The sequence below is a fragment of the Sphingomonas mangrovi genome, from assembly GCF_047975845.1.
Taxonomy (GTDB): Bacteria; Pseudomonadota; Alphaproteobacteria; order Sphingomonadales; family Sphingomonadaceae; genus Sphingomonas.
In genome coordinates, this window is the sequence record NZ_JBIUCZ010000011.1 from 1 (window position 1) to 97,854 (window position 97,854).

Annotated in this window: 93 protein-coding genes and 3 tRNA genes; 38 read left to right on the forward strand and 58 right to left on the reverse strand. The window is 70.0% G+C overall.

Going from position 1 to position 97,854, the window contains the following annotated elements:
- Positions 1–145: 145 nt before the first annotated feature.
- The 4 genes from ACBY01_RS07350 to ACBY01_RS07365 form a co-directional block, all read right to left on the reverse strand.
- A complete protein-coding gene (locus ACBY01_RS07350; protein ID WP_416460155.1) occupies positions 146–958 on the reverse strand; it encodes a TorF family putative porin in 813 nt (270 codons plus the stop codon).
- A 172-nt stretch (positions 959–1,130) separates the two neighbouring features.
- On the reverse strand, positions 1,131–1,592 hold the full coding sequence (locus ACBY01_RS07355; RefSeq protein ID WP_416460156.1) for a RidA family protein: 462 nt from the start codon (positions 1,590–1,592) through the stop codon (positions 1,131–1,133).
- Between the two features lie 31 nt (positions 1,593–1,623).
- Entirely contained in the window at positions 1,624–2,250 is a 627-nt protein-coding gene (locus tag ACBY01_RS07360; protein WP_416460157.1) for an HAD family hydrolase, read from the reverse strand.
- Positions 2,247–2,522: a DUF3572 domain-containing protein gene (locus ACBY01_RS07365; protein ID WP_416460158.1), complete on the reverse strand. Its 276-nt coding sequence runs from the start codon at positions 2,520–2,522 to the stop codon at positions 2,247–2,249. The genes ACBY01_RS07360 and ACBY01_RS07365 overlap by 4 nt, the downstream gene beginning before the upstream one ends.
- A 38-nt stretch (positions 2,523–2,560) precedes the next feature.
- Here ACBY01_RS07365 and ACBY01_RS07370 point away from each other — a divergent pair, with 38 nt between their 5' ends.
- Positions 2,561–2,965 carry a response regulator gene (locus ACBY01_RS07370; RefSeq protein WP_416460159.1) on the forward strand — a complete coding sequence of 135 codons (405 nt, stop codon included), beginning with the start codon at positions 2,561–2,563 and terminating at the stop codon, positions 2,963–2,965.
- A 137-nt stretch (positions 2,966–3,102) separates the two neighbouring features.
- On the opposite strand, the gene rpmG is transcribed toward ACBY01_RS07370, so the two are convergent.
- Positions 3,103–3,270 (reverse strand): 50S ribosomal protein L33, encoded by a 168-nt coding sequence (gene rpmG, locus ACBY01_RS07375; RefSeq protein WP_416460160.1) that lies wholly within the window; start codon positions 3,268–3,270, stop codon positions 3,103–3,105.
- Positions 3,271–3,484: 214 nt separating this feature from the next.
- On the opposite strand from rpmG, the gene ACBY01_RS07380 reads away from it, so the two are divergent.
- From ACBY01_RS07380 to ACBY01_RS07405, 6 genes are all read left to right on the forward strand, one after another.
- On the forward strand, positions 3,485–3,793 hold the full coding sequence (locus ACBY01_RS07380) for a hypothetical protein (RefSeq protein WP_416460161.1): 309 nt from the start codon (positions 3,485–3,487) through the stop codon (positions 3,791–3,793).
- A gap of 12 nt (positions 3,794–3,805) precedes the next feature.
- On the forward strand, positions 3,806–4,372 hold the full coding sequence (locus ACBY01_RS07385; protein ID WP_416460162.1) for a TMEM165/GDT1 family protein: 567 nt from the start codon (positions 3,806–3,808) through the stop codon (positions 4,370–4,372).
- Positions 4,373–4,455: 83 nt separating this feature from the next.
- The gene (locus tag ACBY01_RS07390) at positions 4,456–4,953 is read left to right on the forward strand and encodes a Dps family protein (protein ID WP_416460163.1); all 498 of its coding nucleotides are present in this window, start codon (positions 4,456–4,458) and stop codon (positions 4,951–4,953) included.
- A 72-nt stretch (positions 4,954–5,025) separates the two neighbouring features.
- Positions 5,026–5,211, forward strand: coding sequence for a DUF1328 family protein (locus tag ACBY01_RS07395; RefSeq protein WP_416460164.1), 186 nt, complete (start codon positions 5,026–5,028; stop codon positions 5,209–5,211).
- A 98-nt stretch (positions 5,212–5,309) separates the two neighbouring features.
- A complete protein-coding gene (locus ACBY01_RS07400) occupies positions 5,310–5,765 on the forward strand; it encodes a DUF6265 family protein (protein ID WP_416460165.1) in 456 nt (151 codons plus the stop codon).
- 40 nt (positions 5,766–5,805) lie between these two features.
- Entirely contained in the window at positions 5,806–7,422 is a 1,617-nt protein-coding gene (locus tag ACBY01_RS07405; RefSeq protein WP_416460166.1) for a cisplatin damage response ATP-dependent DNA ligase, read from the forward strand.
- Between the two features lie 210 nt (positions 7,423–7,632).
- On the opposite strand, the gene ACBY01_RS07410 is transcribed toward ACBY01_RS07405, so the two are convergent.
- The gene (locus ACBY01_RS07410) at positions 7,633–8,490 is read right to left on the reverse strand and encodes a glutaminyl-peptide cyclotransferase (protein ID WP_416460167.1); all 858 of its coding nucleotides are present in this window, start codon (positions 8,488–8,490) and stop codon (positions 7,633–7,635) included.
- Between the two features lie 6 nt (positions 8,491–8,496).
- Positions 8,497–9,303, reverse strand: a complete 807-nt coding sequence (locus tag ACBY01_RS07415; protein WP_416460168.1) for a cold-shock protein — start codon at positions 9,301–9,303, stop codon at positions 8,497–8,499.
- Positions 9,304–9,666: 363 nt separating this feature from the next.
- On the opposite strand from ACBY01_RS07415, the gene ACBY01_RS07420 reads away from it, so the two are divergent.
- From ACBY01_RS07420 to rpoN, 5 genes are all read left to right on the forward strand, one after another.
- On the forward strand, positions 9,667–10,287 hold the full coding sequence (locus tag ACBY01_RS07420; RefSeq protein WP_416460169.1) for a ribonuclease D: 621 nt from the start codon (positions 9,667–9,669) through the stop codon (positions 10,285–10,287).
- Positions 10,288–10,297: 10 nt separating this feature from the next.
- Positions 10,298–10,936, forward strand: a complete 639-nt coding sequence (lptC, locus tag ACBY01_RS07425; protein WP_416460170.1) for an LPS export ABC transporter periplasmic protein LptC — start codon at positions 10,298–10,300, stop codon at positions 10,934–10,936.
- Between the two features lie 6 nt (positions 10,937–10,942).
- Entirely contained in the window at positions 10,943–11,488 is a 546-nt protein-coding gene (locus ACBY01_RS07430; RefSeq protein ID WP_416460171.1) for an LptA/OstA family protein, read from the forward strand.
- A gap of 126 nt (positions 11,489–11,614) precedes the next feature.
- Positions 11,615–12,397, forward strand: coding sequence for an LPS export ABC transporter ATP-binding protein (lptB, locus tag ACBY01_RS07435; RefSeq protein WP_416460172.1), 783 nt, complete (start codon positions 11,615–11,617; stop codon positions 12,395–12,397).
- Positions 12,398–12,474: 77 nt separating this feature from the next.
- Positions 12,475–13,971 (forward strand): RNA polymerase factor sigma-54, encoded by a 1,497-nt coding sequence (gene rpoN / locus ACBY01_RS07440; RefSeq protein WP_416460173.1) that lies wholly within the window; start codon positions 12,475–12,477, stop codon positions 13,969–13,971.
- Between the two features lie 144 nt (positions 13,972–14,115).
- On the opposite strand, the gene ACBY01_RS07445 is transcribed toward rpoN, so the two are convergent.
- Positions 14,116–15,114 (reverse strand): ligase-associated DNA damage response exonuclease, encoded by a 999-nt coding sequence (locus ACBY01_RS07445; protein WP_416460174.1) that lies wholly within the window; start codon positions 15,112–15,114, stop codon positions 14,116–14,118.
- A 94-nt stretch (positions 15,115–15,208) separates the two neighbouring features.
- Here ACBY01_RS07445 and ACBY01_RS07450 point away from each other — a divergent pair, with 94 nt between their 5' ends.
- Together ACBY01_RS07450 and ACBY01_RS07455 are read left to right on the forward strand one after the other, a co-directional pair.
- Positions 15,209–15,394 (forward strand): hypothetical protein, encoded by a 186-nt coding sequence (locus ACBY01_RS07450; protein WP_416460175.1) that lies wholly within the window; start codon positions 15,209–15,211, stop codon positions 15,392–15,394.
- A gap of 39 nt (positions 15,395–15,433) precedes the next feature.
- Entirely contained in the window at positions 15,434–17,854 is a 2,421-nt protein-coding gene (locus ACBY01_RS07455) for a ligase-associated DNA damage response DEXH box helicase (protein WP_416460176.1), read from the forward strand.
- A gap of 126 nt (positions 17,855–17,980) precedes the next feature.
- Here ACBY01_RS07455 and nhaA read toward each other — a convergent pair whose 3' ends face one another.
- On the reverse strand, positions 17,981–19,369 hold the full coding sequence (nhaA, locus tag ACBY01_RS07460; RefSeq protein ID WP_416460177.1) for a Na+/H+ antiporter NhaA: 1,389 nt from the start codon (positions 19,367–19,369) through the stop codon (positions 17,981–17,983).
- 134 nt (positions 19,370–19,503) lie between these two features.
- Here nhaA and pdeM point away from each other — a divergent pair, with 134 nt between their 5' ends.
- Positions 19,504–20,166 (forward strand): ligase-associated DNA damage response endonuclease PdeM, encoded by a 663-nt coding sequence (gene pdeM, locus ACBY01_RS07465; RefSeq protein WP_416460178.1) that lies wholly within the window; start codon positions 19,504–19,506, stop codon positions 20,164–20,166.
- A gap of 3 nt (positions 20,167–20,169) precedes the next feature.
- Here pdeM and ACBY01_RS07470 read toward each other — a convergent pair whose 3' ends face one another.
- The 6 genes from ACBY01_RS07470 to ACBY01_RS07495 form a co-directional block, all read right to left on the reverse strand.
- Positions 20,170–20,883 (reverse strand): GIN domain-containing protein, encoded by a 714-nt coding sequence (locus ACBY01_RS07470; protein ID WP_416460179.1) that lies wholly within the window; start codon positions 20,881–20,883, stop codon positions 20,170–20,172.
- A 34-nt stretch (positions 20,884–20,917) separates the two neighbouring features.
- Complete coding sequence (locus tag ACBY01_RS07475; RefSeq protein WP_416460180.1) at positions 20,918–21,619, reverse strand: GIN domain-containing protein; 702 nt, start codon at positions 21,617–21,619, stop codon at positions 20,918–20,920.
- 113 nt (positions 21,620–21,732) lie between these two features.
- Complete coding sequence (locus ACBY01_RS07480; RefSeq protein ID WP_416460181.1) at positions 21,733–22,266, reverse strand: CarD family transcriptional regulator; 534 nt, start codon at positions 22,264–22,266, stop codon at positions 21,733–21,735.
- Between the two features lie 249 nt (positions 22,267–22,515).
- Positions 22,516–22,857, reverse strand: a complete 342-nt coding sequence (gene fdxA / locus ACBY01_RS07485) for a ferredoxin FdxA (protein WP_416460182.1) — start codon at positions 22,855–22,857, stop codon at positions 22,516–22,518.
- Positions 22,858–22,893: 36 nt separating this feature from the next.
- Entirely contained in the window at positions 22,894–23,184 is a 291-nt protein-coding gene (locus tag ACBY01_RS07490; RefSeq protein WP_416460244.1) for an RNA-binding S4 domain-containing protein, read from the reverse strand.
- Between the two features lie 25 nt (positions 23,185–23,209).
- Positions 23,210–25,720, reverse strand: coding sequence for a helicase-related protein (locus tag ACBY01_RS07495; protein WP_416460183.1), 2,511 nt, complete (start codon positions 25,718–25,720; stop codon positions 23,210–23,212).
- A gap of 310 nt (positions 25,721–26,030) precedes the next feature.
- On the opposite strand from ACBY01_RS07495, the gene ACBY01_RS07500 reads away from it, so the two are divergent.
- Positions 26,031–27,509 (forward strand): M23 family metallopeptidase, encoded by a 1,479-nt coding sequence (locus tag ACBY01_RS07500; protein WP_416460184.1) that lies wholly within the window; start codon positions 26,031–26,033, stop codon positions 27,507–27,509.
- 39 nt (positions 27,510–27,548) lie between these two features.
- Here the strand turns inward: ACBY01_RS07500 and ACBY01_RS07505 are convergent, their stop codons facing one another.
- The 14 genes from ACBY01_RS07505 to coxB form a co-directional block, all read right to left on the reverse strand.
- On the reverse strand, positions 27,549–29,201 hold the full coding sequence (locus ACBY01_RS07505) for an ATP-binding protein (RefSeq protein WP_416460185.1): 1,653 nt from the start codon (positions 29,199–29,201) through the stop codon (positions 27,549–27,551).
- An 82-nt stretch (positions 29,202–29,283) separates the two neighbouring features.
- Entirely contained in the window at positions 29,284–30,048 is a 765-nt protein-coding gene (locus ACBY01_RS07510) for a TIGR02186 family protein (RefSeq protein WP_416460186.1), read from the reverse strand.
- Positions 30,045–30,959, reverse strand: coding sequence for a sulfite exporter TauE/SafE family protein (locus tag ACBY01_RS07515; RefSeq protein WP_416460187.1), 915 nt, complete (start codon positions 30,957–30,959; stop codon positions 30,045–30,047). The genes ACBY01_RS07510 and ACBY01_RS07515 overlap by 4 nt, the downstream gene beginning before the upstream one ends.
- Positions 30,960–30,999: 40 nt before the next feature.
- Positions 31,000–32,007, reverse strand: coding sequence for a hypothetical protein (locus ACBY01_RS07520; RefSeq protein ID WP_416460188.1), 1,008 nt, complete (start codon positions 32,005–32,007; stop codon positions 31,000–31,002).
- Positions 32,004–33,395 (reverse strand): glycosyl transferase family protein, encoded by a 1,392-nt coding sequence (locus ACBY01_RS07525; protein ID WP_416460189.1) that lies wholly within the window; start codon positions 33,393–33,395, stop codon positions 32,004–32,006. Before ACBY01_RS07525 ends, ACBY01_RS07520 begins: the two co-directional genes overlap by 4 nt.
- A gap of 168 nt (positions 33,396–33,563) precedes the next feature.
- Entirely contained in the window at positions 33,564–34,025 is a 462-nt protein-coding gene (locus tag ACBY01_RS07530) for an RcnB family protein (RefSeq protein ID WP_416460190.1), read from the reverse strand.
- 121 nt (positions 34,026–34,146) lie between these two features.
- On the reverse strand, positions 34,147–34,761 hold the full coding sequence (locus ACBY01_RS07535; RefSeq protein WP_416460191.1) for an SURF1 family protein: 615 nt from the start codon (positions 34,759–34,761) through the stop codon (positions 34,147–34,149).
- Positions 34,758–35,108 carry a DUF983 domain-containing protein gene (locus ACBY01_RS07540; RefSeq protein ID WP_416460245.1) on the reverse strand — a complete coding sequence of 117 codons (351 nt, stop codon included), beginning with the start codon at positions 35,106–35,108 and terminating at the stop codon, positions 34,758–34,760. Before ACBY01_RS07540 ends, ACBY01_RS07535 begins: the two co-directional genes overlap by 4 nt.
- A gap of 61 nt (positions 35,109–35,169) precedes the next feature.
- Entirely contained in the window at positions 35,170–36,081 is a 912-nt protein-coding gene (locus ACBY01_RS07545; protein WP_416460192.1) for a cytochrome c oxidase subunit 3, read from the reverse strand.
- Between the two features lie 32 nt (positions 36,082–36,113).
- The gene (locus ACBY01_RS07550; protein ID WP_416460193.1) at positions 36,114–36,647 is read right to left on the reverse strand and encodes a cytochrome c oxidase assembly protein; all 534 of its coding nucleotides are present in this window, start codon (positions 36,645–36,647) and stop codon (positions 36,114–36,116) included.
- Complete coding sequence (locus tag ACBY01_RS07555) at positions 36,644–36,778, reverse strand: hypothetical protein (protein WP_416460194.1); 135 nt, start codon at positions 36,776–36,778, stop codon at positions 36,644–36,646. Before ACBY01_RS07555 ends, ACBY01_RS07550 begins: the two co-directional genes overlap by 4 nt.
- Positions 36,775–37,680, reverse strand: coding sequence for a heme o synthase (locus tag ACBY01_RS07560; RefSeq protein WP_416460195.1), 906 nt, complete (start codon positions 37,678–37,680; stop codon positions 36,775–36,777). Before ACBY01_RS07560 ends, ACBY01_RS07555 begins: the two co-directional genes overlap by 4 nt.
- A 286-nt stretch (positions 37,681–37,966) precedes the next feature.
- Positions 37,967–39,631, reverse strand: coding sequence for a cytochrome c oxidase subunit I (ctaD, locus tag ACBY01_RS07565; protein WP_416460196.1), 1,665 nt, complete (start codon positions 39,629–39,631; stop codon positions 37,967–37,969).
- Between the two features lie 3 nt (positions 39,632–39,634).
- Positions 39,635–40,840, reverse strand: coding sequence for a cytochrome c oxidase subunit II (gene coxB / locus ACBY01_RS07570; RefSeq protein WP_416460197.1), 1,206 nt, complete (start codon positions 40,838–40,840; stop codon positions 39,635–39,637).
- Positions 40,841–41,010: 170 nt separating this feature from the next.
- On the opposite strand from coxB, the gene pyrE reads away from it, so the two are divergent.
- From pyrE to ACBY01_RS07595, 5 genes are read left to right on the forward strand one after another with little or no spacing between them, the layout of a single operon-like run.
- Complete coding sequence (gene pyrE / locus ACBY01_RS07575; protein ID WP_416460198.1) at positions 41,011–41,595, forward strand: orotate phosphoribosyltransferase; 585 nt, start codon at positions 41,011–41,013, stop codon at positions 41,593–41,595.
- Complete coding sequence (locus ACBY01_RS07580) at positions 41,592–42,320, forward strand: pyridoxine 5'-phosphate synthase (RefSeq protein WP_416460199.1); 729 nt, start codon at positions 41,592–41,594, stop codon at positions 42,318–42,320. The genes pyrE and ACBY01_RS07580 overlap by 4 nt, the downstream gene beginning before the upstream one ends.
- Positions 42,317–42,736, forward strand: a complete 420-nt coding sequence (gene acpS, locus ACBY01_RS07585) for a holo-ACP synthase (protein ID WP_416460200.1) — start codon at positions 42,317–42,319, stop codon at positions 42,734–42,736. The genes ACBY01_RS07580 and acpS overlap by 4 nt, the downstream gene beginning before the upstream one ends.
- A complete protein-coding gene (lepB, locus tag ACBY01_RS07590) occupies positions 42,733–43,602 on the forward strand; it encodes a signal peptidase I (RefSeq protein WP_416460201.1) in 870 nt (289 codons plus the stop codon). Before acpS ends, lepB begins: the two co-directional genes overlap by 4 nt.
- Positions 43,599–44,696 carry an AI-2E family transporter gene (locus tag ACBY01_RS07595; RefSeq protein ID WP_416460202.1) on the forward strand — a complete coding sequence of 366 codons (1,098 nt, stop codon included), beginning with the start codon at positions 43,599–43,601 and terminating at the stop codon, positions 44,694–44,696. Before lepB ends, ACBY01_RS07595 begins: the two co-directional genes overlap by 4 nt.
- Positions 44,697–44,825: 129 nt before the next feature.
- On the opposite strand, the gene ACBY01_RS07600 is transcribed toward ACBY01_RS07595, so the two are convergent.
- Together ACBY01_RS07600 and pepN are read right to left on the reverse strand one after the other, a co-directional pair.
- Positions 44,826–46,499 (reverse strand): dipeptidyl-peptidase 3 family protein, encoded by a 1,674-nt coding sequence (locus ACBY01_RS07600; protein WP_416460203.1) that lies wholly within the window; start codon positions 46,497–46,499, stop codon positions 44,826–44,828.
- A gap of 32 nt (positions 46,500–46,531) precedes the next feature.
- Entirely contained in the window at positions 46,532–49,138 is a 2,607-nt protein-coding gene (pepN, locus tag ACBY01_RS07605; protein ID WP_416460204.1) for an aminopeptidase N, read from the reverse strand.
- 108 nt (positions 49,139–49,246) lie between these two features.
- Here pepN and ACBY01_RS07610 point away from each other — a divergent pair, with 108 nt between their 5' ends.
- The 5 genes from ACBY01_RS07610 to ACBY01_RS07630 all read left to right on the forward strand — a co-directional run bounded on the left by ACBY01_RS07610 (position 49,247) and on the right by ACBY01_RS07630 (position 57,530).
- Positions 49,247–51,025: a M28 family metallopeptidase gene (locus ACBY01_RS07610; RefSeq protein ID WP_416460205.1), complete on the forward strand. Its 1,779-nt coding sequence runs from the start codon at positions 49,247–49,249 to the stop codon at positions 51,023–51,025.
- Between the two features lie 192 nt (positions 51,026–51,217).
- The gene (locus ACBY01_RS07615; protein ID WP_416460206.1) at positions 51,218–52,435 is read left to right on the forward strand and encodes an efflux RND transporter periplasmic adaptor subunit; all 1,218 of its coding nucleotides are present in this window, start codon (positions 51,218–51,220) and stop codon (positions 52,433–52,435) included.
- A gap of 6 nt (positions 52,436–52,441) precedes the next feature.
- A complete protein-coding gene (locus tag ACBY01_RS07620; RefSeq protein WP_416460207.1) occupies positions 52,442–55,663 on the forward strand; it encodes an efflux RND transporter permease subunit in 3,222 nt (1,073 codons plus the stop codon).
- On the forward strand, positions 55,660–57,204 hold the full coding sequence (locus ACBY01_RS07625) for an efflux transporter outer membrane subunit (RefSeq protein ID WP_416460208.1): 1,545 nt from the start codon (positions 55,660–55,662) through the stop codon (positions 57,202–57,204). Before ACBY01_RS07620 ends, ACBY01_RS07625 begins: the two co-directional genes overlap by 4 nt.
- Before the next feature lie 50 nt (positions 57,205–57,254).
- Positions 57,255–57,530: a hypothetical protein gene (locus ACBY01_RS07630; protein ID WP_416460209.1), complete on the forward strand. Its 276-nt coding sequence runs from the start codon at positions 57,255–57,257 to the stop codon at positions 57,528–57,530.
- A gap of 133 nt (positions 57,531–57,663) precedes the next feature.
- On the opposite strand, the gene ACBY01_RS07635 is transcribed toward ACBY01_RS07630, so the two are convergent.
- Positions 57,664–57,891 carry a hypothetical protein gene (locus ACBY01_RS07635; RefSeq protein WP_416460210.1) on the reverse strand — a complete coding sequence of 76 codons (228 nt, stop codon included), beginning with the start codon at positions 57,889–57,891 and terminating at the stop codon, positions 57,664–57,666.
- An 8-nt stretch (positions 57,892–57,899) separates the two neighbouring features.
- Positions 57,900–58,580, reverse strand: a complete 681-nt coding sequence (trmB, locus tag ACBY01_RS07640) for a tRNA (guanosine(46)-N7)-methyltransferase TrmB (RefSeq protein WP_416460211.1) — start codon at positions 58,578–58,580, stop codon at positions 57,900–57,902.
- Positions 58,581–58,681: 101 nt separating this feature from the next.
- Between trmB and ACBY01_RS07645 the strand changes: the two genes are divergently transcribed.
- Positions 58,682–59,305 (forward strand): phosphatase PAP2 family protein, encoded by a 624-nt coding sequence (locus ACBY01_RS07645; RefSeq protein WP_416460212.1) that lies wholly within the window; start codon positions 58,682–58,684, stop codon positions 59,303–59,305.
- A 129-nt stretch (positions 59,306–59,434) separates the two neighbouring features.
- Here the strand turns inward: ACBY01_RS07645 and ACBY01_RS07650 are convergent, their stop codons facing one another.
- From ACBY01_RS07650 to lnt, 5 genes are all read right to left on the reverse strand, one after another.
- Positions 59,435–62,134, reverse strand: a complete 2,700-nt coding sequence (locus ACBY01_RS07650; RefSeq protein ID WP_416460213.1) for a TonB-dependent receptor — start codon at positions 62,132–62,134, stop codon at positions 59,435–59,437.
- A 536-nt stretch (positions 62,135–62,670) separates the two neighbouring features.
- A tRNA-Arg gene (locus ACBY01_RS07655) sits at positions 62,671–62,747 on the reverse strand.
- A gap of 79 nt (positions 62,748–62,826) precedes the next feature.
- The gene (locus ACBY01_RS07660; RefSeq protein ID WP_416460214.1) at positions 62,827–63,939 is read right to left on the reverse strand and encodes a hypothetical protein; all 1,113 of its coding nucleotides are present in this window, start codon (positions 63,937–63,939) and stop codon (positions 62,827–62,829) included.
- Between the two features lie 93 nt (positions 63,940–64,032).
- A complete protein-coding gene (metK, locus tag ACBY01_RS07665) occupies positions 64,033–65,217 on the reverse strand; it encodes a methionine adenosyltransferase (RefSeq protein WP_416460215.1) in 1,185 nt (394 codons plus the stop codon).
- Positions 65,218–65,287: 70 nt separating this feature from the next.
- Positions 65,288–66,826, reverse strand: coding sequence for an apolipoprotein N-acyltransferase (gene lnt / locus ACBY01_RS07670; RefSeq protein WP_416460216.1), 1,539 nt, complete (start codon positions 66,824–66,826; stop codon positions 65,288–65,290).
- 137 nt (positions 66,827–66,963) lie between these two features.
- On the opposite strand from lnt, the gene ACBY01_RS07675 reads away from it, so the two are divergent.
- Both ACBY01_RS07675 and ACBY01_RS07680 read left to right on the forward strand, forming a co-directional pair.
- On the forward strand, positions 66,964–67,266 hold the full coding sequence (locus ACBY01_RS07675; RefSeq protein WP_416460217.1) for a polyhydroxyalkanoic acid system family protein: 303 nt from the start codon (positions 66,964–66,966) through the stop codon (positions 67,264–67,266).
- Positions 67,267–67,325: 59 nt separating this feature from the next.
- Complete coding sequence (locus ACBY01_RS07680) at positions 67,326–67,766, forward strand: hypothetical protein (protein WP_416460218.1); 441 nt, start codon at positions 67,326–67,328, stop codon at positions 67,764–67,766.
- Positions 67,767–67,934: 168 nt separating this feature from the next.
- On the opposite strand, the gene ACBY01_RS07685 is transcribed toward ACBY01_RS07680, so the two are convergent.
- From ACBY01_RS07685 to ACBY01_RS07750, 14 genes are all read right to left on the reverse strand, one after another.
- Positions 67,935–69,266: a PQQ-dependent sugar dehydrogenase gene (locus ACBY01_RS07685; RefSeq protein ID WP_416460219.1), complete on the reverse strand. Its 1,332-nt coding sequence runs from the start codon at positions 69,264–69,266 to the stop codon at positions 67,935–67,937.
- Positions 69,267–69,424: 158 nt separating this feature from the next.
- Positions 69,425–70,954: a catalase gene (locus ACBY01_RS07690; protein ID WP_416460220.1), complete on the reverse strand. Its 1,530-nt coding sequence runs from the start codon at positions 70,952–70,954 to the stop codon at positions 69,425–69,427.
- A gap of 214 nt (positions 70,955–71,168) precedes the next feature.
- Positions 71,169–72,092 (reverse strand): hemolysin family protein, encoded by a 924-nt coding sequence (locus ACBY01_RS07695; protein ID WP_416460221.1) that lies wholly within the window; start codon positions 72,090–72,092, stop codon positions 71,169–71,171.
- A gap of 10 nt (positions 72,093–72,102) precedes the next feature.
- Positions 72,103–72,615: an rRNA maturation RNase YbeY gene (ybeY, locus tag ACBY01_RS07700; RefSeq protein WP_416460222.1), complete on the reverse strand. Its 513-nt coding sequence runs from the start codon at positions 72,613–72,615 to the stop codon at positions 72,103–72,105.
- A 54-nt stretch (positions 72,616–72,669) separates the two neighbouring features.
- A complete protein-coding gene (locus tag ACBY01_RS07705) occupies positions 72,670–73,677 on the reverse strand; it encodes a PhoH family protein (protein WP_416460223.1) in 1,008 nt (335 codons plus the stop codon).
- A gap of 211 nt (positions 73,678–73,888) precedes the next feature.
- Positions 73,889–75,211 carry a tRNA (N6-isopentenyl adenosine(37)-C2)-methylthiotransferase MiaB gene (miaB, locus tag ACBY01_RS07710; protein WP_416460224.1) on the reverse strand — a complete coding sequence of 441 codons (1,323 nt, stop codon included), beginning with the start codon at positions 75,209–75,211 and terminating at the stop codon, positions 73,889–73,891.
- Between the two features lie 10 nt (positions 75,212–75,221).
- Positions 75,222–75,971 (reverse strand): lysophospholipid acyltransferase family protein, encoded by a 750-nt coding sequence (locus tag ACBY01_RS07715; RefSeq protein ID WP_416460225.1) that lies wholly within the window; start codon positions 75,969–75,971, stop codon positions 75,222–75,224.
- 4 nt (positions 75,972–75,975) lie between these two features.
- Positions 75,976–76,398, reverse strand: coding sequence for a Fur family transcriptional regulator (locus ACBY01_RS07720; RefSeq protein WP_229364049.1), 423 nt, complete (start codon positions 76,396–76,398; stop codon positions 75,976–75,978).
- Between the two features lie 180 nt (positions 76,399–76,578).
- Positions 76,579–76,989, reverse strand: a complete 411-nt coding sequence (locus ACBY01_RS07725; protein ID WP_416460226.1) for a Ros/MucR family transcriptional regulator — start codon at positions 76,987–76,989, stop codon at positions 76,579–76,581.
- Positions 76,990–77,108: 119 nt separating this feature from the next.
- Positions 77,109–77,591 carry a GNAT family N-acetyltransferase gene (locus ACBY01_RS07730; protein WP_416460227.1) on the reverse strand — a complete coding sequence of 161 codons (483 nt, stop codon included), beginning with the start codon at positions 77,589–77,591 and terminating at the stop codon, positions 77,109–77,111.
- Positions 77,588–78,208, reverse strand: a complete 621-nt coding sequence (gene tsaB / locus ACBY01_RS07735; protein ID WP_416460228.1) for a tRNA (adenosine(37)-N6)-threonylcarbamoyltransferase complex dimerization subunit type 1 TsaB — start codon at positions 78,206–78,208, stop codon at positions 77,588–77,590. Before tsaB ends, ACBY01_RS07730 begins: the two co-directional genes overlap by 4 nt.
- Before the next feature lie 5 nt (positions 78,209–78,213).
- Complete coding sequence (locus tag ACBY01_RS07740) at positions 78,214–78,804, reverse strand: malonic semialdehyde reductase (protein WP_416460229.1); 591 nt, start codon at positions 78,802–78,804, stop codon at positions 78,214–78,216.
- The gene (locus ACBY01_RS07745; protein ID WP_416460230.1) at positions 78,804–79,376 is read right to left on the reverse strand and encodes a NifU family protein; all 573 of its coding nucleotides are present in this window, start codon (positions 79,374–79,376) and stop codon (positions 78,804–78,806) included. The genes ACBY01_RS07740 and ACBY01_RS07745 overlap by 1 nt, the downstream gene beginning before the upstream one ends.
- Positions 79,377–79,407: 31 nt before the next feature.
- Positions 79,408–80,190, reverse strand: coding sequence for an aspartyl/asparaginyl beta-hydroxylase domain-containing protein (locus tag ACBY01_RS07750; RefSeq protein WP_416460231.1), 783 nt, complete (start codon positions 80,188–80,190; stop codon positions 79,408–79,410).
- Between the two features lie 160 nt (positions 80,191–80,350).
- Here ACBY01_RS07750 and ACBY01_RS07755 point away from each other — a divergent pair, with 160 nt between their 5' ends.
- The gene (locus ACBY01_RS07755; protein ID WP_416460232.1) at positions 80,351–83,260 is read left to right on the forward strand and encodes a M16 family metallopeptidase; all 2,910 of its coding nucleotides are present in this window, start codon (positions 80,351–80,353) and stop codon (positions 83,258–83,260) included.
- A gap of 180 nt (positions 83,261–83,440) precedes the next feature.
- Here ACBY01_RS07755 and ACBY01_RS07760 read toward each other — a convergent pair whose 3' ends face one another.
- The 4 genes from ACBY01_RS07760 to ACBY01_RS07775 all read right to left on the reverse strand — a co-directional run bounded on the left by ACBY01_RS07760 (position 83,441) and on the right by ACBY01_RS07775 (position 89,460).
- Positions 83,441–85,231, reverse strand: coding sequence for an AMP-dependent synthetase/ligase (locus tag ACBY01_RS07760; protein WP_416460233.1), 1,791 nt, complete (start codon positions 85,229–85,231; stop codon positions 83,441–83,443).
- Positions 85,232–85,275: 44 nt separating this feature from the next.
- Positions 85,276–87,030, reverse strand: a complete 1,755-nt coding sequence (gene ggt, locus ACBY01_RS07765; RefSeq protein ID WP_416460234.1) for a gamma-glutamyltransferase — start codon at positions 87,028–87,030, stop codon at positions 85,276–85,278.
- A gap of 70 nt (positions 87,031–87,100) precedes the next feature.
- Positions 87,101–87,850: a 23S rRNA (guanosine(2251)-2'-O)-methyltransferase RlmB gene (gene rlmB / locus ACBY01_RS07770; protein WP_416460235.1), complete on the reverse strand. Its 750-nt coding sequence runs from the start codon at positions 87,848–87,850 to the stop codon at positions 87,101–87,103.
- Positions 87,851–87,852: 2 nt separating this feature from the next.
- Positions 87,853–89,460, reverse strand: coding sequence for a M20/M25/M40 family metallo-hydrolase (locus ACBY01_RS07775; protein ID WP_416460236.1), 1,608 nt, complete (start codon positions 89,458–89,460; stop codon positions 87,853–87,855).
- Between the two features lie 133 nt (positions 89,461–89,593).
- Here ACBY01_RS07775 and ACBY01_RS07780 point away from each other — a divergent pair.
- The 7 genes from ACBY01_RS07780 to ACBY01_RS07810 all read left to right on the forward strand — a co-directional run bounded on the left by ACBY01_RS07780 (position 89,594) and on the right by ACBY01_RS07810 (position 94,689).
- Positions 89,594–89,679 (forward strand) — tRNA-Tyr (locus ACBY01_RS07780).
- A gap of 50 nt (positions 89,680–89,729) precedes the next feature.
- Entirely contained in the window at positions 89,730–90,050 is a 321-nt protein-coding gene (locus ACBY01_RS07785) for a YnfA family protein (RefSeq protein ID WP_416460246.1), read from the forward strand.
- A 254-nt stretch (positions 90,051–90,304) separates the two neighbouring features.
- Positions 90,305–90,378, forward strand: a tRNA-Gly gene (locus ACBY01_RS07790).
- 79 nt (positions 90,379–90,457) lie between these two features.
- Positions 90,458–91,690 (forward strand): histidine--tRNA ligase, encoded by a 1,233-nt coding sequence (hisS, locus tag ACBY01_RS07795; protein ID WP_416460237.1) that lies wholly within the window; start codon positions 90,458–90,460, stop codon positions 91,688–91,690.
- Between the two features lie 103 nt (positions 91,691–91,793).
- Positions 91,794–92,870 (forward strand): peptide chain release factor 1, encoded by a 1,077-nt coding sequence (gene prfA, locus ACBY01_RS07800; RefSeq protein ID WP_416460238.1) that lies wholly within the window; start codon positions 91,794–91,796, stop codon positions 92,868–92,870.
- Positions 92,867–93,685, forward strand: a complete 819-nt coding sequence (gene prmC / locus ACBY01_RS07805; protein WP_416460239.1) for a peptide chain release factor N(5)-glutamine methyltransferase — start codon at positions 92,867–92,869, stop codon at positions 93,683–93,685. Before prfA ends, prmC begins: the two co-directional genes overlap by 4 nt.
- A 242-nt stretch (positions 93,686–93,927) precedes the next feature.
- Positions 93,928–94,689: a DUF4167 domain-containing protein gene (locus tag ACBY01_RS07810; protein ID WP_416460240.1), complete on the forward strand. Its 762-nt coding sequence runs from the start codon at positions 93,928–93,930 to the stop codon at positions 94,687–94,689.
- Positions 94,690–94,746: 57 nt separating this feature from the next.
- Here the strand turns inward: ACBY01_RS07810 and ACBY01_RS07815 are convergent, their stop codons facing one another.
- Entirely contained in the window at positions 94,747–95,055 is a 309-nt protein-coding gene (locus ACBY01_RS07815) for a hypothetical protein (protein ID WP_416460241.1), read from the reverse strand.
- Between the two features lie 75 nt (positions 95,056–95,130).
- On the opposite strand from ACBY01_RS07815, the gene ACBY01_RS07820 reads away from it, so the two are divergent.
- Positions 95,131–96,060, forward strand: a complete 930-nt coding sequence (locus tag ACBY01_RS07820; RefSeq protein ID WP_416460242.1) for a hypothetical protein — start codon at positions 95,131–95,133, stop codon at positions 96,058–96,060.
- A gap of 4 nt (positions 96,061–96,064) precedes the next feature.
- Here the strand turns inward: ACBY01_RS07820 and ACBY01_RS07825 are convergent, their stop codons facing one another.
- Positions 96,065–97,537 (reverse strand): lipopolysaccharide biosynthesis protein, encoded by a 1,473-nt coding sequence (locus ACBY01_RS07825; RefSeq protein WP_416460243.1) that lies wholly within the window; start codon positions 97,535–97,537, stop codon positions 96,065–96,067.
- Between the last annotated feature and the right edge of the window lie 317 nt (positions 97,538–97,854).

Below are 97,854 nucleotides of genomic sequence, written 5' to 3' on the forward strand. Positions count from 1 at the left end.
ACACCCCCAGAAAGTGCCTCGGCTTCCGTACCCCCGCCGAGGCATTCCAACTGTTGCACTTCGAATGTGAATCCACATGCTGACTTCCGTCAGCATGACGAGAGACGGTGAGGAGCCCTCAGCGGTGGGAACTCAGAACCGGGTGTCAGAACGCCGCGGTCAGCGACACCACCACCGTACTCGCCGCGATCGGGCTGCCGTTCTTGGTCTTCGAGAACCCCGATCCCAGATAGGCCGACTCGGATCGCGTGATGTCGGTATCGACATAGGCGACGCCGAGCGTCAGCTGCTTCCAGGTGGCGTCGACGCCCAGCAGCCAGTCGAAATACTCGCCGGTCGGCGCCAGGCTGGTGCCGTTGGGGCCGAGGCCGTCGTTGCCGTTCGAATAGCCGATGTGCGCCTTGGCGGTGAGCGGCGTGGTGGGGATGCCGACCGCGCCGTCGCCCGACAGATAGAGGTTGTCGCCGCGGTCGCCGTCCGGATGGGCCATGAAGTTGCCGAGCGAGGTCTGCTTGGGCGCGTAGAACACCCCCGCGGTCAGGTTCGCCGGACCCATCGTGCCCGACAGCTTGCCGTAGAGCTCGACCACGTCGCTCTCGTCGGCGCCGCCGGGATAGGTGTACCAGGTGACGCCGACGTCGAAGGCGCCGTCGGCGACGCTGCCCTTGTAGCCGGCGACCAGGTCGAGCTCGAGATTGGCGCCGCCGAACGTGCCCCAGCCGGCGAGGTTGGAGCCCCAGGTGGCGACGTAGAAGCCGCTCTCGTGCGCGATGGTGAGGCCGCCCTGCACCGCGACTTCCTTGTCGCTCTGCGACACGCCGCGGAAGCGATAGTCGGAAACGACGGCGGCGCTGCCGCTGACGGTGATGGGTTCGGGAGGCGCGGTGTCCTGCGCCTGGGCCGGGGAAACGCTACCGGCGGCAAACAGCGCCGCGAAGACCAATGTGGAGAAACGCATCTGACCCTCCTTCAGATGGGGTGACGGTTCTCCTCCTGCTTGCGGCCGGGGACATTCTGTCCGCATCCCCGTGACGCATCGCCAAGCTGCCGGTCACGGGGAGCGGCGACAATCGCCCAAATGCGCGATGCGCGTGATTGCCGCAGGTTGTTGCTGCGCTGCAACAGTGGCGTCAGCGCACCGCCAGGATGGCGTCGACCTCGACGACGGCACCGAGCGGCAGCACCGGCACGCCGACCGCGCTGCGCGCGTGCTTGCCGGCATCGCCGAACACCGCGACCATCAGCTCCGACGCGCCGTTGGCGACCTTGGGCTGGTCGGTGAAGCTGCCGGCGCTGTTGACGAACACGCCGAGCTTCACGACGCGCGCCACGCGGTCGAGGCCGCCGAGCGCCTTGTCGGCCTGGGCGAGCAGCATCAGCGCGCAGCGGCGCGCCGCCTCTACGCCATAGTCGAGCTCGCGATCCTCGCCGAGCCGGCCGGTCATCAGCGCGCCGTCCTGGAACGGCAGCTGCCCCGAGATGTGGAGCAGCCCGCCGGCCTCGACCGCGGGGACATAGGCGGCGACGGGCGCCGCCGCTTCGGGGAGGGTGAGGCCGAGTTCGGCCAGCTTCGCGGGGATATCGGTTGCCATGCCTGGGTCATCCCGTGCGGGGCGCCGACGGTCAAGCCTCGGCCGGCACCCCGGCGTCGAAGCGCGCGCCGATCCACGCCGCCGCCTCGCGCCAGTCGTCGATCCGCGCATGCGCGGCCGGCGCCGGCGGCACGTGCGGCGCGAGTCGCGGCTCGGACACCATGTGTAGCCGGTGGACGCCGGGCGCGTCCGCCGCCACCGAGTCGTGGTGGGTCGGCAGGTCGTCGACGAACGCGGTCACGGGGCCGCCGTGCTCGGCCACCAGCCGCGCCACCGCCGGGCCCTTGGGGCCCTGGTTGCACTCGACGCGATGGGCGATGCCATGGCCGGTGAGCTGCGCGATTCGCGGGTCGCGGCACTGGTCGCGCAAATTGGTGAGGATGACGATGTCGGCACGCTCGGCGAGCGCCGCCAGCGCCTCCTGCGCGTGCGGCACCAGCGTCTGCCGCTCCATTTCCGCCGGGAAGAAGCCGTCGATCAGCGACCACATCGTCTCGCGGGTGACGAGGTCGCCGCCGGCACGGTGGCGCATCGCCTTTTCGAAGCTGCCCAGCTCCAGCTGGAGATCGATGTCGTGGTGTTCGTCGAGCCAGGCGCCGAAGTGGCGCACCATGTGCAGCAGAACCTCGTCGCAGTCGCAGATCAGCAGGGGCTTCATCGGGTCTCCAGGGTGCGGCGGGCGCGGGTGAGGTCTTCTGGCGCGACCGCCAGCGCCTCGGCGCAGGCGATCAGGTCGGGCTCGTGGTTCTCGAGATAGCCGATCGTCGCGGCCAGGAAGGAAGGGGTGTTGGCACGCTCGCGCAAGGTCTCGGGCGCGATGCCGGTGATGTCGAGGAAGCGGCGCGCCCGCTCCGAATCGGCGACTACCCAGCTCAGCGCGCCCAATGCCAGCGTTGCCGCGGCTTCGGTGTTTGTCTCGTCGGGCGGCATGCCGTACAACCTCGGGGCAACAAATCGGGCCCGAGGACGTGACAAAAAGGGTGCTCGTTGTCGAGGACAACGAACTCAATCTGAAGCTGTTTTGCGACCTGCTGCGCGTGCACGGCTTCGCCACCGAGGCGGTGCGCGACGGGCGGGAGGCGGTGGCGCGCGCGCGCGCCTTCGCGCCGGACCTGATCATCACCGACATCCAGCTGCCGCACATGACCGGGCTGGAACTGATCGGCCGGCTCAAGCTCGACGCCAAGCTGCGCCACATCCCGATCATGGCGGTGACGGCCTATGTCGGGCGCGAGGACGAGGAGCGGATCCGCGCCGCCGGCGCCAACGCCTATGTCAGCAAGCCGATTTCGGTGCTGCGCTTCGTCGAGGAAGTGCGCGCGCTGCTGCCGAGCGAGGCCAACGACTCGCCGGCGCTGGCCGAGGCCGGCTGAGCGGCCGGGCCATCCGCCGTCGGTTCCACGCGCAAACGGCAGCGGCCCGCTTCCCGCCTCGGCCGAGCCGATGGGGAAACGGGCCGCTGCCGGATCGGCAGGCGACGGACCGCTCCGCCAGGCGGAGCGGCAGCCGATTACTTGATCTTGGCTTCCTTGAACTCGACGTGCTTGCGCGCGATCGGGTCGTACTTGCGGAAGTTCAGCTTCTCGGTCTGGGTGCGCGGGTTCTTCTTCGTGACGTAGAAGAAGCCGGTGTCGGCCGAGCTGACGAGCTTGATCTTGACGGTGGTCGGCTTTGCCATGACCCTGAAATCCTTCGGTTCGCAGTACCGGACAGCGTTGAAAAAACGAAAAGCGGCGCGCGCAAACCGCGGCCGCCCACAGGCTGGACCGCATGCGGCACGCGCCGTCGGATGTCAAGGCTGAGACCGCTTGCGCCCGGCATCCGCTTTGTTTCATCGTTCCTTCACGCAGGCAGGGCACACTGCCGCGGCAAGGCAAGGAGAGGCGGACGCGATGACCGAGGCACTGCACCCCACCACCGGATTCGAGCTGAACCTGGCCGCGCTGCGCCGCGCCACCGGGCGCGCGCCGGCCGGCGGCCTGATCGAGGCGGTGGAGGGGATCCGGCGGCTCGCCGCCGCCGAGGGGCTGGTGGCGGCGACGCCGGTGATCCGCGCGATCGATTCGGCGCTGGCGCGGGGCGAGCGCGGCGCGCTGCTACAGGGGCTGGTCACCATCCTGGAGGATGCGCTGGCGCAGCGCGGATCGAACGACTCGGGGCAGGTCTATGCCGCCGCCTGTTCGGTGCGCCTCGCCGGCTGATCCGGTTCCGCGATGGAGACGCTGGTTCCCGCCTTCGTCGCGGTGCTGATCGCGCAGCTGTTCGATCCGCCCGCACGGCTCGCGGCCGTGCTCGGCGACCGCTTTCCGGGCCGGGCGGGTGTGTTCGCCGGCGTGGCGCTGGCGCAGGTCGCCGGCTTCGCGCTGGCGGCCGGTGGCGGCGCAGTGCTCGCCGCAGGCATCAGTCCCAGCGCGCGGACGCTGGTGCTGGCGCTCGCGCTGCTGGCGGCCGGCGGAGGCGGGTTCCTTCGCCTCAAGCTCAAGGACCGGCTGGAGACCTGGCGGATCGGCGGCTTCGCCACCGCGCTGCTCGGCGTGTTCATCCTCGCGTTCGGCGATCGCAGCCAGTTTCTCGCTTTGGGCTTCGCCACCTGGGGAGGAAGCCCGGGGCTCGCGCTCGCCGGTGCCGGAGTCGCTTCGGTCGCGGCCGGCGGGGTCGCGGTGCTGCTGGGGGAGCGCGCGTGGTGCGGCTGGCCGCAGCGGCCCGCCCGAATCGCCGCCGCGGCGCTGTTCCTTATCGCCGGGCTGATCCTGGCCCTGCGTGCGCTGCGGCTCGTCTGACGCTTTCTTGATCGCGCCCCTTGAACGGGAGCCATTCGGGGCGGATTTCGTTGCCCTACCGAATTCAACCAGCGGAGGACCCAATGGCCGACACCAACCCGGCGCTCGACACCCCGACCGATCTGAACAGCAACAAGGTGCGCAGCGTCGCGGACGCGCTCAACGGCGCGCTGGCGGACTGTTTCGCGCTCTACTTGAAGACCAAGAACTTCCACTGGCACGTGTCGGGCCCGCACTTTCGCGACTATCACCTGATGCTCGACGATCAGGCGACGCAGATCCTGGGCGTGACCGACGTCATCGCCGAGCGCGTGCGCAAGACGGGCGGCACCACGCTGCGCTCGATCGGCGACATCGCGCGCCGCCAGCAGCTCTCCGACGACGACCGCGACTTCGTGGCGCCGGGCGAGATGCTGACGATCCTGCGCGACGACAATCTGAAGCTGGTCGAAGCGCTGCGCACCGCCCGCGAATCGGCCGAAGACGCCGGCGACACCGCGACCAGCAGCCTCGCCGACGAATGGATCGACCAGGCCGAGGAGCGCGCCTGGTTCCTGTTCGAGGCCGGCCGCAAGAGCTGAAGCGCCGGGGCGGGCGAGGGAACGATCGCCTGCCCCGTACGCTTGTGGTCCGGGACAATTGGAGGAACTACCATGCTGCGTTGGGCCATCATCTTTCTGATCGCCGGGCTGGTGCTCGGGGCGCTCGGCTTCGGCGGCGTCGGCGGCGCGTTCGTCGGCATCGCGAAGATTCTGTTCTTCATCGCGATCGCGATCTTCGTGGTGCTGCTGGTGCTCGGCCTGCTCGCGGGTAAGGGCGTCAAGAACGCGATAGACTAGCCGCACCGCTCGGCTATTCTCCTCGTCGGCAGCGCTGGCGCGGAGAGTCGCCGTGGGATGGTCGGGCATCGTCGCAGGGGTGTTACTGGCCTTGGCCGGTGCGCCTCAAACCCGTAGTGCGGCGCCCGGCGTCGAACCTCCCGCCGCCGATCGCCGAGTTCGCCTGGCTGACCGGGCAATGGCAGGGCGACGGCTATGGCGGCCCGGCCACCGAAGTCTATTCGGCACCGCAGGCCGGCGGCATCGTCGGCCACTTCCTCCAGGAAGACGGCAAGGGCGGCGTGCTCTTCTACGAACTGCTCCAGATCGTGCCGCGCGGGCGCTCGCTGGTCTACCGGCTGCGCCATTTCAATCCCGACCTGACCGGCTGGGAAGATGCCAGGGGCGGCAAGGCGGTCGAGTTCCCACTCGTCGCCGTCGAGGGCAGCCGCTTCTTCTTCGACGGGCTGACGCTGGTGCGCGAGGGCGCCGACGCGCTGACCGTCTGGGTCAAGATCGCCGAGGACGGCAAGCCGGCGACCGACGTGCCGTTCCGCTACCGACGGCTTCGTTGAGGCTACGCAACCAAGCGTCCGTCCGGCGGGTTGATCGGGCATGCGTGCATTCGCCGACCTGCTCGACCGACTGATCTACACCCGGTCGCGCAATGCCAAGCTCCGCCTGATCGGCGATTATCTGCGCGAAACCCCCGATCCCGATCGCGGCTGGGCGATCGCCGCGCTGACCGGCGACCTCGACCTGCCGGCGGTCAAACCCGCGACCGTCCGCGCGTTGATCGAGGCGCGGGTCGACCCGGTGCTGTTCGGGATGAGCCGCGACTTCGTCGGCGACACGGCCGAGACGGTGGCGCTGCTGTGGCCCGAGCCGGTTGCCGGCACCTCCGCCGCGACATCGGCCGAACCGCTGCCGCTGGGCGAAGTGGTCGCGACGCTCGGCGCGCTGTCGCGGGCCGAGGCGCCGCAGGTGCTCGCGGCGATGCTCGACCGGCTCGAATCGGACGAACGCTTCGCCCTGCTCAAGCTCGCGACCGGCGGCTTGCGTGCCGGGGTGTCGGCGCGGCTCGCCAAGACCGCACTCGCGCAAGGCTTCGGGCTCGACGTCGATGCGGTGGAGGAGGTGTGGCACGGCCTCGCGCCGCCCTATGCGCCGCTGTTCGCCTGGGCGGAGGGGCGCGCACCCCAGCCCGAGAGCGCGAACCTGCCGGTATTCCGCCCGTTCATGCTCGCGCATCCGCTCGACGACGGGCGGGTCGACCTCGCCGACTATGCCGCCGAGTGGAAGTGGGACGGCATCCGCGTCCAGCTCGTCCACGCCGGCGGCGAGACCCGGCTCTACAGCCGCGCGGGCGACGACATCACCGGCAGCTTCCCCGAGGTGGCGGAGGCGTTCCGCACCCCCGGCGTGCTCGACGGCGAGTTGCTGGTGAAGGGGGAGGCGCAGGGCCATTCGCTCGGCGGCGCGGAAGGGGCCGCTAGCTTCAACGCGCTCCAGCAGCGGCTCGGGCGCAAGACGGTGTCGAAGCGGATGCTGGCCGACTATCCCGCCTTCGTCCGGCTCTACGACATCCTGTTCGACGGCAGCGAGGATCTGCGCGCCTTGCCGTGGTGCGAGCGGCGCCCGATGCTGGAGCGCTTCGTCGCCGGGCTCGATCCCGAGCGCTTCGACGTGTCGCGGCTGATCGAGGCGGCGGACTTTTCGGCGCTGGAGGCGGTGCGCGAGGGCGCACGCGACGCGGCGATCGAGGGGGTGATGCTCAAGCGGCGCGACAGCCCCTATGTGGCCGGGCGCCGAGTCGGGCTGTGGTACAAATGGAAGCGCGATCCGCTCACCGCCGATTGCGTGATGATGTATGCGCAGCGCGGCAACGGCAAGCGTTCGTCCTTCTATTCGGACTACACCTTTGGCTGCTGGACCGGCGATCCGGCCGAGGGCGGCGAGCTGCTGCCGGTCGGCAAGGCCTATTCGGGTTTCACCGACGAGGAGCTGAAATGGCTCGATCGCTTCGTGCGCACCAACACGGTGCAGCGCTTCGGCCCGGTCCGCGAGGTGGAAAAGACGCTGGTGCTGGAGGTAGCGTTCGATTCGATCCACCCCTCTAAGCGCCACAAGTCGGGCCTCGCGATGCGCTTCCCCCGCATCGCCCGCATCCGCCGCGACAAGCCGGCGGCCGAGGCAGACCGGATCGACACGCTGCTCGGGATGGCGACGTAGCGCGGCCTGACACTTCCTACTCACCGTTCGCCTCGAGTAGCCGTCGAGTAGCTGCGCAAGCAGCGTATCGAGACGGCGTATCGAGAGGTCGTCTCCCCGGGCGGTACCTCGATACGAGCCCTCGATACGCGCCTACGGCGCTACTCGGTCTCTACTCGATACGAACGGGAGAGGCAGGCGGGGAGCGGAGGATTCTCAGGCCGCCCAGCCTTACTCCGCCTCCAGCGTGATCTCGAACAGCGTCGGCCACAGCTTGCCGGTGACGAACAGCCGGCGCTTGATCGGGTCCCAAGCGATGCCGTTGGCGACCGCCTCCGGGTCGGTCGCACCGACTTCGGCGATCAGCGCGGACAGATCGACCAGCCCGGTGACTTCGCCGTTCGCCGGATCGATCCGCACCAGATAGGGGCGGTGCCAGACGTTGGCGAAGATCGCGCCGTCGATCACCTCCAGCTCGTTGACGTCGCGCAAGGGTCGGCCGTTGGCGGTGACGGTCAGCTCGCGCCGCACCGCGAAGCTTCTGGAGTCGCGGAAGCGCAGCACCGGCGAGCCATCGGACTGGATCAGCGACTGGCCGTCGTGGGCGAGGCCCCAGCCTTCGCCGGTGTAGCGGAAGCTGGCGGTGCGCTTGAGCGTCCTGGCATCCCAGCGATGGCCGATGCCGGTGGTCCAGGTCAGACTAACCAGCGTGTCGCCCACAAGCGCCAGCCCCTCGCCGAACTGGTCGGCCGGCAGCGTCGCGCGCGCCAGCACCGTGCCGTCCTCCAGCCGCACGCGCCGGACCTCGGAGCGGCCCTGGAGGCCGATGCTCTCGTAGAGTGCGCCGTCGTGCCACAGCAGCCCCTCGGTGAAGGCGGCCGGATCATGCGGGTAGCGTGCGACGATTCGTGCGGCGATCGGATAGACCGGTGCCGGTGCCGCCGCGGCTGTCGCTGTCGGCGGGGGGGCGACCTGCCCGGTCGCGGCGACGGGGGCAGGGGCGCCCGAAACCAGTATCGCCGCGACGGCAAGAACCGACGCGGCGATACGGTTGCGGAACCGCCTGGCCGGCAAGCGGCCGGACGGCATCCGAAATCAGCCCTTGGGCTGGAGGTTCACCGCGGCGTGCTTGCCGCGACGGTCCACCTCGAGCTCGAACTCGAGCTTGTCGCCCTCGTTGAGCGTGGGCATGCCCGCGCGCTCGACGGCCGAGATGTGCACGAACGCGTCCGGCTGGCCGTCGTCGCGCTGGATGAAGCCGAAGCCCTTCATCGCGTTGAAGAACTTGACCGTGCCCGACGCACGCTCGCCGGTCAGCTGACGCTGCGGGCCGCCCATGCCGCCGCCGCGCGGGCCGGCATCGCGATCCCGCGGCGCGCCGCCGCTGTCGGAAACCGGCATCGGCTCGCCGTCGATCTTCAGCTCGGTGGCCGAGATGCGACCGCCGCGATCGACCAGCGTGAAGCCAAGCGGCTGCCCTTCGGCAAGACCGGTCAGGCCGGCCTGCTCGACTGCGGAAATGTGGACGAACACGTCCTCGCCGCCGTCGTCGCGGACGATGAAGCCGAAGCCCTTCTGCCCGTTGAAGAATTTCACGACACCCGTGGCTTCGCCGACGACCTGCGGGGGCATGCCGCGGCCACCGCCGCCGCCGCCACCCCGGAAGCCGCCGCCGCCACCGCCGAAGCGATCGCCGCCGCCGAAGCCACCGCCGCCACCGCCGAAGCGATCGCCACCGCCGCCGTAGCCGCCGCCACCACCGCCGAAGCGATCGCCGCCGCCGCCACCGTAGCCGCCCCCGCCGCCGAAGCCACGGTCGCTGTAGCCGCCGTAGCTCTCGTCACCGAAACCGTCGCGCTTGTCCTTGCCGCGCCCGCCGCGGCGCCCTCGATCGAAACTCATTGCCCTGTTCGTCTTCCCGGCTCGCCCAAATCCTCACCATCAGAACCCAAGCGTCGGACGAAGGACGCAGGTCTCTGGGCGCACAGGCAGATGCGCCACGACGCCACCATAGCGAAAACGCACGAAGCCGGAAACGTTTTCGACATTTTAAGGGCGCACGCCGCATCTTACGCGCCCAACCGTTGCCAACACGGCACAGCCGGACGCAACATAAGTGAATCGAACCGGGCTTCGGAAGGGCGTTGCTGCCCCAATTTCGCCCTCCAGTTGCGAATCGCTCGCGCCCGAGTCGCGGCGCCGCCACCGGCCGCCGCGATGCACCGACCCATTGAGCCGGGTCGGCGAAGCGTCTAGGCGTCGGCGATGGCTGTATATCTGCACGAAGAAGACCTGCCCGCCGATCTGTTCGCGCCGGGCGCCGACGTCGCCGTCGACACCGAGACGATGGGGCTGCACACCCACCGCGACCGTCTGTGCGTGGTGCAGATCTCCGACGGACGCGGCGACGAGCATCTCGTCCGCTTCGCCGCCGGCAGCGACTATGCCGCGCCCAACCTGCGCGCGGTGCTGGGCGACTCCGACCGGGTCAAGCTCTACCATTTTGCGCGCTTCGATCTCGCCGCGATCCGCCACTATCTCGAGACGGTGGCGGCGCCGGTCTATTGCACCAAGATCGCGTCGCGGCTGATCCGCACCTACACCGACCGCCACGGCCTCAAGGAGCTGGTGCGCGAACTGCTGGGGCAGGAGATTTCGAAGGCGCAGCAGTCGTCCGATTGGGGCGCGCCGGTGCTGAGCGACGCGCAGAAGGAATATGCCGCGTCCGACGTGCGCTATCTCCATGCGATGCGCGAGGAGCTGAACCGCCGCCTCGTCCGGGAAGGCCGCGCCGAACTCGCCCAGGCGTGCTTCGACTTCCTGCCGCATCGCGCCGATCTCGACCTCGCCGGCTGGCCCGAGGTCGACATCTTCGCGCACATGTAAGCCGGACGCCGTGTCGGAGATCGCACGCCGCGAACGCACGCTGCGCCAGCATTGGGCGCTCCCCGGCAGCCGTCACGACCGGCTGATCCGGCTGCTGCTGGTCGTGCTGCCGGTGGGGATCGGCGTGCTCGCCGCCTTCCTGGTGCTCGCTCCCTTGTTCATGCGCGGCGACGTCAGCTTCGTGCTCGACAAGAACAAGGTCGAGGTCGCCCAGGAGCGGATGCGGCTGCAGGCGGCGCGCTACACGGGGGAGGATGCCAAGGGGCAGGCGTTCGCGCTCACCGCCGGCTCGGCGGTGCAGAAGAGCTCGGCGGAGCCGATCGTCCAGCTCGACCGGCTCGCCGCCGAGATCCAGCTCACCGACGGTCCCGCCCGGCTCAACGCCAACCACGGCCGCTACGATCTCGACAGCGAGCAGGTCGCGATCGACGGCCCGATCGCCTTCCGCGCCGCCGACGGCTACCGCCTCGACACCAGCGACGCGACCGTCGACCTGAAGACCCGCAAGCTGCGCAGCGGCGGCGCGGCCGAGGGCACGACGCCGATGGGAACCTTCAGCGGCGACCGGCTTTCGGCCGATCTCGAGGCGCATACCGTGCGGCTCGACGGCAATGCCCGCTTGCGCATCCAGCCCGGGCGAACGAAGTAGGCGTCCATGAACCGTGTCTCGCTCCTCCTCGTCGCTGCGGCGCCCCTCGGACTGCTGGCCGCCCATGCCGCGGTGGGGCAGGTACGTCACAACTCGAATGCGCCGATCGACTTCAGCGCCGCCTCGATCGAGCTGCAGGATCGCGCCAACCGTGCGATCCTGACCGGCGGCGTCACCATCCGTCAGGCGACGATGACGCTGACCGCCGATCGCGTGACCGTCGCCTATACGGGGCAGGTCGCACAGGGATCGCCGCAGGCGTCGCGCCTGGATGCCGCGGGGAACGTCACCGTCACCCGACCGGATCAGACCGCCAAGTCGCGGTTCGCCGTCTACGACGTGAACCGTCGGGTGGTGACGATGATCGGCAACGTCTCGCTGACGCAGGGTACCAACCGGCTGAGCGGCGGGCGGCTGTCGATCGACCTCGACACCGGCCGCGCGACCATCGACGGCTCGGGCGTAGCCTCCGGCTCGGCAGCCACACCGGGCGGCGTGACCCAGCAGGGCGGCCGGGTGAGCGGCAGCTTTTCGGTCCCCAAGCGCGACTGACGCACGGCCGGGCGACGGGGCGGCACGCGGACGTGCGTGCCCTCTTTCCCTGAGCCGCGGAATCATGCACCAACCTTGCCGGCGGCGCGCGTCTGGATCGCCCGCCGCCCCGGCCCGGAGCCCCTGATGGACGATGTGACCACCCTAGCCAGCCCGACCACGGCGCCCCATGCGGAGCCGACGATGGCGCACGGCCTGTCGGTGGTGTCGATCGCCAAGTCCTACGACAAGCGCGTGGTGCTGTCCGACGTGTCGATGTCGGTCGGCCGCGGCGAGGTCGTCGGGCTGCTCGGCCCCAATGGTGCTGGCAAGACGACCAGCTTCTATTCGGTGATGGGGCTGGTGAAGCCCGATGCCGGACGCATCATGCTCGACGGCGACGACATCACCGCGCTGCCGATGTACCGCCGCGCGATCCTGGGGCTGGGCTATCTGCCGCAGGAGACCTCGATCTTCCGCGGGCTAACTGTCGAGAAGAACATTCTGGCGGTGCTCGAACTCGCCGAACCCGATGCCAAGGCGCGCGGCGCGCGGCTGGAGCAGCTGCTCGACGAATTCGGCCTCACCCGGCTGCGCGACGCGCCGGCGATGGCGCTGTCGGGCGGCGAGCGGCGACGTGCCGAGATCGCGCGTGCACTCGCGGCCGACCCGTCGATCATGCTGCTCGACGAGCCGTTCGCGGGCATCGACCCGATCTCGATCGCCGACATCCGCGACCTGGTCGGTCAGCTGAAGCAGCGCGGCATCGGCGTGCTCATCACCGACCACAACGTCCGCGAGACGCTCGACATCGTCGATCGCGCCTACATCATCTACGACGGCCGGGTGCTGTTCACCGGCTCGCCCGAGGAACTGGTCGCCGACGCCAACGTCCGCCGCCTGTACCTGGGCGAGAGCTTCTCGCTCTGAGCCATGATCCGCGCCGGTCGCCTTTCGCGTCGCGTGGGGGACCGGACCGGTGAACGCGTGCGGGTGCGGCGCGGCTGATGTCGCTCGCGCCCCGCCTCGATCTTCGCCAGTCGCAGTCGCTGGTGATGACGCCGCAGCTGCAGCAGGCGATCCGCCTGCTCGCGCTCTCCAACCTCGAAATCGAAGGCGTGCTTGCCGAGGAGATCGAGCGCAATCCGCTGCTCGAAGCCGGCGGTGATGAGGGCGGCGGCGAGGATGTCGCTCCCGAGGAGTCCGCGGTCGTCCGCGACGAGCCTGCCGGCGCCGACGAGCTGGTGCTGGTCGGCGAAGCGAGCGGCGAGGCGCTCGACGTCGACCTTGCCGCCGACGCCTTCATCGACGACGGGCCGGGCGATTCGATCGGCGGGCTCGACGGTGGCCTGGGGGCGAGCGGCGCGAGCGGCTCGGCGCTGCCCGAGGATGCGCTCGACTTCGACGGGCTCGCCGCCGACGGTCCCTCGCTCGCCGACCATCTGCTCGCCCAAGCGGGGGCGGTGCTGTCGGGGTCGGCGCTGTTCCTCGCGCAGCAGCTGATCGACCGCATCGACGAGTGCGGCTATCTGACCGGTTCGCTGCTCGACGTCGCCAATCGGCTCGGCGTGCCGCTGGTGGAGGTCGAGGCGGTGCTTGCGACCATCCAGACCTTCGACCCGACCGGGGTCGGCGCGCGCAGCCTTGCCGAATGTCTGGCGCTCCAGGCCAGGGAAGCGGACCGCTACGATCCGTGCATGGCGCGGCTGATCGACAATCTCGATCTGGTCGCGCGCGGCGCGCTGCCCCAGCTCAAGCGGCTGTGCGACGTCGACGACGAGGATCTGGCCGACATGATCCGCGAACTACGCGGCTACGATCCCAAGCCTGGCTGCCGCTTCGGCGGGGAACGCGCGCCGGCGGTGGTGCCCGACCTGTTCGTCGCGCCGCGCGGAGCGGGATGGGCGGTCGAGATCAACGGCGCGACGCTGCCGCGGCTGCTGGTCAACCGCGCTTATTACGTCGAGCTGGCCGGCGGGCGGCAGGACAAGGGGTCGCGCGCCTGGCTGTCCGAATGCCTCGCCAGCGCCAACTGGCTGGTGAAGGCGCTCGACCAGCGCCAGCGCACGATCGTCAAGGTCGCCGCCGAGATCGTCAAGCAGCAGGAAGGCTTTTTCCGCAAGGGCGTCGCGCACCTCCGCCCGCTGACGCTGCGCCAGGTTGCGGAGGCGATCGAGATGCACGAATCGACCGTCAGCCGGGTGACCTCGAACAAATATCTCAGCTGCGCGCGCGGGCTGTTCGAGCTGAAATATTTCTTCACCTCGGCGATCCAGTCCGCCGACGGCGGCGAAGCGGTGTCCGCCGCCGCGGTGAAGAACGCGATCAAGACGCTGATCGCGGCGGAGGATCCGCGCAAGATTCTGTCCGACGACACGCTGGTCGAGCTGCTCAACGCCAAGGGCTTCGACATCGCCCGGCGCACGGTGGCGAAATATCGCGAGGCGATGGGGATCGGTTCGTCGGTGCAGCGGCGGCGGCAGAAGGCGCTGCAGGGGGCGTAAGACACCCTCTCCCTACCGTCATGCTGACGCAAGTCAGCATCCAGACGCGCAACGCCCGAGAGGTTCGCGACCGCTGCGGCAATGGATCCTGACGTCCGTCAGGATGACGAATCCGGGAGCGGCCTCATGCCGATTTTCGCACCCTCAATCGTCCTCGTCCTCATACCCCACCAGGTCGAGCGCCCTCGCGCGGATCTGCCGCATGCTGCACCAGTGGACCAGCGCATCCTCGCGGCCGTGGGTCACCCAGACCTCCTGCGGCGCGATCTCCTCGATCGTGCGGGTGAGCTCATCCCAGTCGGCGTGGTCGGAGAGGATGATCGGCAGCTCGACGTTGCGCTGGCGGGCGCGCTGGCGGACCCGCATCCAGCCCGAGGCCATCGCCGTGATGGGATCGGGCAGGCGGCGCGACCAGCGGTCGTTGAGCGCCGAGGGCGGCGCGAGGATGATCTTCCCCGCCATTTCCGCCTTGCTCGCCCCGGCGACCGGACGCAGCTCGCCCAGGTGAACGCCATGCGCGACATAGAGGTCGCATAGCCGCTGGAGCGCGCCGTGGAGGTAGATGGGCTCCTCGTGCCCCATCGCGCGTGCCTCGGCGATCACTCGCTGCGCCTTGCCGAGCGCATAGGCGCCGACCAGCACGCAGCGCTCGGGCTCGGCGCGCAAGGCGGCGAGCAGCTTGTCGATCTCGTCGCGGGTCTCGGGATGGCGGAACACCGGCAGGCCGAAGGTCGCCTCGGTCACGAACACGTCGCAGGCGACCGGCTCGAACGGCGTGCAGGTGGGATCGGGGCGGCGCTTGTAGTCGCCCGACACCACCACCCGCTCGCCGCGATGCTCCAGCAGGATCTGCGCCGATCCCAGTACATGGCCGGCGGGCACGAACGACACCTGGATGTCGCCCAGCCGGATCGTCTCGCCATAGCCGACCGGCGTGCCGGTCTGCGTACCGTAGCGCGCGTCCATGATCGCCAGCGTCTCGGGCGTCGCCCACACGCGCTGATGCCCGCCGCGGGCGTGATCGGCATGGCCGTGCGTCACCAGCGCGCGCGGCACCGGCTCGGACGGGTCGATCCACGCATCGGCGTGCGGCAGGTAGATGCCTTGCGGCTTGGGTTCGATCCATTCGGCAAGTCGGGCCATGTCGGCCCAACGCACGAGCGGCGCTGCGGAGCCGCGATGGATCGAAGCCGCACCCCGCATCGTTTACAAGGCCTGCGGTAGAGGAGAGCGAGCGATGGCGGACGGAACGAGCCTGTGGGGCCTGCTGACGATCATCGGGCCGATCGTGCTGTTGGCGGTGATCGTCTGGGCGGTGCTCAACAATCGCGTCTCGCGCCGCCGCGACGCGGAGAGCGAGCGCGCCACCGCCGAACTCTACGACGAGCAGGACCGGATTGACCGCGAGAGGGACGCGCGCTGATCCCTTTCGAACGGGGCGGCGGATCGCCACATCCCTAGCGTGAGTCCCGTCGTTCCCGACCTTCCCGATCCGATCACCCGCTGGTTTGCCGAGCGCGGCTGGTCGCCGCGCCGTCACCAGTGCGAGATGCTCGCCGCCGCGCGCGCCGGCCGCCACGCGCTGCTGGTCGCCCCCACCGGTGCGGGCAAGACGCTCGCGGGCTTCCTGCCGACGCTCGCCGAACTGGCCGAGACGCCGGAGGAGGGGCTGCACACGCTTTATATCTCGCCGCTGAAGGCGCTGGCGGTCGATGTGCAGCGCAACCTGCTCAACCCCATTGCCGAAATGGGTCTCGACATCCGGGTCGAGACGCGCACCGGCGACACGCCCTCCGATCGCAAGGCGCGTCAGCGGGTCAAGCCGCCGCACGTCCTGCTGACGACACCCGAATCGCTCAGCCTGCTGCTGTCCTACCCCGATGCCGGCCGGCTGCTCGGGCAATTGCGCACAGTGGTGATCGACGAGGTCCATGCCTTTGCCGCGGGCAAGCGCGGCGACCTGCTCGCGCTCGGCCTCGCGCGGCTGCAGCGGCTCAACCCGGCGCTGCGCCGAGTCGCGCTATCGGCGACGGTGGCCGATCCCGACGACTATCGCGCCTGGCTCGCTCCGCACGGCGACATCGACGCGGTGACGCTGGTCCAGGGCGACCCCGGCGCCGATCCCCGCATCGACATCCTGCTGCCGGAGGGGCGCATCCCCTGGTCCGGCCACTCGGGCCGCTATGCTGCGCCCCAGGTGATGGCCGAAATCGAGGCCCATGCCACCACCATCGTCTTCTGCAACACCCGCAGCCTGGCCGAGCTGATCTTCCAGGACCTGTGGAAGTCGAACGAGAAGGGCCTGCCGATCGGCGTCCACCACGGCAGCCTGGCGGTGGAGGCGCGGCGAAAGGTCGAGCAGGCGATGGCCGACGGCCGGCTGCGCGCACTGGTCGCGACCGCCAGCCTCGACCTAGGCGTCGACTGGGGCAATGTCGATTGCGTGATCCAGATGGGCGCGCCCAAGGGCTCGTCGCGCCTGCTCCAGCGGATCGGCCGCGCCAACCACCGACTCGATGAACCCTCCGAGGCGGTGCTCGTGCCGGGCAACCGCTTCGAATATCTCGAGGCGCGCGCTGCGCTCGATGCCGTGGAGGCGGGGGAGCTCGATGCCGAGCTGTTCCGCCCCGGCGCGCTCGATGTGCTCGCGCAGCATCTGATGGCCTGCGCCTGTGCCGAGCCCTTCGATGCTGCGGATATGCTGCACGAGGTGCGCGCAGCATTGCCCTATTCCGCGCTCGACGCGGAGACGTTCGAACGCGTGCTCCACTATATCGCGGAAGGGGGGTATGCGCTGCGCGCCTACGACCGGTTCAAGCGGCTGACGAAGGGCGCCGACGGGCTGTGGCGGGTCAGCCACCCGCGCTTCGTGCAGCAGCATCGCCTCAACGCCGGCATCATCGTCGACGCGCCGACGCTCGACGTGCGCTTCCGCAACGGGCGCAAGCTGGGAACGGTGGAGGAGTATTTCGCCTCCACGCTGTCGACCGGCGACACCTTCTTCTTCGCCGGGCTGAGCCTGGAGGTCGAGCGGATCGAGCTCACCGACCTGATCGTGCGCGCGACCAGCCGGCCGGCGCGCATCCCCACCTATGTCGGCACGCGCATGGCGCTGTCGACCAACCTCGCCCAGCGCGTGCGCAGCTTCCTGCACGATCGGTCGCAATGGCCGCGATTTCCGGACGACGTGCGCGAGTGGCTGGAGATCCAGGGCCGCCGATCGCGCCTGCCCGAGCCCGGCCAGCTGCTGGTCGAGACCTTCCCCCATGACGGGCGCCACTACATGGTCGCCTACAGCTTCGAAGGGTGGAACGCGCACCAGTCGCTCGGCATGCTTGTCACGCGGCGGATGGAGGCGATGGGGCTGAAGCCGATCGGCTTCGTCTCCAACGACTATGCGCTCGCCTGCTACGGGCTGGAGCCGATCGACGACCCTGCGGCGCTGTTCTCGCCCGACATCCTCGAACACGAGTTCGTCGAATGGGTGCAGGGCTCCAACCTGCTCAAGCGCGCATTCCGCGAGGTGGCGGTGATCGGCGGGCTGGTCGAGCGTCAGCATCCCGGCAAGCGCAAGTCGGGCAAGCAGGTCACCTTCTCGACCGACCTGATCTACGACGTGCTGCGCAAATACGAGCCGAGCCATCTGCTGCTCCAGGCGGCGTGGGAGGACGCGCGCGCGCGGATGACCGACGTGGGCCGGCTGGCGACGCTGCTGGAGACGGCGCAGGCGCGCATGCTCCACGTGCCGCTGGAGCGGATCAGCCCGCTGGCAGTGCCGGTGATGGTGCTGATCGGCCGCGAGCAGGTGCCGCAGGGCAGCGCCGACGACGCGCTGCTCACCGAGGCCGAGGCGCTGGCGGCGGAGGCGATGCGGCTGGATTGACGGCAGGGTGCCCCCACAGCGCCCCGCCGTCATCCTGACGAAAGTCAGGATCTCGTGCCGCCAGGACGGAGGCTGCGGCACGAGATCCCAGCTTCCGCTGGGATGACGGAGGAGTGGTAGGCCAGCCTACTCCTGCTTGCGCGCCTGCCAGCGCAGCAGGAAATACCCCGCCGTCCCCGCGAGTGCCGAGGCGCAGAGCACCGCCAGCGACGCTTCCTCGCGGAGCGCGCCTTCGCCGAAGGCGAGGCCGGCAACGAACAGCGAGAGGGTGAAGCCGATGCCCGCGAGCGCGCCGACCGCGACGATCATCCCCCAGGTCACCCGCTCCGGCAGCGCGGCGAGGCCCAGCCGGGTGCCGAGCGCGGAGAAGGTGAGGAAGCCGAGCGGCTTGCCGAGCGCCAGCCCGGCGGCGACGCCCAGCGCCAGCGTCGAGCCGAGCGATTCGGCGATCAGCTCGCCGCTCAGATGGATGCGCACGTTGCTCATCACGAACAGCGGCAGCACCAGATAGCTGACCCAGGGATTGAGCAGCCCCACCAGCCGCTCGCCGGTAACGTCGGTGGCGGAGGTCATCTCGTCGAGATAGCCGAGATGCTTCTCGACCCGGTGCTGCGCCGTCTCTTCCGCCTGGGGATCGTCGGCGACCGCCTGCCGCTCGCGATAGGCGCGCTGGAAGCGGTCGACGCGATCCTGCACGCGCGCGGCGAAGCGCTCCTCGTCGAGCCGCGGGGCGACGGGGGCGACCAACCCGACCACCACTCCGGCGATCGTGGCGTGAACTCCCGATTCGAAGATGCCGGCCCACACCAGCATCGCCAGCAGGACATAGGGCAGCGATGAAACCCAGCGCAGTCGCCGCAGCGCCAGCATCGCGGCGAAGGCGCCGCCCGCGACCGCCAGCCCAGTGGGATCGAAGCCGTGCGAGTAGGCGAAGGCGATCACCAGCAAACCGCCCAGATCGTCGATCGCCGCGAACGCCAGCAACAGCGCGCGGACCCCCGCCGGAAGGCTGCCGGCGAACATCGCCATCAGCGCCAGGCCGAAGGCGGTGTCGCTGGTGACCACCGCCCCCCAGCCGGCGGCCCCCGCACCGCCACCGCCGATCGCGAAGAACAGTGCCACCGGCACCACCATCCCGCCGATCGAGCCGAACAGCGGGAAGGCGGCGGTGCGCCACTCGGACAGCTCGCCCTTGACCAGTTCGCGCTTCACGTCGGTGCCGATGATGATGAAGAACAGCGGCAGCAGCGCCTGGTCGATCCATTCGGCCAGGCTCTGATGCACGCGGGCGTGGCCGAATTCGAGCCGCAGCTGCGTGTCCCAGAAGCGCTCCCAGCCCGGCACCAGGCTGGTGCTGGTGCAGACGAGTGCGACGATCGTCGCGATGAGCATCGGCCCGCCGGAGATCTCGCTGCCCGCGAAAAACGGGGCGACGCGGTCGAGAAACGCACGCGCCGCGATCGACTGATGCGCGCGCGCATGCGCCTTTCCGGCGAGGCGGGGCCTGATTGCCATCGGCGGAGGGACGCGGGAGAACGGGGTTCGTTCCCCAGCCCGGCGACGGGCAGGGCGGAAGCCGTTGAAAAACGGCCGGATGCCCGCACGCAGCGCCGCTTGCGGCGGCGGGCGCGGCGGGGCATAGCGCGGGCATGGTTCGCTTTTCGTTCGCGGGGCACGAGCTGGTCGCACTGACCGCGGGGGCGCTCTACTGGCCCGCGCGCCGCGCGTTGCTGGTCGCCGACCTGCACTTCGAGAAGGCGAGCTGGTTCGCGCAGTTCGGGCAGATGCTGCCGCCCTACGACTCGCTGGCGACGCTCGACGCGCTGGAGGCGGTGGTGGCGCGGGTGGCGCCGGCGGAGCTGTGGTGCCTGGGAGACAGCTTCCACGATCCGCAGGGCTGCGCACGGCTGCCGTCGGCGGCGCAGGCGCGGCTGCGCGCGCTCACCGCCGGCTGCCGCTGGACCTGGATCACCGGCAACCACGACGCCGGCTTCGCCGATCCGTGCGGCGGCGCGGTGCTGGAGGAGGCGGAAGTCGACGGGCTGGTGCTGCGCCACGAGGCCGATCCGGCCGAGACCCGCCCGGAGCTGTCGGGGCATTTCCACCCCAAGCTGCGGGTGACGGTGCGCGGCCGCACGATCGCGCGGCGCTGTTTCGTCGCGACTCCGACCAAGCTGGTGCTGCCGGCGTTCGGATCGCTGACCGGCGGACTCGAACCGCACCATCCCGAGATCGTCCGCGCCGTCGGCAGGGGTGCGCAAGCGCTGGTCGCGCTGGAGGACCGGCTGCTGCGCTTCCCCGTCGCCGCCTGAGGCTTAGCGCTCCGCGCCGCAGCGGATCGTCGCGGTGCCCCGCAGCTGGCACTTGGGCGTGCCCTCCACCTCGACGCTGCCCGCGCCGTTGGCGGTGACGTCGGCGGTGAGGCGCGCGCGGAAGCGGCCGGTGCCGGCGCCCTCGCTGCGGACCACCAGCTCGCGGGCGTCCAGCCCGGCGGCATCGAACGTGCCCGATCCGCTTGACGACAGTCGCGCCTGTCGCGCGGTGCCACCGAGCGTCAGCGTGCCGGTCCCGACCAGCGTGCCGACGAGCTGCTCGGCCGCGACCGCCGATGCCGTCAGCGTTCCCGAGCCGGTGAGCAGCGCCTCGACCCGCGGGCCGGCGAGACGATCGATCGAGGTTCGTCCGCCACCGGTCGCGGCGACACTCTGCAACGCTGCCGCGGTGGTAATGCGGATCGTCACCGGACCGCCGCGGGCGGCGAACCCGTCGCGGGTCGTGGGGGCAGAGCGGATCGTCAGCACGCCCGAGTTGACCTGTACCACGACGCCCTCGGTGTCGCGGCGGTCGCCCCGCAACTCCGCGCCCGTGCGGCCGCCCGTCACCACCTCGACGGCATAGGGCCCGGTCACGCGCAGCCGGTCGAACGCGGTGAGCATGACGGTGCGGGCCGGGGCCGCCTGAAGCACGGGGGCGGGCGCGGCGCCGGTCAGGACGAGCGGGAGCGGCAGGATCGGCATGACGGCCTGCATCGCACCCGCGGATCGGGCTTGGCAAGCATGCCGATCAATCGCCGCAGCGTAGCGTTCCCGTACTCCGCCGGACCGCCGTGCAGCGCGCCATCGGCCCCAGGTCGACGGTGCCCGCGCCGTGGAGCGCGACCGACGCGGCCCCGGCGACGTGGGCGGCGATCTCCCCCGATCCCGCCAGGACCACCGACGCCCGGTCGGCGTGGAGCTCGGCGGCGGCGATGTCGCCCGATCCGCTGGTCGACGCAACCAGCATCCCCACCGTACCCGCGGCGGCGATCGTGCCCGATCCCGTGTTGGTCAGCGTCGCACGCCTGCCTTCCAGCATGCCGGCGGTGAGGTCGCCCGATCCGCTGGCGGTCCCCTCGAACTCCTCGGCGCGGTCGAGCATCACCGCGCCCGAACCGGCGGCGGCGGCGGCGTGGATCGCCGGCATCCGGACGCGCACGACCGCGGTCTCGGTCGAGGGCCACCAGCCCTGGTGGGGCTTGCGCGCGATCCGCAGCGTCTCGCCGGCGCGGCGCACTTCCAGCCGGTCGAGCGTCGCCGGGGCGCCCTGCGCCTCCACCGCGAAGTCGCTGCCGGTGTGGACCTCGACCTCGTCGGGCCCGTCAAGCGCGACCGAGGTGAAGTCGCGCGCCGCGAAGCGCTTCGTCGTGCCGGGGGCGGACGAGTTGCCTGGGCCGCCCGCCGAGCATGCGACCACCGCCAGAGAGATCAGGGATACCCGCCACGCCATTCGAAACCCCCGATCCAGTGTCGGCGGCCCGATAGGGGCATTGTTGCGGTGCAGCAACGAAAAAGGGCGGCCTTTTGACCGCCCTTTTCCAAGTCCGTCGAGGAAGCCGCGGGTCAGGCCGCGGTCTTCTCCTTGTTGTAGATCGCGGCGGCCGCACGCAGGATGTCGAGGATCTTGTCGAGCGCCTTGGGCTCCTCGACCTCTTCCATCGCCGCCAGCTCGCGCGCGAGACGGCTGGCCGCCGCCTCGAAGATCTGCCGCTCGGAATAGCTCTGCTCGGGCTGGTCGTCGGCACGGAACAGGTCGCGGACCACCTCGGCGATCGACACCAGGTCGCCCGAGTTGATCTTCGCTTCGTATTCCTGGGCGCGGCGCGACCACATGGTGCGCTTGACCTTGGGCTTGCCCTTCAGCGTGTCGAGCGCCTCACGCAGCGTCTTGTCCGACGACAGCTTGCGCATGCCGACGCTCTCGGCCTTGTTGGTCGGCACGCGGAGCGTCATGCGCTCCTTTTCGAAGCGGAGCACGTACAGCTCCAGCTGCATGCCCGCGATTTCCTGTTTCTGGAGCTCGATGACACGGCCGACGCCGTGCTTGGGATAAACGACATAATCGCCGACATCAAAGGACAGCGCCTTGGCAGCCATTGGTAGCCTTTCGTGTACGGTTCGCCCCGGGGTGGCGCCGAAACAAGGAGGGGCTCAGGGCCGGTCCGCGTCGGGCTGGGGCAATACTTGAGGGTGCGTCTCCAGCCGGTGGGCAGCGAATGCCCCCGTCGCGCAACTATATAGCATCGCCGCAGCAAAAATGCCAGCGGCGAGTTGCCGGACTCGCGAAAAGCGGGCCCGCGATCGGGGAAAATCCGGATGGGACGGCGGCGCAGCCGCCGCGCGGGCTCAGTCGCCGGCGCCGGGCTCGGGCGAGAAGAACTTGTCGTACTTGCCCTCCACGCCCTTCATCGCGTCGGCGTCGGGCGGGGTCTGGTCCATCTTGCGGGTGACGTTGGGCCACTGCGCGGAGAAGGTCGTGTTGAGCTCCATCCACTGTTCCAGCCCGCTTTCGGTGTCGGGCAGGATCGCCTCCGCCGGGCATTCCGGTTCGCACACGCCGCAGTCGATGCATTCGGACGGATTGATGACGAGCATGTTCTCGCCCTCGTAGAAACAATCCACCGGACACACCTCGACGCAGTCCATGTACTTGCAGCGGATGCAGGCGTCGGTGACGACGTAGGTCATTGGGGGAACGGCTCCAGGGGTTCGGACGGGGACGCGTTATGCGGGCGGCACCGCTCCGTCAACGGGCACGGCCGGGGCCGGTTCCAGCAACTGGTAGCTCTCGGCCGCCTCGGCGGGCGGTCCGCGGCGCCTGGGAAGCGCCTGCACGCGCAGCACCAGCACCCGCCCGTTGCGGGGAAAGGCGACCACCGCGCCGGGCCGCACCGGGCAGTGCGCGCGGTCGATCCGGCGCCCGTCGATCCGCAGGAACCCGCCCTCGGCAAGCGCCTGCGCGGCGCTGCGCGTCTTGGCCAGCCGCGCGAACCACAGGAAGCGGTCGAGCCGCATCGACTCGGCGCCGGCGGGCGTCGGATCAGCCACGGTGCAGGTCCAGCTCGGCGAGCGCGGCGAAGGCGTTGCCAGGGCGCGGCACCGTCGGCGCGGGGCGGGCCGGGGCCGGGCGGGGGCGGCCCCGCCACGCCCAGCGCGGCTGCTCGCCCTCGGGCTTGGCGCTGCGGAAGCCCAGCCGCGCCATCAGCCGTGCGATCGTTTCCGCCTGCAGCCCGATCGAGGTGGCGAGCGCGGGGTCGGGCGCGAACGGCTTGTGCCCCTCGCGCGCGTCGTGCGCGGCGCGGGCGATGCGCTCGACCAGGTCGACGCGCACCGCCTGCGCCCCTAGCCGGCGGAACCCCCAGGCGCGGGTGTCGCCGGGCAGGACCGTCGCGGCGGTGGGCGCGAGCGGCTCGACCGGGCGGCCGTCGCGCGCCGCGAGCAGCGCCGCGCGCCAGCGGGCGGCGGCCGGGCGGAACAGCCGCGCGTCGAACAGGTCGAGCGTTCCGACCGTCACCCCGGTCCGGCGCAGCTGGCGGCGATCCTCGGGCGCGAGCGAGTCGAGCATCGCGCCGAGCGGGTCGCGCGGCGTGATGCCGCCGACCTCGGCGAGCGCGGCGGCGACCGCGCGCAGCGGTGCGCTCGCCGCCGGATCGCGCGACAGCGCGGCGAGCCGGGCGAGCACCGGCGCGCGTCGCGCCACCTCGTCGGCGAGCCAGCCTCCGATCCGCTCGCGCACCGCCGTCTGGGCTGCGCGGTCGAGGCAGTCGAGGCTGCGGTCGAGTTTCACCAGCGGCCGGTCGAGCGTCGGACCGCTCGCCAGCGTGGCGACGGGCAGGCCGTTCCAGCGGATCGCCGGCTTGGCGCCGGGTTCGGCATCCAGCGCGAACGCCGTGTCGGGCGCTTGCGCCAGCGCCGCACCGCGCCGGCGCAGCTCGCCGGCCAGCCCCTTTTCCGCGGCCGAGATCAGCAGCCGCTTGTCGGCGACGCGCGCCTCGGGTGCGACGTGGAAGCGGAAGCCTTCGAGCCGCCCCAGCACATGCGCGTCGACGCTGACCTCGCCATCGGCGCCGATTTCGACCGGCAGGTTGCTGGCGTCGGCGCCGATGCGGCGCAGCAGCACGGTGGTGCGCTGATCGACGAAGCGCTGGCGCAGCCGGTCGTGCAGCGCATCCGACAGCCGTTCCTCGATCGCGCGGGTACGGTCGGCCCAGTGCGCGGGCTCGGCGAGCCAGTCGGCGCGGTGGGCGATATAGGCCCAGCTCCGCGCCGCGGCGATGCGCCCGGCGATGGTCTCGACATCGCCGCCGACATTATCGAGCCGCGCGATCTCGTCGGCGAACCATTGGTGGGGAAGGTGGCCCCTGCCTTCGCTCAGATGCTGGAAGATGCGGCCGACGAAGCGCGCGTGCGGATCGGCGCCGAGCTTGCGGAAATCGGGCAGACCGCATGCCGCCCACAGCCGCGCGACCATCGCCGGGCCGCGCGTGCGGGCGCGCACCCAATCCTCCTCGGCGAGCCGCTTGAGCACTGCCAGGTCGACCGCCTGCGGCGCGGCGCGCAGCGCGGGGTGGTCGGGCCGGCGCTCGAGGCTCTCGATCAGCGCGTCGATGCTGGCGAGGCTGGGGCGACCCTCGCGCCAATAGAGCTGCTCGAGCGGCGGCACGGCATGCGCCTCGATCGCCATCACCTCCTCGGGCGTGAAGGCGCTCGGCCCTTCCTCGCTCAACGCACCGAAGGTGCCGTCGCGCTGGTGGCGGCCCGCACGCCCGGCGATCTGCGCCATCTCGGAGATCGTCAGCCGCCGCTGGCGCCGTCCGTCGAACTTGCGCAGCGAGGCGAAGGCGACATGCGCGACATCCATGTTGAGCCCCATGCCGATCGCGTCGGTGGCGACCAGATAGTCGACCTCGCCCGACTGGAACATCTCGACCTGGGCATTGCGGGTGCGCGGGGAAAGCGCCCCCATCACCACCGCGGCGCCGCCCCGCATCCGGCGGATCGCCTCGGCCACGGCATAGACCTCCTCGGCGGAGAAGGCGACGATCGCGCAGCGCCGCGGCAGCCGCGACAGCTTGCGCGCGCCGGCATAGGAGAGGGTGGAGAAGCGCGGCCGGTTGAGGATCTCGGCATCGGGCACCAGCGCGCGCACCATCGGCCGCAGCGCCTCCGACCCCAGGATCATCGTCTCCTCGCGTCCCCGCGCGCGCAGCAGCCGGTCGGTGAAGACGTGGCCGCGCTCGGGATCGGCGCCGAGCTGCGCCTCGTCGAGCGCCACGAACGCTACCTCGCGGTCGAGCGGCATGCTCTCGGCGGTGCACAGGAACCAGCGCGCGCCGGGCGGGACGATCCGCTCCTCGCCGGTGATGAGCGCGACTTGGTGCGCGCCCTTCATCGCCACCACCCGGTCGTAGACCTCGCGCGCGAGCAGCCGCAGCGGGAAGCCGATCATCCCCGAGGCATGGCCGCACATCCGCTCGATCGCGAGATGAGTCTTGCCGGTGTTGGTGGGCCCCAGCACGGCGGTGAGCGGGCTACGCGCGAACTGGCTCATATCGCAGCGAAACATCGGCGCTGGCGCGGCGAAGTGCAAGGGCACGGGCGCCCTCCCGTCATCCCAGCGCAGGCTGGGATCTCGTTCCACAGGCGGCGTCCTCGCGGCCTGAGATCCTGACTTTCGTCAGGATGACGGGTGAGTGTAGCTGGAGTCTCGCTCTCGCGGGTTCCGCAGCTTACCGTCTCTGCCCCACGCTCCGCCGTGATCACAGCCGGCTAAGCCGCTCGTTAGTTTGACTTTAACCCACCACCTGCACAGGAAAACGGCTCGACCGGGTCGGGCGGTCGACACGAGGGGTGCGCTTTTCTTGTTTCTGCGCAACGATCACGGACTGGAATTCGCCGGAAGCGCCAGCGCGCGGTCGTTCGGCATGGCGGCGCCGCGTGCGCCCACGCTTGCCGAGACGCTCCAGCGCCGCTTCCCCAGCTTCGACGTCGCGCCCGATCTCGGCGCGCAGATCGGCTCGCGTGAATGGTGGTGCGGGGCGGCGACCTGCACCGCGCTGCTCGCCGCGGCCTGGATGCTGTCGCCGGGGATCGGCCGACCGATCCGCGCGGCGGTGCCGGCCGCGCTCGACGGACGCGACTGGGACGAGGCGCGGGCGCAGCGCTTCGCGCCGCGCGCGCTCGGCGCGACCAGCGGCATGCACATGGCGGCGACCAGCGGCGTCCGCCCGCTCGCCGACACGCCCGAGCGTCCGATCCTCGAACTCACCGCGACGCTGGGCAGCGGCGGCGGGCTGGCGGGCGCGCTCAAGCGCTCGGGCGTCGGCGCCGACGATGCCGCCCGTGCGGTGGCGCTGGTCGACGGCCGCATCGCTGCGGGCGAGCTCGATCCCGGCACCCGGCTCGACATCACCCTCGGCCGGCGGGCCACCAAGTCGCAGCCGCGGCCGCTCGAGAAGCTGGCGTTCCGCGCGCGCTTCGACCTGGCGCTGGAGCTGGCGCGGGGCGACGCCGGGCTCGCGCTGAAGCCGATCCCGATCGCGGTCGATCACACTCCGCTGCGCATCCAGGGCCGCGTCGGCGGTAGCCTCTACCGCGCCGCGCGTGCCGCCGGTGCCCCGGCGAAGGCGGTCGAGACCTATATCAAGTCGCTGTCGACGCGCGTGCCGATGGGCCGCGTCGGCGGCAACGACCGCTTCGACCTGATCATCGAGCGTGCGCGCGCCGAAACCGGCGAGGTGAAGCTCGGCAAGCTGCTCTACGCCGGGCTCGACCAGGGCAAGCGCGCGGTTCGGCTGCTGCGCTGGGACGACGGCGGCAAGACTCAGTGGTACGATCCCAAGGGCATGGGCGAGCGCCGCGGCGGCATGACCATGCCGGTGAGCGGCCGGCTGACGTCCGGCTTCGGCTGGCGCGTCCACCCGCTGCTGCGCTTTCGCCGGCTGCACAAGGGGCTCGACATCGCCGCGCCGAGCGGCACGCCGATCCGCGCCGCGGCCGACGGCGTGGTCGCGCGGGCGGGACGCAACGGCGGCTACGGCAATTTCGTCAAGCTCAACCATGTCAGCGGCATCGCCACCGGCTATGGCCATATGAGCCGGATCGCGGTGCGTGCCGGGCAGCGGGTGCGGCAGGGCAGCGTGATCGGCTATGTCGGGTCGACCGGCATGTCGACGGGGCCGCACCTCCATTACGAGCTGTGGAAGAACGGTGCCGCGGTCAACCCGCGCTCGGTGACGCTAGCCAGCGTCCAGCAGCTGGGCGGCGACGATCTGCGCCGCTTCAAGACCACCTATGCGCAGCTGATGGCGGTGCCGGCCGGCGCGGCAAAGGCCGACTGAGCCACCGTGCTCCTGCGCGGGCAGGAGCATGTCTCACCACTACCGCCCCGCGCGCCAGCGGCGGATGGTGCGTTCGAGGATACCGTCCTCGCCGCCGGTCTCGCGCCACAGCTCGGAAAAGCGCGGATCGCCGGAGGCGGGGCGCTGCGCTTCTTCCAGCGTGTCGAAGCGCACCCGCATCGGCGTCGCCACGCCTTCGCCGGAGACGATGCACTCGCGGTTGCGCAGCGCCGGGATGGTGTCGAGGAAGGCGCGCGCGCCCTCGGGCATCGCCGCCCGCACGAACGCCTGATCGCGATCGTTGTTGAGCCGCATCGCCAGGATCGTGCCGCATTGCGACAGCACGCCTTCGGCCAGGTCGGACGGACGCTGGGTGATGAGCCCCAGCGAGACGCCGTATTTGCGGCCTTCCTTGGCGATGCGGCTGAGGATGCGGCCGACCGAGGAGGCATCGGCGTTGCGCTCGTTGGGGACGTAGCGGTGCGCTTCCTCGCACACCAGCAGGATCGGGCGCCTGGGCTCGTTGCGCGACCAGATCGCGAAGTCGAACACCATGCGGCTGAGCACCGCCACCACCACCGCGGTGATCTCGCTCGGCACGCCCGAGACGTCGATGATCGAGATCGGCTTGCCGTCGGAGGGGAGGCGGAACACCCGCGACAGGAACGCCGCCATCGTGTCCGCCACCAGCATGCCCGAGAACATGAAGGCGAAGCGCGGATCGGTGCGGAGTTCGTCGATCTTGGCCTTGAGCCGCAGATAGGGCGTGGTGTCGCCGGCGCGATCGATCTTGCCCATTTCCTGCTGGAGGATGTTGGTGAGGTCCGACAGCAGATAGGGGATCGGCGAATCGACCGTGAGCTTGCCGATCTCCTGCGCCAGCCGGTTCTTGGCGCGCGCGGCGAGCAGGCACTTGGCGAGGATGTCGGCGTCGACCTGCCGCTCGTTGCCCGCGCTGGTGAGCAGCACCTCGCAATGCTCGTCGAAGTTCATCAGCCAGTAGGGCATCTGCAGGTTCGACACGTCGTAGAGTGCGCCGATCCCCTCGAACGCCGCGGCATATTCGCCGTGCGGATCGATCATCACGATGTGCCCCTGCGGACTCTGCGCGCAGATGCGGTGGAGGATCAGCGCCGCGGCGGTCGACTTGCCGGTGCCGGTCGATCCGAGCAGCGCGAAATGCTTGCCGAGCAGCGCGTCGACCTGCAGCGTGGCGCGGATGTCGCTGGTGGGATAGACGTTGCCGATCTCGACATGGGCGCGGTCGTCGGCGGCATAGATCCGGCGAAGGTCGCCGGTCGTCATCGGATAGACCGGCGTGCCGGGCATCGGATAGCGGGTGACGCCGCGGCGGAAGCCGTGGAGCCCGCCGGTGGCGCGGTCCTCCTCCGCCTCGCCCAGGAAATCGATGCTGGCGATCGCCTGGCGTTCCTCGTCGGGGACGGCGCGGATCGCGCGGATCGTGGCGATCAGCCAGCCGCCGCTGGCGCGCATCCGCAGCTGGCTGCCGATCTGACCGGCGGTGGCGAGCGCCTCGTCGGCGTCTCCGGTAAGGGCGTTGACCGTATCGAGATTAAGGAGGATCTGGCTTGCCGCCCCGCCGACGTCGACCACGGCGCCGATCGTGCGCGGCGTGGCGGCGCGCGGCGTCGCGCCGTCGTGTAGCGATCGTGCGCCCGTCTGTTCCGTCACTCGCGTCTCCTCGGTCGATCGGACTTCGAATGCGCAGCGGAAGGTAAAGGTTGCGTTGGCGCGCCGGGCGCCCGCGGCGGCGCTAGAAGCGCCGCCACAGCGTGCCGGCGGCCCAGCCGAACAGCATCGACAGCGCCACCGCGACCAGCCCGTAGGCGAGCGAATCATGCTCGGCGGCCTGTTCGACGAAGCGCTCGAACCCGGACTTGCGGATGTCGATCTCACGCGTGGCGGCGGCGAGGACGCGGCCGTCGCGGATCAGGAAGGTCTCGGCGGTGAACCGTCCTACCGGCACGCGCGCGGGAATGTCGACGGCGGCGCGGTAGAGCACGCCGTCGGTGATCTCCACCGCGCCTGGCGCCTCGTAATAGAGGCCGTTGCGCCGCTTCAGGTCGACCAGCCCGTCGGTGAAGCGCGCCTGCTCCGGCGCGGTGGCGCCGGAGGCGGGGGAGAGCTGAAGGCTGTCGAGGCCGAGCTCGTAGATCGCGCGGGTGCGGTCGTCGACCAGCGCGCCGATCGGCTTGGACGAGGCGATCGCGTAGAAGGACGGGGCCGAGCGGAAGCGGGTGCGCGAGGCGTTGACCCAGATGCCGGCGACCTTCTCCTTCTCGCGCATCACGATCGACTGCGACGGGCCCTTGACCACGACCACCACCTCGGCCGGGTCGTCGCCCTCGGGCGCGCGGCCGCCGGGATAGAGGATCGCTCCGAACAGCAGCAGTTCGGCGCCGGTGAAGCTGTAGGCGATCTGGATGTTGCGGCGCGAGACGTCGGGCACCAGCACCGGCTTGGGCGCGGCGCCGAGCAGCAGCGGCGCGAGCAGCGAGAGGCCGAGCGTGCGCCTCACGACAGCTCGATCGTGTAGATCTCGTCCGGGCGCCAGCCGAGCCCCAGCGCCATGCGGAACGCCACCGCCAGCACCATCAGCGCCAGGATCAGCCGTAGATATTCGGGCTTCACCACCTGGGCGAACTTCGCGCCGATCTGCGCGCCGGTGACCGACCCGATCAGCAGCAGCACCGCGAGCACGATGTCGACAGCCTTCGTCGTCATCGCGTGGACCAGCGTCGCCGCCGCCGTCACGAACAGGATCTGGAACAGCGAGGTGCCGACCACCACCCGCGTGCCCATGCCCAGCAGGTAGAGCATCGCCGGCACCAGCACGAAACCGCCGCCGACCCCCAGCAGCACGGTGAGGATGCCGACGCCGAACCCCAGCAGCAGCGGCGCGAGCGGCGAGATGTAGAGGCCGGAGGCGTAGAAGCGCCAGCGCAGCGGCAGCGCGGCGACCAGCGGGTGGTGGCGGCGCCGGGCCGCAGGCGGCGCCTTGGCGCCGCGCAGCACGCGGATGCTGCCCACCGCCTCCTTGAGCATCAGCCCGCCGATCGAGCCGAGCAGCAACACGTAGATGAGCGCGATGACCGTATCGATCTGACCGGTCGCCTGCAGCAGCCGGAAGATGCCGGCCCCCGCGATCGAGCCGAGCACGCCGCCGACGGTGAGCACCGTTCCCATCCGCACGTCGACTCCGCCGCGGCGGAAATGGGCGAACACGCCCGACACGCTGGCGCCGGTCACCTGGCTTGCCGCCGATGCGGCCGCCACCGTGGGCGGGATTCCGTAGAAGATCAGCAGCGGCGTCGTCAGGAACCCGCCGCCGACCCCGAACATCCCCGACAGGAAGCCGACGCCGCCGCCCAGCAGCACGATCACGAGCGCGTTGACCGACAGGTTGGCGACGGGAAGGTAGAGATCCATTGTCGCCTCGATACCCGTTCCGCCGGGCCGGACAAAGCCTTCAGAAATCGGTGCCGAGCGTGATCGCCGGGCCGGAGCCGGGGGCGGCGTTGCCCGCGACGCGCTGCCGCCAGTCCGCGGCGATGCGGAGCGTCGGACCGCCGGTCGGCAGCGTCGCGACGATCGAGGGGCCGACGTCGAACCGGTTGGCGCCGCGCTGCGCGCCGCCCCACACGCCGGCGCCGAGCGCGAGCCGGGGGCCGCTGTCCGATCCGAGCGGAAGCAGCAGCCGCGCCGCACCGTCGGCATAGGGTTCGCGGCGTGCCCGCACGACGACGCCGGCCTGTCCGTACGCCTCCAGCTGCCAGCGCCCCGCCACCGGCGTCGGGTTGATTCCGGCGATCGCGCCGAGGGCGGTGCCACCGCGCGTCGAATCGAGGGCGACCCGCCGCTCGAGCAGCACGGCGACCGGCAGCTTGGCGGGCTGCCACTCGATGCCGAGCCCCGCCTCGCGCCCGCTGCCGCGCAACGGCGTCGACAGCCGCCCCGACAGCGCCACGGTGCGCGTCAACCCGTAGCGCAGCCGAACGCCGGCCTGGCTGCCGCCGAGCTGGACCGGGCCGAACGGGCCGCCGCCGGCCATGCTGCCGCCGCGCCCGACGAGCCAGGCGCTGACCGACCAGCGGCGCGGCGACGATGGCGGCACCAGCGCCGGAGCCGGTTCGACCGGGGCGACGCGCTGCACGACCGCCGGCGCCAGCGACAGCGCGTCGGGTGCGACCGTCTGCGCGCGGGCAGGGGCGAGCGCGGGATAGGCGATGGTGGGAGCGTTCCGACTGCGCGAGCGTCGCTCGCCTACGGGCGCAGGCGGACGCGGCATGCGGGCCAGCGACGGCGCGGCTTGCGGTGTCGGCGCGACATAGGGCGACTCGAGTGTCGCCAGGCGCGGTGCGCTCGCCTGTGCCGGCGCGGCGAGGTCCGCGGTAGGCCACAGCAGCAGCGCGCGGGCGCCGGTCCATCCCGCCAGCACCACCGCCAGGAACCGCAGGGGTCGGCCGGTGCCCCTCATGCCGCACGCTCTGCGGGCAGATCGGGGAAGTGGTGGGCGGTCTTGTCCCAGCGCAGCTCGGCCCCGCGCAGCATCGCCAGGTAGCGCAGCATCGCCCGGCGTGCGGCGAGCAGCGCGATGATGTTGGCGATGATGCTGCGGGGCATCGAGCGCGCACCCTCGCGCCAGCCGTAGCGCGTGCCGACGAAGTGCGCGCGCACCGCCATCCGCCAGCCGAGCAGCGCGGTGTTGACCATCAGCAGCAGCCGCATCGCCGGCGTGGCGTCGGCGCGGGCGGTGCCGGCCAGCAGGTGCGCCGCCTCCGACACGCCCCAGCCGACCAGCGCGAGATAGGCCGCGGCGAGCACCGGTACCGCCAGGATGGTGCGGCGGTCGCGCATCCGCATCCAGTGCTCGGTCGCGCGGCCGCGCTGCTGCCAGCCGATCCGGTCCCAGCCGGCGAGCGCGATGCCGATCATCCAGCGCGCCTTCTGCCGGACCGCCGCGTCGAGCGTGGCGGGAAAGAAGGCGCGGACGCCGACCGGCTGGTCGCCATCGGCCTCGGCTACGTTCAGGAACAGGCCGCTGCCGCCGAGCATCGCGATCGTCAGCCCGAGTTCGTAGTCCTCGGTCAGGCTCGCCTCGTCGAACGGCAGGCCGCCGCGAGCGATGGCGATGCGCGCGAGCATCGGCACCGCGATCGCGCAGCCGGTGCCGGCAAGCGGCATTCCCGCGCCAAGCGCCTGACGCACCGGCATCAGCTTGCCATGCGCTTCCGCGAATTCGTCGATGTAATGGCCCGAGATCCAGCGCGAGCGCGTGTCGGCGAGCGGCAGCACCGGCAGCTGCACCGTCGTCGCGCGGTCGAGCCCCTGGTCGAGCAGCCGCAGCTCCTCCGGATGGACCAGATCCTCGGCATCGTGGAGCACCACGCCCTTGAACGGCCGCCCTTCGGCGCGCTGGTCGGCGAGCAGCGCGTGCCACAGCGCGTTGAGGCAGTCGGCCTTGGTCGTCGGGCCGGGGCGCGGGCACAGGACCAGCCGCACGCGGCTATCCTCCGCGGCGACCGCGCCAACCGCGGCAATGGTGGCGGGATCGTTGGGATAGGCGCCGGCGTAGATGCGATAGTCGGGATGGTCGAACCGGGCGAGCGCGCTGCGCAGCATCAGCCCGATCACCGCGGACTCGTCCCACGCGGGAACGAAGATCGCCAGCCGGCCCGATCGCTGCTCCGCCTGCTGGCGCGGGATGGTGGAAGGCGACGGAGCGGTGCGCCGGCGCCGTCCGAAATGGACGAGGTCGGTCGCGAGATCGTCGATGCCGCCGATCAACACGCCGATCGCGGCGAACAGCACGACTTCGTGCAGCACCCCGTCCCACACCACGATCGCCGTCGCCAGGCCCCCCATAGCAACTTCCCCCGATTCGGATGGAAGTAGCATCCTGGTAAATGCAACATTAATCAAGACAAGGGTGCGGGGGTATCTACTCCAGCCGCTAACGGCTTTTCAATTCCATAGGAAAGCGAAGAAAAGACTCAGTAAAAGAGCCGCCTAGGAAGCGGCGGCTCTTCTGAGTTACCAGTAGAATCCTCGGATCACCTGAACGACCCGCCCGCGGCGGGTGTCGACCAGCAGCACGTCATCATAGTGGCGCACCCAACGCTGGCCGGGGCGGACCGGCGGGAGGCGGTAGCGCCACGGATCGGCAATGGCATAGCGGCTGCCGTAGTAGCTCGGCGCGATCCGGCCGCCGATGCGGAAGCTGTTGTAGCGGAACGGCGCATGCCAGTTGCCGCGCGCATAAAGCCGGCGGTGCTGGTCGCGATAGCCGCGCCAGTCGTTCTGCCCCCAACGATGGTCGCGGCCGTATCGGGGAGCGTCGTGTCGGCCGTTCCAGCGGCGGTCGTCCGGGCGGCGGTCGTCGTGTCGCCACGCGCCGCGCGGATCGTGCCGCGACTGCGCGCTGGCGGCGACCGGAGCGGCGATGCCCGCCAGCGTCGTGGTCGCGGCGAGAGCGGCAAGGATCAGGGTACGCATCGCGATCTCCTCTCAGGTTCCGGGCAGCGCCCGATGCTGGACGAGATAGGCCGGTGTCGCTGAATGGCGTTCGAACCGGCGCGTCAGCCAAGCGAAAGCTGCCGGCGCGGAGGCGAGCGCGTCAGTCGCGCGCGCGGCGGCGCAGCGCCAGCGCGTAGATCACCAGCGCGATCACGGCGAAGGCGAACCACTGCACCGCATAGGCAAGATGGTTGTTGGGCAGGTCGGCCGGATCCGGCGGCCGGCTGGCGGCGAGGCCGGGCGCGGGCGTCTCGGCGACGATCATGCGCGCGGTGGCCGGCTTGCCGCCGAACAGCGCGACGATCGCGGGGGTGCCGCCGGGCGCTTCGGTGAGCAGGCCGGTGACGGTGCCGCCGCGCCAGCCCGGATGGAAGTTCGGATCGCTGCCCACGCCCAGGTCGACGCGGAAGCCCGGCCCTTCCGCGCCGGTGCGGCACTGGGCGACGTGGCGCCAGCCGGCAAGGCCGTCGCGGCTGCGGCCGCCGGTGGTGGTCCAGCCGGTCACCTCCAGGCACTGGGCGGAGACGCGGCGGAACAGCACGTTGGCGTCGGGAAAATGGGGGAGCGCCATCACCGGCTTGCCGGCGTTGGCCGCGAAGCGGGCGATCAGCGCTTCCTTCTGCGCGCGCCGTTCGAGCTGCCATACTCCCAGGGCGACCATCGCCAGCACCGCGAACGCGACGGCGATCGTCGGCAGGAGCGGGATCCGCCTCACCGGTCGTCGCGGGTCAGCCGCGCCTCGCGCGCGGCGTTGCGGTACTCGAGCGCGAGCAGCAGCGCCTTGGTGAAGCGCAGCGATACCGCCACGCCGCCCAGCGTCAGCGGCAACCACAGCAGCACGTGCAGCCACCACGGCGGCGAGAACAGCAGTTCGACGAGCACCGCCAGCACCGTCACCAGCGTGCCGATCCCCATCGTCAAGAACACCGTCGGCCCGTCGCCGACGTTGAAGCGGAGGAAGTCGAGCCCGCAGGCGGTGCAACGCGGCGCGAAGGCGATGAAGCCGGCGAACAGCGTCTTCGCGCCGCAGCGCGGGCACAGCCCGCCGGTAGCGGCCGCCATCGGCGCCGGCGGCGCGCCGGCAGGCGTAGGAGCCGGCGGCGTGCCGGTGGGGCCGGTCACGTCAGCCGGCGTGGACCGGTGCGCCCCAGCCGCCCCAGACATAGACGCTGACGAACAGGAACAGCCACACCACGTCGACGAAGTGCCAGTACCAGGCCGCCGCTTCGAACCCGAAGTGCTGCCGCGGGGTAAAGTCGCCCTGGTACACGCGCACCAGGTTCACGATCAGGAAGATGGTGCCGACGATCACGTGGAAGCCGTGGAAGCCGGTCGCCATGTAGAAGGCGGAGGTGTAGTTGATCGTCCCGAACGGGAACGGTGCGTGAGCATACTCGTACGCCTGGATGCACGAGAACAGCACGCCGAGCACGATCGTCAGCCACAGCCCCTTCTTGACGTCGTCGTTCTCGCCGACGCCCAACGCCCCCCACAGCCCGGTGCGCGCGCCGCCGTGCTGGCCGTGGATCAGCGCGTGGTGCGCCCAGGTGATGGTGGTGCCCGACAGCAGCAGCAGGAAGGTGTTGAGCAGCGGCAGCTTGAACGAATCGAGCACCTCGATGCCGGCCGGCGGCCACTGCGCGGCGACCTGCGAGGCGGAATCGATCAGCGAGACGCCATCCTCGTGGCTGAACTGCACCGCCGCCGGGAACAGCGAGAAGTCGAACCACGCCCAGAACCAGCCGAGGAAGAACATCACTTCGGACGCGATGAACAGCACCATGCCGTAGCGCAGGTGGAGCTGGACGACGGGGGTGTGGTCGCCCGCGCGCGCCTCGCGGATCACGTCGGTCCACCACAGGCCCATGCAGGCGAGCACCGCGATCAGCCCGGCGCCGAACAGCAGCCCGCCATAGGCCGCGTCGCGCATGACCATGATGCCGCCGGCGGCCAGCGCCAGCGCGGCGAACGCGCTCAGCATCGGCCACGGGCTGGGCGGCAGGATGTGGTAATCGTGGTTCTTGGTTCCGGCCATGGTCGATCCCCATCCTCTCTTGTCGCGAAAGCCTAGCTTGGCGTCCGCGCGGAATCCACCGGGTAAAAGGTGTAGGACAGCGTAATCACCCGCACGTCGGCCGTGTCGGGGTCGCTGGCAAGCTTGGGATCGACGTAGAAGATCACCGGCATGCGCACTTCCTCGCCCGGCTGGAGCGTCTGCTCGGTGAAGCAGAAACACTGGATCTTGGTGAAATACTTGCCCGCCTGCGCCGGCGTCACGTTGAAGGTGGCGGTGCCGGTGATCGGCCGGTCGGAGGTGTTCTTCGCGACGAAGAACGCCATGTCGCGCGCGCCGATGTCGATCGTGTCGGCGGCGTTCTCAGGCCGGAAGCGCCACGGCAGGTTGGGCGCCACGTTGCTGTCGAAGGCGACGGTGACCTTGTCGCCGATCCCGCCCGGCGCCTGCTGGCCGCGCTGGGTCGTGCCGTTGAGCCCGGTCACCTGGCAGAAGACGCGGTAGAGCGGCACGCTCGCCCAGCCGAGCCCGGTCATTCCGACCGCGGCGAGGCCGGCGAGCAGCGCGGTGCGGCCGTTGCGGGTCATCCCAACCCCGCGCGGATCTTGACGATGCTGATCGCGAACAGCAGCACGACGAGCGCGCCGAGCAGCCACGCCATCACGCGGGCGCGCGCCTGCTGGCGGGCGCGGATCAGCGCTTCCTCCTCGGGCGTCACGGCAGCAGCCAGCGGTCGGCGACCAGCGCGCCGAACACCACGAAGAGGTACAGGATCGAATAGCCGAACAGCCGCTTCTCCGGGCGCATCGCATCGCCTTCGGGCGCGGTCGTGCGGGTCGCGACGCGCAGCGCGAACCAGCCGAACAGCGCCGTCGTGGCGACCGAGACCGCGCCGTAGAGCGCCCCGGCCAGCCCAAGCGGCCACGGCGCGATCGCCGCCACCGCCATCGGCAGCGTGTAGAGCCCGATCTGGGTGCGCGTGGCACGCTCGCCCGCCACCACCGGCAGCATCGGCACGCCGGCCGCGGCATAGTCGGAGCGGACGAACAGCGCGAGCGCCCAGAAATGCGGCGGCGTCCACAGGAACACCAGCGCGAACAGCAGCAGCGGCAGTGCGGCGACCTCGCCGGTCGCCGCCGCCCAGCCGATCAGCGGCGGGAAGGCGCCGGCGGCACCGCCGATGACGATGTTCTGCGGCGTGCGGCGCTTGAGCCACACGGTGTAGACCAGCACGTAGAACAGGATCGAGAGCGTCAGGATCGCGGCGGCGGCGACGTTCACCGCCAGCCCCATCAGCGCGACCGCGAAGACGGCGAGGCCGACGCCGAAGTGCAGCGCCGCCTGGCGGTCCATGCGTCCGTCTGGCAGCGGCCGGCCACGCGTGCGCTTCATCCGCGCGTCGAGGTCGGCCTCGTACCACTGGTTGAGCGCGCCCGCCGCGCCGGCGCCGAGCGCGATGCACAGGATCGCGGTGAAGCCGAGCACCGGGTGGATGCCCACCGGCGCCGCGAGCATCCCGCACAGGCCGGTGAACACGACAAGCGTCATCACCCGCGGCTTGGTGAGGGCGAGGAAGTCGCGCCAGTCGGCGGGAACCGTCAAGGGGATCGCAGTGGCCATAGGTCGCGTCCTGTATAGGCAAGGCGCAGGGGCGGCGAAAGGGTCGCCGCCGTCGAACGCCTTGATAGGCCGGCGCGACCGACAGGAAACGGGGTATCCCAACCCGTTCGTCAATCGTCCGGGCAGCATCGACGCTCTCGTCATGCGGACGGAAGTCAGCATCCAGATGCGCTGTGCCGACGACTCCAGCCGGAACGGCAACGAATCCTGACTTCCGTCAGGATCACCGTGGGGTGGCGGCGCAAAAAAACGCCCCGGAGAGACCTCCGGGGCGCTCTTCGCCGGGTCAGTCGACCTTCGGCAGCGTTTCGAACTGGTGATACGGCGGCGGCGACGAGAGCGTCCATTCGAGCGTGGTCGCGCCTTCGCCCCAGGGGTTGTCGGGGGCCCGCCGGCCGCTGGTGAGCGACAGGAACAGGTTCACGAAGAACACTACCATCCCCACCGCCATGATCAGGTAGCCGATCGAGGCGACGTAGTTCCAGTAGCTGAACGCGTCGGTGTAGTCGGGCATGCGGCGCGGCATGCCGTTGGCGCCCAGGAAGTGCATCGGGAAGAACAGCACGTTCACGCCGACGAAGAACACCCAGAAGTGCAGCTTGCCGAGGAACTCGTTGTACATCCGCCCCGACATCTTCGGGAACCAGTAGTAGAAGCCGGCGAACAGCGCGAACACCGCGCCCAGCGACAGCACGTAGTGGAAGTGCGCGACGACGTAATAGGTATCGTGCATCAGGTCGTCGACGCCGCCGTTGGCGAGCACCACGCCGGTCACGCCGCCGACCGTGAACATGAAGATGAAGCCGATCGCCCACAGCATCGGGGTGGGGAAGCGAAGCGAGCCGCCCCACATCGTCGCGATCCACGAGAAGATCTTGATGCCGGTCGGCACCGCGATGATCATCGTCGCGGCGGTGAAGTACATCTTGGTGTTCACGCTGAGACCCGTCGTGAACATGTGATGGGCCCAGACGATGAAGCCCACCGCGCCGATCGCGACCATCGCATAGGCCATGCCGAGGTAGCCGAACACCGGCTTGCGGCTGAACGTCGCGATGATGTGGCTGACCATGCCGAACCCCGGCAGGATCATGATGTAGACCTCCGGGTGGCCGAAGAACCAGAACAGGTGCTGGTAGAGCACCGGATCGCCGCCGCCGGCCGGATCGAAGAAGGTGGTGCCGAAGTTGCGGTCGGTCAGCAGCATGGTGATCGCCGCGGCGAGCACCGGCAGCGACAGCAGCAGCAGGAACGCGGTGACCAGCACCGACCAGGCGAACAGCGGCATCTTGTGCAGCGTCATGCCCGGCGCGCGCATGTTGAAGATGGTGGTGATGAAGTTGATCGCGCCCAGGATCGACGCGGCGCCCGACAGGTGCAGCGACAGGATCGCCATGTCGACCGAGGGGGAGGTCTCGCCATAGGTCGACAGCGGCGCGTAGACCGTCCAGCCCGTGCCGGCGCCGCCGAAGAAGGGCGAGGCGAGCAGCAGGATGCCCGAGGGCACCAGCAGCCAGAAGGACACGTTGTTCATGCGCGGGAACGCCATGTCCGGCGCGCCGATCATGATCGGCACGAACCAGTTGCCGAACCCGCCGATCATCGCCGGCATCACCATGAAGAACACCATGATGAGGCCGTGGGCGGTGATCATCACGTTCCACAGGTGGAGCGACTCGTCCAGGCTCTGTTCGGAGCCGGCGAGCCAGGTCGCCCAGCTGCCCAGATGCTGGATGCCCGGCTCGGCGAGTTCCCAGCGCATCAGGCCCGAGATCGCGCCGCCGACCACGCCCATGAAGATCGCGAAGATCAGGTAGAGCGTGCCGATGTCCTTGTGGTTGGTCGACAGGAACCAGCGCGCGAAGAAGCCGGGGCGATGGTCCGCATGGGGATCGTGGGTCCCGTGGTAGGGCGCCTCGAATGCGGAGGGCTGCAGGGCGGTGTCGGTCATGGCTTACTGATCCACGTTGCCGGCGCCGGCCGGGTTGCCGGTTGCGCCCTGGGTGACGGGAGTGGCGGTTTCGGTCGCGTTGACCGTCGGGCCTTCGGCGCCGGCGGCGGGAGTCGCCGTGTCGTCGGCGGTGTCGGCGGCGGGCTGCGCCGGCGCGGCGGTCGACGGCTCGCCCTCGCCCGGCATGGTGCCGCCCTTGGCGCGGATCCAGGCTGCGAACTCGGCCGGCGGCACCGCGTCGATCGCGATCGGCATATAGCCGTGGCGCGCGCCACACAGCTCGGAGCACTGGCCGAAATAGACGCCCGGCTTCTCGATGGTGAAGCTGGTCTCGTTGAGCCGGCCGGGGATGGCGTCGAGCTTCACCCAGAAGGACGGCACCGCCCAGCTGTGGATCACGTCGTTGGCGGTGGTGATCAGGCGGATCGGCACGCCGACCGGCAGCACGATGCGGTTGTCGGTGGCGAGAAGGCGCGGGCCGTCGGCATCGGTGCGGAAGCGCTGGCCGGCGGCGACCTGGTCGCGTTCCTTGAGCATGTTGGCGGTGACGGAGACGCCGCCGTTGTCCGGATATTCGTAGCTCCAGAACCACTGGTTGCCGATCGCCTTGATCGTCACGGCATTGTCGGGCGCCGGCTTGTACTGGTGCGCGAGCAGCCGGATCGAGGGCACCGCGAACACCGCCAGGATCAGCACCGGCACCGCGGTCCATAGGATCTCGATGGTGGTGTTGTGCGAGGTGCGCGACGGGTTCGGGTGCGCGGCGGCGCGATAGCGGATCACCACCCACACCAGCAGGCCCAGCACCAGCAGCACGATCGCGGTGATTACCGGCATCAGCAGATGGTTGTGGAAGCGCAGCGCCTCCTGGCCGTTCGGGGTCACCTGATCCTGGATGGCGACGACGCCGGCGCTGGGCTGGCCCTGGTTCTCGGTAGGCCGCAGCTTGGGCGTGCCGTCCGCGTTCAGCGTCGGGTCGGGAGCCGCTTCCGGCTGCGGCGCGGCAACGGTCGTGGGCGGGTTGACGCTGCCGTCGGGCGACGCCTCGGCCGATCCGGGCGGCGGCGTTCCCGCCTGCGGCGGCGCCGGCTGCGGAGCCGTCTGCGCCACTGCGGCCTGCGGCGCAGCGACGGCGTGGCCGGCCATCGTCAACGCCAAGCCGATGCCGAGTGCGGCCAGCTTCCATCCGGACAGCCCGTTTCCAGCCATTCGCATCCCCATCTACCCGTTTTCGTCGCGCGGGCTTGCGCATCCGGTACCCCGGACGAGGCCCATTCCAGGGGTATACGCAGCGTTTTCCCTTGTCTCAAGCGCGGGGTCGCTCTTTTTGCCGGCCCGATTGCCGCGCTGCCCCGCGCGGCCTAGAGAGGGCCTCGACCATGACCGACGACGACATCCTGGCGGAATTCCGCGCGGCCGAGGCCCTGCTCGAGGGGCATTTCATCCTTTCCTCCGGGCGCCACAGCCCGCGCTACCTCCAGTGTGCGCGCGTGCTGATGGATCCGCTGCGCGGCGCGCGGCTGGCCGAGGAGCTGGTGGCGCGGCTGCCTAGCGAGGTGCGCGGCGCGATCGACGCGGTGGTGTCGCCGGCGATGGGCGGGGTGATCGCGGGGCACGAGATGGGCCGTGCGCTCGGCCGTCCGGCGATGTTCCTCGAACGCCCGACCGGCACCTTCGAGCTGCGCCGCGGCTTCCGCCTCGATCCCGGCGCGCGCGTGCTGATGATGGAGGACGTGGTCACCACCGGCCTCTCGTCGCGCGAGGCGATCGCCGCGATCCGTGCCGCCGGCGGACAGGTGGTCGCGGCGGCGGCGTTGGTCGATCGCTCGAACGGCACCGCCGATCTCGGCGTGCCCTTCTATCCGCTGATCCGGCTCGACGTCCCGAGCTACGAAGCCGATGCGCTTCCGCCCGAGCTCGCCGCGACTCCGGCCGTCAAGCCGGGGAGCCGCGCGGCGGCGTGAGCGGCCCGATCCGCCTCGGCGTCAACATCGACCATGTCGCGACCGTGCGCAACGCGCGCGGCAGCGGCTATCCCGATCCGGTGCGCGCCGCGCTGCTCGCGGCGGAGGCGGGGGCGCAAGGGATCACCGCGCATCTGCGCGAGGATCGGCGCCATATTACCGACGCCGACATCGCCCGGCTGTCGGACGAGCTGCCGGTTCCGTTAAACCTGGAAATGGCCGCGACCGAGGAGATGCTCGGCATCGCGCTGCGCCACCGGCCGCACGCCGCCTGCATCGTTCCCGAGAAGCGCGAGGAGCGCACGACCGAGGGCGGGCTCGACGCGGCGGGGCAGTTCGCGCAGCTTGCGCCGATGGTCGCGGCACTGGGCGACGCGGGCATCCGCGTGTCGCTGTTCGTCGAGCCCGAGGCCGCGCAGATCGACGCCGCGCTGCGGCTCGGCGCGCCCGTCGTCGAGCTTCACACCGGCCGCTATGCCGAGCTGGACGAAGCCGCGCGCGAGAGCGAGCTCAGGCGCCTGGCCGATGCGGCGGCGCTCGCGGCCAAGAACGGCGTCGAGGTCCATGCCGGCCACGGCCTCACCTTCGACAATGTCGCGCCGATCGCGGCGATCCCGCAAGTGCGCGAACTCAACATCGGCCATTTCCTGATCGGCGAGGCGATCTTCGACGGGCTCGCACCGGTCGTCGGCCGGATGCGCGCGCTGATGGACGCGGCGCGGTGATCGTCGGGCTTGGCTCCGACTTGTGCAACATCGAGCGCATCCAGCAGTCGCTCGACCGGTTCGGCGACCGCTTCGTGCAGCGCGTCTTCACCGAGGTGGAGCAGGCCAAGGCCGCGCGCCGGCCGTTCACCCGCGCCGGCACCTTCGCCAAGCGCTTCGCGGCCAAGGAGGCGTTCTCCAAGGCGGTCGGTACCGGCTTCGCGCGCGGCGTGTTCATGCGCGACATCGGCGTGGTGAACGCCCCCTCGGGCGCACCGACGCTGGCGCTTTCGGGCGGAGCGAAGCGCGCGCTTGATGCGTTGATCCCGGCGGGGCATGTCCCCCATATTCACCTGACGCTCACCGACGACCACCCTTGGGCGCAGGCGTTCGTCATCATCGAGGCGCTGCCCGGCGCCCAGCAGGAAGTGCGATGACCGGAGACGAGCTGGTGCTGCCGTCCGAAACCTCCAAGCCCACCCCGGCGGCGCGGCCGCGCACCGATTGGGGGGCGGAGATCCGCAACCTGCTGATGCTGGTGCTCGCGGTGCTCGGCTTCCACAGCCTGGTGGCCAAGCCCTTCTACATCCCGTCCGAATCGATGATGCCGGGGCTGCTGGTCGGCGACCGGCTGGTGGTGACCAAATATCCCTACGGTTATTCGTTCGTCACCCCCGCCTTCCACCTGTTGCCGCCGTTCCACGGCCGGCTGTTCGGCAGCCTGCCCACGCCCGGCGACGTGGTGATCGTGACGCCGCCGGGCACCAAGACCGACTATATCAAGCGCGTCATCGGCCTGCCGGGCGATCGCGTGCAGGTGTCCGGCGGGATGCTCTACCTCAACGGCAAGCCGGTAGAGCGCCGCGCGATGGGCGACCGGATGATCCCGATCGACGCCAACACCAGCTGCCCGGCCTGGCAATATCCCGGCGCCGAGGTACGCGACGCCGCGGGCCAGGCGTTCTGCCGCCTGCCGATTTTCCGCGAGACGCTGCCCAACGGCCGCTCCTACGACACGATCGACGCGGTGCAGGGATCGATCGGCGACAATTTTGGACCGATCACCGTGCCGGCGGACCATGTCTTCCTGATGGGCGACAACCGCGACAACAGCGCCGACAGCCGCTTCTCGCTGTCCGAGCAGGGGCTCGGCGGGCCGGTGCCGTGGGAGAACATCGGCGGGCGCGCCGAGTTCATCACCTTCTCGCTCGACGGCACGACCGGGCTCAACCCGCTGACCTGGTGGCCGTCGCTGCGCAGCGGCCGCGCCGGCACCTCGCTCCACCCGGACGAGGCCAAGTGAGCAAGCGCGAGCGGGTCGACATCGAGCGCGCCCCGGGGCCCAACGAGCTTCGCGATCCCGTCGTCCGCGCCGAGCTGCGCAAGGCGTCGGTATGGTTCGGGCTGGCGGCCGCGATCGCGCTGGTGGTGCTGCTGATCCAGCCGCTGCTGATCATCTTCGGCGGGCTGGTGTTCGCGGCGATGCTCGACGGCGGCGTGCGGCTGCTCGGGCGGGTGCTGCCGATCCCGCGGGGGATCCGGCTGCTGATCGTGGTGCTGCTGGCGACCGCGTTCATCCTCGGCACCTTCTATCTGACGGGCGTGCAGATCGCCGCGCAGGCCGAGCAGCTCCGCTCGACGCTGGAGGTGCAGGGCAACCGGCTGATCGCCTGGGCGAACGGCACCGGCCTGATGCCGGCGCGCTCGGACATGAGCGGGCTGGCGCAGCAGGCGCTGGGCTCGGTCGGCCGCCTGACCTCGGCGGTGGGGACCGTGTTCGGCGCCTTCACCAGCCTGTTCATGATCCTGGTCATCGGGCTGTTCGTCGCGATGGAGCCCAAGCTCTACGACCGCGGGCTGCAGTGGATGGTGCCGGTCGGCCAGCGTGCCGAGTTCGCGGTGACGATCAACCGCATGGCGACGACGATGCGCCGGCTGCTCGCCGGGCGTCTCGCGGGCATGGTGTTCGAAGGCGCGCTCACCTGGCTGCTGCTGTGGATCACCGGCGTGCCGATGGCGCTGCTGCTCGGCATCATCACCGGGCTGCTCGCGTTCATCCCCAACATCGGCGCCTTCATCAGCGGCGTCCTGATGGTCGCGGTGGGCTTCAGCGCGGGGGCCGACACGGGGTTGTGGGCGATCGCGATCTACTTCGCGGTGCAGACCTTCGACGGCTATGTGCTGCTGCCGATCGTCGCCCGGCGGACGGTCGATCTGCCGCCGGCGCTGACGCTGTCGTCGCAGATCCTCGCTTCGACGCTGTTCGGCGTGCTCGGCCTCGCGCTCGCCGATCCGATGGTCGCGATGATCAAGGTCGCGCTGGAGCGCGAGTCCGAACGCGCCGCCAGGGCCGGCGTCCGGATGAGCGACGAAGACGAGGAAGCGGCACTCGCCTGAAGGATGGGCGCAGGCTTGTCCGGTCTTAGCGGGCTGTGCGCTGTCTCTCCCTCGATACGTCCTCTCGACGCAGGGCGTCGCCGGACCTCGGCAGCAAGAGGTGGGGCGCGGCGGTAGCTGCGCCTGCGCCTAGATCTTCTCCGGGTAGATCGGCTGGATGTCGACCGGGATGCCGCCCATGCTGTCGACCAGCGTCTGGGCATGGGCGTCGAGCTGCTGCCAGCGCGACAGCATCGCCTTGGCGCCGGCATAGTCGCCGTTGCCCTGGATGACGATCATGTCGTGGAGCAGGTCGCGCAGGCCCGCCTCCATCCTGGCATCGTCGATCCGGTAGCGCCCGGCGGCCGCGTCCCAGGAGAAGGCGCCCTTGTCGCGCAGATAGCCGTATTGCATCGCCGCGCCGCGGCCGTGCGCCTCGGCGGTGCCGAAGCGCATCGCGCGGAACACGCCCGCCAGATAGGTGGCGAACAGCTGCGGCTTCTCGGCGACCGGCAGCTCGCCCTTGTCCATCATGAACAGGATGTTCCACACCCCCATCACATCGGCCTTGGCTTCCTCCAGCGCCGACGCCTGCTCCTTGAGCTCATCGTTGACGCTGGTCTTGCGACCGGCGACCGTGATGTTGCCCGGCCCCAGGCTGTGCGACAGCTCGTGGAACAGCGTTTCGAGCTGCATGTACTTCTTGGCGACCAGCTCGGCCTGGTCGGGCACCAGCACCAGCGGCGCCATGGGCGCAAGGATGCGGTCGTACTTCGCGCCCAGCACGTTGGAGAGGATGACCTTCTTCGCACCCTTGGCCTCGCGTACACGCTCGTCGTTGGGCAGGTTGAACGCGATGGTGCGGCCGCCATGCTCGTTGTCGCCGCCGCCGCGCACCTGCTCGGCGACCGCGATCGGCGATTCGAACCCGCGGCTGAAGTTCTTGTAGCGCGCGTCGACCGGCAGGTTCGCCTCCATGTCGCGCAGATAATGCTTGTACTTGTCGAGCGCGGCGGACTCCTCGGGGTCCTTCAGCGTGACGAAGCTCTCAAACGCGGCCTTCGCGCCGTAGAGCCGGTCGGTGTAGACTTCGTAGGGGCCGATCGCGACCTCGATCGGCGTGTCCTTGAGGTCCATCCAGGCAAGCTCCGACTCGAAATACTCGTCGGTGCGGAACGCCTTGGCGCGCAGCGTCAGGAAGCGCTTGAGGCTGGCGTTGGTGGTGATCGCCGCGGCGCGTTCGAGCAGCTTGGCGGCGGGTTCGAGCCATTCGCGATACGCGACCGAATAGGGCACCGCCTTCAGCGCGGCGCCGTCGCGGCGCACCACCGTGTAGAGGCTGGTGAGCGCCGGCTTCTGGTCGGGATGCTTGGCGAGATAGGCGTCGAACTCCTCGCGCGTCAGGTCCTCCGGGTAGAAGCCCGCGCCCTCCGGCATCGGCCGGTCGCCCCAGAAGGGCCGCAGCTCGGCGAACTCGTCCCACGGCCCCAGGTTCGCGTCGAACCAGTCGAGCAGCAGCGGCTGGTCGGCACGGCGCATGCGCTGGATCGCCAGCCGCGTCTCCGGGTTCCGCACGTCGCGCTGGCGCAGGTAGATCGGCGTCATGAGGTCGGATGCCTGGATCAGCAGGTTCACCACCTGCCGCTCCTCGGCCGAGAGGAAGCCGGTGTCGGGCGCGATGTCGACGCGGGCGATCTTCGCGCGCTGCGCCTCGACCGAATAGCCGTCCTCCCGCGTGGCTGCCGCGCGCTGCTGCTGGGAAGCGGTTTGCGTCTCCGCACAGGCGGTGGTGGCGAGCAGGACGGCGAGAAGCGGAAGACGCATGGCAGACAACCTTGAAGTTCGAATCCGGGGGATCAGGCGGCGAGGCTCTTGCTCACCTGTTCCAGCATGTCCTTGGACAGGCCGGGGACGGAGAGGATGCGCTCCAGCTGCCGGCGCATCAGCTGCTGGCGCCCCGCATCGAAGCGCCGCCAGCGGCCGAGCGGGGGCATCATCTTGGCGGCGGTTTGCGGGTTCAGCCGGTCGAGCGCGATCAGCTGGTCGGCGACGAAGCGATAGCCGGAGCCGTCCTCGGCATGGAAGGCGCGCTGGTTGACGCTGAACGCCCCCACCAGCGCGCGGGCGCGATTGGGGTTGGCGAGGGTGAAGTCGCGGTGGCCGGCAAGCTCGGCGACAACCTGTGCGGTGTCGTCGCGCGTCGACAGCGCCTGGGTCGAGAACCATTTGTCGAGCACCAGCGGATTGTCGCGATAGCGGTTGTAGAAGATGTCGAGCGCGGCAACGCGTTGATCCCAGGGGCCGTTGACCAGCGTCATCAGCGCACCCTGGCGGTCGGTCATGTTGTCGGCCTGTTCGAACTGCGCGAAGGCGAGGTCGCCGATGTCGGCCGCGCCCGAGGCGGCGAGGTAACCGAGCGCCACCGTCTTCAGCCGGCGCTTGCCCTTGGCGTCGGGCGTGATTTCGAACGCGCCGGCCTCGGTATTGGCATAGGCTTCCCGCCAGTCGCTCTCCAGCGCACAACCGATATCGCGGCGCAGGGCCTCGCGCGCGCGGAAGATCGCGTCGGGATCGACGACCGGCATCTGGTCGCCGATGAAATTGTCGGACGGCAGCAGTACCGCCTCGGCGACGAAGGCGCGGTCGAGGTCGGGGTTGCGCAGCGTCTCGCGCACCGCCCCGATCACGGCTTCGTGGTCGCCGCGCCCGCTCGCCACCGACGCGACCAGCGTGTCGAGCATCAGCTGCTGCATCGCCTCGTAGCGCGCGAACGGATCGTCGTCGTGGCCCGATAGGAAGGCGAGATCGGCGGGGGTGCGGTTGGTGTCGACGATCACCGGCGCGGAAAAGCCGCGGTTGATCGACAGCATCGGGCGTTCGCCGACCGCATCGAAGCGCAGCGACGCCTCGCGGTCGGAGAGCAGCACCAGCTGCTCCTCGCCGAGCGGCCGGCCGGTGTCGCCGCCGAACAGCCGCAGCCGCAGCGGCAGCACCATCGGCTGCTTGTCCGGCTGGCCCGGCGTCGGCGGTACGCTCTGGGCGAGGTGCAGCGTCGCGGTGCCGCCGCCCGGCACATGCTCCAGCGTCGCGGTGACGCGCGGCGTGCCGGCCTGCGAATACCACAGCCGGAACTGGGCAAGGTCGACGCCGTTCGCCTCTTCCATCGACGCGACGAAGTCCTCGCACGTCGCCGCCGTCCCGTCGAAGCGATCGAAATAGAGGTCGGTGCCGGCGCGGAATCGCTGGGGTCCGAGGATGGTGTGCAGCATCCGCACCACCTCCGCGCCCTTGTTGTAGATGGTGGCGGTGTAGAAGTTGGAGATTTCGAGATAGCTGTCCGGCCGGATCGGATGCGCCAGCGGGCCGGAATCCTCCGGGAACTGCGATGCGCGCAGCGAGCGCACATCCTCGATCCGCTTGACCGCCGCCGATCCCTGGTCGGCCGAAAAGCCTTGGTCGCGGAAGACGGTGAAGCCTTCCTTCAGCGAAAGCTGGAACCAGTCGCGGCAGGTGACGCGGTTGCCCGACCAGTTGTGGAAATACTCGTGCGCCACCACGGCTGCGACCGCGTCATAGTCGTGGTCGGTCGCAGTGTCGGGATCGGCCAGGATATAGCGCGAGTTGAAGATGTTGAGCCCCTTGTTCTCCATCGCGCCGAAGTTGAAATCATCGACGGCGACGATGTTGAACACGTCCAGGTCGTACTCGCGGCCGTAGACGCGCTCGTCCCACGCCATCGACGTCTTGAGCGCGTCCAGCGCGTGGTCGGTCTTGGCAAGGTCCGTTTCGCGCACCCAGATGGCGAGCTTCACCTCGCGGCCGCTGGCGGTGACGAAGCTGGCGCGGTTGGCGACCAGATCGCCCGCGACCAGCGCGAACAGGTAGGACGGCTTGGGGAAGGGGTCGTGCCACTCGGCCCAGTGGCGGCCGTCGTCCAGCTCGCCCTGTGCGACCGGATCGCCGTTGGCGAGCAGCACCGGGAAGCGCGCCTTGTCGGCGGTCATCCGCACCGAATAGCGCGCGAGCACGTCGGGCCGGTCGGGGAAGAAAGTGATGCGGCGGAACCCCTCCGCCTCGCACTGGGTGCACAGGTTCCCGCCCGAGGCATAGAGCCCCATCAGCTGAGTATTGCGATCAGGCGCGATCGCGACTTCGGTCTCGACCACATGGGCGTCGCCGTCCAGGTCGATCACCAGCGCGTCGCCGTCCATGCGCCAGCGGTCGTTACTGCCCGCGACGCCGTCGATCCCCACCGACAGCAGCTGGAGCCCGTCGCCGTCCAGGCGCAGCGGCCGATCATGGTCGCCGTTGCGGCGCACCGTCAGCGTCGCCCGCACGACGCTGCGCGCCGGGTCGAGATCGAAGTCGAGCGCGATCTCCGGCACCTGCCAGTCGGGCGCCTGATAGGCGCTGCGCAGGATCGGCGCGGGCGGCTGGTCGGGAGAACGGAGCACGTCGGCCATCATCAAACCCTCGGCAGAGTGGGGGGGGCTGCAGGGTGCGCGCGTGATTGCGTCGCCCCGCGGCCCGCTGCATAGCTCCGTCATATGTCCTCGACGCCAAGGATTCCAATGCTGCGTTCCGTCCTGTCGCTCGCCCTGCTCGCCACCGCCGCTCCCATCGCCGCGCCCGCGCTCGCCCAGAAGGCCAAGCCCGCCCCCGCCGCCGCCGCCCAGGCGGCGCCCGACGTCGCCGCGCGCAATGCCGCGGCCAATGCGCCGCTGCCCGCCGACCAGGCGGCGATGAAGGCACATGTGCTGTTCCTCGCGTCCGACGCGATGCGCGGGCGCGAGGCGGGATCGCCCGAATACGACATCGCCGCGCGCTACGTGGCGTCGCAGTTCTACGCGGCGGGGCTGCGTCCCGCCGGCGATCAGGGCAGCTATCTGCAGAAGGTGCCGCTGCTCAGCTACAAGGCGGCCGACAAGGGCGGCGCCGCGATCGGCGGCGACCCGCTGGTGTTCGGCGAGGACTATATCCCCGGCGCCAATCCGGCCAACCCGACGCTCGTCGTCGACGCGCCGGTGGTCTATGTCGGCTACGGGCTGGTGGCACCCAGCGTCGGCCGCGACGACTATGCGGCCGCCGACGTGAAGGGCAAGATCGTCGCAGTGGTGCCGGGCACCCCCGACGGGCTCAACGGCGAAGAGCGCGCGCACTTCGGCAGCCCCGCGACCAAGGCGGCGATCGCCATGGCGCACGGCGCGGTCGGCATCGTCGTGCTGGAGACGCCGGAGGCGGCCAAAGGGCAGCCCTTCGCCAAGCTGGCCGAGAACTGGGATCGCCCGCGCGTCACCTGGGCGGGCCGCAACGGCGTCGCCCACGTCCCCGCGCCGTCCACGCCCGCGCTCGGCATGCTCAGCCAGGCGGCGGCGACCAAGCTGTTCGCCGGCGCCTCGACCAGCTGGGAACAGGCCGCGGCCGCGCTCACCGGCACCACGCCGTTCGAGGCGATCGAGCTGGCCAAGAACCTGTCGGTGCGGATGACCACCACCAGCACGCCGATCACCAGCTACAACGTCGCCGGCATGCTGCCGGGCAGCGACCCGGTGGTGGGCAAGGAAGTGGTGGTGCTCACCGCGCACCTCGACCACGTCGGCGTCGGCGAGGCGGTGAAGGGCGACACCATCTACAACGGCGCGATGGACAATGCCGTTGGCATCGCCTCGCTGATCGAGGAGGCCAAGCGCTTCCAGGCATCGGGCCAGCCGCCCAAGCGCAGCGTGCTGTTCCTGGCCGTCACCGCCGAGGAGAAGGGGTTGGTCGGCTCCGACTATTTCGCCAACAACCCGACGGTGCCCAAGGAAAACCTGGTCGCCGACGTCAACCTCGACATGCCGATCATCACCTACAAGTTCACCGACGTGATCGCGTTCGGCGCCGACCGGTCGACGCTGGGGCCGATCGTGCGGCGCGCGGCGGCACAGGCCGGCGCCAGCTTCTCGCCCGATCCGATGCCGGAGCAGGGGCTGTTCGTCCGTTCCGACCATTATCGCTTCGTGCAACAGGGCATCCCCTCGGTGTTCCTGTGGCCGGGCGAGGCGGGCGCGGGCAAGGAAGCGGTCGAGAAGTTCTTCGCCGAACATTATCACCAGCCGTCGGACGAGGTGGTGCAGGACCCCGCGATCGACTGGGAGTCGGGCAGTCGCTTCATCCAGGTGAACTATCAGATCGCCCGCGACATCGCCGACGCGCCCGAGCGGCCGATGTGGAACCGCGGCGACTTCTTCGGCACGCTCTACGGCGGCATCGGCGCGGTCGAGCAGGTCGAGCCGGCCGCGGAACCCGAAGCCAAGGCCAAGGGAAAAACCAAGTCGGGCCGCAAGTTGCGACATTCGGTTACAAAGTAGCGATTGCCAGCGGGCGAAACCGCTCGCTAACAAGACCCGCAAAGCCGCCGCGCGCTTCCGGTGGAGCGTGCGCGACTCTGCGGGGCCTTGGGTTCCGCTGCACCGTTCGGCGTCTCCCTTGGTGGACCGCCCGTGTCCCCGGCACGCCGGCGCGGTCTCGGCCGCGTGGGCGTGCAACACCAGGCTGTCGCTATGCACTCGCCTTTCCCTCGCGCGACCCTCCCTCTGCTCGCCGCCTCGCTGCTGCTGGCCGGCTGTTCCCGCGAGGACGAGCAGGCGCAGGAAAAGGGCGGCCAGCGCGGGCCCGCACAGGTCGGCTTCGTCACGGTGCAGCCGACCAGCGTCGCGGAGACGGTCGAGCTCAACGCGCGCGTCACCGCCTATCAGCAGTCGGAGGTGCGCCCCCAGGTCGCCGGCGTGATCCGCCGCCGCTTCTTCACGGAAGGCTCGGTGGTGCGGCAGGGGCAGACGCTCTACGAGATCGATCCCCGCCTCTACAGCGCTGCGGTGTCGGAGGCGCAGGCCAACCTCCAGAGCGCGCGTGCCAATGCCGAGGCGACCCGCGTCAACGCCGAGCGGCTGGGGCCGCTCGCGGAGATGGAGGCGGTGTCGCGGCAGGAATACACCAATGCCGCCGCCGCTTCGCGCCAGGCGCAGGCATCGGTCGCGCAGACCCAGGCGCAGCTCGAAACCGCGCGGATCAACCTGCGCTTCACCAAGGTTCCCGCGCCGATCACCGGTCGCATCGGCCGCTCGCTCGCGACCGTCGGCGCGCTGGTGACCGCCAACCAGGCGGAGCCGCTGGCAGTGATCCAGCGGCTCGACCCGATCTACGTCGACATCCAGCAGTCGAGCGCCGAGCTGCTCGCGCTGCGCCGCGCGCTGTCGCGCGATGGCGTCACGCCGGCACGGGCCGCGGTACGGCTGCGGCTGGAGGACGGCAGCGACTACGAGCAGACCGGCACCGTCGAGTTCGCCGAATCGCTGGTCGATCCCAACACCGGCACGGTGACGCTGCGCGCGCGCTTCCCCAATCCCCACGGCCTGCTGCTGCCCGGCATGTTCGCGCGCGCCATGTTCGCGCAGTCGGTCAACACGCGTGCCTTCCTGGTGCCGCAGCCCGGCCTGTCGCGCAGCCCCGCGGGCGATGCGACGGTGTTCGTCGTCGGCCCCGGCAACAAGGCGGTGCAGCGCAAGGTGGTCGCCGAACGCACCGTCGGCACCAACTGGGTGGTGACGCAGGGTCTGAAGCCGGGCGACCGGGTGATCGTGCAGGGCACGGGCAACCTGCGCCCCGACGCCCAGATTCGGCCCGTGCCCGCCGACACGCCGCAGCGCATCGCCCCGCCCGAGGGTGAGGGGAAGCAGCGCGGGGATTCGAACTCCAGCGCGCCGGCCAAGGCGGACTGAGGCGCCATGTCGCGGATTTTCATCGATCGTCCCATCTTCGCGTGGGTGCTCGCGATCATCACGATGCTGGCCGGGATCGGCGCGATCCTGAGCCTGCCGATCGCGCAATATCCGGACGTCGCGCCGCCGCAGGTCAACGTGCGTGCGACCTATCCGGGCGCCAACGCGCAGACGATCCAGAACAGCGTCACCCAGGTCATCGAGCAGCAGCTGATCGGCATCGACGGACTGCTCTATTTCAGCTCGCAGTCGAGCTCGCGCGGGCAGGTGACGATCAGCGCGACCTTCGCCAAGGGCACCGATCCCGACATCGCCCAGGTGCAGGTGCAGAATCAGGTGCAGCAGGCGCTGTCGCGGCTGCCGCAGCAGGTGCAGCAGCAGGGGCTTCGCGTCACCAAGTCCAACCCCGACTTCCTGATGATCGTCGGCGTCTATGACGAGACCGACCGCAGCACCAACGGCGACGTTTCCGACTATCTCGAATCGAACCTGCTGGAGCCGCTCGGCCGCGTCGAGGGGGTGGGCGACACCAACGTGTTCGGATCGCAATATGCGATGCGCATCTGGCTCGATCCGGCCAAGCTCGCCAGCTACAGCCTGATCCCCGGCGACGTCATCACCGCGATCCAGAACCAGAATACCGAAGTGGCCGCGGGCGAGCTGGGCGGGCAGCCGCAGCCCAACACGCAACTGCTCAACGCCACCGTGACCGCGCAGGGCCGGCTGCAGAGGCCCGAGCAATTCCGCGCGATCGTGCTCAAGACGCAGACCAACGGCGCGACCGTCCGGCTGGGCGATGTCGCCCGCGTCGAGCTGGGGCTGGAGAACTACAGCTCGCTCAGCCGGGTGAATCGGCATCCGGGTGCGGGCCTGGCGATCTCGCTCGCGCCGGGCGCCGACGCGCTCAAGACCGCGCGGCTGGTGAAGGCCGAGGTCGCCCGCCGCGCCAAGGATTTCCCCGAAGGCTATCGTTTCGACTACGCCAACGACACCACCGCCTTCATCCAGCTGTCGATCCACGAGGTGGTGAAGACGCTCGTCGAGGCGGTGATCCTCGTCATCATCGTGATGTTCGTGTTCCTGCAGAGCTGGCGCGCGACGCTGATTCCGACGATCGCGGTGCCGGTGGTGCTGCTGGGCACCTTCGCGGTCTTCTATCTCACCGGCTTCTCGATCAACACGCTGACGCTGTTCGGACTGGTGCTGGCGATCGGCCTGCTCGTCGACGACGCGATCGTCGTGGTCGAGAACGTCGAGCGCCTGCTCGAAGAGAATCCCGAGATGACGCCGTACGAGGCGACGGTCGAATCGATGAAGGAGATCCAGGTCGCGCTGGTCGCGATCGGCATCGTGCTTTCCGCCGTGTTCCTGCCGATGGCATTCTTCGGCGGCTCGACGGGCGTGATCTACCGCCAGTTCTCGATCACCATCGTCGCGGCGATGGTGCTGTCGGTAATGGTGGCGCTGATCCTGTCGCCGGCGCTTACCGCGACGCTGCTCAAGCAGAAGCCGCGCGACGAGAACGGCGAGCATGTGCGCGAGGGCTGGTTCGCGCACCGCTTTCCCAAGGTCGTCCATTTCGGCGAGCGGATGCGCACCGGCTTCAACGATCGCTTCGATTGGATGATCGCCCGCTACGAGGGCGGGGTGAAGCGAGTCATCAACCGCAAGTGGCTGTTCCTGCTGATCTACGCCGGCGTGCTCGTCGTGCTGGCGCTGCTGTTCGTGCGCCTGCCGACCAGCTTCCTGCCGACCGAGGACCAGGGGGCGGCGCTGGTCCGCTACCAGCTGCCCGCGGGCGCGACCCGCGGCCGGACCGAGGCGGTGCAGCGCGCGGTCGAGGACTATCTGTTCACCTATGAGCGCGACAACATCCGCACGCTGCTGACGGTTAGCGGCGGCGGTGGCGGCGCCAGCGGGCAGAACACCGGCCAAGGCTATATGAACTTCGTCGACTGGTCGGAGCGCGAGGGCAAGGAGAACGGCGCCGACGCGATCGTCGCGCGGGCCTCCGCCGCGTTCCGCAACCTGCGCGACGCCCAGATCTTCGCGCTGGTCCCGCCGGCGATCCGCGGCCTCGGCCAGTCGAGCGGCTTCACGATGGAGTTGCAGAACACGAGCGGCATGTCGGCCGAGAAGTTCGCGGAGGCGCGCGACAAGCTGCTCGCCGCCGCCAACGCCGATTCCAGCCTGCAGGGCGTGCGGCTGAGCGAACTGCCCGACGTCGCCACGCTGAAGGTCGATCTCGACCAGCAGAAGCTGTCGGCGCTGGGGCTTAATCAGAACGACGTCAACGCGACGCTGTCGACCGCCTGGGGCGGGCGCTACGTCAACGACTTCATCGATCGCGGTCGGGTGAAGCGCGTCTACGTCCAGGGCGACGCGCCGTACCGCGCCGAGCCGTCGAACCTGAACCAGTGGTTCGTACGCACCAACGACGGCAGCATGGCGCCCTTCTCCTCCTTCGCGCAGACCTCCTGGGCGGTGGCGCCGACCACGCTGTCGCGCTTCCAGGGGCTGCCGTCCTACGAATTCCAGGGCGATGCCGCCCCCGGCACCAGCTCGGGCGAGGCGATGGACCGGATGGCGGAACTGGCCGCCGACATCCCCGGCGTCGGCGTCGCCTGGGCGGGGCTGTCGTTCCAGGAACGGCTGTCCTCGGGTCAGGCACCGCTGCTCTACGGACTGTCGCTGCTGGTCGTGTTCCTGTGCTTGGCGGCACTTTACGAGAGCTGGTCGATCCCGGTCGCGGTGCTGCTGGTGATTCCGCTCGGGCTGATCGGCGCGGTGTTTTTCGTCACGCTGCGCGGGCTGGAGAACGACGTGTACCTCCAGATCGGGCTGCTCACGACGATGGGGCTGGCGGCCAAGAACGCGATCCTGATGATCGAGTTCGCCGAACAGGCCGAGCGCAAGGGCGCGCGGGTGATCGACGCCGCGCTGGAGGCGGCGCGCATCCGCCTGCGGCCGATCCTGATGACCAGCCTCGCCTTCATCTTCGGCGTGCTGCCGCTGGCGCTGTCGACCGGGGCCGGCGCCAACAGCCGCATCGCCATCGGCACCTCGGTGATCGGCGGCATGCTGACGGCGACGATCCTGGCGATCTTCTACATCCCGCTGTTCTTCGTGCTGGTGCGCCGCGGCGTGCGCGACGGCCTCGCCAAGCTGCGCGGGAAGCCGACCGGCCATCAGCCGAACGACGCGCCCAAGGAGGAGCCTGCGGCATGAACGCCCGGCTGATCGCCCTGCTGCCGCTGTTGCCACTGTCCCTGGTGCTTGCCGGCTGCTCGATGGAGCCGCGCGACGTGCGGCCCGCCTCGCCGGTGCCGCCGTCCTGGCCGGTCGGCGACGCCTATCTGCGCCAGAACGAGGCGACGCTGCCCGTCGTCAGCTATCGCGACGTCTTCCAGGATCCGCGCCTCCAGACGCTGATCGGCCAGGCGCTGGCGAACAACCGCGACCTGCGGGTCGCCGCCGCCAATATCGTCGTCGCGCGCGCGCAATATCGTATCCAGCGCGCCACGCTGTTCCCGCAGGTGGACGCGACGCTCAGCTACACCCGCTCGCGCAACAACCGCACCACCGCCTTCACCGGATCGGACGGCGGCACCACCCCCGGCGACGGGACGGATCCGGGGGACGGCACGGGCGGCGGAACCGGCACGGGCACCGGCGGCGTCGCGCGGGGCGCGTCGACCAACGACAATTTCGGCGCCGACCTCGGCATCACCGCCTTTGAGCTGGACCTGTTCGGCCGGCTGCGCTCGCTCACCCGCGCGCAGCAGAACCAGTATTTCGCCACCGAAGCGGCGGCGCGCGCGACCCGGCTGACGCTGGTCTCGGACATCGCCGACGCCTGGCTGGCCTATGCCGCCGACGCGAGCCTGATGCGCATCGCCCAGCAGACCGCGCAGAGTGCCGAGCGCAGCGTCGCGCTCACCCGTGCGCGGCTGCGCGGCGGGGTCGCGCCGCGTACCGATCTGCGCCAGGCCGAGCAGGTGCTCACCGCCGCCCAGGCCGATCTCGCCGAGCAGACGACGCAGCTGGCGCAGGACGTCAACGCGTTGCAGCTGCTGGTTGGGGCACCATTTGACCGGGCGTTGCTGCCCGCCGCGATCGAGCAGGCGGCGTCTGGTGTGGTCGCGCTGCCGGCAGGGCTCGATTCGGGCGTGCTGCTGCGCCGGCCCGACGTGGTGCAGGCCGAATATCAGCTGCGCGCCGCCAATGCCGAGATCGGCGCGGCGCGGGCGGCGCTGTTCCCGCGCATCAGCCTGACCGGCGTGCTCGGCTTCGCGAGCAGCGCGCTGGGTTCGTTGTTCGAAGGTGATTCCTTCACCTATTCGGTCGCGCCGTCGGTCTCCTACTCGATCTTCCAGGCAGGGGCGGCGCGCGCCAACGTCCGGCTGAGCGAGGCGCAGCGCGCCGCGGTGCTGGCGGACTACGAACGCACCATCCAGATCGCCTTCCGCGAAGTGTCGGACGCGCTCGCGCGGCAGGGGACGCTCGGCGAGCAGCTGCGCGCGATCGAGGCGCAGACCGCCGCCGCCGCCGACACCTATACGCTGACCGAGGCACGCTATCGCGGCGGCATCGACACCTTCCTCGCCAGCCTCGACGCGCAGCGCTCGCTCTACCAGGCGCAGCGCACGCTGGTGCAGACCCGCTTCGTCGCGGCGAGCAACCGCGTGACGCTGTACCGGACGCTGGGGGGCGACTCGCTGCTCGAGGCGACCGACGGCGGTCCGATTCCGTTCACGCCGCCCGACTGACCGGAACCCTCGCCGTCGGCGCTGGTTCGGCAACGCGAAGGAGACGGATCATGAGCGACAAGCAGCCGATGCAGGCTTCGGGCAAGGGTGCAGCCGAGGGCGGCGACGGCGTCGATCAGCAGCAGGTCAGCGGCCGCGACGCGGCGGGCGAAAGCGGCGGCGGCGCATACCCCAACCCGCACACCGGCAAGGACGAGAAGCAGAGCGGCTTCCTGGGCCACGGCGGCCAGACCGACGTCGACTATCGCGGCCCGGGGCAGGGCAGCGAGGGCGAGGGGAAGACCGGCAGCAATCCCAATGCCGGGACAGGATCGGACCAGGACTGAAGCGACGCGCTGGCGGCGAGAAATTCCCGCCTTCGTTTGGTGACGGTTTCTTCCCAGAGGCCGTCATGCCAGCGAAGGCTGGCATCTCCTGCCGCGAGGACGGTCTGCGTGGCCTCCCGCTCTCCGCGGCCCGCTACCCGCTAACGATCGGATGCCGCTCGCGCAGGTCGTCGGCGACGCGTTCGACCACCTCCACCGCCGCGCTGTTGCCCGACGGATGGATCGACCAGTTGCAATGCGCGTGCGTGTCTAGGCTGTGCACGGTCACCCCGCCGATCACCAGCCGCCAGTGGCGGCGCGTGCCGCCGGCGTCGCGCACCAGCGTCGAGACGAACAGGTCGAGCAGATCGGCGGCGGTCATGGCGCCCCTCACAGCCGCAGGTAGCGGAAGTACCACACCTCGTGCCCCTGCCGGCGCGCCTTGCGCTCGTAGCGGGTCTCGGGCCAGTCGGCGGGGCGGGTGAGGAAGTCCCGCGCGCTCTCCACCTGCCAGTCGAAGTCGCGCCGGCCGCGCATCACCATCATCGACCAGCGGCAATAGGTCGGATCGTCGGTCCCCAGCCGGAACTCGCCGCCGGGCTTGAGCTTGGCGGCGATGACGTCCAGCGGGCCGTCGTTGACCATCCGCCGCTTGGCGTGGCGCGCCTTGGGCCAGGGATCGGGGTGGAGCAGGTAGACCCGCTCCAGGCTGGCGTCCGGCAGCCGTTCGAGTACCTCCAGCGCGTCGCCCATGTGCAGCCGGACGTTGTCCAGCCCCTCGTCGCGGATGTGGTTGAGCGCGCCGACCACCCCGTTGAGGAAGGGCTCGCAGCCGATGAAGCCGTGGCCGGGGCGCATCGCCGCCTGGCCGGCGAGATGCTCGCCGCCGCCGAAGCCGATCTCGAACTCCAGCGGACGGTCGCCGCCGAACAGCGCGGCGGCGTCGAGCGGCCCTTCATCGGGCACGCTGAGCTGCGGGAGCATCTCCTCCACCAGCGCGGCCTGGCCCTGGCGCAGCTTGTGTCCCTGGCGGCGGCCGTAGAGGCGGCGGATCGAGGTCGGATCGTTCATGGCGCGGGGCTGTAGCCGCGTGGCGCCCCGGCTCCAAGCGCCGATGGAGCCTTGCCCCGCCTCCAGCGGTTGTATGCCCGAGAAAGCAGCGGAAGGCGCCGATGACGAAGAGCAACGCACTGCACAAGGTACAGCGCGCCGACATCCAGGCGGGCCATGCGGCGGCGGAGCTGCACGATCACGGCGCGATCCGCGCGCTTGGGGTGGTCAACAAGCTCGCCGACCAGCCGCCGCTGATCGCGCTGTCGATCGCCACCGCTGTTTGGGGCGTGGCGCGCGCCGACCGCCGGCTCGCCCGCACGGGGGCGCGGATGCTCGCCAGCCATCTCCTCGCCACGGCGATCAAGGCGGTGGTCAAGCGCAACGTCGACCGCGCCCGCCCGCGGCTGTTCGGCAGCGAGCGCGATCATCGTCTCACCCGCGGCGAGCGCGACGAGGGCCCGCGCAACTCCTTCCCCTCCGGCCATACCGCCGGTGCGACCGCGGTCAGCCGCGCGATCGCCCGCGAATATCCGGAGAATGCGGGAAGCGCCTATACCGTGAGTGCCGCGGTGGGGGCTGCGCAGATCCCGACCGGCGCCCACTTCCCGATCGACGTTGCGGTGGGCGCAGCGATCGGGATCGTCGCCGAGGCAGCGGTGGCACGCGTCTTCCCGCCCGCCGGCGAGCCGATCGACGCGGATACCCGCGCCCAGGCGGCGGTAACGGCGCTGACGCCGCCCTGATCGACCGGTCGGACGCTCCGTGGCACCAGCGTCGCAAATTGCCGGACGCTGGTGTCCGATGGTCTTCTCCTTCGGCGTCGCCCCCGATCGCCACCGCCATGCTCTGCCGAGCGGGACTGCCGCTCGGTCCTAGAACTTCGCTCGCAAGCCGACCGTGTAGACACTGTCGTCGTCCCGGAAGTCGACGTTCATGTACTTCGCGTTATAGTAACTCTTGTACTTGTTGCGAAGGATGTTGCTGCCCCCGATATCGACGCGGAGCATCTCGTTGAGATCGTATCCCACGCTGAAGTCCAATCGACCGGCGGGTCGGACATAGGTCAGGACCGTCGGGTTCACGTTTCGATCGTCGATGTTGCTCTCGTCGAAATCGCGCAAGGTGTTGCTGCCGGTGGCGTCGCCATCATAATAGCGCGACCGGTATGTATATACCAACCGCGCCGAGATGCCGTTGCGATCGTACAGCAGGCCCGTGTTGAAGTTGTATTTGGAAACCTGGAGGATCGGCAGTCCGCGCAGCACATCGTCGCCACCGATCTCCGAATCGATGTAGGTGAAGTTGCCGAAGGCGCCGAAGCCCGCAAGCGGCCCGGGCAGGAAATCGAAGAAGGTCTGTCCGCTGATCTCGACGCCCTTCAGCTGCGCGGTTCCGATATTGCGGGGCCGGCGGATGCTGAACAGCGTGCCGTCGAGCGTTTCGTCCTGCGCCTGCGTCACGACGCGGTCCTTGATGTCCCGATAGAAACCGGCGACCGCGACGAAGCTGCTGCCGAAATAATATTCGAGCGTCGCATCATAGCTGTCGGAAATCTGCGGGCGCAGATCCGGGTTTCCGCCCGATCCGCTGTTCCGCTCGTTCGGGTTGGTGGTCAGCACATAGGTCAGCCCGGGATTGAGCGAGCTGAATTCGGGACGCCGAATGGCCTTGGCATAGGAGAAGCGCGCCTGGAGGCCGCCTCCGAACTGGATGCGCGCGCTGGCGTTCGGCAGCACGTCGACATCGCTGGTGTCCGCCGACTGCGGCACCGCGACGCCATTTACCAGGCCTGCGCCCTGGATGGTGCGCTCGGTCTTGGTCGGGCGCACGCCGACCAGGCCGTCGATCTCGATCGGACCGCCTAGCGTGGCCTTGTAGCCGAGTTGCACATAGCTGGCGTAAGTGCGCTCGGTCGCCTCGAAGCGACGGTCGTCCTGGAACGCCGGCTGTCCGGGCGAAAGGCCATAGAGCGCGCGAAGTACGCTGCGGCCATATTCGGAACGCAGGAAATCCGGGTCGGGTGCAAGGCCCTCCGCGCCGCCATTTGCGCGGTCCACGCCCGGCTTGGGCACCAGGAAGCCGGCGGGAAGGTTGCCGGCAACCGGCGTGGCCAAATCGCCCCCCGGTGCGCCCCGGGTAACCAGTGCGGACTGGAACAGCGCGCTGCGATCGGCGAAGCGCAACCCGACCTGGAGCGAATCGAGGAAACCGAGCCTGCCTTCCAAATCGTGCGTGGCGTCGACCCGCGCCTGCCACAACTCGCCCCGGGACTGGTCAAACTGCTCGTTCAGGCCGTTGCGCAGGAAAAAGCCGTTCGGATCCGCAGCAGGATTGCCGGGTTGTTCGACCGCGCCACCGCCATTCTGATCGGTGTCGAGGATCACGGTGATGCGCTTGCCGACGTCGACGATCACCTGGCTGTAGTCGGACATCGATTTTTGATAGGCGGCATCGAAGTCGATCTTCGTCACGCCGTTGTCGTATTTGAAGCCGATCGCGCCCAGGTAATTGTCGACCTGCTGCGTACGCGCCTGCGTGCTGCTGTTCAGACGGACGTTGGTGAAGGTCGCCGATTCAAGATTGCATAGGTTCTGGACGGTGTAGTTCCCGGCGGCGAGCTGTGCCGCAGTCGGGTTGCCCTGGTTGGGCCCTACGCGTGCCAGGATGCACTTGTCCTCATCGACCACCACGTCCGAGATGCGCGTTTCGGGATTGAAGAACGGCGTGGCCTGGTAGACGCTCTGGAATTCCGAGCGGTATCCGGTGAACAGTCCGTCGGCGTAGACCTGAAGTTCGGGTGTCGCCTGCCACTGGACCGACGCGTTGGCCTGCGGTCGCCGATAATTGCCGTAGTTGCTGATCGCGCCGAAATTCAACGGCCCCATGACGCCCGGCAGGCCGAACTGCGTCGCATAGCTGCGCCGTTCGCCCACGAAGCTGACCGGACGGTCATAGTCGAAATAGGCATAGCTCATGCCCACCAGCGCGCCGATCTCGCCGATGCCGGTGTCCCAGCGGTCGGAGAGGAGCAGGCCGACCTGCGGATTGAGCTTCTCGACGTTCTGCGAATAGTTGCCGCGCACCGTCGCGACGATGGTCGGCTCGTTGAAGTTGAACGGGCGATTGAGTTGCAGGTCGGTGATGCCGGCGATGCCGCCTTCGATCAGGTTGGCGGTGCTGCTCTTGATGACATCCACGCGGGCCAGCGCTACGGCGGGGAGGTCCTGCAACGCGAAGCCGCGCCCGGTGGTCGAGAAGATCTCGCGGCCGTTCAGGGTGCTGAGAATGTCGTCCAGGCCGCGGATGCGCACGTTGACGATTTCGTTGTTGGCGCCGACCTGGACCTGCACGCCGGGAACGCGCTGCAATGCGGCGGCGGTGGTCGGATCCGGGAACTTGCCGATATCGTCGGCAACGATGGAGTCGACGACCTGCAGCGCTTCCCGCTTGATGGTCGCGGCTTTCTCCAGGCTTTGGCGGACCCCCACGACGACGATCTCGCCTTCGCCTGCCTCGGCCTGCTGCGGGATCGCCGCCGGGGCGGTGTCCTGCGCAGTGGCCGTCGAAGCCATGCCAAGCGCCCACAAGGACGCGCTTGCGCGAAGCGCGAACTGGTATCTCATGAATCCTCCCACCCTTTGTTTTGGGTGAGTATGATTTGCGGCCAACTTACCTGTCAATATTTATATGACATAAGGTTGTTGGCGAATGGCGCTCCCGAGATGAGAGTCGACGCGACCAGGTACCGCCGCGGATTCGCTCCTGCGCGCGTGGGCGGGGACGGTGCTGGACGTGTTTTAGAAGCGTCTTTTCAGGACCGGCACATGTGAGTTGAGGCGCTCGCCCGTCACCGGCAGCGGACACGAAGAATCCGCAAGCGCCCGATCGTCTGACCGATATCGAAGGACAGGCGGATCACGTCGGGTGGACTCGCCCGCTGCGCCGACGTCGTTCGTCGCTCCGTTCGTCCTCACGGCGCCGTCCCGGCAAGGTCATACCCGGATCTGTGTAGTCTCGGCGGCGATAGCCCGTCGCGGCGCCACAATTCGCGCTTCCGACGCTGTGCTGCCGGCGACGTGTCGCCCATCGGCATTGTACGTGAGGAAATTGGCGCGCCCGGAACGATTCGAACGTCCGACCCTCAGATTCGTAGTCTGATGCTCTATCCAGCTGAGCTACGGGCGCGCGGGAGGCGGTCCCCTATCCGGGGTCGGACTCGAGCGCAAGCCTCTTCTGCGCTGGAAAGGCGATTTCATCGCCGCGGCTAGGATTTCGGCTCCGCCGGATCGCCCGAACCGAGCGCGTCGCTGTCGATGTGGATCTGCTGCTTGCCGCCCCAGGTGGTGACGCTCGAAACGGGATCGGCGCGCACGATCTCGTCGAGAACCTGCGTCGGCGGGGGCAGTCGGTCCTGCGGCGCGAACTGGCTGCTGGTGGCCATGTCTTCCAGCGTGACCGACCAGCTTGGCGTCGCAGCCGAATCGTCCGCCAGCAGGGCGGCGGCGGCATCCGGCGCCACGAAGATGCCGCGGCCGGCGTCGGACAGCGCGATCAGATAGCGATCGGTTGAACCATCGGGGCGGTACACGCCACCGGCCGGAAGAACCGTCGTGTCGCGGCACCACACGGGGGGCGGGCTGACCTGCTTCGCTTTCGATTTCTTCGCGGGTGCCGCTGCCATGTTGGCCAGCATTGCGCCGAGCAGCACTGCGGCGCCGTCCGCCGGTGCGGGCTTCGCATCGCCCGACAGCGCCAGCGGCGTCGTGCACTCTGCGACCGGTGTGGCGGCAGGGGCGGCGGGGATCGACCGCGGCCAATCGAGCTCGGCGAGCGTCTCCCGCATCGCGGTGGCGAGGCTCGCCGCCTCCAGCGTTTCGGAGGAGTAGCGCAGCTTCACCAGCCACGCGCCGAACGGCAGGATCGCGACGCCGGTGCTGCGATAGGGTGGCTTGTTGAGGGTGTAGGTGGCGATCAGCCCGCTCGGCGTCTGCTGCCTCGGGGGCACGAAGCTGGGCGCGCCGACCGCGCGTACCGGCGTGCCGTACACGTCCGGTCGGTGCTCGATCGACCAGCGTGCGCGATCGAACCAGACCGGCACGGCGCCGGCGACCTGACGGGTAACGTAGACGCTGATCAGCTGCTTGCGGTCCGGCGACTCATAGGTCGCGAAGACGTCGAGCAGATCGTCGCCGATCGTCTGGACCTTGATGCGCGGCGCGCCGGCGAGCGTTGCCGGAAAGCGCAGCTTGCTGTGCTTGAGCGGGTAGGGCTTGCCCGCCGCGGCCTTGACCGTCTGCACCTGCTGTGCGGCGGCCGGCATGGTGGAACTCGCTGCGGCCGTGGCGATCGCCAGCAGGCCCGTGACGAAGCGCGGCATCCTCTTCTCCCCCTGTTGCGGCGAAGCTGCCACCGGCGCGGGGAGGGGACAAGCGCAAAGCGCGGGGCGGCCCAGGGCCGCCCCGGCTTGGGATCAGGCCAGTTCGGCCTTGAGCGCGTCGACCAGGTCGGTCTTTTCCCAGGTGAACCGGTCGCCCTCGGCCTTGCGACCGAAATGGCCGTAAGCGGCGGTCGGCAGATAGATCGCCTTGTTCATGCCCAGGTGGGTGCGGATGCCCTTGGGCGTCAGGCGCACGAGCTTGGGCAGCACCGCCTCGATCTTCGATTCCTCGACGGTACCGGTGCCGTGCGTGTCGACATAGAGCGACAGCGGCTCGGCGATGCCGATCGCGTAGGACAGCTGGATCGTGCAGCGCTTGGCGAGGCCCGCGGCGACGATGTTCTTGGCAAGGTAGCGGCTGATATAGGCCGCCGAGCGATCGACCTTGGTCGGGTCCTTGCCCGAGAAGGCGCCGCCGCCGTGCGGGGCCGCACCGCCATAGGTGTCGACGATGATCTTGCGGCCGGTCAGCCCTGCGTCGCCGTCGGGACCGCCGATCTCGAACAGCCCGGTCGGGTTGACGTAGATCTGCGACTGGTCGGCCGGCATCCAGCCGTTGGGCAGCACGTCCTCGAACACCGTCATGACATAGTCGCGCAGCCGCTTCTGGCCGGCGTCGCTCGACAGCGCGGTGCTGTGCTGGGTGGAGACGACCAGCGCGGTGGCGCCGGTGGGGCGGCCGTCCTCGAACTTCAGCGTGACCTGGCTCTTGGCGTCGGGCTCGAGGAAGTCGACGACCTTGGCGTGGCGGTCCTGCGCCATCTTTTCCAGGATGCGGTGCGAGTAATAGAGCGTCGCCGGCATCAGGTCGGGCGTCTCGTCGCAGGCGAAGCCGAACATGATGCCCTGGTCGCCTGCACCCTCGTCCTTGCTGCCGCTCTCGTCGACGCCCTGCGCGATGTGCGCGGACTGGCCGTGGAGGTGGCAGGCGAAGTCGGCGGTCTGCCAGTGGAAGCCGTGCTGCTCGTAGCCGATCTTCTTCACCGTCTCGCGCGCGGCGGCCTCGATCTCGTCGAGCGTCGGGAAGACGTCCTGGTTGCAGCGGACTTCGCCGGCCAGCACGATCCGCTGGGTGGTGACCATCGTCTCGCAGGCGACGCGCGCGACCGGATCGCGCGCCAGGAACAGGTCGACCACCGCGTCGGAGATCTGGTCGGCGACCTTGTCGGGATGGCCTTCGGAAACCGACTCGGAGGTGAAGAGATAGTTGGAACGCATGGATTTCCCTTTTCTATGGGAAAGCGCGGCCGTTGCCATGCCGGATATAAAGCTTTCCTTATATCGGGCCCTAGCGGCTGCGCCGGCGGATGGCAACGGCGGTGAGGGCCAGGAAAAGCGCCACGACGGCGGCGATCGCATTGCCGAAGCGGGCGAACAGCGTGGGCGCGTGCGCGGGTGGCAGCGGCAGCTCGATCGCGCCCGCCTTGCCGCGGGGCACGGTGGCGAGCAGCCGTCCGTCGGCGTCGATGATCGCCGAAATGCCGGTGGGGGTGGAGCGCAGGATCGGCAGCCCCTCCTCGATCGCGCGCATCCGCGCCTGCGCCAGATGCTGCGGCGGGCCCCAGGCGCCGAACCAGGCGTCGTTGGACGGGTTGAACAACAGCCGCGGGCGATGCGCGCGGTCGACCACCTGGCCCGAGAAGATGATCTCGTAGCAGACCTGCATGCCGATCGCGCCGAAGCCGGGCACCGGTACCGCGCGGGGGCCGGGGCCGGGCGCGAAGTCGATGTCGCCCATCACCAGCCGCGACAGGCCGAGCGGCTGGAGCAGCGTGCGCATCGGCAGATACTCGCCGTACGGCACCAGATGCGCCTTGTCGTAGCGGCCGCCCAGATGCCCGTCGGGCAGGATCGCGAACACCGAATTGCCGGCCGAGGCGACCTGGCCCTGACGGTCGAAGAATAGCGCCGTGCCGCCGACCAGCGCGGCGTCACGCGGACCGAGCAGGGCCGCGACCTGCGCGCGGACCAGCGCCGGATTGGCGTCGTACCAGGCGAGCGGATAGCCGTCCTCGATATAGTAGTTGAGCGTCCCTTCCGGCCACACCACCAGCCGCGGCGCGGGCCCGGGCCGGCCGCTCAGCCGCAGCTGCCGGTCGAACACCTCCGCGGCATAGCCGTCGTCGGCGACATGATCCTGGCCGATGTTGGGCTGGACGACGCGGACGCGCGGGGCATCGGCGGGGGGCGTCGGGCCGGGCGCGTGGAGCAGCGGCCAACCGATCGCGAGCGCCAGCCCCGCCGCCGCCATGCCGGCCGGAAGCATCCAGCGGCGGTGCAGCGCGGCGAGCAGCGCGCCCGCCGCCGCGACGGTCAGCCCCGACAGCGCATAGGTGCCGATCCACGCCGCGAGATGCGCGATCCCGGGCACCGGCACCCAGATCACGCCGATCGGGTTCCACGCATAGCCCGTGAACACCACCGCGCGCAGCCATTCGGTGACGATCCACGCCGCGCCGGCGGTAAGGGCGAAGCCGGCGTCGGGTGCCCGCCCGCCGCGGCCGAGTCGCCACGCCAGCCCGCCGGCGAGCATCGGATAGACCGCGAGATAGAGTGCGAGGCCGACCACCGCGAAATAGCCGAGCACCGGCGGCATTCGGTCCTGGAAGTCGAAGGCGTGCTGGATCCAGTTGTTGCCGATGGTGAAATGCGCGACCCCGAACAGCCACGACCGCCACAGCGCCGCCTTCAGGCTGGGCGCGGTGTGGACGCAGTGCAGCCACAGCGCGAAGGCGGCGAGCGTCAGCGGCCACGCCTGCAGCGGCGCGAAGCCGAGCGCGGAGACCACGCCGGCGAGAAGGACGAGCAGGGCAGGGGAAGCACGCACGCGCCGCGCTATCGTCGGCTTTGGCGATCCGGGCAAGCGCTTCGGCGGTCGGGCGGTCGGGCGGCGGCAGCGTGCCCTCTTGAACCCGGTGCGGCTTTGGGGCGTTAGCGGCTGTTCCCAGACCGAAGGACCTTCAAGTGGCCGAACCCGTCTCCGTCGACATTCCCCACAAGCTCGGCCGCGAGGCGGTGCGTGCCCGGATCGAGGGCGGGATCGGCAAGCTCGCCGACCTGTTCCCCGGCGGCAGCGTCACCGAACATCATTGGGAGGGCGACACGCTGTCGTTCACCGTCTCGGCGATGGGGCAGCGGGTGGCCAGCCGACTGGAGCTGTTCGACGACCGCGTCCATGCGGTGGTCGATCTGCCGCCGTTCCTGGGGCTGTTCGCCGACAAGATCCGCGCCAAGCTGCAGAAGGACGGACCGTCGCTGCTGCGATGAGCGCGACGGGGAACCGGGACGGCCTCGTTTCGGTTGTGCAAGGATAGGAGGGACTGGCCATGAAAGCACCGATCTTCGTCTTGTTCGCGGCATCGGCGCTCGCTGCCTGCTCGGACGAGGCGCCCGAGAAGAAGGACGCGCAGCTGCCGGTCGGCACGCGCATCACCGACAACGGCGTGGTCGAGGCCCCTCCGATCGGCAGCGCGCCCACCATTCCCACCGCGACGGGGGTCGGCACCGCCTTCGGCCTCACGACCCAGCAGCTCCAGGACGCCGACCTGCTCGACGGCGCCAACGCCAAGCTGGGCGAAGTGGAGCGGGTGACCACCGACGCGCAGAAGAACGTCAACGGGCTGGTCGTCGAGATCGAGGCCGAGCCCGATCGCGAGGTGCTGCTGCCGCTCACCGGGCTGGAGCCGGTTGCGGTCGGCGACCACTGGCACCTGCGCGCGCAGAACCTGACGCGCGAACAGCTGCTGACGCTGCCGAAGGTCCAGTAACGGCCCCGCGCGGGCGGGGACCGGGTCGCGGGCGGCGTACGGCGTGGCCCTGGGCTCCTGCCTGCGCAGGAGCACGGCGTCCCGCTTTTCTGCAGCCTTTGTGCCCCTGCGCAGGCAGGGGCCCAGGGTCACAGGCGGTGCGCTGCGGGACTCTAGTCCTCGCGCGCGCTACTTGGCCGCGGCGCTCACCCGCCAGATCACGTTGCCGACGTCGTCGGCGACCAGCAGCCCGCCGCTGCGGTCGGTGATGACCCCCACCGGCCGCCCGCGCGCATCGCCGTCCTCGTCGAGGAAGCCGGTGAGCACGTCGACGGGCTTGGCGCCCTTTACCGGGAAGCCGTTGGCGGCGAACGGCACGAACACGACCTTGTACCCCGACGGCGGCACCCGGTTCCACGATCCGTGCTGGCCGATGAAGGCGCCGCTCGCGAAGCGGTCCCCCAGCGTCGCGTCGCCCGCGAAGGTCAGGCCGAGCGAGGCGGTGTGCGCGCCCAGCGCATAGTCGGGGCGGGCGGTATATTCGCGCAGGTCCGGCCGCTGCGGCTGGACGCGCTCGTCGACATAGCCGCCCCAGTAGTGCCAGGGCCAGCCGTAGAAGCCGGCGAACTCGACCCGCGTCATATAGTCGGGCGGCATGTCGGAGCCGATCATGTCGCGCTCGTTGACGACGGTCCACAGCGCGCCCGTGTGCGGCTCGAACGCCATGCCGTTGGGGTTGCGCAGGCCGCTGGCATAGATGCGGAACTTCTTCACCCGCGGATCGACTTCCAGGATCGTCGCGCGGTTCTTTTCGACCTCCAGCCCGTTCTCGGCGATGTTGGAGGCGGAGCCGACGCTCACGAACAGCGTCGGGCTATCGGGATTGACGACGACGTTGCGGGCCCAGTGGTTGCCGCCGCCCGGCAGGTCGACGACCTTTTCCGCAGCGGCGGTGATGCGGGTCTGGCCGACGCGGAAGGGGAAGCGCACCAGCGCGTCGGTGTTGGCGACGTAGAGCCAGTCGCCGACCACCGCCATGCCGAACGGCGAGTTGAGTCCGGTGAGGAGCGGCGAGCGCTGCTCGGCGACGCCGTCGCCGTCCGCATCGCGCAGCAGGGTGATGCGGTTGGCGGACGGCACGCCGGCGCCGGCGCGGCCCATGAAGACCTTCATGAACCAGCCCTTGATCCCGCCACCCTCGCGCGGCGGCGAGTTGCTCTCCGCCACCAGCACGTCGCCGTTGGCGAGGCGATAGAGCCAGCGCGGATGGTCGAGATCGCGCGCGAACGGCTGGACGCGCAGTCCCGCCGCAGGGGTCGGCATCGCATTTCCGCTCCAGCCGACCGGCTTGGCGATCCGGACGGTGGGGATGGTCTCGGCACGCGGACGGCTCAGCTGCGGCTGCGCGCCGGTGACGGCGTCCACCGGCAGCTGGGCGCGATCCGGGCGGAACAGCCACCAGCCGACCGCGATCAGCAGGACGAGGAGAATGGCCGCGAAGCGGAGCAGGTGTTTGCGCATCGCCCCAGCCTAGGCGCGCGTCGCCGTGCCGCCAAAAGAAAAAGCGCCGCCGACGGATGGGAGGTCCGTCGGCGGCGCGGGCTACGCTGGTGCACCAATCGGCGGCAGCGCGGCCGGGGCGGTGGGAATGGGGGAACCGCCCCGGTGTCGGTGCGGACCTACTTCGCGGCGGCGTCGGCCAGCGCCATGCGGTCCATGTCCTTTTGCGTCTCCTGCTTCTCCTGGTCCTTGCTCAGGTGCGCCAGCTTGTCGCGGATGCGCTCGGCCAGCTTCGGGTCGACCTGCTCGAAATGGCCCATCTGCCGGTCGATGATGAACTGCGGGATGCCGTGCATCGCTGCGGCGAAGTTTCCGGCGGTGCGGTCCTTCTGGCCCTCGTCGAACAGGTTCCACAGGTCGCGCGGCTGACGGAAGTCGTCGTTGCCTTCGCTGTGGTCCCAGTGCCAGGCCTCGCCCTCGACGTGCAGCGGCGGCTCCTTGTAGCGCGGATCCTCGACCGGGCCGCCGAACGAGTTGGGCTCGTAATAGGCGTCGGGCCAGTCGTTCTTGTCCTCCATGAACCGCATCATCCCGTCCTTGTGATAGGTATGGACGGGGCACTTCGGCTGGTTGACCGGCAGCGCCTCGTAATGCGTGCCGAGCCGGTGGCGGTGCGCGTCGGCGTAGGAGAAGATCCGCGCCTGCAGCATCTTGTCGGGCGAGAAGCTGATCCCGCGCACGACGTTGGACGGGCTGAACGCCGCCTGCTCGACCTGCGCGAAATAATTGTCCGGGTTGCGGTTCAGCTCGAACTCGCCGACCTCGATCAGCGGATAGTCGCCATGCGGCCAGACTTTGGTCAGGTCGAACGGGTTGTACCAATGGTCGCCGATCGCCGATTCCGGCATCACCTGGACGAACATCTTCCACTTCGGGAAGTCGCCGCGGTGAATCGTGCCGTAGAGCTCCTCCTGATAGGATTCGCGGCTCTTGCCGATGACCTCGCCGGCCTCCTCGTTGGTGTAGTGGCGGTGGCCCTGCTGCGTCTTGAAGTGGAACTTGACGTAGTAGCGCTCGCCCGCGTCGTTCCAGAACGAGTAGGTGTGGCTGCCATAGCCGTTCATATACTGCGGCCCGACCGGCAGGCCGCGGTCGGAGAACAGGATCATGATCTGGTGCATCGACTGGGGCTCGAGGCTCCAGAAGTCCCACATCGCCGTCGGCGACCGCATGTTGGTGCGCGGATGGCGCTTCTGCGTACGGATGAAGTCGGGGAACTTGCGCGGATCGCGCACGAAGAACACCGGCGTGTTGTTGCCGACGAGGTCCCAGTTGCCCTCCTCGGTGTAGAACTTCAGGCTGAAGCCGCGCACGTCGCGCTCGGCATCGGCGGCGCCCTGCTCGCCCGCGACGGTCGAGAAGCGCAGCAGCAGATCGGTCTGCTTGCCGATCGCCGAAAAGATCTTGGCGTTGGTGTATTTCGTGATGTCGCCGGTCACGGTGAAGGTGCCGAACGCACCCCAACCCTTGGCATGGACGACGCGCTCGGGAATGCGCTCGCGGTTCTGGTGGGTCAGCTTCTCGATCAGCTGATAGTCCTGCAGCAGCAGCGGACCGCGCCGTCCGACCGTGATCGAATGCTGGTTGTCGCCGACCGGCGCACCCGCGGAGGTGGTGAGCGTCGGACGCTTCTGTTCGGCATCGGCCATGACGTATCTCCCTGATCGCGTTGGACACCGTGGTGCCGCATCCGATCGAGTGAGACAAACGCATAGAAGTGGCTAGGGTGATCGAGAACGGCGATCACGTAGCCTCGGCACGCCCCCTTAAGACCCGTGCTCCTGCGGAGGCAGGAGCCCAGGGTTACGCGCGGCGTCCTGTGTGGCTCTGGGCTCCTGCCTGCGCAGGAGCACTGGAAAGGGGTTATTCGTCCGCCACCGCCTCCGCAGCCGGCGGGTGGAGCCGCAGGCGCGTCACGCGGCGATCGTCGGCGTCGACGATCTCCAGCGTCCAGCCGCTCGAATGCTCGAGCCGCTCGCCGGGCTTGGGGACATGGCCCGCGAGCACGAAGGCGAGGCCGCCCAGCGTCTCGACGTCCTCCTCGACCTCGCCCAGCCGCGGGTCGATCAGCTCGGCGGCGTCTTCCAGCTCGGCGCGGGCGTCCGCATCCCAGCCGCCGCCGTCGATCGGCACCATCAACTCGGTCGGCGCCTCGTCGTGCTCGTCCTCGATCTCGCCGACGATCTCCTCGATCAGGTCCTCGATGGTGATGAGCCCGTCGGTGCCCGAATATTCGTCGAGCACCACCGCCAGATGGGTGCGGCTCGCGCGCATCTGCGCGAGCAGGTCGAGCGTCCCCATCGACTGCGGCACGTAGAGCGGCTGGCGCAGCAGCGCGGTGATGCTTTCCGGCGGCGCCGCGTCGCGCGCCAGGATCGCGAACACGTCCTTCACGTGGATCATGCCGATGACGTGGTCGAGCCGCTCGCGATAGACCGGCAGGCGGCTGTGCCCCGCCTCGGCGAAGATGCCGACCAGTTCGGAGAAGGGCGTCGATTCCTCGACCGCGACGATGTCGGCGCGCGGCACGCCCATGTCGCCGGCGTCGCGCTCGCCGAAATGGAGGATGTTGCGGACCATCTGCCGCTCGATCGGGGAGAGGTCGCCGGCCACCGGCCGCGCTTCCTCCGCCTCATGATCGGTGATGACTTCCTCGATCCGCCCGCGCAGCGTGTCGTTGTGTTCCTCGCCGAACAGCAGGGCGCGGATGCCCCGCCATATGCCGCCCTCGTTGGTGGCCTGGCTACTGTCGCCCCCCGGGGCGGCGCTACTGGAACCTTCAGCCATCGAAGTCTCGTCAATCCTCGCGAATGAGATAGGGGTCGTGCAGGCCGAGCTGCTTGAGCGCGGTGCGTTCGATGTCTTCCATCGCCTCCGCCTCGGCATCGTCCTGATGGTCGTAGCCTAGCAGGTGCAGGCAACCGTGGACAATCAGATGGGTGGCGTGGTCGGCCACCGGAATGTCGCGCTCGGCTGCCTCGGCGACGCACACGCCGTGGGCGAGGACGATGTCGCCGAGCAGCACCTCGCCGTCGTCGGAATTCTGCGTCACCGTCTCGAGCAGGTCGGGCTGCACCATCGGGAAGGACAGGACGTTGGTCGGCTTGTCCTTGCCGCGATACTGGCGATTGAGCCCGTGCACCTCGTCGTCAGAGGTGAGGCGGATCGCCACCTCGACCGCGGCGGGCGACGTCGCCCAGCCGGCATAGGGCGTGCGCGCGAACGCCGCGGCGGCCGCGCGGCCGGCGAGCGTCTCCCAGTCGAGATCTTCGGGCCAGTCGCCCTCGCGCTGTACGGCTATGTCAAGCATCGCTGGTCTTCCCGTTGGCGGACACGGTGGCGCGTAGCCGAGCCTGGCACCCGGTCAAGCGTCCTTCCCCTCATAGGCTTCGACGATCCGCCCGACGATCGGGTGGCGGACCACGTCGGCGGCACCGAAGCGGGCGAAGGCGATCCCCTCCACCCCCTCCAGCCGCGCGGTCGCATCGGCGAGGCCCGAGGCGGAGACGCCGCCGGGAAGGTCGGTCTGGTTGGGATCGCCGCACACCACCATCCGGCTGTTCTGGCCGAAGCGTGTGAGGAACATCTTCATCTGCGCGGGCGTGGTGTTCTGCGCCTCGTCGAGGATCACGAAGGCGTCGGCGAGGGTGCGGCCGCGCATGAACGCGATCGGCGCGATCTCGATCTCGCCCGAGCTGATCCGCCGCTCGACCTGTTCGGCCGGCAGGCAGTCGTAGAGTGCGTCGTAGAGCGGACGGAGATAGGGATCGACCTTCTCCTTCATGTCGCCGGGCAGGAAGCCCAGCCGCTCGCCGGCCTCGACCGCCGGGCGCGACAGGATCAGCCGCTGCACCGATCCGGTAATGAGCTGCGCGACCGCCTGCGCGACCGCGACATAGGTCTTGCCGGTGCCCGCCGGCCCGAGCGCGAAGATGATGTCGCTGGAGACGAGCTGGCGCATGTACGCTGCCTGCGCCACCGTGCGCGGCACGATCGTCTTCTTTCGCGTCCGGATCATGATCGACGGCGGGGCATTGCCGCTGCCGCCGTCGGCGCGGACGATGCCGTCGAGCGTCGGCTGGTCGGCCATCGCGATCACCGCCTCGATCAGGCCGGTGTCGACGTCCTCGCCGCGCAGGATGCGATGGTGGAGCTCCTGCAGCACCTCGCGCGCGTGCGCGACCGCCTCGGCCGAACCCTCGATCCCGACCCGGTCACCGCGCGCGGTGATGTAGACTCCCAGCCGCTCCTCGAGCGCGAGCAGGTTGCTGTCGAACTCGCCGAACAGCCGGGGCAGCATCTGCGGCTTGTCGAAGCTGACTTCGACCCGGCTGCGATCGCCGGAGCGGGCGGGAACGGGCTTGCGACTCATGCGATCCTTTCGTGGGAAGAGCAGCGGGGCGAAACAACGCCCAGGCGGGCGTCGACGCCCAAGAACGTGCGCGGCCGGCGCTTGGTTGCGGAGGGGCGGAACGGACGGCCGGACTGCATGCTCGCCGAATGTGGCAGAGCCCGCGTCGCGGCGACAGGGGGAATATGGGGGTGCGGCGCTGAAGCGCCAGCGCCGCGCGACGCCTCGCCGTTCAGGCGGCGGCGGCGACTCGCTCGACGCCGGACAGCGACACCGGGCCCGCGGCGACTAGGTCGACCTCGATCAGGTCGCCGATCTGCGCGTCGGTGAGCAGGTGGACCGACTGCAGCCACGGCGACTTGCCGAGCATCTGTCCGGGCAGCTTGCCGCGCCGCTCGATCAGGATCGCGGTCGCGCGGCCGACGCTGGCGGCGTTGAACGCCTGCTGGTCGCGCAGCAGCGCCGCCTGCAGCTGTTGCAGCCGGTCGTCCATCACCTCCGCGGACACCGCACCGGCATAATCGGCGGCCGGGGTGCCGGGGCGCGGGCTGTATTTGAAGCTGAACGCCTGCGCATAGCCGACCGCATCGACCAGCCGCAGCGTATCGGCGAACTCTGCGTCGGTCTCGCCGGGGAAGCCGACGATGAAGTCGCCCGACAGCGCGATGTCGGGGCGCGCCGCGCGCACCCGGTCGAGCAGCCGCAGATAGCTGTCGCGGCTGTGGCTGCGGTTCATCGCCTTCAGCACCCGGTCGCTGCCCGACTGCACCGGCAGGTGGAGATAGGGCATCAGCGTCTCGACGTCGCCGTGGGCGTCGATCAGCCCCTGGGTCATGTCGTTGGGGTGGCTGGTGGTGTAGCGGATGCGGGCGAGACCCGGCAGCCGGTCGAGCGCGCGGATCAGGCCGTCGAGCCCCTGCGTGCGTCCCGCCTCGTCCACGCCTGTCCAAGCGTTGACGTTCTGGCCGAGCAGGGTGATCTCGCGCGCGCCGGCATCCACCAGCGCGCGCGCTTCGTCGATCAGCGCAGCCCAGGGGCGGCTCACTTCCGCGCCGCGGGTATAGGGCACGACGCAATAGGTGCAGAACTTGTCGCAGCCCTCCTGCACAGTGAGGAAGGCGCTGGGGCCGGTGTTGCGGCGCTTGGGCAGCGCGCCGAACTTGCTGAGCGCCGGCATGTCGGTGTCGAGCGACGCCGTGCCCGCGGCCGCCGTGCGGACCAGCTCGGGCAGGTTGTGATAGGCCTGCGGGCCGACCACAACGTCGACCTTGGCGCGGCGGACGATCTCCTCGCCCTCGGCTTGCGCGACGCAGCCGGCCACCGCGATCATCGGGTCGCGGCCGCCTTTGCGCAGCCGGCCGATGTCCGAATAGACCTTTTCCGTCGCCTTTTCGCGGATGTGGCAGGTGTTGAGCACCACCAGATCGGCTGCTGCCGGATCGGCCGTCGCCGTCATCCCCTGCGCCGTCATCAGCTCGGCCATGCGCTCGCCGTCGTAGACGTTCATCTGGCAGCCGAAGGATTTGACGTGAAAGCTTTTCGGGGGCGTGGTCATGGCGGCGGTCCTATACGCCAGCTTGATCGCAGCTGCCAGCTTGGGCCGCTTCGATCCGCTGCCGTGTTTCGGCGGCGACCTGTTTGCGGCCCATGCCGGCGGGGTCGAACGGGTCGAGGAAGCGGATCGTCAGGGGGATGGTGCCGCGGCGGGCGAGGAGGCGGGTCGCGTTGCGGACGCCGGTCTCGCCGCCGATCCAGCCGACGTCCGGGGTGGCCGGGCCATAGTCGAGCACGACGGGCTGGATTCGCAGGCCCGGCGGAGGCGGGTCGGTGACCGCGAGCAGCGATGCCTTGAACGGCAGCAGCGTGGTGCCGTCGCCGGTGGTGCCTTCGGGGAAGATCGTGACCGGCCGACCGCCCAGCGCTGCACGCAAGGTCGCGACCTGGGCGGCGACCCCGAGCCGATCCCCGCGCGCGACGAACAGCGTATCGTTGAGCCGGCACAGCCAGCCGACCAGCGGCACATCGGCGAGCTCGCCCTTGGCGACGAAGCTGCTGCCGCTCGCGCCGGCGATGGCGAGGATGTCGAGCCAGCTCTGGTGGTTGGCGAGCAGCAGCACGTTGTGCCGCAGCGGTGTGCCGGCGACACGGGATCGAACGCCGGCAAGGCGGGCGACCCCGCCCAGGAAGCGGGGCGGCCAGGGGGAAGGGCGGCGGAACAGCCGCCAGCTCCCGTGCAGCGCCAGCGCCACGAGCAGCCAGGCGAGGATCGCCGCGGTGCGCGTAACGAGCCGGACGTACCCGGCCGGGCCGGGCACGCGATCAGCCCTTGCGGTCGAGGCTGACGCCGTAGAGTTCCATGCGATGGTCGACCAGGCGGAAGCCCAGCCGCTCGGCGATCTGCTTCTGGAGCAGCTCGAGCTCGGGATCGACGAACTCGATCACCTTGCCGGTCTCGACGTCGATCAGATGGTCGTGATGCGCCTCGGGCGAGGGCTCGTAGCGGGCGCGGCCGTCGCCGAAATCGTGGCGGTCGAGAATGCCCGCCTCCTCGAACAGCCGGACCGTGCGATAGACGGTCGCGATCGAGATGCCCGGGTCGATCGCCGAGGCACGCTCATAGACTTTCTCGACGTCCGGATGGTCCTCCGCCTCCGACAGCACGCGCGCGATGACGCGGCGCTGCTCGGTGATGCGCAGCCCCTTTTCCTGACACAGCGCCTCGAGGTCGATCCTGCGCGGCATTCCTTCTCCGTTCCTTCAGTGCAGCCCGCTATCTAGCGGATGGCGGCGGCTTCGGGAAGCAGGCTTGGCCGCCGGCCCGCCGCTCGATCGGGGGCGGCGCGAACGCTGGTGCGATCGAGCGGCAGCGACGGGTGCCGTGCCGGGAGAGGGCGTCGCCGTCCCCTCCCGAAACGCGCGCGATCAGCGCTTGCGGTTGGTGCCCAGGCCAATCGCCTTGGCGAGGCTGCGGCGCTGCTCGGCATAGTTGGGCGCGACCATCGGATAGTCCAGCGGCAGGCCCCACTTGGCGCGGTACTGCTCCGGGGTCATCTGATAGTGGGTCATCAGGTGCCGCTTGAGCATCTTGAGCTTCTTGCCGTCTTCCAGGCAGACGATGAAGTCGGGCTTCACCGAGGAGCGGATCGGCACCGCCGGCTCCTGCTTCACCTCGGGCTCGGCGCCGGCGCCGCCGAGGGTGGTGAGCGCACCGTGAACATTCTGGATCAGCGACGGCAGGTCGTCGAGCGACACGCTGTTGTTGCTGACATGGGCCGCGACGATATCCGCCGTGTACGCGATCAGCGTATCGGTCTGCGGCTGCTGGACTTCCATGGACTACCCTTTCGACACAAGAACGGCAAAACGCCGCCGCTCCTGCCTGCGCCTATTCACCGCCAGTGCCGAAATCGCAACGGTTAACCATCGCCTTTTTTCGCAACAAATTGTTTCGTCTAGAGCGACGAAAGATTGCGTGCGTAGCTGTGGGCGTCGAACACCTCGCCCGTAGGGCCGCGATAGTAGCGCGGGCGTTCGCCGACCTTGGCGAAACCTTCGCGGACGTAGAGCCGTACCGCTCCATTGCCTGCGCGGACCTCCAGATGCAAGTGGGCGACGTCGCGCCGTCGCGCTTCCTCCACCACCGACCGCAGCAGCATCCCGCCAATGCCCGCCTGCTGCGCCGTCGGCCGGGTGGCGATCAGCAGCAGTTCGGCCTCGTCGGCGACCGAGCGGGACAGCGAGAAGCCGGCGATGCGCCTGTCCTGCTCGGCAAGCGTCAGCCACACGCCCGGCAGCGCCAGCATCCCCAGGCATTGCGACGGCGTCCAGCCCTCGCCGAAGCGCGCGTCGAACGCCTCGCGCATCACCGTCGAAACCGCGTCGAGATCGCGCGGCGAGCCGCTGCGCAGCGTGACGGGACCGGCGCTGCGGCTCATGGCTGCGGCGGCTTGGCGTCGGGGGCGCGGCCGTAGATCGGGCGCGGCGCCAGCGTGGCGAGTGCCGCAGGGAGCAGCAGCGCGTCGCGCGCGTCGGGCAGCGCCTCGCTCGCGGCGATGGCGGGGTCGATCGCCAGCAGCCGGTGCACGCCGTTGCCCACCACCGGCAGGTCGCCCAGCCGCTCGCGCGCCGCTTCGGGGCGGAGCGAGGCGAAGGATCCGGTCTCGCGTAGCGGATCGGTCGCGAATTCCTGGACGAACAGCTCGCCATGCCCGCCCTCCAGGACGACGGCGAGCGTGTCCGTCGACGACGCGCGCGCGAACGCACCGGCCGCGACCAGCGCGAGCGACGAGAAGCCGAGCACCTCGACGCCCCAGCCGATCGCAAGACCCCGCGCCGCCGCCAGCCCGACCCGGACTCCGGTGAAGCTGCCGGGGCCGCAATCGACGAGGATGCGGTCGGCGCGGCCGTGGCCGGGGAGCTCGGCGATCATCGGCACCAGCCGCTCGGCATGGCCGCGGCCGACCACGACGTGGCGGGAGTCGAGGACCGCGGCGTCCTCCAGCAGCGCGACCGAGCAGGCGGCGGTCGCGGTTTCGATGACCAGCGTGCGCAAGCGGATCAGGCGATCTTGTTGAAGCGGTCGAACGCTGGGCGCGGCAGCCGCGGATGCAGCCGGCTCGGGTCGCCGTGGCCGAGCACCGCGATGAAGTTGGTGCGCACCGCCGGCGTCTCGCGGAAGAACGCCTTGTCGACCGCGCCGGCGTCGAAGCCCGACATCGGCCCGATGTCGAGCCCGACGGCGCGCGCGGCGACGATCAGATAGGCGCCCTGCAGCGTCGCGTTGCGCATCGCCGAGACCTGGCGCAGCTCGGCGTTGCCGTCGAACCACGACTTGGCGTCGGCGTGCGGGAAGAACTCCGGCAGATGCTCGTGAAACTCGGTGTCCATGCCGACGATCACCGCGACCGGGGCGTTGCGCACCTTGTCGGCGTTGCTGTCGCTGCAGCAGGCGGCGAGCCGCTCGCGCGAGTCCGCCGACACGCACCAGACGAAGCGGCCGGGAAGCTGGTTGGCCGAGGTCGGCCCCATCTTCACCAGCTCCCAGATCGCCTCCAGCTCGTCGCGGGTGACGGGCTGGTCGGTGAAATGCGTGTGGCTGCGCGCGGTGCGGAACAGCGTGTCGAGCGCGGCGTCGTCGACCATCGCCATCAGACCGCCCGCACTTCGGTGACCTCGGGGACGTAGTATTTGAGCAGCTGTTCGATGCCGTTCTTCAGCGTCGCGCTCGACGACGGGCAGCCCGAGCAGGCGCCCTGCATCTGGAGGTAGACCTTGCCCTTGTCGAAGCCGCGATAGACGATGTCGCCGCCGTCGTTGGCGACCGCGGGGCGCACGCGCGTCTCGATCAGCTCGCGGATCTGCGCGACGATGTCGGCGTCGGCAGGGTCGTCGACCACGTCGGGTTCGGCCGGCGGGACCGAGAAGTCCGCGCTCGCCTGGCGGAACAGCGGCATCGCCGCGGCGAAATGATCGAGCAGGATCGCCAGCACGTCGGGCTTGAGGCCGGCCCATTCGACGCCCGGCGCGGCGGTGACCGAGACGAAGTCGCGGCCGAAGAACACGCCCGTCACGTCGCCCAGCGCGAAGACCGCCTCGGCGAGCGGCGACGCCTCGGCCTCTTCCGGGCTCGCGAAGTCGCGCGTGCCGGTTTCCATCACGGTCCGCCCCGGAAGGAACTTCAGGGTCGCGGGATTGGGCGTGGGTTCGGTCTCGATCAGCATGGCCGCCATTTGGCGTGCCGGGGGGGCGGGATCAAGCCGAGGGGCGAAACGAACCGCCAGAGGATGCCGTGCGATGCCAGGCGAGCAGGTTGCGGCGCGCCTCCTGCACGAACGCCGAACGGCGCACGAGGTCGAGCAGCAGGTCGGCGAGCCAGCGGCCCGGCTGGCGCAGCGGCCGCTTGAACTGGAGCAGCAGCACCACGCGGGTGCCGCCCGTGTCGTTCCACACCTCGTGCGCATAGGTGTCGTCGAACACCAGCGTCTCGCCCTCTGCCCAGCGCAGCATCCGGTTGCCGAGCCGCATGCGGACGTCCCCGTCGCGCGGCACGACCAGCGCCAGGTGGCAGGTAATCAGCCCCTTGGTCACGCCGCGATGCGCCGGGATGTGGCTGCCGGGTGCGAGGATCGAGAACATGGCGTTGGTGAGGCCGGGCACGCCGCGCAGCGCCGCGGCGGTTTCGGGGCAGCGCGCGAGATTGTCGTCGATATCATAGCCGTAGCCGCACAGGACGAACGACCGCCAGCGATCGACCGCGGCGAGGGTGCACGGATCGGGCGCAATCGCGGCGAGCGGCGGGGCCGCGCCCTCGGGAACGGCGACGCGCATCGCCTCGTCGCGGATCGCCTGCCACTGGTCACGCAGCGCGCGTGTCCACGGGAAGGCGCGTACGTCGAGCACCGGCGCGGTCGACACCAGCGAAGAGGCGCGGATCAGCGGATCGAACCACCGGCGCAGCCGCTTGCCGGCACGCACCACCAGCGCGTGCTGCGCTTCGGGCATCGTCCCGCGTCGCCGGATTGCGGTCGGTCTCACGTGCATCGCTTCCCCCTGATGCTTCGGAGGCTGCGCTGCACAAAAGGCGAAAAGGTGGCGGTGGCGTGGAAGATCGTGTCCGCCGGTTTTCCGGCCTTTTCCGATCGCCGGCCGTGCGGGCGCGCTGGCAGTGCCCGCAAAAGCCGGCTACGCTTCGCGCATGGCATTTCCTGTACGCGTACGCCGGATCGCACTGCCGCTTCTGGCCCTGATCGCCACCACGCCGCTCGTCGCGCAGACCGCGCCGCCGCCGGCCGCTCCCCAGCAACAGACCCGCCAGCTGCCGCCGCTGCAGCCGGTCGCGCAAGGGCCGGACACGCCCTGGCTGTTCAAGGGCAGCGACATTCCGCCCGACCGCAGCTGGACCTATGGCGTGCTGCCCAACGGCGTCCGCTACGCCGTGCGGCACAACGGCGTGCCGCCGGGCCAAGTCTCGATCCGCGTTGCGATCGACGCCGGCTCGCTGATGGAGACCGACCAGGAGCGCGGCTTCGCGCACCTTCTCGAGCATCTCTCGTTCCGCGGCTCGGCGCACGTCCCCGACGGCGAATCGAAGCGGGTGTGGCAGCGGCTGGGCGTGACCTTCGGCTCCGACACCAACGCCGCCACCAGCTTCACCCAGACGGTCTACAAGCTCGACCTGCCCGGCGCGACCCAGGCGGGGCTCGACGAAAGCATGAAGATCCTGGCCGGCATGATGGCCGAGCCGACGATCACCGCCGAATCGCTCAATGCCGAACGCCCGGTCGTGCTCGCCGAGCAGCGCGAGCAGCCGGGGCCGCAGATGCGGCTGGGCGACGCGACGCGTGCGCTGTTCTTCACCGGCCAGCCGCTCGCCGACCGTTCGCCGATCGGCAACGTCGAGACGCTGGAGGCGGCGACCGCACAGACGGTAAGCGCGTTCCATGACCGCTGGTACCGCCCCGACCGGGCGGTGGTGGTGATCGCCGGCGACGCCGATCCCAAGCTGCTCGAGGCGATGGTCGTCAAGCATTTCTCCGGCTGGCAGGGCAAGGGCCCGGCGCCGACCAATCCCAAGCTGGGCACGCCCAAGGCGGGCGGGCCGCTCAGCGCCGCGATCAGCGAGCCGGCGCTGCCGCCGCTCGTCCAGATGGCGACGGTGCGGCCGTGGACCGTCGGCGACGACACCATCCTGTTCAACCAGGAACGCATGGTCGACCAGATCGCGATCCGCATCATCAACCGCCGGCTGGAAAGCCGCGCGCGGGCCGGTGCCAGCTACATCAGCGCGGGCGCGGACCTGGAGGACGTGTCGCGTTCGGCCAACATCACCGCGGTGTCGATCCTGCCGGTCGGCAACGACTGGGAAGCGGCGGTGCGCGACGTGCGCGCCACCATCGCGAGCGCGCTGCGCACGCCGCCTTCCCAGCAGGAGATCGACCGCGAGGTCGGCGAGATCCGCGCCGCGATGGAGAATGCCGTCGCCACGTCGCGCGTCGATGCGGGCGCCAAGCTCGCCGACAATCTGGTCGAGGCGGTCGATATCCGCGAGACGGTGGCGGGGCCGGAAACCTCGCTGCGCATCTTCGACGGGGCGGTCGCAGGCAACTTCTTCACCCCCGCCAAGGTGCAGGCGGCGACGCGCAAGGTGTTCGACGGGGTCGAGACCCGCGCGCTCGTCAACACGCCGACGCCCGATCCGACCGCGGTCAACAAGCTCGCCTCGGCGGTGCAGGCCGATGTGACGGAGGTCGCCGAGCGGCGCGGGCCGCAGCGTACCGTCAAGTTCGAGGAGCTTCCCAAGCTCGGCACACCGGGCAAGGTGACCGCACGCAGCGTCGTGCTGACCGACCCGAAGATCGAGAAGGTGACCTTCGCGAATGGGGTCAACCTGCTGATGTTCCCGAACAATTCGGAGACGGGTAAGGTCTATGTCCAGGTGCGCTTCGGCCGCGGGTTGAGCGCGCTGCCGTCCGACCGCCAGACGCCGGCGTTCGCCGCCGATCTGGCGCTGGTGGCGAGCGGGGTCGGCAAGTTCGGGCAGGAAGAGCTCGACCGGCTGACCGGCGACCGCCAGATCGGGCTGTCGTTCGGCATGCAGGAGGATGCGTTCGTGCTGAGCGGCATCACCACCGCCGCCGACCTGAACGACCAGCTGCGGCTGATCGCGACCAAGCTCGCGGCGCCCGGCTGGGACCCGAACCCGGTCGCGCGGGCGCGCGCGGTGATGCTCGCCAGCTACGACAGCCAGTCGTCCTCGCCCGTCGGCGTGCTCCAGCGCGATCTGGAGGGGCTGCTCCACGCCGGCGATCCCCGCTGGGCCTCGCCCACGCGAAAGGATATCGAGGCCCTCGACGCGGCGAGCTTCCGCAAGCTGTGGGAGCCGCTGCTCGCGAGCGGGCCGATCGAGGTGCAGGTCTATGGCGACACCACCGCGGACGCGACGATCGCCGCGGTCGCCAAGACCTTCGGTGCGCTGAAGCCGCGGCCGGCAGCCGCGGTCGCCAATCCCAACGTGCGCTTCCCCGCGCACGTCGCCCAGCCGGTGGTGCGTACCCATACCGGCCAGCCCAACCAGGCGGCGGCGGTGATCGCCTGGCCGACCGGCGGCGGCAGCGCCGGGCTGACCGAAAGCCGCAAGCTCGAGATCCTGGCCGCGGTGTTCCGCGACCGGCTGCTCGACAAGCTGCGCTCGGAAGCGGGGGTCAGCTACACGCCCAACGTCGCCAACGACTGGCCGGTCGGGCTGCCCACCGGCGGCAAGATCCTAGCGATCGGCGCGGTGCCGCCCGACAAGACCGACTTCTTCTTCCAGCTGGCGCGCGGCATCGCCGCGGACCTGGTCGCCAACCCGATCCCCGCCGACGAACTGCGCCGCGCCCAGGCGCCGGTGCTCCAGTTCATCGCGCGCGTGTCGAGCGGCAACATGTTCTGGATGCAGCAGACGGCGGGCGGCACGACCGATCCCCAGCGGATCGCCGCGATCGACAGCATCGCCTCCGACATCGGCACCACGACGGCCGCCGACATCCAGGCGCTGGCGGCCAAGTATCTGCGGCCGGAAAAGGACTGGTCGCTGGTGATCGTGCCGGAGAAGAAGGCGGACTGAGGGGAGGCGGGGTGTTCGCCCTCCCGTCATGCTGACGCAGGTCAGCATCCATTGCCGCTACGCTGGTGGGTCTCACGACCGGAGCGGCAATGGATCCTGACTTCCGTCAGGATGACGGGCCCCGCTGAACGACCGCCGCTGTGCCCCTGCGCAGGAGCACGGCGCTTCGACGGGGCTGCCCTACCCCTTGTACAGCGCGTCCAGGCGCTCGCCGTAGTCGCGGCGCAGGATGTGGCGGCGGATCTTCATGCTCGGGGTGAGCTGCTCGTTCTCGATCGTGAACGGCCCGTCCGCCAGGATGAAGCGGCGCACGCGCTCGGTGACGCTCAGCTCCTGGTTGACCCGATCGACCGCGGCGGTGAGCGCGGCGCGATAGCCGCCGTCCTCGCCCAGCCGCTTGAAGTCGCAGGCGGTGCGGTTGGCGGCGCACCACTCCTGGGTCCATTCGGGATCGGCGACGATCACCGCGACCATGTACGGCCGCCGGTCGCCGGCGATCATCGCCTGCGCGATCTCGGGCTGGAGGGTGAGCATTCCCTCCACCTTCTGCGGGGCGACGTTCTCGCCCTTGTCGTTGACGATGATGTCCTTTTTGCGGTCGGTGATCTTGATCCGCCCGCGCTCGTCGATCACGCCGATGTCGCCGGTGTGCAGCCAGCCGTCCTTGAGCACGCGGGCGGTCTCGACCTCGTTGCGCCAATAGCCGTGCATCACCAGCTCGCCGCGCACCAGGATTTCGCCGTCGGGGGCGATGCGCACCTCGGTGTTGTCGAGCGGCGGACCGACGCTGTCCATCCGTACCCCGGCGGCGGGGCGGTTGCACGAGATCACCGGCCCCGCCTCGGTCTGGCCATAGCCCTGGAGGAAGGTGACGCCGATCGACTGGAAGAACAGCCCGACCTCGGGGTTGAGCGGCGCACCGCCCGACACCATCGCCTTCATCCGCCCGCCGAAGCGCTTGGCGATCTTGGGCTTGAACAGGGTGCGCACCGCCAGCTGCGCGGGCCGGTCCGCCAGGCGCAGTTTGCCCTCGTTCTCCCGCGCGCCGATTTCGAGCGCCTTGCCGAGCAGATAGGCGGCCGCGCCGCCCTGCTTCTCGATCGCCTTGGTGATCCGCGTGCGCAGCACCTCGAACAGCCGCGGCACGACGAACATGATCGTCGGGCGCACCTCCTCGATATTGGCGGCGAGCTTGTCGAGCCCCTCGGCATAGTAGATCTGCCCGCCCAGCCCGATCGGGAAATGCTGCCCGCCGGTGTGCTCATAGGCGTGGCTCAGCGGCAGGAACGACAGGAACACCTCCTCGTCCCAGCCGAAGTCGCCGGAGATCACCGCGGCGCATCCCGCGACGTTGTGGAGGATCGCGCCGTGGTGCTGCATCACCCCGCGCGGCGCCCCGCCGGTGCCGCTGGTGTAGATGATGCACGCCAGGTCCTCGCGCGCGAAATCGGCCTGGCCCGCCGCCGAGTCGGCGCTGGTCGGGTGGTCGGCGATCAGCTGGTGCCAGCTGTGGAACTCGACGCTGCCGGGCTGGGCGAGGCGGACGTCCTCGATGCCGATGATCTTTTCGGGGATCGAGGCGTGGAGCGCGGCGGGGATCAGCGTGCGCGCGAGTTTCGCGGTGGAGACGATCACCGCGCACGCGCCGGAATTCTCCATGATGTGCTGGTGGTCGCGCTGGGTGTTGGTGACGTAGGTCGGCACCGTCACGCAGCCCGCGGCCATGATCGCCAGGTCCGAGATGCACCATTCGGGCCGGTTCTCCGACACCAGCATCACCCGGTCGCCGCGCTTCAGGCCGATCGCCTTCAGCCCTGCGGCGAGGCTCGCGACCTGGCGCGCGGCTTCGGCCCAGCTGGTCGGCTGCCAAGCCCCGTCGGCCTTGTGCCACAGGAACGGCTTGTCGCCGTGCTCGCGGGCGCGCGCGAAGAACATCGCGACGAGGTTGGGGAAATGCTCCAGGGTACGCATGGCCTCTCCTGCCGCCCCGGCGTCCGTGCGCCGGGACTGGTTCGTTATTCGGGCGGGCGGGTGCCGAACCCGCCGACCCGCGTGATCGCGGCGACGCTGCCGTCCTCGGCCATCGCCACGCCCTCGCTGCGCGGATCGGCGGCGCCGACCCAGCGGTTGCCGACGCGCTCGATCGCATTGGCCTTCAGCCCCAGTGGCGCGATCTGGACCGGTTCGCCCAGCGCGCGCAACGCCGGCGCCATCGCCTCCAGCTGCGTGCCCTGCTCCAGCGTCGCGACCCGGCCGGGTGCGTAGATCAGCCCGAGCCCCAGCGCGTCCTGCGCGGGCAGCTTCCAGTCGAGCACCGCGACGATCGCCTTGGCGACCTGCGCGATGATCGTCGACCCGCCGGCCGCGCCGATCGCCAGCCGCACCTTGCCGTCGGGTCCGTAGACGATCGTCGGCGACATCGAGCTGCGCGGCCGCTTGCCGCCCTCGACGCGGTTGGCGACGAGGTAGCCGTTCTTGTCGGCGACGATGTCGAAGTCGGTGAGCTCGTTGTTGAGCATCGTGCCGTCGACCGACAGCCCGGATCCGAAATAGCCCTCGATCGTCGAGGTGACCGACACCGCGTTGCCGCGGCTGTCCGTCGCCGAGACGTGGGTGGTGCCGGGCACTTCGCTCGGCTGGACGCGAATACGTGCCGGCGCCCCCCGCGGCGCGCCGGGCGCGACGCTCGCCATCGTGCGGTCGGGCGCGATCAGCGCCGAGCGCGCGGCGATATACTTCGGGTCGAGCAGCCCCTTGACCGGCACGGTCACATGGTCCGGGTCGGCGACGTACAGGTCGCGGTCGGCATAGGCGAGACGCTCGCTCTCGGCGAGCAGGTGCCAGGCGACCGGCGAGTCCTTGCCCAGCGCGGTCATGTCGAAGCGTTCGAGCTGCTTGAGGATCATCAGCACCGCGACGCCGCCGGACGAGGGCGGGCCCATGCCGCAGATGCGATAGACGCGGTACTTGGTGCACAGCGGCTTGCGCTGCTTGGCGTCGTAGCTGGCGAGGTCGCCCAGCGTCATCTTCGACGGATTGCGCGCAGCGGTGTTGACGGTGGTGACGATCTTCTGCGCCTCCGGCCCGACGTAGAAGCTGTCGGGGCCGCGGGCGGCGATCCGCTCGAACAGCGCGGCTTGTTCGGGGTTCTTGAGCAGCGTGCCGACCGGCAGCGCCTTGCCGTCAGGGCCGAGGAAGTGGCTGCGCGCCCAATCGTCGATGTGGCCGCCGAACTTGTCGATGCCGGTGTTCAGCCGCTGGGTGATGCGGAAGCCGTCGCGCGCCAGCCGGATCGCCGGCTCGAACAGCTTGGCCCAGGGGAGCTTGCCCGCGCGCTCGTGCGCCATCGCCCATTCGCGCAGGTTGCCCGGCACGCCGACGCTGCGCCCGCCGGGAACCGCGGCGGAATGGGTCAGGGGATTGCCGTCGGGCGCGTAGAACCAGTGCGGGTCGGCCGCCGCCGGCGCCGCCTCGCGTCCGTCGATGGTCAGCAGCTTGCCGGTCTTGGCATCATGCCCGACCCAGAAGCCGCCGCCGCCGATGCCGGAGTTCTGCGGCTCGACCACGTTCAGGGCCAGCAGGGTGGCGATCGCGGCATCGGTGGCGCTGCCGCCGGCGCGCAGCATCTCGACGCCCGCAGCCGCGGCGCGCGGGTCCGATGCGCTGACCATCCCCTGCGGCTTGGGCGTCGCCGCCGGCGGCGCGGCCTGCGCCTGCGCGACGGCGGGAACGGCGAGCAGCAGCGCCGCGCAGCTGAGAAAACGCTTCATGGCCGACGGAGTAGCCGGGATTGCCGCGGGTGCAAAGGCGAGGGGGATGCGCCGCACCCCCCGGTCGCCCTCACCCCCGCCGGGTTGCCGCCGCGTAAAGCGCGATCGCCGCCGCATTGGAGACGTTGAGGCTTTCGACCTGATCGCTGATCGGCAGCCGCGCGAGCACGTCGCAATGCGCCTCGGTATTCTGGCGCATGCCTTCGCCCTCGGCGCCGAGCACCAGCGCGACCTTGTCCGACCCCATCGCCTGGTCGAGCGTGAGGTCGGTGTTGCCGGTGAGGCCGATGCGCCAATAGCCGGCCTCGGCGATCTCCTCTAGCGCGCGGGCGAGGTTCACCACGCGGACCCAGGGCACCACCTCCAGCGCGCCGGATGCCGAGCGCGCGACCGTGCCCGATTCGGGCGGGGCATGCCGGTCCTGCGTCACGATGCCGAGCGCGTCGAACGCGGCGGCCGAGCGCAGCATCGCCCCGACGTTGTGCGGATCGGTGACCTGGTCGAGCACCAGCAGCGGGCGGGTGTCGCCGCGGCCGCGCTCGATCAGGTCGCCCAGCCAGATGTCCTCCAGCGGATCGACCTCCGCCACCATGCCCTGGTGCGGCGCATCGCTCGGCACCAGCCGGCCGAGGTCGGCCGCCTCGGCATAGGTGACCGTCAGCGTCGCCGGCAGGTCGAGCCGGGAGAGCGCCTCGTGCGTGCCCCACAGCTTGCGCACGGTGCGCTCGGGATTGGCGAGCGCGGCGAGTACCGCATGGCGACCCCAGAAACGGGGGCGCTGCGGCGAGCCCTGGCTCGGGCGATGACCTCGACGTGCCATGCTCAGTCCTCCTGCTCCGGCCAGGCGAAGGGATCGGTCGGCTTGGGCTGGCGCGGGAAGGGCGGCTTGGGCAGCGGCTTGTCCGCGTTGGCGGCGTTCAGCAGGAACGAGGCCATGATGATCGACGCCTGACGCAGGTCGTCGCCCTTCAGGTGATCGAAGGTGTCGACGTTCGTGTGGTGAAGCCGGCTGCCATAGTCGAGCGGGTCCTGGATGAACTGGAAGCCCTGCAGGCCGATCGACTGGAAGAAATAATGGTCGGTGCTCGACGTCGGGCGCATGGCGACGGTGGTCGCCCCCATCGCCTGGAACGGCGCGAACCATTCGCGGAAGATCGGCACGGCTGCGGGATTGTTCTCCGCATAGATGCCTCGAATCTTGCCCGACCCGTTGTCGAGGTTGAAATAGGCGGCGAGCTGGTCGTAGCCCGGCTTCTTGGTGATCGGCCAGCGCCGGTTCCAGCCGTAGAAGCGGGAAAGGCCGGTGGCGGGGGCGCCGGCCGCCGGCGCGCGGGTGGCGATGTGCCGCTCGATATAGGCGAGCGAGCCGAGCAGGCCCTGCTCCTCGCCGTTCCACAGCGCGAAGCGGATCGTGCGCTTGGGCCGCACGCCCATCTGCGACAGGATGCGCGCGGCCTCCATCACCACGGCCGAGCCGGCGGCATTGTCGGCGGCGCCGTCGCCCGCCGCCCAGCTGTCGAGATGCGCGCCGGCCATCACATAGCCGGCCTTGGCATCCGTCCCCGGGATCTCGGCGAAGATGTTGTAGGCCTGTACGTCGCTGTCGTCGAAGCGGACGTTGCTGGTCACCTCCAGCGTCGGCGTCTGGCCGATGCGGATGAGGCGGGCGATGCGGCGGTAGTCCTCGGCCGCGATCTCGATGCCGGGCACCGCCGGGGTCTGCTCACGCCCGAACAGATAGCCGCTGCCGTGCAGCAGCTTGCCGTCGCGGCTGGACATGGTCGCCATCGCGACCGCGCCCTCGCTCTTCAGGAACGCGTCGAGCTTGGTCGCGAAGTCGAGCCGCTTGAGCCGGCGATCGGCGGCCTCGGGATCGTTGACCGCGGGCTCGAAGAAGTCGTGGTCGCTGAGTTCCTGCTGGGTGAGCCGGCGGAAAGGCGCGCGATCCGGTTCGGAGCCCGTGTCGGGCCGCGTCACCATCACGATCTTGCCCGCGAGCTGCCCGCGGTAGCGCGCGAAGTCGGCTTCCTTGGAGATCGGCGCGACGATCACCGGCGCGGTGACGGCGCCGCTGGTGCCCGGCGTCCAGGCGATCGGGATCGCGGTCAGCTCGATCGGCCGCGGGGTGACCATGCGCACGCTGGAATGGACGATCGACCAGCCGCGGCCGAACTCGAAGCCTTCCTTGTGGACGTTGGCGAGGCCCCATTCGCGGAACTTCTCCTGCGTCCACGCCTCCGCCTGGCGCATCCCCGGCGAGTTGGTGAGGCGCGGGCCGATCACGTCGGTCAGATGCTGGGCGATCGGCATCACCTCCGACTGGTTGGTGCCTTCGTCGATGATGCGGTTGACCGCGGCGCGGTCGACCGACTGGGCGGCGAGGGGGGCGGCGGCGACGGTGGCGAACAGGGCAAGGGTGAGCGCGCGCATCGGGTTCCGTTCGTGCGAGGGAAGAAAAAAGCGATGCCGCGGACGCTATGCCCCAGCGGAAAGGCGCGCAAGCCGTTGACAGCAGCCGGATGGGACGGCAATGGGCCACCTCGCTTCAGCGAAGCGGCCCCGTGGAAGGGTGGCCGAGTGGTTAAAGGCAGCAGACTGTAAATCTGCCCACGCAAGTGTACGCTGGTTCGAATCCAGCCCCTTCCACCATCCGCCCCCGGCGCGGCGGATCGGTTCTCCCGGAAAAAGGGACACCTGCGCTGCCGACCCCGATCCTCTTCGTTCTCGCAGCCCTGCTTGAGATCGGCGGATGCTTCGCCTTCTGGAAATGGGCGCGGCTTGGCGCCTCGCCGCTGTGGCTGATCCCCGGCGTGGTCGCGCTGGCCGGCTTCGCCTGGACGCTGACCTTCGCCGACACGCCGGCGGCGGCGCGGGCGTATGCGGCCTATGGCGGCATCTATGTCGCGAGTTCGCTTGGCTGGATGTGGCTGGTCGAGGGACTGCGCCCGGATCGCTTCGACCTGATCGGCGGCGGGCTGTGCCTGGCGGGATGCCTGGCAATCCTTTTGGGGCCGCGGTGAGGGGGCACGGCCGTCGCAACCTTTACCTCTTTTCCGTTCGCCTCGAGTAGCCGTCGAGCTTGTCGAGACGGCGTATCGAGAGGTCGGACGTTAGGGCTCTCTCGATACGGGCTCTCGACAAGCTCGATCCCTACTCGAGACAAACGGGGTGGGGGCGAGTGAAGGCGGTGAGGAGGCATTCTTCCCGGCGTCGAATGAGCCGCCGTCCCGCCTCTTGCGTCCGCCGCGCGGCGCGGCTACCTCCGGCGCATCGGGCGGGTATAGCACAATGGTAGTGCAGCAGCCTTCCAAGCTGAATACACGGGTTCGATTCCCGTTACCCGCTCCATCCTCTTCCCGCCTCCGCTCGCCACGGCCTGCCGGCCGCGCGATTGCCGAAGCTGCGGACCAGCCCTAGAGAGCGCCGCATGGCCCGCATCGAGACCCCCCGCCCCATCCGCGGCACCCAGGACATCTTCGGCGAAGACCAGCGCCGCTTCGGCCGGGTGGTCGACGCGTTCGAGCGCGTCCGCCGGCTTTATTGCTTCGGCCGGGTCGAGCTGCCGGTGTTCGAATCGACCGCGGTGTTCGCACGCTCGCTCGGCGAGACCACCGACGTCGTCTCGAAGGAGATGTACAGCTTCGAGGACCGCGGCGGCGATTCGCTCACCCTGCGCCCGGAGTTCACCGCCGGCATCGCCCGCGCCTATCTGACCGACGGCTGGCAGCAGTACGCCCCCCTCAAGATCGCCACCCACGGGCCCGTGTTCCGCTACGAGCGGCCGCAGAAGGGGCGCTATCGCCAGTTCCACCAGATCGACGCCGAGGTGATCGGCGCGGCCGAGCCCGGCGCCGACGTCGAGCTGCTCGCCTTCGCCGACCAGCTGCTGCGCGAGCTCGGCATCGAGGGCGTGACGCTCCAGCTCAACACGCTGGGCGATGCCGAGACCCGCGACGCCTGGCGCGCCGCGCTGGTCGCCCATTTCGAGGCGCATCGCGACGTGCTGAGCGAGGACAGCCTCGCCCGGCTCGACAAGAACCCGCTGCGCATTCTCGATTCCAAGGACCCGCGCGATCGCCCGGTGGCGGACAGCGCGCCGGGGATCGACGACTATCTGACGCCGGAAGCACGCGATTTCTTTGCGGCCGTTACCGCAGGACTGGACGCCGCCGGCGTGGCGTGGACGCGCAACGACCGGCTGGTGCGCGGGCTCGACTATTACCGCCACACGGCGTTCGAGTTCGTCACCGACCGGCTGGGCGCGCAGGGCACGGTGCTTGCAGGCGGCCGCTACGACGGGCTGATCGGATCCCTGGGTGGCCCCGAGACGCCGGGCGTGGGCTGGGCCGCCGGGATCGAGCGGCTGGCGATGTTGCTGGATGCGCCGGAGGTGGAGCGTGCGCAGGTCGTCGTCGTCGCCGAGGACGACGACGCGATTGCCGAGGCGATCGCCTCGGTTGCCCGCTTCCGCCGCAACGGCTGGCGCGCCGATCTGGTGGCGTCGGGTTCGTCGCGCAAGCGCTTCGACAAGGCGGTCAAGGAGAACCCGCTTGCGGTCGAATCCGTCCGCATCGTCGACGGGGCGCCGGTCCGGCGGCTCAAGATCCTCGTGGCCGACGAGGGTCTCGAAGCCCGGTTGAAGGGGGCATCGGCCGAATGACCCCTCCCGTCATCCCAGCGAAGGCTGGGATCTCCCGCGTCGGAGCGCGCGGCTTGCCGCACGAGACCCCAGCTTCCGCTGGGGTGACGCGTGGGGGTCTCGCATGACCGCCATTTCCCCCGATCGCATCGCGCAGATCGAGGCGCGGCGCGACGAGCTGCAGGCGCTGATGGCGACCGGCGAGCTGCCGGGCGACCGCTTCGTGGCAGTCTCGAAGGAATATGCCGAGCTGGAGCCGGTGGCGGAGGCTGCGGGCGCGGTGCGGCGGCTGCGTGCCGAGGCCGAATCGCTGGAGGAGATGAGCCAGGACGGCGACGAGGAACTGCGCCGCATGGCGGCCGAGGAGCTGCACGAGAACCGCGAGCGGCTGGCCGCGGCCGAGCGGGCGCTGGCACTCGCGCTGCTGCCGCGCGATGCGGCCGACGAGCGCCCGGCGATGCTCGAAATCCGCGCCGGCACCGGCGGCGACGAGGCGGCGCTGTTCGCGGGCGACCTGTTCCGCATGTACCAGCGCTATGCCGATGCGCGCGGCTGGCGGGTCGAGATGATCTCGGCGAGCGCTTCCGACGCCGGCGGGTTCAAGGAAGTCGTCGCGTCGGTGACGGGGCAGGGCGTGTTCGCCCGGCTAAAGTTCGAAAGCGGCGTCCACCGCGTCCAGCGCGTGCCGGTGACCGAAAGCGGCGGGCGCATCCACACCTCCGCCGCGACCGTCGCGGTGCTGCCCGAGGCCGAGGAGGTCGACGTCCAGATCGACGACAAGGACCTGCGGATCGACGTCTATCGGTCGTCGGGGCCGGGTGGCCAGTCGGTCAACACCACCGACTCCGCGGTGCGCATTACCCATCTGCCGACCGGGCTGGTGGTGATCCAGCAGGACGAGAAGTCGCAGCACAAGAACAAGGCCAAGGCGCTCAAGGTCCTGCGCACCCGGCTCTACGAGGCGGAGCGCGAGCGGCTGGCGTCGGAGCGGTCGGGCACGCGCAAGGCGATGGTCGGCTCGGGCGACCGTTCCGAGCGCATCCGCACCTATAATTTCCCGCAAGGTCGCGTGACCGATCACCGCATCAACCTGACGCTCCACCGCCTGCCCGAAATCCTGGAGGGCGAGATGGACGAGCTGATCGGCGCGCTGATCGCCGAGGACGAGGCGGAGCGGCTGGCGACGCTCGACGCGGCGTGACGTCCACCGGGGAGGCAGTGCGGGAGGCGGCGCAGCGGATTGCCGGCGTGTCCGACACCCCCCGGCTCGATGCCGAGCTGCTGATGGCGCATGCGATGGGCGTCGAGCGGACCACGCTGCTGCTCGCGAGGCTCGACGATCCGGTGCCGCCGGGCTTCGCCGCGCTGGTCGAGGCGCGGCTGTCGCATACGCCGGTCGCCTATCTCACCGGTCGCCGCGCCTTCTGGACGATCGAGCTGGAGGTCGGCCCCGGCGCGCTGGTGCCGCGTGCCGATAGCGAGACGCTGATCGAGGCGGCGGTCGCGCATTTCGTCGGCCGCGCGCCCGCGACCGTGCTCGATCTGGGGACCGGGCCGGGCACGCTGCTGCTCGCCGCGCTCGACGAATGGCCGCAGGCCCGCGGGGTGGGCGTCGACCGATCGGTGCAGGCGCTCGGCTATGCCCGGCGCAATGCCGAACGGCTCGACATGGCACGCCGGGCGCAGTTCGCACTGGGCGACTGGGCGACGGCGCTCGACGGGCGCTTCGACCTGGTGCTCGCCAACCCGCCGTATATCGGGACGGATGAGGCGCTGCCGCAGGAAGTGGTCGGGCACGAGCCGGCAGGCGCCTTGTTCGCGGGCGGCGGCGGGCTCGACGCCTATCGCCTGCTCGCGCCCCAGATTGCGCGGCTGATCGCACCCGGCGGCGTCGCAGTGGTGGAGATCGGCTGGACTCAGGCGGACGCGGTGTCGGCGCTGCTCGCGAACCAGGGTTTGTTGACGTCCGTCAAACAGGATCTGGCCGGGCGGCCGCGCGCGGTCGTCGCCGGTTGAAACCCGCGGCGGCGAACCCATATTTCCCCTTGGAGATCGCCCGGGCAGCCGCTAAGACCGGGCCGGGGAAAGACACTTTCGGCAAAAGCCAGGGTGAATTCGGGGCAAGGCTCCCTCCACGTCATGTGCGCCACTGCGGTCCGGTGGTCATGACAGACGGGTCCGCGCGATCGCGGCCCCGCGACTGACAGCATCCGGGATCGACAGGATCGACGGACAGTTTTGAACGGGACACACACACGTTGATAAACAACCGGCAAGTCGGCCGCCGTCGCGGTCGTGGTGGGCAGCGTCCGCAAGGCGGGGGCAACCCGGGCCGTTCCGATAACGGCAATCGTATCGACAGCCGCGCGCGGGGAAATGCCGCGCAGCTGCTGGAGAAGTACAAGAACCTCGCTCGCGACGCGCAGATGCAGGGCGATCGGGTGAACTCCGAATATTATTTCCAGTTCGCCGACCATTATTTCCGCGTGCTCAACGACAATCGTCTGCGCAGCGAGGAAAACCGGCGCCAGCGGGGTGAATCGACGTCCGACGACGAGGACGAGGAGTTCGAGTTCGACGGCGAGACCGGCGGCGACGAGCGGCCCCAGCGCGAGGAACGCGCCGCACGCGAAGATCGCCCGCAGCGCGACGACCGTCCCCGCCGGGACGATCGTCCGCAGCGCGAGGGGCGTCCGCGCGCCGAACGTGCGCCGCGCAGCGAGCGTCCGAACGGCCATGCCGAGGCGGAGACCGCCGCAGCACCGGAGCCGGTCGCGGCCGCCAACGACGCCGACGGGCAGCCGGTCGAGGCCGAAGCGCGTCCCGCCCGCGGTCGCCCGCGCACCCGCCGCCCGGCTGCCGATGCGGCGACGCCGGGGGAAGCCGGATCCGAGACGCGCGGTATCGAAGCCGATCGGCTTCCGCCGGCGCTCGGTGCGGTGGAAGGGGATGGCGAGGAGCGGCCGCGTCGCCGCCGTCGCCTCCGCACGGACGACGAGGCGATGCCCCCGGCCGCCTGAGGTCCGGGCATCACCATCGAAGGGGCCGGTACCGCAGCCGCGGTGCCGGCCCTTTTGCTATTCGCGCGAGACGGTGGCGTCCGCTGCGTCCTCGTGCGGAAAACGGTCGACTGCGGCGTCGTGGCCGCTCCCCGCGCTCAGGAACACCAGCCCCATCAGCGCCGCGGCGAGCAGCACCGACAGTCCAACGCCGAGCGCGGTAGCGATGACCATGTGGATCGGCATCGGACCGATCGACTGCCACAGCACCGCCACCGCGAGCACCGCGGCCGCAGCGGAGAGCAGCGCCATCCAGCGGAGGATGCGCCGGAACCGCTGCCAGGCGAAGGCCGCCTGGCCCGGATCGTCGAGGCCGCGTTCGGTCATGCCGGTACAGGTGGCCCCGCGGCCGACGGTTGGCAACCGATTGACTTTCGCAGCGTCGGCGCGCGTTTAGGCGCGATGCTCTCCTTCGCGCACCGCCTCGCCTGGCACGCCAAGCGCCTGCACCATCGCCGGGTCGCTGCGCACGTCCTGGCGACGCCGCCGCTGCGGCCGCGCGACGACGGCGTGGTGCTGTTCTCGATGCTCGGCACCGAAGCGGTGCTGCCCGCGCTGGTTGCGCTCAAGTCGCTCCACGCCCGGCTCGGCCGCGGCCGGGTGGCGTTGCTCGACGACGGTACGCTGACCGCCCGCGATCGCGCGACGCTCGCCCACCATCTCGGCGATCCGGCGATTACCCCGATCGGTGCCGTGGACATCGGCGCCGCGCCGGCGGGGGGAACGTGGGAGCGGCTGCTTCATCTGCTCGAACTGCGTCGCGACGCCTATGTGGTCCAGGTCGATTCGGACACGGTGACCGTCGGCGACGTGCCGGAGGTCGCCGCTGCGATCGACGCCGGCCGCGACTTCATGCTGCGCGGCGAGGCCGGCGTCGCCTTCGCGACCCTCGCCGAGCTTCGTGAGCAACACCGCGGCATCGACCCCCGGGCGCCCGGCCTCCACGTCCAGAATGCCGCGGAGGCCGCGATGGGTCAGGCCGATCTCGCCGCAGTCGGGGCGGCACGCTACGCGCGCGGCTGTTCGGGGTTCGCCGGTTTCGCACCGGCCGGCCCTGGGCGCGACCTCGCCGAGGCGTTTTCGCTGGAGATGGACCGGCTGATCGGCCGCGAGCGATGGTCGCGCTGGGGAAGCGAGCAGGTCACCTCGAACCTGGTCGTCGCCAACGGGCGCGATCCGCTGCTGCTGCCGTACGACCGCTACGGCAATTACGAGAACCGGCCGCTGCCGACCGACGCGCGCTTCGTGCACTTCATCGGCACCTACCGGTTCCGCGGCACCGCCTATCGCGACGCGACGCGCGCGAGCATCGCCGCGCTCGCGCAGAGCTGACCCCTCAGCCGCGGGTGCGGATCGCCGCGATCGCCTCGCGCAGCGTGGCGCGCGCGAACAGCGCCAGCCCGCCGAGATAGGCGACCCCGCCGACGAGGACGAGCACGATCAGCCGCACCGCCGGGGCGAGCGCCGGCAGGGCGGCATCCGTCGCGCCGACCAGCAGCGCCATCGCTGCGGCGACGAGCACCGGCGGCGCGATCGCCCGGAGATAGGCGCCGACGGAGACGCCGATCACCGGCAGCGCCCGCGCCGCGACGATCGCGAGCAGCAGCGGATGCGCGACGATCCACGCGGCGGCGATGCCGGCGATGCCGTAGCGGACGCCGATGAGGAACGCGATCGGCAGCAGGATCGCACCGACCGCGGTGGTGCCGGCGGTAACTCCCGGCCGCCCCGCGGCATCGATTGCGGGCTGGAACAGCGTCTGCAGCGTCCAGCACGGCATGGCGATCGCGAGCAGCCGGACGATCGGCGCCGCCTCCAGCCACTTCGGGCCCAGCAGCACGTGCACCAGCGGCTCCGCGACGGCGGCGACCCCGAAGTAGAAGGGCATCGCCGCCAGCATCACCAGCCGCACCGCCCCCGGAAATGCGCCTGCCAGTGCGCCGCCCGCCTGATGCAGCCGGGCATAGGCCGAGAAAGCGACCTCGTTGAGCGGCGGCACGAACTTGTTGGCGAACACCTGCGTCAGGAACAGCGCGGTCGTGTAGATGCCGACCGCATGCGCATCGAACCAGCGGCCGGCGATCAGGATATCGGCCTGGCTCTGTGCGAAGTTGAGCAGGCCCGACGCCGCGACCAGCCCGCCGAAGCGCGCCAGCTGCCCCGACCCGGCGAAGCGGAAGCTCGGCCACATCAGCGAGCGTGCCGCGATCGTCAGCCCGATCGCGCGGGTATAGAACATTACCCCCGGCGCCAGCACCAGCGTCCACACGCCCAATCCGGCATAGGCGCCGGTGAGCGCGGCGATCGCTCCGGCGACCGAGGACAGCAGATTGACCTGCGCCTGCCGCCGGAACTCCATCGCCCGCGCCAGCAGCGCATAGGCGAGCGACGCGAACGGGGTAGGGATGTAGAGCAGCGCCTGCACCTGCAGCAGCCGCGCGACCATCGGCTCGCGATAATAGTCGGCGACCAGCGGCGCGGCGGCGACCTGCGCCAGCGCGAGCGCGCCGTTGAGCAGCACCAGCATGCCGAAGACCTGCGCGATCTGGCGGCGATCGACCTCGGCATGCTGGATCACCGCATTCGCCAGGCCATAGCCGTTGAGCATGCTGAGCAGCAGCAGCACGACGCCGGTCATCGCGACCAGACCGTAATCGGCCGGGGTCAGCACGCGAATGACCAGGAAGGTCGAGCTCCATGCGATCAGCTGGCCGAGAATCTGCGTACCCGAACGCCACAGGACGGCGGCACGGACCTGCTGGCGCAGCGATTCGGCCGGCTGATTCGGCTCCGACGCGGTGATGTTCATCGGCTCGGCCTATGCCGGGCGCGCCTGCCACGCCACAAAAACCGCGGAACTCCGCCGTTTCAGCATGGGATCGTCACATTTTTGAAAAATGGGTTTGACGGTTTGTGGTGATGCATCTAGAGACCCGTTCACCGCAGCGGCGCACCGGTTGGAGCGCTTCTGGGGTCGCTAAAAACCTGGTGCTGAGCGCCTCTTGCAAGAGGGGTTTGCTGGAGCGCCGGCGTTTTGTTCTTTGACATTGTTGGTTTAGATGAAGGGACATGTGGGCGGCGGCTCCGGTCGGCTACGTTTTCAAGGCGTGGTTTGGTCGGTAAAAG

Coding starts and splice junctions, on each gene's coding strand:
- hisS (WP_416460237.1), top strand. CDS start 90,458: ATGGCCCGCATCGAGACCCCCCGCCCCATCCGCGGCACCCAGGACATC.
- ACBY01_RS07745 (WP_416460230.1), bottom strand. CDS start 79,376: ATGCTGATCGAGACCGAACCCACGCCCAATCCCGCGACCCTGAAGTTC.
- ctaD (WP_416460196.1), bottom strand. CDS start 39,631: ATGACCGACACCGCCCTGCAGCCCTCCGCATTCGAGGCGCCCTACCAC.
- lptB (WP_416460172.1), top strand. CDS start 11,615: ATGGACGATGTGACCACCCTAGCCAGCCCGACCACGGCGCCCCATGCG.
- ACBY01_RS07540 (WP_416460245.1), bottom strand. CDS start 35,108: ATGGCGGCCGCTACCGGCGGGCTGTGCCCGCGCTGCGGCGCGAAGACG.
- ACBY01_RS07685 (WP_416460219.1), bottom strand. CDS start 69,266: ATGCGCAAACACCTGCTCCGCTTCGCGGCCATTCTCCTCGTCCTGCTG.
- ACBY01_RS07360 (WP_416460157.1), bottom strand. CDS start 2,250: ATGAAGCCCCTGCTGATCTGCGACTGCGACGAGGTTCTGCTGCACATG.
- ACBY01_RS07730 (WP_416460227.1), bottom strand. CDS start 77,591: ATGAGCCGCAGCGCCGGTCCCGTCACGCTGCGCAGCGGCTCGCCGCGC.
- ACBY01_RS07395 (WP_416460164.1), top strand. CDS start 5,026: ATGCTGCGTTGGGCCATCATCTTTCTGATCGCCGGGCTGGTGCTCGGG.
- ACBY01_RS07775 (WP_416460236.1), bottom strand. CDS start 89,460: ATGCGCGCGCTCACCCTTGCCCTGTTCGCCACCGTCGCCGCCGCCCCC.
- ACBY01_RS07385 (WP_416460162.1), top strand. CDS start 3,806: ATGGAGACGCTGGTTCCCGCCTTCGTCGCGGTGCTGATCGCGCAGCTG.
- ACBY01_RS07545 (WP_416460192.1), bottom strand. CDS start 36,081: ATGGCCGGAACCAAGAACCACGATTACCACATCCTGCCGCCCAGCCCG.
- ACBY01_RS07415 (WP_416460168.1), bottom strand. CDS start 9,303: ATGAGTTTCGATCGAGGGCGCCGCGGCGGGCGCGGCAAGGACAAGCGC.
- ACBY01_RS07625 (WP_416460208.1), top strand. CDS start 55,660: ATGAACGCCCGGCTGATCGCCCTGCTGCCGCTGTTGCCACTGTCCCTG.
- ACBY01_RS07525 (WP_416460189.1), bottom strand. CDS start 33,395: ATGGGGGGCCTGGCGACGGCGATCGTGGTGTGGGACGGGGTGCTGCAC.
- ACBY01_RS07705 (WP_416460223.1), bottom strand. CDS start 73,677: ATGAGTCGCAAGCCCGTTCCCGCCCGCTCCGGCGATCGCAGCCGGGTC.
- ACBY01_RS07650 (WP_416460213.1), bottom strand. CDS start 62,134: ATGGCTTCGACGGCCACTGCGCAGGACACCGCCCCGGCGGCGATCCCG.
- ACBY01_RS07365 (WP_416460158.1), bottom strand. CDS start 2,522: ATGCCGCCCGACGAGACAAACACCGAAGCCGCGGCAACGCTGGCATTG.
- ACBY01_RS07825 (WP_416460243.1), bottom strand. CDS start 97,537: ATGAACATCACCGCGTCGGAGCCGAATCAGCCGGCCGAATCGCTGCGC.
- pyrE (WP_416460198.1), top strand. CDS start 41,011: ATGACCGACGACGACATCCTGGCGGAATTCCGCGCGGCCGAGGCCCTG.
- ACBY01_RS07630 (WP_416460209.1), top strand. CDS start 57,255: ATGAGCGACAAGCAGCCGATGCAGGCTTCGGGCAAGGGTGCAGCCGAG.
- ACBY01_RS07695 (WP_416460221.1), bottom strand. CDS start 72,092: ATGGCTGAAGGTTCCAGTAGCGCCGCCCCGGGGGGCGACAGTAGCCAG.
- ACBY01_RS07355 (WP_416460156.1), bottom strand. CDS start 1,592: ATGGCAACCGATATCCCCGCGAAGCTGGCCGAACTCGGCCTCACCCTC.
- ACBY01_RS07550 (WP_416460193.1), bottom strand. CDS start 36,647: ATGACCCGCAACGGCCGCACCGCGCTGCTCGCCGGCCTCGCCGCGGTC.
- rpmG (WP_416460160.1), bottom strand. CDS start 3,270: ATGGCAAAGCCGACCACCGTCAAGATCAAGCTCGTCAGCTCGGCCGAC.
- rlmB (WP_416460235.1), bottom strand. CDS start 87,850: ATGGCACGTCGAGGTCATCGCCCGAGCCAGGGCTCGCCGCAGCGCCCC.
- ybeY (WP_416460222.1), bottom strand. CDS start 72,615: ATGCTTGACATAGCCGTACAGCGCGAGGGCGACTGGCCCGAAGATCTC.
- metK (WP_416460215.1), bottom strand. CDS start 65,217: ATGCGTTCCAACTATCTCTTCACCTCCGAGTCGGTTTCCGAAGGCCAT.
- ACBY01_RS07615 (WP_416460206.1), top strand. CDS start 51,218: ATGCACTCGCCTTTCCCTCGCGCGACCCTCCCTCTGCTCGCCGCCTCG.
- ACBY01_RS07560 (WP_416460195.1), bottom strand. CDS start 37,680: ATGGCCACTGCGATCCCCTTGACGGTTCCCGCCGACTGGCGCGACTTC.
- ACBY01_RS07405 (WP_416460166.1), top strand. CDS start 5,806: ATGCGTGCATTCGCCGACCTGCTCGACCGACTGATCTACACCCGGTCG.
- ACBY01_RS07410 (WP_416460167.1), bottom strand. CDS start 8,490: ATGCCGTCCGGCCGCTTGCCGGCCAGGCGGTTCCGCAACCGTATCGCC.
- ACBY01_RS07645 (WP_416460212.1), top strand. CDS start 58,682: ATGACGAAGAGCAACGCACTGCACAAGGTACAGCGCGCCGACATCCAG.
- ACBY01_RS07820 (WP_416460242.1), top strand. CDS start 95,131: ATGCTCTCCTTCGCGCACCGCCTCGCCTGGCACGCCAAGCGCCTGCAC.
- ACBY01_RS07490 (WP_416460244.1), bottom strand. CDS start 23,184: ATGCGGCTCGACCGCTTCCTGTGGTTCGCGCGGCTGGCCAAGACGCGC.
- ACBY01_RS07755 (WP_416460232.1), top strand. CDS start 80,351: ATGGCATTTCCTGTACGCGTACGCCGGATCGCACTGCCGCTTCTGGCC.
- ACBY01_RS07660 (WP_416460214.1), bottom strand. CDS start 63,939: ATGCCGCGCTTCGTCACGGGCCTGCTGGCGATCGCCACGGCCGCAGCG.
- ACBY01_RS07725 (WP_416460226.1), bottom strand. CDS start 76,989: ATGGAAGTCCAGCAGCCGCAGACCGATACGCTGATCGCGTACACGGCG.
- pdeM (WP_416460178.1), top strand. CDS start 19,504: ATGGTTCGCTTTTCGTTCGCGGGGCACGAGCTGGTCGCACTGACCGCG.
- ACBY01_RS07420 (WP_416460169.1), top strand. CDS start 9,667: ATGGCTGTATATCTGCACGAAGAAGACCTGCCCGCCGATCTGTTCGCG.
- ACBY01_RS07475 (WP_416460180.1), bottom strand. CDS start 21,619: ATGGCGTGGCGGGTATCCCTGATCTCTCTGGCGGTGGTCGCATGCTCG.
- ACBY01_RS07445 (WP_416460174.1), bottom strand. CDS start 15,114: ATGGCCCGACTTGCCGAATGGATCGAACCCAAGCCGCAAGGCATCTAC.
- ACBY01_RS07610 (WP_416460205.1), top strand. CDS start 49,247: ATGCTGCGTTCCGTCCTGTCGCTCGCCCTGCTCGCCACCGCCGCTCCC.
- ACBY01_RS07495 (WP_416460183.1), bottom strand. CDS start 25,720: ATGAGCCAGTTCGCGCGTAGCCCGCTCACCGCCGTGCTGGGGCCCACC.
- pepN (WP_416460204.1), bottom strand. CDS start 49,138: ATGGCCGACGTGCTCCGTTCTCCCGACCAGCCGCCCGCGCCGATCCTG.
- trmB (WP_416460211.1), bottom strand. CDS start 58,580: ATGAACGATCCGACCTCGATCCGCCGCCTCTACGGCCGCCGCCAGGGA.
- nhaA (WP_416460177.1), bottom strand. CDS start 19,369: ATGGCAATCAGGCCCCGCCTCGCCGGAAAGGCGCATGCGCGCGCGCAT.
- coxB (WP_416460197.1), bottom strand. CDS start 40,840: ATGGCTGGAAACGGGCTGTCCGGATGGAAGCTGGCCGCACTCGGCATC.
- ACBY01_RS07515 (WP_416460187.1), bottom strand. CDS start 30,959: ATGGATCTCTACCTTCCCGTCGCCAACCTGTCGGTCAACGCGCTCGTG.
- ACBY01_RS07680 (WP_416460218.1), top strand. CDS start 67,326: ATGAAAGCACCGATCTTCGTCTTGTTCGCGGCATCGGCGCTCGCTGCC.
- rpoN (WP_416460173.1), top strand. CDS start 12,475: ATGTCGCTCGCGCCCCGCCTCGATCTTCGCCAGTCGCAGTCGCTGGTG.
- ACBY01_RS07620 (WP_416460207.1), top strand. CDS start 52,442: ATGTCGCGGATTTTCATCGATCGTCCCATCTTCGCGTGGGTGCTCGCG.
- ggt (WP_416460234.1), bottom strand. CDS start 87,030: ATGAAGCGTTTTCTCAGCTGCGCGGCGCTGCTGCTCGCCGTTCCCGCC.
- ACBY01_RS07430 (WP_416460171.1), top strand. CDS start 10,943: ATGAACCGTGTCTCGCTCCTCCTCGTCGCTGCGGCGCCCCTCGGACTG.
- ACBY01_RS07530 (WP_416460190.1), bottom strand. CDS start 34,025: ATGCGTACCCTGATCCTTGCCGCTCTCGCCGCGACCACGACGCTGGCG.
- fdxA (WP_416460182.1), bottom strand. CDS start 22,857: ATGACCTACGTCGTCACCGACGCCTGCATCCGCTGCAAGTACATGGAC.
- ACBY01_RS07760 (WP_416460233.1), bottom strand. CDS start 85,231: ATGCGTACCCTGGAGCATTTCCCCAACCTCGTCGCGATGTTCTTCGCG.
- ACBY01_RS07350 (WP_416460155.1), bottom strand. CDS start 958: ATGCGTTTCTCCACATTGGTCTTCGCGGCGCTGTTTGCCGCCGGTAGC.
- ACBY01_RS07815 (WP_416460241.1), bottom strand. CDS start 95,055: ATGACCGAACGCGGCCTCGACGATCCGGGCCAGGCGGCCTTCGCCTGG.
- ACBY01_RS07600 (WP_416460203.1), bottom strand. CDS start 46,499: ATGCGTCTTCCGCTTCTCGCCGTCCTGCTCGCCACCACCGCCTGTGCG.
- ACBY01_RS07380 (WP_416460161.1), top strand. CDS start 3,485: ATGACCGAGGCACTGCACCCCACCACCGGATTCGAGCTGAACCTGGCC.
- ACBY01_RS07635 (WP_416460210.1), bottom strand. CDS start 57,891: ATGACCGCCGCCGATCTGCTCGACCTGTTCGTCTCGACGCTGGTGCGC.
- ACBY01_RS07720 (WP_229364049.1), bottom strand. CDS start 76,398: ATGCCGCGCAGGATCGACCTCGAGGCGCTGTGTCAGGAAAAGGGGCTG.
- ACBY01_RS07390 (WP_416460163.1), top strand. CDS start 4,456: ATGGCCGACACCAACCCGGCGCTCGACACCCCGACCGATCTGAACAGC.
- ACBY01_RS07480 (WP_416460181.1), bottom strand. CDS start 22,266: ATGGCTGCCAAGGCGCTGTCCTTTGATGTCGGCGATTATGTCGTTTAT.
- ACBY01_RS07450 (WP_416460175.1), top strand. CDS start 15,209: ATGGCGGACGGAACGAGCCTGTGGGGCCTGCTGACGATCATCGGGCCG.
- ACBY01_RS07740 (WP_416460229.1), bottom strand. CDS start 78,804: ATGGCGATGGTCGACGACGCCGCGCTCGACACGCTGTTCCGCACCGCG.
- ACBY01_RS07470 (WP_416460179.1), bottom strand. CDS start 20,883: ATGCAGGCCGTCATGCCGATCCTGCCGCTCCCGCTCGTCCTGACCGGC.
- prfA (WP_416460238.1), top strand. CDS start 91,794: ATGACCGCCATTTCCCCCGATCGCATCGCGCAGATCGAGGCGCGGCGC.
- ACBY01_RS07690 (WP_416460220.1), bottom strand. CDS start 70,954: ATGGCCGATGCCGAACAGAAGCGTCCGACGCTCACCACCTCCGCGGGT.
- miaB (WP_416460224.1), bottom strand. CDS start 75,211: ATGACCACGCCCCCGAAAAGCTTTCACGTCAAATCCTTCGGCTGCCAG.
- ACBY01_RS07520 (WP_416460188.1), bottom strand. CDS start 32,007: ATGAGGGGCACCGGCCGACCCCTGCGGTTCCTGGCGGTGGTGCTGGCG.
- lepB (WP_416460201.1), top strand. CDS start 42,733: ATGACCGGAGACGAGCTGGTGCTGCCGTCCGAAACCTCCAAGCCCACC.